Source organism: Syntrophus sp. (in: bacteria) (assembly GCF_040768185.1).
GTDB lineage: Bacteria > Desulfobacterota > Syntrophia > Syntrophales > Syntrophaceae > Syntrophus > Syntrophus buswellii.
In genome coordinates, this window is the sequence record NZ_JAXGNC010000006.1 from 1 (window position 1) to 115,343 (window position 115,343).

The 115,343-nt window shown below is 55.0% G+C and carries 98 protein-coding genes, 2 tRNA genes and 6 pseudogenes (1 of these 106 running past the window's edge); 30 read left to right on the forward strand and 76 right to left on the reverse strand.

All coding sequences use genetic code 11. The annotated features are described in order from the left end of the window. The 6 genes and pseudogenes from AB3175_RS07460 to AB3175_RS07485 form a co-directional block, all read right to left on the reverse strand. Window positions 1-289, reverse strand: a 289-nt coding sequence (locus AB3175_RS07460) for a YgjP-like metallopeptidase domain-containing protein (protein WP_367360320.1), incomplete at its 3' end; no start/stop codon positions are given. After that, a pseudogene (locus AB3175_RS07465) lies at window positions 279-3,352 on the reverse strand (type I restriction endonuclease subunit R). The gene AB3175_RS07460 and the pseudogene AB3175_RS07465, both read right to left, overlap by 11 nt. 1 nt (window position 3,353) lies before the next feature. Beyond that, window positions 3,354-4,280 carry an endonuclease NucS domain-containing protein gene (locus AB3175_RS07470; RefSeq protein ID WP_367360321.1) on the reverse strand — a complete coding sequence of 309 codons (927 nt, stop codon included), beginning with the start codon at window positions 4,278-4,280 and terminating at the stop codon, window positions 3,354-3,356. Window positions 4,281-4,304: 24 nt separating this feature from the next. After that, entirely contained in the window at window positions 4,305-5,042 is a 738-nt protein-coding gene (locus AB3175_RS07475) for a hypothetical protein (protein ID WP_367360322.1), read from the reverse strand. Continuing rightward, on the reverse strand, window positions 5,039-6,298 hold the full coding sequence (locus tag AB3175_RS07480; RefSeq protein ID WP_367360323.1) for a restriction endonuclease subunit S: 1,260 nt from the start codon (window positions 6,296-6,298) through the stop codon (window positions 5,039-5,041). The genes AB3175_RS07475 and AB3175_RS07480 overlap by 4 nt, the downstream gene beginning before the upstream one ends. Continuing rightward, window positions 6,289-8,754 carry a type I restriction-modification system subunit M gene (locus tag AB3175_RS07485; RefSeq protein ID WP_367360324.1) on the reverse strand — a complete coding sequence of 822 codons (2,466 nt, stop codon included), beginning with the start codon at window positions 8,752-8,754 and terminating at the stop codon, window positions 6,289-6,291. The genes AB3175_RS07480 and AB3175_RS07485 overlap by 10 nt, the downstream gene beginning before the upstream one ends. Window positions 8,755-9,249: 495 nt before the next feature. Between AB3175_RS07485 and AB3175_RS07490 the strand changes: the two genes are divergently transcribed. From AB3175_RS07490 to AB3175_RS07505, 4 genes are all read left to right on the forward strand, one after another. After that, window positions 9,250-9,909: a PEP-CTERM sorting domain-containing protein gene (locus AB3175_RS07490; RefSeq protein WP_367360325.1), complete on the forward strand. Its 660-nt coding sequence runs from the start codon at window positions 9,250-9,252 to the stop codon at window positions 9,907-9,909. A 305-nt stretch (window positions 9,910-10,214) separates the two neighbouring features. After that, window positions 10,215-10,556, forward strand: coding sequence for a trypco2 family protein (locus tag AB3175_RS07495; protein WP_367360326.1), 342 nt, complete (start codon window positions 10,215-10,217; stop codon window positions 10,554-10,556). Between the two features lie 289 nt (window positions 10,557-10,845). After that, window positions 10,846-11,043: a YwbE family protein gene (locus AB3175_RS07500; protein ID WP_367360327.1), complete on the forward strand. Its 198-nt coding sequence runs from the start codon at window positions 10,846-10,848 to the stop codon at window positions 11,041-11,043. Between the two features lie 411 nt (window positions 11,044-11,454). Then, window positions 11,455-12,519 (forward strand): hypothetical protein, encoded by a 1,065-nt coding sequence (locus tag AB3175_RS07505; RefSeq protein WP_367360328.1) that lies wholly within the window; start codon window positions 11,455-11,457, stop codon window positions 12,517-12,519. 667 nt (window positions 12,520-13,186) lie between these two features. Here the strand turns inward: AB3175_RS07505 and AB3175_RS07510 are convergent. Then, window positions 13,187-13,945 carry a tellurite resistance TerB family protein gene (locus tag AB3175_RS07510; RefSeq protein ID WP_367360329.1) on the reverse strand — a complete coding sequence of 253 codons (759 nt, stop codon included), beginning with the start codon at window positions 13,943-13,945 and terminating at the stop codon, window positions 13,187-13,189. A gap of 22 nt (window positions 13,946-13,967) precedes the next feature. Here AB3175_RS07510 and AB3175_RS07515 point away from each other — a divergent pair, with 22 nt between their 5' ends. After that, a complete protein-coding gene (locus AB3175_RS07515; protein ID WP_367360330.1) occupies window positions 13,968-14,096 on the forward strand; it encodes a hypothetical protein in 129 nt (42 codons plus the stop codon). A gap of 179 nt (window positions 14,097-14,275) precedes the next feature. Here the strand turns inward: AB3175_RS07515 and AB3175_RS07520 are convergent, their stop codons facing one another. Further along, window positions 14,276-14,911, reverse strand: coding sequence for a hypothetical protein (locus AB3175_RS07520; RefSeq protein ID WP_367360331.1), 636 nt, complete (start codon window positions 14,909-14,911; stop codon window positions 14,276-14,278). 394 nt (window positions 14,912-15,305) lie between these two features. Here AB3175_RS07520 and AB3175_RS07525 point away from each other — a divergent pair, with 394 nt between their 5' ends. After that, a complete protein-coding gene (locus tag AB3175_RS07525; RefSeq protein WP_367360332.1) occupies window positions 15,306-16,109 on the forward strand; it encodes a hypothetical protein in 804 nt (267 codons plus the stop codon). A gap of 58 nt (window positions 16,110-16,167) precedes the next feature. Here AB3175_RS07525 and AB3175_RS07530 read toward each other — a convergent pair whose 3' ends face one another. After that, a complete protein-coding gene (locus AB3175_RS07530; protein WP_367360333.1) occupies window positions 16,168-16,983 on the reverse strand; it encodes a hypothetical protein in 816 nt (271 codons plus the stop codon). Window positions 16,984-17,708: 725 nt separating this feature from the next. On the opposite strand from AB3175_RS07530, the gene AB3175_RS07535 reads away from it, so the two are divergent. From AB3175_RS07535 to AB3175_RS07545, 3 genes are read left to right on the forward strand one after another with little or no spacing between them, the layout of a single operon-like run. Then, the gene (locus tag AB3175_RS07535) at window positions 17,709-18,107 is read left to right on the forward strand and encodes a PA2779 family protein (RefSeq protein WP_367360334.1); all 399 of its coding nucleotides are present in this window, start codon (window positions 17,709-17,711) and stop codon (window positions 18,105-18,107) included. Window positions 18,108-18,114: 7 nt separating this feature from the next. Next, complete coding sequence (locus AB3175_RS07540; RefSeq protein ID WP_367360335.1) at window positions 18,115-18,585, forward strand: C39 family peptidase; 471 nt, start codon at window positions 18,115-18,117, stop codon at window positions 18,583-18,585. Next, the gene (locus AB3175_RS07545) at window positions 18,558-19,010 is read left to right on the forward strand and encodes a tetratricopeptide repeat protein (protein ID WP_367360336.1); all 453 of its coding nucleotides are present in this window, start codon (window positions 18,558-18,560) and stop codon (window positions 19,008-19,010) included. The genes AB3175_RS07540 and AB3175_RS07545 overlap by 28 nt, the downstream gene beginning before the upstream one ends. An 83-nt stretch (window positions 19,011-19,093) precedes the next feature. Here AB3175_RS07545 and AB3175_RS07550 read toward each other — a convergent pair whose 3' ends face one another. Next, window positions 19,094-20,056 carry an ExsB family transcriptional regulator gene (locus tag AB3175_RS07550; protein WP_367360337.1) on the reverse strand — a complete coding sequence of 321 codons (963 nt, stop codon included), beginning with the start codon at window positions 20,054-20,056 and terminating at the stop codon, window positions 19,094-19,096. Between the two features lie 595 nt (window positions 20,057-20,651). Here AB3175_RS07550 and AB3175_RS07555 point away from each other — a divergent pair. From AB3175_RS07555 to AB3175_RS07565, 3 genes are read left to right on the forward strand one after another with little or no spacing between them, the layout of a single operon-like run. Then, entirely contained in the window at window positions 20,652-22,484 is a 1,833-nt protein-coding gene (locus AB3175_RS07555; protein WP_367360338.1) for a P-loop NTPase, read from the forward strand. Between the two features lie 4 nt (window positions 22,485-22,488). Further along, the gene (locus tag AB3175_RS07560) at window positions 22,489-23,076 is read left to right on the forward strand and encodes a NifB/NifX family molybdenum-iron cluster-binding protein (RefSeq protein WP_367360339.1); all 588 of its coding nucleotides are present in this window, start codon (window positions 22,489-22,491) and stop codon (window positions 23,074-23,076) included. 24 nt (window positions 23,077-23,100) lie between these two features. Further along, complete coding sequence (locus AB3175_RS07565) at window positions 23,101-23,736, forward strand: class I SAM-dependent methyltransferase (RefSeq protein WP_367360340.1); 636 nt, start codon at window positions 23,101-23,103, stop codon at window positions 23,734-23,736. A 185-nt stretch (window positions 23,737-23,921) separates the two neighbouring features. Here the strand turns inward: AB3175_RS07565 and AB3175_RS07570 are convergent, their stop codons facing one another. The 3 genes and pseudogenes from AB3175_RS07570 to AB3175_RS07580 form a co-directional block, all read right to left on the reverse strand. After that, window positions 23,922-24,122: a hypothetical protein gene (locus AB3175_RS07570; protein WP_367360341.1), complete on the reverse strand. Its 201-nt coding sequence runs from the start codon at window positions 24,120-24,122 to the stop codon at window positions 23,922-23,924. A gap of 526 nt (window positions 24,123-24,648) precedes the next feature. Further along, a pseudogene (locus AB3175_RS07575) lies at window positions 24,649-25,067 on the reverse strand (secondary thiamine-phosphate synthase enzyme YjbQ). A gap of 6 nt (window positions 25,068-25,073) precedes the next feature. Continuing rightward, window positions 25,074-25,295 carry a hypothetical protein gene (locus tag AB3175_RS07580; RefSeq protein WP_367360471.1) on the reverse strand — a complete coding sequence of 74 codons (222 nt, stop codon included), beginning with the start codon at window positions 25,293-25,295 and terminating at the stop codon, window positions 25,074-25,076. A gap of 256 nt (window positions 25,296-25,551) precedes the next feature. Between AB3175_RS07580 and AB3175_RS07585 the strand changes: the two genes are divergently transcribed. The 4 genes from AB3175_RS07585 (at window position 25,552) to AB3175_RS07600 (ending at window position 28,803) form a co-directional block, all read left to right on the forward strand. Next, window positions 25,552-26,046, forward strand: a complete 495-nt coding sequence (locus AB3175_RS07585; RefSeq protein ID WP_367360342.1) for a hypothetical protein — start codon at window positions 25,552-25,554, stop codon at window positions 26,044-26,046. Between the two features lie 185 nt (window positions 26,047-26,231). Next, window positions 26,232-27,494, forward strand: coding sequence for a phosphoglycerate kinase (pgk, locus tag AB3175_RS07590; RefSeq protein WP_367360343.1), 1,263 nt, complete (start codon window positions 26,232-26,234; stop codon window positions 27,492-27,494). A gap of 16 nt (window positions 27,495-27,510) precedes the next feature. Then, a complete protein-coding gene (gene tpiA / locus AB3175_RS07595; RefSeq protein WP_367360344.1) occupies window positions 27,511-28,269 on the forward strand; it encodes a triose-phosphate isomerase in 759 nt (252 codons plus the stop codon). A gap of 75 nt (window positions 28,270-28,344) precedes the next feature. After that, window positions 28,345-28,803 (forward strand): DNA-binding protein, encoded by a 459-nt coding sequence (locus AB3175_RS07600; RefSeq protein WP_367360345.1) that lies wholly within the window; start codon window positions 28,345-28,347, stop codon window positions 28,801-28,803. A gap of 522 nt (window positions 28,804-29,325) precedes the next feature. On the opposite strand, the gene AB3175_RS07605 is transcribed toward AB3175_RS07600, so the two are convergent. Further along, window positions 29,326-29,664 carry an ATP-binding protein gene (locus AB3175_RS07605; protein WP_367360346.1) on the reverse strand — a complete coding sequence of 113 codons (339 nt, stop codon included), beginning with the start codon at window positions 29,662-29,664 and terminating at the stop codon, window positions 29,326-29,328. A gap of 1,079 nt (window positions 29,665-30,743) precedes the next feature. Between AB3175_RS07605 and AB3175_RS07610 the strand changes: the two genes are divergently transcribed. Both AB3175_RS07610 and pgi read left to right on the forward strand, forming a co-directional pair. Further along, entirely contained in the window at window positions 30,744-32,792 is a 2,049-nt protein-coding gene (locus tag AB3175_RS07610; protein WP_367360347.1) for a molybdopterin-dependent oxidoreductase, read from the forward strand. A 168-nt stretch (window positions 32,793-32,960) separates the two neighbouring features. Continuing rightward, complete coding sequence (pgi, locus tag AB3175_RS07615) at window positions 32,961-34,601, forward strand: glucose-6-phosphate isomerase (protein ID WP_367360348.1); 1,641 nt, start codon at window positions 32,961-32,963, stop codon at window positions 34,599-34,601. 226 nt (window positions 34,602-34,827) lie between these two features. On the opposite strand, the gene AB3175_RS07620 is transcribed toward pgi, so the two are convergent. Then, window positions 34,828-35,529, reverse strand: a complete 702-nt coding sequence (locus tag AB3175_RS07620) for a phosphoribosylaminoimidazolesuccinocarboxamide synthase (RefSeq protein ID WP_367360349.1) — start codon at window positions 35,527-35,529, stop codon at window positions 34,828-34,830. Window positions 35,530-36,122: 593 nt separating this feature from the next. Between AB3175_RS07620 and AB3175_RS07625 the strand changes: the two genes are divergently transcribed. From AB3175_RS07625 to AB3175_RS07635, 3 genes are all read left to right on the forward strand, one after another. Next, the gene (locus AB3175_RS07625; RefSeq protein ID WP_367360350.1) at window positions 36,123-37,493 is read left to right on the forward strand and encodes an FAD-dependent oxidoreductase; all 1,371 of its coding nucleotides are present in this window, start codon (window positions 36,123-36,125) and stop codon (window positions 37,491-37,493) included. 92 nt (window positions 37,494-37,585) lie between these two features. After that, window positions 37,586-38,515 carry a universal stress protein gene (locus tag AB3175_RS07630; protein ID WP_367360351.1) on the forward strand — a complete coding sequence of 310 codons (930 nt, stop codon included), beginning with the start codon at window positions 37,586-37,588 and terminating at the stop codon, window positions 38,513-38,515. A gap of 231 nt (window positions 38,516-38,746) precedes the next feature. Beyond that, window positions 38,747-40,519: an FG-GAP repeat domain-containing protein gene (locus AB3175_RS07635; RefSeq protein WP_367360352.1), complete on the forward strand. Its 1,773-nt coding sequence runs from the start codon at window positions 38,747-38,749 to the stop codon at window positions 40,517-40,519. 81 nt (window positions 40,520-40,600) lie between these two features. On the opposite strand, the gene AB3175_RS07640 is transcribed toward AB3175_RS07635, so the two are convergent. From AB3175_RS07640 to AB3175_RS07840, 41 genes and pseudogenes are all read right to left on the reverse strand, one after another. After that, window positions 40,601-40,984, reverse strand: coding sequence for a hypothetical protein (locus AB3175_RS07640; RefSeq protein WP_367360353.1), 384 nt, complete (start codon window positions 40,982-40,984; stop codon window positions 40,601-40,603). Further along, entirely contained in the window at window positions 40,923-41,225 is a 303-nt protein-coding gene (locus AB3175_RS07645) for a 6-phosphofructokinase (protein WP_367360354.1), read from the reverse strand. Before AB3175_RS07645 ends, AB3175_RS07640 begins: the two co-directional genes overlap by 62 nt. 147 nt (window positions 41,226-41,372) lie before the next feature. Beyond that, window positions 41,373-42,389: a DUF362 domain-containing protein gene (locus AB3175_RS07650; RefSeq protein ID WP_367360355.1), complete on the reverse strand. Its 1,017-nt coding sequence runs from the start codon at window positions 42,387-42,389 to the stop codon at window positions 41,373-41,375. A gap of 28 nt (window positions 42,390-42,417) precedes the next feature. Next, on the reverse strand, window positions 42,418-42,753 hold the full coding sequence (locus AB3175_RS07655; protein WP_367360356.1) for a hypothetical protein: 336 nt from the start codon (window positions 42,751-42,753) through the stop codon (window positions 42,418-42,420). Beyond that, window positions 42,750-43,097, reverse strand: a complete 348-nt coding sequence (locus tag AB3175_RS07660; RefSeq protein ID WP_367360357.1) for a hypothetical protein — start codon at window positions 43,095-43,097, stop codon at window positions 42,750-42,752. The genes AB3175_RS07655 and AB3175_RS07660 overlap by 4 nt, the downstream gene beginning before the upstream one ends. 170 nt (window positions 43,098-43,267) lie before the next feature. Then, a pseudogene (locus AB3175_RS07665) lies at window positions 43,268-44,465 on the reverse strand (cation:proton antiporter). 147 nt (window positions 44,466-44,612) lie between these two features. After that, window positions 44,613-45,587 carry a glucokinase gene (glk, locus tag AB3175_RS07670; protein WP_367360358.1) on the reverse strand — a complete coding sequence of 325 codons (975 nt, stop codon included), beginning with the start codon at window positions 45,585-45,587 and terminating at the stop codon, window positions 44,613-44,615. 85 nt (window positions 45,588-45,672) lie between these two features. After that, a complete protein-coding gene (locus AB3175_RS07675) occupies window positions 45,673-48,432 on the reverse strand; it encodes a glucosidase (protein WP_367360359.1) in 2,760 nt (919 codons plus the stop codon). Between the two features lie 97 nt (window positions 48,433-48,529). Next, a complete protein-coding gene (locus AB3175_RS07680) occupies window positions 48,530-49,597 on the reverse strand; it encodes a hypothetical protein (RefSeq protein ID WP_367360360.1) in 1,068 nt (355 codons plus the stop codon). A gap of 42 nt (window positions 49,598-49,639) precedes the next feature. Further along, window positions 49,640-50,120: pseudogene (locus AB3175_RS07685) on the reverse strand (AI-2E family transporter); the annotation flags it as partial. Then, the gene (locus AB3175_RS07690) at window positions 50,114-50,704 is read right to left on the reverse strand and encodes a membrane integrity-associated transporter subunit PqiC (RefSeq protein ID WP_367360361.1); all 591 of its coding nucleotides are present in this window, start codon (window positions 50,702-50,704) and stop codon (window positions 50,114-50,116) included. The pseudogene AB3175_RS07685 and the gene AB3175_RS07690, both read right to left, overlap by 7 nt. Continuing rightward, the gene (locus AB3175_RS07695; protein ID WP_367360362.1) at window positions 50,701-52,368 is read right to left on the reverse strand and encodes an intermembrane transport protein PqiB; all 1,668 of its coding nucleotides are present in this window, start codon (window positions 52,366-52,368) and stop codon (window positions 50,701-50,703) included. Before AB3175_RS07695 ends, AB3175_RS07690 begins: the two co-directional genes overlap by 4 nt. Further along, window positions 52,352-53,683 (reverse strand): paraquat-inducible protein A, encoded by a 1,332-nt coding sequence (locus AB3175_RS07700; RefSeq protein ID WP_367360363.1) that lies wholly within the window; start codon window positions 53,681-53,683, stop codon window positions 52,352-52,354. Before AB3175_RS07700 ends, AB3175_RS07695 begins: the two co-directional genes overlap by 17 nt. 51 nt (window positions 53,684-53,734) lie before the next feature. Then, window positions 53,735-54,466 carry a potassium channel family protein gene (locus tag AB3175_RS07705; RefSeq protein ID WP_367360364.1) on the reverse strand — a complete coding sequence of 244 codons (732 nt, stop codon included), beginning with the start codon at window positions 54,464-54,466 and terminating at the stop codon, window positions 53,735-53,737. Window positions 54,467-54,503: 37 nt separating this feature from the next. Continuing rightward, window positions 54,504-55,085, reverse strand: a complete 582-nt coding sequence (locus tag AB3175_RS07710; protein ID WP_367360365.1) for a hypothetical protein — start codon at window positions 55,083-55,085, stop codon at window positions 54,504-54,506. 90 nt (window positions 55,086-55,175) lie between these two features. Further along, window positions 55,176-55,733: a YSC84-related protein gene (locus AB3175_RS07715; protein WP_367360366.1), complete on the reverse strand. Its 558-nt coding sequence runs from the start codon at window positions 55,731-55,733 to the stop codon at window positions 55,176-55,178. Window positions 55,734-55,758: 25 nt separating this feature from the next. Continuing rightward, entirely contained in the window at window positions 55,759-56,256 is a 498-nt protein-coding gene (locus AB3175_RS07720; RefSeq protein WP_367360367.1) for a hypothetical protein, read from the reverse strand. 141 nt (window positions 56,257-56,397) lie between these two features. Further along, the gene (locus AB3175_RS07725) at window positions 56,398-57,087 is read right to left on the reverse strand and encodes a DUF3313 domain-containing protein (protein ID WP_367360368.1); all 690 of its coding nucleotides are present in this window, start codon (window positions 57,085-57,087) and stop codon (window positions 56,398-56,400) included. A gap of 88 nt (window positions 57,088-57,175) precedes the next feature. Then, a complete protein-coding gene (locus AB3175_RS07730; RefSeq protein ID WP_367360369.1) occupies window positions 57,176-57,499 on the reverse strand; it encodes a putative quinol monooxygenase in 324 nt (107 codons plus the stop codon). Between the two features lie 49 nt (window positions 57,500-57,548). Further along, on the reverse strand, window positions 57,549-58,223 hold the full coding sequence (locus tag AB3175_RS07735) for a potassium channel family protein (protein ID WP_367360370.1): 675 nt from the start codon (window positions 58,221-58,223) through the stop codon (window positions 57,549-57,551). 36 nt (window positions 58,224-58,259) lie between these two features. Next, window positions 58,260-59,690 carry an efflux transporter outer membrane subunit gene (locus AB3175_RS07740; protein ID WP_367360371.1) on the reverse strand — a complete coding sequence of 477 codons (1,431 nt, stop codon included), beginning with the start codon at window positions 59,688-59,690 and terminating at the stop codon, window positions 58,260-58,262. Continuing rightward, window positions 59,683-62,844, reverse strand: coding sequence for an efflux RND transporter permease subunit (locus AB3175_RS07745; RefSeq protein ID WP_367360372.1), 3,162 nt, complete (start codon window positions 62,842-62,844; stop codon window positions 59,683-59,685). The genes AB3175_RS07740 and AB3175_RS07745 overlap by 8 nt, the downstream gene beginning before the upstream one ends. Window positions 62,845-62,850: 6 nt before the next feature. Further along, window positions 62,851-64,113, reverse strand: coding sequence for an efflux RND transporter periplasmic adaptor subunit (locus AB3175_RS07750; RefSeq protein ID WP_367360373.1), 1,263 nt, complete (start codon window positions 64,111-64,113; stop codon window positions 62,851-62,853). A 477-nt stretch (window positions 64,114-64,590) separates the two neighbouring features. After that, the gene (gene pyk / locus AB3175_RS07755) at window positions 64,591-66,018 is read right to left on the reverse strand and encodes a pyruvate kinase (RefSeq protein WP_367360374.1); all 1,428 of its coding nucleotides are present in this window, start codon (window positions 66,016-66,018) and stop codon (window positions 64,591-64,593) included. Continuing rightward, window positions 66,015-67,049, reverse strand: a complete 1,035-nt coding sequence (locus AB3175_RS07760) for a DUF2950 domain-containing protein (RefSeq protein WP_367360375.1) — start codon at window positions 67,047-67,049, stop codon at window positions 66,015-66,017. The genes pyk and AB3175_RS07760 overlap by 4 nt, the downstream gene beginning before the upstream one ends. A gap of 32 nt (window positions 67,050-67,081) precedes the next feature. Further along, window positions 67,082-68,311: a DUF3300 domain-containing protein gene (locus tag AB3175_RS07765; RefSeq protein WP_367360376.1), complete on the reverse strand. Its 1,230-nt coding sequence runs from the start codon at window positions 68,309-68,311 to the stop codon at window positions 67,082-67,084. A gap of 85 nt (window positions 68,312-68,396) precedes the next feature. After that, on the reverse strand, window positions 68,397-69,683 hold the full coding sequence (locus AB3175_RS07770; protein WP_367360377.1) for an ATP-dependent 6-phosphofructokinase: 1,287 nt from the start codon (window positions 69,681-69,683) through the stop codon (window positions 68,397-68,399). Between the two features lie 21 nt (window positions 69,684-69,704). Further along, window positions 69,705-70,748 carry a class II fructose-bisphosphate aldolase gene (fbaA, locus tag AB3175_RS07775; RefSeq protein ID WP_367360378.1) on the reverse strand — a complete coding sequence of 348 codons (1,044 nt, stop codon included), beginning with the start codon at window positions 70,746-70,748 and terminating at the stop codon, window positions 69,705-69,707. Window positions 70,749-70,763: 15 nt separating this feature from the next. Next, window positions 70,764-72,869 carry a glycogen debranching protein GlgX gene (glgX, locus tag AB3175_RS07780; protein ID WP_367360379.1) on the reverse strand — a complete coding sequence of 702 codons (2,106 nt, stop codon included), beginning with the start codon at window positions 72,867-72,869 and terminating at the stop codon, window positions 70,764-70,766. Window positions 72,870-72,923: 54 nt separating this feature from the next. Continuing rightward, the gene (locus AB3175_RS07785; RefSeq protein WP_367360380.1) at window positions 72,924-73,040 is read right to left on the reverse strand and encodes a glycogen/starch/alpha-glucan phosphorylase; all 117 of its coding nucleotides are present in this window, start codon (window positions 73,038-73,040) and stop codon (window positions 72,924-72,926) included. Then, window positions 73,028-73,534 carry a glycogen/starch/alpha-glucan phosphorylase gene (locus AB3175_RS07790; protein ID WP_367360381.1) on the reverse strand — a complete coding sequence of 169 codons (507 nt, stop codon included), beginning with the start codon at window positions 73,532-73,534 and terminating at the stop codon, window positions 73,028-73,030. Before AB3175_RS07790 ends, AB3175_RS07785 begins: the two co-directional genes overlap by 13 nt. Beyond that, window positions 73,458-73,868 carry a glycogen/starch/alpha-glucan phosphorylase gene (locus AB3175_RS07795; protein WP_367360466.1) on the reverse strand — a complete coding sequence of 137 codons (411 nt, stop codon included), beginning with the start codon at window positions 73,866-73,868 and terminating at the stop codon, window positions 73,458-73,460. Before AB3175_RS07795 ends, AB3175_RS07790 begins: the two co-directional genes overlap by 77 nt. Continuing rightward, window positions 73,750-74,535: pseudogene (locus AB3175_RS07800) on the reverse strand (glycogen/starch/alpha-glucan phosphorylase). The gene AB3175_RS07795 and the pseudogene AB3175_RS07800 overlap by 119 nt, the downstream one beginning before the upstream one ends. Window positions 74,536-74,734: 199 nt before the next feature. Then, window positions 74,735-75,100, reverse strand: a complete 366-nt coding sequence (locus tag AB3175_RS07805; protein WP_367360382.1) for a glycogen/starch/alpha-glucan phosphorylase — start codon at window positions 75,098-75,100, stop codon at window positions 74,735-74,737. Window positions 75,101-75,123: 23 nt separating this feature from the next. Beyond that, the gene (locus AB3175_RS07810) at window positions 75,124-75,471 is read right to left on the reverse strand and encodes a hypothetical protein (protein ID WP_367360383.1); all 348 of its coding nucleotides are present in this window, start codon (window positions 75,469-75,471) and stop codon (window positions 75,124-75,126) included. A gap of 357 nt (window positions 75,472-75,828) precedes the next feature. Then, a complete protein-coding gene (locus AB3175_RS07815; RefSeq protein WP_367360384.1) occupies window positions 75,829-78,207 on the reverse strand; it encodes a sigma 54-interacting transcriptional regulator in 2,379 nt (792 codons plus the stop codon). 341 nt (window positions 78,208-78,548) lie between these two features. Next, a pseudogene (locus tag AB3175_RS07820) lies at window positions 78,549-78,872 on the reverse strand (exodeoxyribonuclease V subunit gamma). Continuing rightward, window positions 78,847-79,047 (reverse strand): hypothetical protein, encoded by a 201-nt coding sequence (locus AB3175_RS07825; protein WP_367360385.1) that lies wholly within the window; start codon window positions 79,045-79,047, stop codon window positions 78,847-78,849. Before AB3175_RS07825 ends, AB3175_RS07820 begins: the two are co-directional and overlap by 26 nt. Before the next feature lie 25 nt (window positions 79,048-79,072). Further along, the gene (locus tag AB3175_RS07830; protein ID WP_367360386.1) at window positions 79,073-80,014 is read right to left on the reverse strand and encodes a radical SAM protein; all 942 of its coding nucleotides are present in this window, start codon (window positions 80,012-80,014) and stop codon (window positions 79,073-79,075) included. Window positions 80,015-80,451: 437 nt separating this feature from the next. Next, window positions 80,452-81,966, reverse strand: coding sequence for an alpha-amylase family glycosyl hydrolase (locus AB3175_RS07835; RefSeq protein WP_367360387.1), 1,515 nt, complete (start codon window positions 81,964-81,966; stop codon window positions 80,452-80,454). Window positions 81,967-82,054: 88 nt separating this feature from the next. Then, a complete protein-coding gene (locus tag AB3175_RS07840) occupies window positions 82,055-82,579 on the reverse strand; it encodes a DUF2939 domain-containing protein (RefSeq protein WP_367360388.1) in 525 nt (174 codons plus the stop codon). A 345-nt stretch (window positions 82,580-82,924) separates the two neighbouring features. On the opposite strand from AB3175_RS07840, the gene AB3175_RS07845 reads away from it, so the two are divergent. Next, on the forward strand, window positions 82,925-84,151 hold the full coding sequence (locus tag AB3175_RS07845; protein WP_367360467.1) for an ammonium transporter: 1,227 nt from the start codon (window positions 82,925-82,927) through the stop codon (window positions 84,149-84,151). Window positions 84,152-84,211: 60 nt separating this feature from the next. Beyond that, window positions 84,212-84,598 carry a P-II family nitrogen regulator gene (locus AB3175_RS07850; RefSeq protein ID WP_367360389.1) on the forward strand — a complete coding sequence of 129 codons (387 nt, stop codon included), beginning with the start codon at window positions 84,212-84,214 and terminating at the stop codon, window positions 84,596-84,598. A 62-nt stretch (window positions 84,599-84,660) separates the two neighbouring features. On the opposite strand, the gene AB3175_RS07855 is transcribed toward AB3175_RS07850, so the two are convergent. Continuing rightward, the gene (locus tag AB3175_RS07855) at window positions 84,661-87,042 is read right to left on the reverse strand and encodes a heavy metal translocating P-type ATPase (protein ID WP_367360390.1); all 2,382 of its coding nucleotides are present in this window, start codon (window positions 87,040-87,042) and stop codon (window positions 84,661-84,663) included. Between the two features lie 536 nt (window positions 87,043-87,578). Here AB3175_RS07855 and AB3175_RS07860 point away from each other — a divergent pair. From AB3175_RS07860 to AB3175_RS07870, 3 genes are all read left to right on the forward strand, one after another. Further along, on the forward strand, window positions 87,579-87,911 hold the full coding sequence (locus AB3175_RS07860) for a YkgJ family cysteine cluster protein (RefSeq protein WP_367360391.1): 333 nt from the start codon (window positions 87,579-87,581) through the stop codon (window positions 87,909-87,911). Between the two features lie 203 nt (window positions 87,912-88,114). Beyond that, window positions 88,115-89,380, forward strand: a complete 1,266-nt coding sequence (gene bla / locus AB3175_RS07865; RefSeq protein WP_367360392.1) for a class A beta-lactamase — start codon at window positions 88,115-88,117, stop codon at window positions 89,378-89,380. A gap of 15 nt (window positions 89,381-89,395) precedes the next feature. Continuing rightward, window positions 89,396-90,745 (forward strand): amidohydrolase family protein, encoded by a 1,350-nt coding sequence (locus tag AB3175_RS07870; protein WP_367360393.1) that lies wholly within the window; start codon window positions 89,396-89,398, stop codon window positions 90,743-90,745. Between the two features lie 124 nt (window positions 90,746-90,869). Here the strand turns inward: AB3175_RS07870 and AB3175_RS07875 are convergent, their stop codons facing one another. From AB3175_RS07875 to AB3175_RS07905, 7 genes are all read right to left on the reverse strand, one after another. Next, window positions 90,870-91,175, reverse strand: coding sequence for a HesB-like (seleno)protein (locus tag AB3175_RS07875; protein WP_367360394.1), 306 nt, complete (start codon window positions 91,173-91,175; stop codon window positions 90,870-90,872). Between the two features lie 63 nt (window positions 91,176-91,238). Continuing rightward, a complete protein-coding gene (locus tag AB3175_RS07880) occupies window positions 91,239-92,009 on the reverse strand; it encodes a cytoplasmic protein (RefSeq protein ID WP_367360395.1) in 771 nt (256 codons plus the stop codon). Window positions 92,010-92,020: 11 nt separating this feature from the next. Next, a complete protein-coding gene (fusA, locus tag AB3175_RS07885) occupies window positions 92,021-94,108 on the reverse strand; it encodes an elongation factor G (protein WP_367360396.1) in 2,088 nt (695 codons plus the stop codon). A 243-nt stretch (window positions 94,109-94,351) separates the two neighbouring features. Then, the gene (locus tag AB3175_RS07890; RefSeq protein ID WP_367360397.1) at window positions 94,352-94,552 is read right to left on the reverse strand and encodes a cold-shock protein; all 201 of its coding nucleotides are present in this window, start codon (window positions 94,550-94,552) and stop codon (window positions 94,352-94,354) included. Window positions 94,553-94,823: 271 nt separating this feature from the next. Then, window positions 94,824-96,521 (reverse strand): formate--tetrahydrofolate ligase, encoded by a 1,698-nt coding sequence (locus AB3175_RS07895; RefSeq protein WP_367360398.1) that lies wholly within the window; start codon window positions 96,519-96,521, stop codon window positions 94,824-94,826. 4 nt (window positions 96,522-96,525) lie between these two features. After that, window positions 96,526-97,065, reverse strand: a complete 540-nt coding sequence (locus AB3175_RS07900; protein ID WP_367360399.1) for a glycine cleavage system protein R — start codon at window positions 97,063-97,065, stop codon at window positions 96,526-96,528. Window positions 97,066-97,290: 225 nt separating this feature from the next. Further along, window positions 97,291-97,992, reverse strand: a complete 702-nt coding sequence (locus AB3175_RS07905; protein ID WP_367360400.1) for a GntR family transcriptional regulator — start codon at window positions 97,990-97,992, stop codon at window positions 97,291-97,293. 197 nt (window positions 97,993-98,189) lie between these two features. On the opposite strand from AB3175_RS07905, the gene AB3175_RS07910 reads away from it, so the two are divergent. The 4 genes from AB3175_RS07910 (at window position 98,190) to AB3175_RS07925 (ending at window position 102,610) form a co-directional block, all read left to right on the forward strand. Beyond that, window positions 98,190-99,329, forward strand: coding sequence for a succinate--CoA ligase subunit beta (locus tag AB3175_RS07910; RefSeq protein ID WP_367360401.1), 1,140 nt, complete (start codon window positions 98,190-98,192; stop codon window positions 99,327-99,329). Window positions 99,330-99,331: 2 nt separating this feature from the next. Further along, window positions 99,332-100,204: a succinate--CoA ligase subunit alpha gene (sucD, locus tag AB3175_RS07915; protein WP_367360402.1), complete on the forward strand. Its 873-nt coding sequence runs from the start codon at window positions 99,332-99,334 to the stop codon at window positions 100,202-100,204. A 271-nt stretch (window positions 100,205-100,475) separates the two neighbouring features. Further along, window positions 100,476-101,678 carry an OmpP1/FadL family transporter gene (locus AB3175_RS07920; protein ID WP_367360403.1) on the forward strand — a complete coding sequence of 401 codons (1,203 nt, stop codon included), beginning with the start codon at window positions 100,476-100,478 and terminating at the stop codon, window positions 101,676-101,678. 104 nt (window positions 101,679-101,782) lie between these two features. Then, complete coding sequence (locus AB3175_RS07925; protein ID WP_367360404.1) at window positions 101,783-102,610, forward strand: class I SAM-dependent methyltransferase; 828 nt, start codon at window positions 101,783-101,785, stop codon at window positions 102,608-102,610. On the opposite strand, the gene AB3175_RS07930 is transcribed toward AB3175_RS07925, so the two are convergent. The 12 genes from AB3175_RS07930 to dapB form a co-directional block, all read right to left on the reverse strand. Beyond that, entirely contained in the window at window positions 102,589-105,459 is a 2,871-nt protein-coding gene (locus AB3175_RS07930) for a PAS domain S-box protein (protein WP_367360405.1), read from the reverse strand. The two genes, AB3175_RS07925 and AB3175_RS07930, sit on opposite strands and share 22 nt — an antisense overlap. 6 nt (window positions 105,460-105,465) lie before the next feature. Then, complete coding sequence (locus tag AB3175_RS07935) at window positions 105,466-107,469, reverse strand: PilZ domain-containing protein (protein WP_367360406.1); 2,004 nt, start codon at window positions 107,467-107,469, stop codon at window positions 105,466-105,468. A 356-nt stretch (window positions 107,470-107,825) separates the two neighbouring features. Then, a complete protein-coding gene (locus AB3175_RS07940; protein ID WP_367360407.1) occupies window positions 107,826-108,446 on the reverse strand; it encodes an alpha/beta hydrolase in 621 nt (206 codons plus the stop codon). A gap of 20 nt (window positions 108,447-108,466) precedes the next feature. Continuing rightward, a complete protein-coding gene (locus tag AB3175_RS07945) occupies window positions 108,467-109,483 on the reverse strand; it encodes an ABC transporter ATP-binding protein (protein ID WP_367360408.1) in 1,017 nt (338 codons plus the stop codon). After that, the gene (locus tag AB3175_RS07950) at window positions 109,476-110,537 is read right to left on the reverse strand and encodes an ABC transporter ATP-binding protein (RefSeq protein ID WP_367360409.1); all 1,062 of its coding nucleotides are present in this window, start codon (window positions 110,535-110,537) and stop codon (window positions 109,476-109,478) included. The genes AB3175_RS07945 and AB3175_RS07950 overlap by 8 nt, the downstream gene beginning before the upstream one ends. An 84-nt stretch (window positions 110,538-110,621) precedes the next feature. Then, a complete protein-coding gene (locus tag AB3175_RS07955) occupies window positions 110,622-112,139 on the reverse strand; it encodes a leucyl aminopeptidase (RefSeq protein ID WP_367360410.1) in 1,518 nt (505 codons plus the stop codon). A 389-nt stretch (window positions 112,140-112,528) separates the two neighbouring features. Then, a tRNA-Cys gene (locus tag AB3175_RS07960) sits at window positions 112,529-112,603 on the reverse strand. Between the two features lie 9 nt (window positions 112,604-112,612). After that, window positions 112,613-112,687 (reverse strand) — tRNA-Gly (locus tag AB3175_RS07965). 74 nt (window positions 112,688-112,761) lie between these two features. After that, the gene (gene pgsA, locus AB3175_RS07970) at window positions 112,762-113,346 is read right to left on the reverse strand and encodes a CDP-diacylglycerol--glycerol-3-phosphate 3-phosphatidyltransferase (RefSeq protein ID WP_367360411.1); all 585 of its coding nucleotides are present in this window, start codon (window positions 113,344-113,346) and stop codon (window positions 112,762-112,764) included. 48 nt (window positions 113,347-113,394) lie between these two features. Further along, window positions 113,395-114,048, reverse strand: a complete 654-nt coding sequence (fsa, locus tag AB3175_RS07975; RefSeq protein ID WP_367360412.1) for a fructose-6-phosphate aldolase — start codon at window positions 114,046-114,048, stop codon at window positions 113,395-113,397. A 296-nt stretch (window positions 114,049-114,344) separates the two neighbouring features. Continuing rightward, window positions 114,345-114,851 carry a 2-amino-4-hydroxy-6-hydroxymethyldihydropteridine diphosphokinase gene (gene folK, locus AB3175_RS07980; protein ID WP_367360413.1) on the reverse strand — a complete coding sequence of 169 codons (507 nt, stop codon included), beginning with the start codon at window positions 114,849-114,851 and terminating at the stop codon, window positions 114,345-114,347. 57 nt (window positions 114,852-114,908) lie between these two features. Continuing rightward, a protein-coding gene (gene dapB / locus AB3175_RS07985; protein WP_367360414.1) for a 4-hydroxy-tetrahydrodipicolinate reductase crosses the window boundary here: on the reverse strand, window positions 114,909-115,343 show its 3' portion. The gene runs 372 nt beyond the window's last position; 435 of the gene's 807 nt are visible here — the last part of the coding sequence; its start codon lies beyond the right edge, outside the window; the stop codon is at window positions 114,909-114,911.

Below are 115,343 nucleotides of genomic sequence, written 5' to 3' on the forward strand. Positions count from 1 at the left end.
TAATGACATTCAATCGGTAGCGACGGCCTAGGAAATAGTGGCTCTCGCCCTGAATCATCTCTCGCTGCGACTGCCGGGACTGGGCGTCAAACTTTGCCTGTTGTCGCTTGATCCAACCCAGCTTGGAGACCACGGCCAGCCTTACCGCCTCATCGCTCACCGCCAAAGGTGCCGCTACCCGGACCCGACCATGGGGAGGATAAACCCCAAGATGAAGATTCTTGATGGTCTTGCGTACCACTTCAACGGTGATGCCGCCGACCATGAGATGGTGTGGTTTAGTATTCATGCTGCTTAATGGCCAAATCTAGGGTTTTATCTGTAAGCTCTTCATCGGAAAGGACGGACTTTATGGCCAGCCTTACCTTCTTTACCTTGAAATTGTTGGTTCGCCAATCGTCCTGACGGTTCTCATTGATTGCATAATCCACGCGGAGGGCCAGAGCCTCGTCTTGCCCCAGGTTGTCGTACAGGGCACGTCTAGCGGCGGTATCCATGGCTGTAGGATAGACGTAACCTGTGGATGGATTTTTGGCCTTCCGGGTCAGCTCAACAATCTTGGCCAGGTATTCCTGATATTCGAGCGCCTCTTTTTTCCGCTGCTCGATCAGGGCATCCAACAACTCCGACATCCTCTCATAGTACTTCGGGTTGATTGGTTGCTCGTCGATGATCAGCTTTCGGACATTGTTCTCTATGGTCTCCGCGACCGCCTCCTTATTCTCCCGGATGCCCTTTGGCAGTTCATCCACAGCATCGGCTCCCCGCTGCACGATGAGTTCAACGAGGGAAAGGTCATCAAAGGCGGAGATCTTCTCACTTTCTTCCGCATGGATGTATGTGTCGATGAGGTGGCGCATCGCCGGTTCGAACATTTTCAGGTCGATATAGTCGCCACTGGCCAGCTTCACTTCATTGCGGGCCTTGTCGAAGTGATCCACCTCGGCCTTGAGGATGGCGATCTCCGGGACAGTATAGCCCGCCTCCTCCAGCTCGTTGGCCAGATTGGCGTAGGCGCGCAACAAGGACGCAGTAAGCGTGTACAACGTCAACCGCCGTGGCTCGTTTTCCTTAAGCTGTTCGGCATTTCCGGAGTCCGTGGCGCAGAAGTAACGTAGATAGGCAGCCGTATCCTTGGGGACTTCCACTGCTTCACATAAGGCCTTAACGGCCTCCCGGGCCTCCTCAAGGCGCTCCCTGGCCTTGGTCAGCCGATCCTCCAAAAGTCCCGCCACATCTTCCTTGTCATAACCGTCCAGGGCCCCGGAGGTATAGTCTTTTACCGCCCCCTCCAGGCTTTTGAACAGATCCTTGTAGTCAATGATATACCCGTATTCCTTGTCGTCGCCGTCCAAACGGTTTACCCGGCAAATCGCCTGAAACAGGCCGTGGTCGCGCATTTGTTTGTCGATGTAGAGATAAGTGGCCGGAGGGGCGTCAAAGCCGGTGAGAGTTTGTCCACGACAACCAGGAGCTTCATCTGTCCCGGTTCTTCGATGAACTTTTCTGACCTGCCTTTCAAAACTCTTCCGCCTTATTGATTGCCGTTTCCGGGGCTTCATGAAACCAGTCAGCCAGCATGTTCTGGTAAATCTCATACTGACGAAGTCTTCGGTCAACCCTTCTCCCGTTTCCTCCTTCAGGTCTGCCGTGAGTGGACGATAGAGGGTGACGATGGCGCATTTCCCGGCCAGATCCGTCTTGAAAACAGCTCATAGAACTTGCACGCCTGGTAGATGCTCCCGGAGACCAGCATCGCATTGCCGTGGCTGTCCATCAACTGCGGTTTTTCGGCCATATCCATCAGGACGTCCGCCAAATCATTTCCAGACGGATTTTGAACTGAGGATCTGCTGCAGGGTTCCCCAACGCTTCTTGAGCTGGGCCTTCGCAAGATCGTTCAGCCCCTTGGTCTTGGCTTCGAACCAGGCGTCAATCTTCTTCTGAGAGGTAATGTTCTGGTCGATGTCCCGTGCCTCATATCGCAGATCGAGGACCACCTTGTCCTGCACCGCCTCGTCGAACTTGTACGTGTGGATGTAGCGGCTTGTGTAGGAAAACCTCGATGCTTTTCTGCTTGTCGGCCTTCAAGAGCGGGGTTCCCGTGAAGCCGATAAACAACGCATCGGGAAGGATGGCCTTCATTGCCCGTGGAGATCACCCGACTGGGTCCGATGGCACTCGTCCACAAAGACGGTAAGGTTCCCTTGCCCGGAATCCGGGGGGAGAGCCCTCTTCAGTTCCGCGATATAGCCGGGGATGTCGCCTTCTTCTTCCTCCTTATCCTTGCCGCCGAATTTGTGGATGAGGGAACATACCAGCTACGGGGTCGTCGCGTTGAGCGTGGCGATCAAGTCCGCACCGCTACGGGTGCGGTAGATGTCCTCGTTGACCCCTTTGAACACCTTCTCGATCTGTTCAACTCGTGCGGTCGGTGATGATCAGGACGCGGGCGCCCTGTACGTTCTCGCGGATCCACTTGGCGAGCCATACCATTGTCAGACTTTTTCCGACCCTTGGGTGTGCCAGTCGATGCCACCCTGCCCCGTCTTAAACGCTCCTGGGCAGCACGCACACCGAAATACTGGTTGTGACGGCAAAGTTTTTTCACTCCGGCGTCGAAGACGATAAAATCGTGAATCAGTTCCAGAAAGCGGGTTTTATTGCAGAGCTGGGTCAGCGCCCGGTCAAGGGGATTCTCGATAGGGCTCTGTTCCTTCCAGGTGAGATAATACTTTTCCGGGGTCTGGATCGTCCCGTAGCGCAGCCCCTCTGTGTCATTGCCGGCCATGATCCATTGCATGGTGGAGAAGAACGGCTCGATGAAGACCTTCTTCTGGTTGTCCAGGTTCTGGCGGATCCCTTCTGACACCGAAACGATGGAGCGCTTCAGTTCCAGCACCCCCAAGGCGATGCCGTTGACGTAAAGGACGATGTCCGGCCGCTTGGTGTGGGCTTTGGGGTCTGCCGCAGTAACGGTGACCTCTTCGGCAATAGAGAAATCGTTTTTCAAGGGGTTTTCCCAGTCGATCAACCAGACGGTCCGGGTGATCTCGCCCACGTCAGGCTTCACCTTCACCCCGTAGCGCAGGAGGTCATAGATGGCCCGGTTGCGGTCGTAGAGGCTTTTACTGGTGTCTCCCACTGTCGTCTTGAGGAGATGAAGCGCCCGTGGAATCAGTGCCTCCTCTACCGCCTGTTTTTTCAACCAGGGAACGAGGAGATCGCCTTCGACATTGGCGTTGTCCTCCCGGTCGGTCCAGTCGCCAAGATACTCGTAGTCGAGGATTTCACGGAACAACTTCACTACACGCGCTTGAGTCTTCTTTTCCTTCTGGCCGACGGGACTCATCTCATGCCTTTACCAATTTGAAGTTGATCTGATAACGGTAAAAATCGATGGTTGGTACGACCGCCAGTGCCCGGCGGATTCTTTGGTCGTCCTCCAGAGCGATGATCACTCCCTTGACCGATTGTTCCTTCTCCGCCAGTTCCTCCTGAACATACCCCATGTAGCGGAGGATCTGACCGACAACAACATCACTGGCCCGGCCCTTCTTCAACTCGACGACCAAAAGCCGTCTTTTATCCTTGCTGATAGCCAGGATGTCTAACGGACCGGTATCGGTTTGGTACTGCTGACCGACACACTCTCCCTCTTCTTCATAGATATCATATTCCTTGCCCAACTCAGTCTGTACCCAATTCTGCACCAAAAAGTCTTCCAGATGCTTTTCCATCACGAAGGCAGCCGGGTCTTCCACCGTTTCATCAGTCGATATCACGGTGGGTGGTGTAAAGCCACCCATCAATTTCTCGATTTCATCGTGATGTCCCGTGATGTTGCTGACCGTACCAATGGAACCGGTCGAGTTCTTGAGACTCTCGCTCATATTGTTGCGTTCGATGCTCTGGTTCATCCATTTGACAGTGCGGCGATGAGGAAGGACCTGTCCTGGGGCATAAAGGTAGTCGCTGATCACTTCTCCAATATGATAGCTGCCTGTACCGTCCGGACACAACACAATATCTCCGATCTTTATGCCCTTGGCAACGGTCCACAGCGCCCCACAGGCAAGACCTGCACCGATTTTGTTCTTGTCAGGATGTCCCTCCAGGAAAATTGGAATAAATTCCTTGTTGAACTCCCGCCATTCATCAGGCAACTTGCTGCTCAAGTCCTGGTTGATGCCGAAGTCAGCCCCGATGAAGTTCCCGGCGAAACACTCCGCTGCATGAACACTTTTCCTGCCCAACATGACGCGGTAATAGTTTCTCATGATATTCACCTATTGGTGTGAAGTTTATTGAGAATCGAAAACATCCCGGGGAATCCAGATCCACCCTTCTCGGGAAGAGACATGGTCCTCGGGCGGTTGGAGCAATGAGCGATCGTTGATGAAAAGATAAGCGATGAGGGCACAGACCCGCGCATCTTCGAGGTCCGCAGGACTGAGCGGGTGCTGATCTTTAAGCAGGGCCTTCAACACCCGGCTTGTCCGACATCCCGCCGGATAGGCTTCGACCGCAGAGAACCCCTTATTGTCGGTCCAGATCCCACAACTTTCCATCACAGGGGCGAATTTGGAAAGGACATGCATGCCCTTGGTCGCCTGACTGCCGATCATGTCCTTGACGGAAGACAGAGGAGAAAGCCCTCGTTCAAAAAGATAACGTTCCGTGAATCGAAAGAGATAAGGGTTTGTATTTGATTCTCCTATCGGTCCCGTGGCCTTCCCTTCGGAAACCAGTTTGACAAACTCATCGGAAAACCCCAACGGGGTGTCGATGGCCAGAGTAACTGGAACACCGTCACCTGATTTTCCGGCAGCGCAGAGGTTAAAAAGGCTTCCTATCCACTCGTCCGTCGTGTTGGCTTTGTTGATGTGAGTCCTCAGATTGCCCCGCCAAGGCTTACCTACGATGACCAGCTCGGAATCAAGGATCACGATGGCATCGCGGCTCAGGCGGTTTTTGTCGCAGTTCCAGCCGCCGACATCCCAGCCGATGTAATACAATGACGGGTCGGGGCCGCTGTTCATATCATGCGAATCCTTCCGGTGAGCAGTTCCTGCATCATTCCCTGCTTGAGCGCGCGGGTCTTATCGCGGCGGGCTTCTAGGGCGGCAATATCGGCGTCCATGTCAGAGAGGACCTCGACAATGGCAGTTTGTTCGACAGCTTCGGGTGCTTTGAATGTGAAGTTAGTGAAATCTTTCTGGTAGAGATGCGATATCGTTGATCCGGCCTGTAGCTTTGTCAAAAATTCTTCAAAGATGTGTGATGCAAGTATGAAGTAAAGAAACTGCGGAACATATGCGTGCTTTTTCGGACGGATAACGAATACACCGCTGTTAAGTGTAGCCGGGCAAGGAAGCGAATCAACAAAACCAACCTTACCGATAGAGCCGTCTTTTGTAAGAAGAATATCTCCTACGGTGAGTTGAATATTCCTGTCCTGAACATATCGTAGCCGGTCCACATACCAGCATTTCGACCAATCTACCCCACCATTCGAAAAATCAGTACCTGTGACGAGCAGGTAATCACCGGTCCGTCGATACTCCTCAGTCGTGAGACCTTGCCAGCCGATCCGTGCCTTTAAAACAGATTTCTCTGTCATGTTGATGAGCTTCCATTCCCCACTGAACCCCGGTAGGCGGGTCTGGCCGGTGAGAAGCTGTTGCATGGCGGCCTGTTTGAGGTTGCGTTTCTTGGCGATGAGACGATCCAATGAAGCTATCAGCGCGTCCATATCGGAGAGCGACTCCGCAATGGTGCGTTGCTCGGGCTTTAGCGGGATGGCAACCTCTGCCTCCCGCACCTGCTGGAGACTGATTTGGGGATAGGCTTGACCTGTTGTGATGGAGTTGAATCTCCTGCGAACTGCAGGCTGGGAAAGGAAGTGGTATACAAATCCAACATCCACAAGTGGCGATGAAATGCGTATTCTAGCGATATGTTGGTTCATGTTTGCGGTGCCTGTGCCCATTAAGAGGACAACTCGTCCCACGTTACCGGTAATCGTTATCAAAATATCGCCATCACGAACTTCACTCCGCCGCAAAAAAGCGTGGGCAGCAGTCGATATGAACATGGACTTTCCGAGATCAAGGCCCTGTTCAGAAACACATTCACTTCGGAGGAAAAGAACCCCATTCTCTTCCCACTTAAACCCGTAAGTTGTTGGCGTAGAGCCCTTGGTGATAAAGTCGGATAACTGCGATAACGACATGGTTCCCCACTCCTCCGGGATGATGCCCACATCCGTCTTCTTATAGCCGGATCTCACTCCCATACCGACCCCATCTTCTTGAGGTGTTCGTCCACGCGGGCGGAGAGGTCTTCCACAGCAGCGATAAGCTGCGGCAGTGGAGTGGCGTACCGTTCAGCCAGTTCCCGGAGACGCCCAGTGAGGGTCTGTGACACCCGCTCCAGTTCTCCCTGCACCGCAGCAGCTAATGTTGCCAGCCATTTGTCGTTCACCACGAGGGTTTTGATTTCCTCCTCGGTCAGCTGACCATACTTGGCGGCAACGTTGACCTCCAACTTCTTCTGGGCATCTTTGAGTCTGCTGTTGATGACGGCTTCCTTCTCGATGAGGGCCAGGTATTCTTTCAACACCTTCAGCTCGTCCACAAATTCCTTATCACCTTTGATTCCCTTGATCCGGTCCGTGACCGCGGCCTTGGTGATTTTTCCCTTGTCATTCTTCACTTCGGTCAGCAGCCCTTCATCACACCCGTGTTCTTCGGTCAGCTCTTCCATGTTCTGGAAAATGGCAGTAGCCTCGGATTCCAGGCTCTCAATAGCGGCTTGCTCTTTGGCAAAGTAACGGGCAATGAGCACCGGGACGGGAATCAGGTCGGACTTGAACTTCTGCTTCCCCACGGTGAAATCCGGTTTTTCCTTCACCTTCTTCTCCTTATCCTCGATGAGGAGTCGCGGCTTGGCAGCCTCTTCCCAACCGTCGCTGACGATCAGATACACATCGTCCTGCAGGGTTTCGGTCCAGTAATCCATCAGGTGCTGATAGATGTCATAGGGGTCAAGTAGGGGGGCTTTCTGGAAGGTCTCCAACAAGTCCTCGGAGAGGGTTTCGATGAGGGCCTTGGGGCGGTCGTCCCTGGCAATACCCACAAGTCGCGGAGCGTTGGCGGCCTTCCACTCCTCGAACAGCATCGTGACGGAAGTGTTGAAGGCAGTGAACTCTCGATGGTCGAACATGGCGGTTTTGATCTCAGCCATGGGTAACTTCAGGCGGCTGTAACCGGGACGTCCGGCCGGCTCGAAGAGGAGCGGTCGCAGGCCGGGGAAGATCTGCCAGTACCGGTCAAGGTCGTCAAGATCGCGGTCGGGGATGCCGCCTCGTAGGTGGCCGTCAATGTCCTGCAGGTCCTCGGGCTCTGTGGTATCGATGTAACGGGGCAGGTTGAGGTTGTAGTCGTTCCTCGGGTCGCGAATCTCCGACAGGGGCACCATCCTTGAGTATCTGGGGATCTCCACCTGCCGCGTGAAGGTGTCCACAATCTTGTGGATGTCCTGATCACGGAGGCGGTTCTTGTTACCGTCCTTGATGAAGCCCTTGGAGGCGTCGATCATAAAAATGCCTTCCCGATCAGAGGCATTCTCCTTGTCGAGCACCAGGATGCAGGCGGGGATACCCGTCCCATAGAAGAGGTTGGCCGGCAGACCGATAATCCCCTTGATGAAACCGCGCTGAACGATCTCTTTCCGGATGGTCGCCTCGGCGCCACCACGAAACAGGACTCCATGGGGATGGATGACCGCCCCCTTGCCCGTGCTCTTCAAACAGGCGAGGATATGAAGGAGAAAGGCAAAATCGCCGTTCTTCTGTGGTGGAACCCCATAAACGAAGCGGTTGAAAAGGTCATGAACCGGATCGAAGCCGTTGCTCCAGGCCTTGGAGGAGAACGGAAAATTTGCGACCACGAAGTCGAACGTCTTGAGGCGGCCATTGCTGTCTTTGAAGTGTGGGCTGGACAGGGTGTTGTCCTTCCATATCTCCGCCGTGGGACAGTCGTGAAGGATCATGTTCATTCTAGCCAGTGCCGCGGTCGCATTGTCCATTTCCTGACCATAGAGGGCAAGGTCAAAACCGGTCTGGCTTCTGGCCTCGTCGTGGGCCTTGAGGAGGAGAGACGCCGACCCGCAGGTGGGATCATGGACGGACTGGCTGGCACTACTGGCGTTGCCGATGCCGATGACTTTCGCCATGATCCGGGAGACCTCGGCCGGGGTGTAGAACTGCCCCTTGCTCTTGCCGGACTCGGTGGCAAAGTGGCGCATGAGGTATTCGTAGGCATCGCCCAGGAGGTCGTCACCTTCGGTGCGGTTGTTGCGGAAGTCGAGGGCCGGTGTGTTGAAGATGGCGACCAGGTTGGAAAGACGGTCCACCATCTCCTTCCCTCGGCCCAGCTTTCCCTCGTCGTTGAAGTCGGCCAGATCAATCACTCCCCGGAGATTGTTGGCCTCGGCCATCTTGCCGATGATCTTGTTGATCTTATCGCCGATCTCCTTATCGCCCTTGAGAGCCACCATGTCGGCAAAGCCGCCACCCTCGGGTACATCTAGCAAATAGTTACCCTTCTGACTGGCCGCCTTGTCGGACACGTACTTCATGAACAGCAAGACCAGAATGTAGTCCTTATACTGGGAGGCGTCCATGCCGCCACGCAGTTCGTCGCAGCTTTTCCAGAGGGAGGAGTAAAGTTCGGATTTCTTAATTGCCATGGCACCCCTTTTCCCAAATGACAGTATCGTTGTGAAAAACCTGAAAAGCCATGATCACGTTTGAAGAGTTGTGGGTCGTTTTTATACCTTTCCGTTCAGTGTGTCAAATCCGGAACTTCAAAAATCAGGATGGCAAGATCGCGGGAGCCCCCACAGGGGGCGGACGGGAGACGGAGCTTTGATGCGGGGGGGGGTGACCACTACTCTCTGACTGCAAAGAAACTTTACACTTTCTGTATATGAAACTAAGTATTTTAAATCATGAGAATTTATTAATTTTTTGATGCTTATTTTCTGCGATACTGTCGGATAACTTTACATATCGTACACTATGGTTTGTCAATGATCGCATTGTTTTCTGTACTCATAATAAATATATCATTAGGAAGATCAATAGTTTAGGTATGTATAATGATAGGTCAATCATGATATGGAATGGATTATGTTTTATATACACCTGAAGTGACGTGAACAATTCAACAGGAGGTATATAAAATGAAAAAGTTATTTATGGTATTCGCAGTGTTAGGCTTGGTCGCGCTGCTCTTCGCCATTCCAGCTCAGGCCGATCTCATGTACTCCACGGGCACAGACGCCAATTCCGACGGGATCGACGATTTCTTCACCGTTGACGGAGGAAATGCCTATCTGGTAACCAAATTCGCCAATGGCTGGCCCGTACTGCCAAATGAGAACCTGACTACAGGGAAGTACATCTCGTGGGCGGCTGACCAGTCGAATGCGACTCAGGGCAACGTGATGGGCAAGCTCTATACCTACGCATTCAATTTCAACTGGGCGGGCTCGACCACCAGCACGACATTCGACTTCCGATGGCTCTCCGATGACTACCTCACCGACATCCTGCTGAACGGCACGAGTCTTGGCGTCAACAATCTAAGTCAGAATCAACCGTGGACGACATCGTATTCAAAGAACGGAGTGAACGGCACGGTGCAAAGCGGCGTCAACAAGATCGAGTTCCTCATCTGGAACACGGGCGGCCAACAGCCTCCCTACACCGGAGTCAGCGGGCCGACCGGCATAGCGGCGGACTTCAAGGTGTACGGCAACGCCACGACGGTGCCGGAACCGGCGTCGTTACTGCTGCTGGGCATGGGCCTCGCTGGGCTTGCGTTCTGGCGGAAGAGCTAGTCGTAGACACCAGGCTGACGTCCCAGGGAATGAACAAGGGCCACCATTGCGGTGGCCCTTGTTGCGTATGAGTGAGTCGCCGGCTGCGCACACTCACTCCTTTTCGGCGTTGGCTCTTCTGCCGCCGTCTGGACGGACTCCAAAGGGATGTTTGACAGTGGACATTGTCAACTTCGGTGCCGTTTGCCGGGCCTACGGATGATTTTTCTCCGCTTTCCACCACAGCATAATGATAGCCGCTAATAACGGACCGAAACGGCACATGGTGTAAGCGCAGGGCAGACAGGATGTCGATCGGGGTGATTATGAAAGGCAAGATTCGTCTCGGAGAATTTATCAAGGATGTAAAGAAGGAGCTTATCGAAGCTCAAGATACTACGGGAGATCCCTTCTTCGAACTTGAGGAAGTCCAGCTGGAAGTGTGCTTTGTCCTTGATGCATCGACAAAAGCTGGAGGAAAATTGTTTGTCGTTGAGATTGGAGGAGAAACCAAGGCCCAGCAAACCCATAAGGTTTCATTGACTTTACGTCCTTTACCCAGGCCGGTAATTGAGACTCAAGAGACTGAATTGACCACTGCCCCAGCAAAAGCAAGGAGCAAAACCCTTCGCCGACGTCCTGTTTACAGAAGACCTGTTTACAGATAGTGAGTGGGTTAATTCAGAGAGCATAGATTTATTGATCTGGCCCAGACTGGAGTCGACGATGCCTGGTCTTGCCAGGTTGTTTTCAGCGGGGTGTAAAATTTGAGCCATACTGGATGGCAGAAAGAGTTACTGCAAAGAGCCGGAGCGACGTTTTTGATTATTTTCAGCTTTAAAGCTGTCCCGCAAGATCCTCAAGAGTAGGCAGATGAAAAGATCGAAGGTGCAACGATGAAGCTGGGAGCACTTTTTCAGAAAAGCTGGGAAATTTCTCCCACTGGACGATATGCCCATGAATGGGAAAAACCGTTCGGATATTAGAACAGGGACACATGTAAAGATTGTCCAGAAACAGGATCAGCGCACCGGAAAACTGACTGAGGGAATTGTTTTGGATATTCTAACAAAGTCCCCCAGGCATCCCCATGGCATCAAGGTACGGCTGCAAGACGGGACGGTCGGCCGGGTCAAGGAAATCCTTGATGTTTGAACAGGACTCAACCAATATTGACAGCCTCATCTCAGGAGGCTGGCATAGGCCATAAGGATCAAAGCAGATGTTAACCCATCCCGGAAGTGTCACATCGCCAAACCACGATTGCACCTCTATACCTCATTGGCTTACGGTTGGGAATTTACGACAGAAAATCCAGAAGTGGAGGAAGCAGTCTCCGGGGCGATATCCGAGAGAATAGGCCGGGAATCAGACCATCAGAACACACAATAAAAGTCCCCACAGGATCGACTGATCTTGCTGGGACATCATAATATCAAATCTTGAAATGATCAGAGAAGGTTTCGCAAAGGCCCACCTGGAATAGCCGGAAGAACCCGATCAATCACAGTTTATTCATGCTGAACGATAGGCAACATCAGCACGGATGGATGAAAGGAATTAGGTATGAAGAGGAAACAATCGTTACTGGGTGCTATTCTTTTCGTTGTTACCCTGATAGGGATTTCATGCGCCTCTCCTAAATATGCAACGGTAACACCTGAATTACACTCCCAGTTTATGAGAGATCTGAAAGTTGGAAACCTGAATCTCGATTGCGACACTCCTGAATGCTATCTCAGTTGGGGTGAACATCGTAATGAGTTGATTTCATCTTATAATTCAAGACAATGGGAGCCCCTGGCGGAATTGGTGATGAAAATAGGCTATGGACAAGATCTGGCGTACTATTTTCTTGGAATGTCGGCAGAAGGTTTGGGCTATCACGAAGCTGCATTAAAATATTATCGGCAAAGCGGAACAACATCCGGTGATTCAAGAAAATTACACCATTGCAGAGAGACAGTTAGAGGGTGCGGTGGGTTAGAACTCGCTTCGGTTCTGCCGCAGCGCATTGCAGCTGTTAAGGCTATGGCTCAAACGACGGGACGAAGCTCTAAATCGAGAGATCATCATAAACTTAGCGGTGAGCACGATCTTGCAAAAAATGAGAGCAAAACTGTAAGCGATAAAAAGCCCGTTACAGGCCAAATCTTGGATAATCTGGAAATATGTCAATATAAATTTAAAAATGGGAAATACAAAGAAAAAATAGAACGGGACGATCAGGGTCCTGATGATCCGGTTGTTTGGGATACAGTGGGTATTGCAAAGAAAGCGTTTGGTGATCTTGATGGCGATGGCGTTATTGATGGAGCCGTTGTTCTTTGGCGCAATACCGGAGGAAGCGGAATTATGGTCGGTATTGCTGCGGCCATCGCGGCACAAGGCAATCCCACGATTAGTAAAGTGATCACACTGGGCGACAGGGTTGAAGTTAAGTCCATGAACATTGAACATGGAATTATTGTTCTTCGTTTATTAACGCATGGCCCCAGAGATGGTCTCTGCTGTCCAACAGTAAAATCCGTATATAAATTCAAGCTTTCTGGAATCCACTTGGTGAACCTGACTCCAACAGCACGGGAAAACCAGCTTCAAGATTCTGAATGCACCTTTTTTTACGAGTAATAACCCGACTTCCCGGATCATTGGTCCTGAACAGGACTTTTGTTGACAGTGGTCCGCTCCTTCCGGACAGGTGCCTCAACTTTATCTCAAAATTGTACTGGGATAAAACTCCTATTCAGCTAATATTGACTTTTCATGGTGCTCCAGGACATGATCCGGCATGGCATCCATAGGTTAACCGGGTCAGGCACTACACCATGCACGCTTGAATTTCTCAGGTGGTAGAGAATGACAGATCCTGTCAGGACGTAACCGTGCGACGAAGTCATATCGGATCTGCTCTCCAGACAGGATATTGATCCGGAAGTCCTTCAAATGAGCCGTTCTTTGAAAAAGGATCACGCAAGACTGGTCAGGACATTTAAGAGCTTGGCAGGCGAGAGGAAACCGCCTCTGTCCTTCGGGTCTGGCTTCCAAGGATCTGGAAGCAGTTCCCTCATGGGACTGACGGGATGTTTCATAACCCGGCTGGATATGACATCGAAGTACTACCCCTCGAAAAAAAACAGTTGCCGCCCGGTTTTTCCCGACCCACTCCAAAAGCGAGGGCTTAACCAATTTTAGTTAAGCCCTCGCTTTGTTTCTGCTTCCCGTTGCCGAGAATCTTCTCAAATTCGGTGCATAGTTCGCGACGCCATCAATAGGGAAGGCGTCATAACGTTGTCCTTTATGCCTGCTGCAGGCCAACGAGTTCTTGAATACGCCGGGTAATTTCCGGTGTTAAACCCAATCCTTGAGCAAGCCGTTCCAGGTAATCCTTCTCCGCTTGGGTGTCCACTTCAATGGCCAGCAGAGAGGCCGCATAGATCTGGGCCGCAAGTTCCGGTTGACCCTGTGCCGCGGCGATCAGCGCTTCCGTTTCCATCGGCTGCTGCAGCTGGGTCCTCAAATAGTCCCTGCCTTCCTCATCAATCCCGATTTCACTGATTTTTCCAAGCATTCGGTCGATTTCATTCTGATCGATCTCGCCGTCAGATTTGGTTGCATTGATCATGGCACGCAAAACGAGTTCCGAGCTTTGTTCCATCTGGAGCTGCTCCATTTCCGTCTGTGGCTCCAGCAGTCCGACCGGTATCGACGGGTTTTTTTGTCCGCTTCCTTTCAGGGCATTGAAAGCCAGACTGGCCAGAACGGCCATTAAGCCGCCGCCGACGGCCCCTCCGACGGACTTTCCTCCACCGCCCAGAAGGGAACCAATCAGTGCCCCCAGGCCGCCTATGGCAATATTTCTGTTGCCGCCAACCGCTTGTCCCGCACTGCCCAGCATATTTGAAAGCAAATCACCGAGGCCGCCCCCGGAACCGGGTGCGGCGGGCCCCTTTTGTCCGCCCCCCAGGACGCTGGATAACAGGTCCCCTATTCCGCCTCCTCCGCCTCCGGTCTGCCCGGATGAACCTCCCAGCATGTTCCCAAGATTATCCAGCATTCCTCCACCTAAAGAGTTTTTTATGCGTTCATTTGACGAAGCCGACATTCCGGATTGCACCATTGCTCCAAGAAGATCCCGTATGTTCATTTTCTTCTCCTCCTTTGCCGTTGCTGAAATGTTTGCCGTTTTGTTTGTATTTTTAGGATGATGAATTGCTTAATCAGGAGTGTTAAATATAGGGGAGGATATTTTGCTTTGTCAATTCGTATTTTACCCACGCGGATCCGCTGACATGAAAAGTGAGAGTGCGCCCATGCTGGGCGTACCAAAAGAAAGGCAGAACCGCTTGGTTCTGCCTTTCTTTCATTGCGTCGTTTCTGTGTTCAGTTACTGGTTCAATTTCTTCCTCAACCCTGCCAGTCCTGCCAAACCAAAACCAAGCAACAGAATGGGAGCAGGAATCGGTACAGCATTAAATGTAACCTGATCAATACCATATGCGCTGATATATCCTGAGTCGATAGTGACTGTACTGAACGTACCATCTCCAATATAACCCCAGAAGCCATAGCCGTAGTTATCAACATCGCTCAGAATAAAAGAATTTCCTTCAACGGCAAGATTAAGTTGCGAATTCCAGCTTGGGTTATAGGTATAATCAAATCCAAAAAAGCTGATCCCGCTGTTGAAAGAAAGGGTTGTTACAGAACCTGTAAATCCGATATCGGTATCCAGATAAAGATAGTTGGCTCCCCCCACGGTTGTATTCCTGGAATAGGCAAATTCCGTATCCAATACCTTTACCGCATCGGGCACTGATGCAGCGGAGAAGTTATTAAAATTGATCTGTGACACCGCCCCGCTGCCAGGATTGCCGGAAATAGGATAAGCCTCGAAATCTTCTATGGTGTATGTCGAAACCGCCGCTTCAAATAAGGCGCGGTCGGTATATACCGTACCGGCATGTGCATAACCGGCCATCATGGTGATGATGAGACAAAAAATTGATAAATATTTTTTCATCGTTATTTATTCCTCCTTTTTTCATATCGTGGATTTTTCTGCGTGGTCAATTTATCTCCGGTAATCTGATTATCCCCCCCTCCTCACGAAGCAATGCCGCTATACGGCTGAACGAGCCTGAGCATAAACTTAGCTGAAAAATAATACAAAATCACCTCGAAACATACAATCGGGGAAAGTATGGATTTCGATGATGCCAAAATTCTTACGTTAAGACAAATGGCGAATAACTTGCTGCGGGAAATGCTTAATGCAAATCGGCTCTGCCATTTTTATAGGCTGCGAGAGATTCTCATCATTTCCTGGGTAAATAATCCTTGAATATAAATCCGTTTGAAGTAAAAAAGAAATAGTACAAGATGGATCACTTCCGGGAAAGGGGGCCTTTCGATCTTTGACGGCAAATGAACAGTTCTGTGCCAATCCCATACAGTTCCTGATCGATAATACGCTAATCAACTATCAGCCGGAATCTCACATATACGGAAAGCTTGTTGAACCCAATTTTCAGAAAAAAGCAAAGGGTATCAATATGAACCAGCATCAGGACGGCGACGGTAAAATCAGATACGACCTGGCAAACATTGGTAACCGTAAATATGTGTTGAGGCGTCTGGTTCCGGCTGCGGTCTCTAATGCTCAAGGAGTGGCCGTTCCGGCATGGCCCGCTGACTACATCGAGGGGAATTATTTTCCTTACCTGCCAGGAGGTGTCGCAAACCTCCAGGATATGGGGCAAATCACTGTTAATACCCTGGAGCTTCCCGTCTTTACATTTACAGGCGCGATGAACGGCTGTGCGTTTGTGGTTACGGATACCGTCCCTCGGCAGAATAACCACTATGTGTGCTATCACTACCAAAGCCCGGAAAGCAACCCACTGTATGGACCAAATGGAGCCGGAAGATTTCCCGGCACGATGAGATGCTATGTTCACGCCAGTGACTACCTGCCGGCTGCCTGGCAAAGGAGATTTACGCACAACGCGCTGCCGGCGACATTCATTTTCATGTGGCGCAATCCTCGAACGGGTGAATTGAGAATCATTTCCGAAACCGTTGCTGTGAGACCCGACAACAGTGTGCCCAACTACCATTCAAAACTTGTTCAATCGTGGCGGGTGCAAAGCAATGCGGAGGTTGGAGCGGCAATAAGGCCTTACACCAATGTTAATCATCAAGTCCACGTAAGGCCTTAAGTTCGTTAACCGAGTTCCTTTCCAAGAACCTTACGGGTCTCTTCCATCACCTGCAAAGCTAAAAGCTGTACGTGACGATGGCGCCACCGTAAAGAAAATTGGAGTCCCGGCCCGTCATGCTGAAATATTTCATTTCCCGTCGTGCATCACCGCACAGGGGAAAGGTATAGGACAGGGCCGGGGTAACGTAGACGTTATCCAGGATTTTGTAAGGAAAGCCCACGGTCAATGTCCCGTCATGGAAATTGTTGAATTTCCCGCCGGTCACTCCCCCATCTTCGCCAACCTCGGGATACTCTTCCGAATCGGTGCTGACAAGATACCCTGCCGATGCGGACAGGTCGATGGACAGCCGCTCTGAAACGGGGAAGGATTGGCTTAGAGTCAACAGAAAGTACCAGTAGAGATCATGCATGACTTCACGGTAAACAGTCAGGCTCGGACTCAACGGCACATCGATCCCCAGCTTCAGGGATACCTCCTGAGAATCTTCACCGCCGACCGCATTGTAAGACATGTAGCCGATTTCATAGTTCAGCAGACGGTATTTGCCTCCGTAAAAAAGCGAAACGTCCGTTTCGTTCCAGCGCTCACCCCCCTCACCATGAGGATCTGAATCCCAGTTCCCCCAGAGGTCTGCCGAAATTCCCCCGTAGTTCAGGGTAAAAGACGGCTGCAAGACCAGGCTGTGACGGCTCAGTTCCTGCCCGCGCCAGATGTAGGCACTCAATGCGGACAAAGACACCTCCCCGGAAAGCGCGCTCTCCCCTTTTTCCGTTTTATCGACTTTCTCCGCTTCGGCCCGGCAGGGGCCTGTGGCAATCAGAATCCAAAGAGAAGCCGCCAGGACATAAAAAAGCCTTTTTGAGAACATTGGAAAAACTCCTCCATCAGACAGTTCGACTCGACACCACCAGTTCAATTCTGCTTTCTGTACACGGCTTGCGTGCCATGGGAAGATCCCCGGAATTAGAGTCTGGCAATTCCACTTCATCTAAAGACGCGATGGCGATGAGCGGCAAAAACGCACAATCCGTACCAGAACATTGTGAAGACCCTCTCTGACGTGGCGACTCACCGAAACTCTTCCTTGAAGCAGGGAAAGAACGGGACTCAGTGCAGGGCATCTTCCCGGGACAGCAAGGGGCACGTCTGCTTCCACCGTCACGATGGAGTGCCGTTTTCCGAAGAGGACTTCACCGGGCTTTTTCTTGAGATCCTTTCCTGTCTTGTCTTTAACATACCAGGCTTACACTCCTGCAGGCCATCGTGGGCCGCCTTGACCTCTTCACGCTTCATGGCCCTGCATTCGTCCTTTCCGGCAAGGCTCCCTCCCCTAAGATGAACCGCCCCGGGAATTCTTCTTATTTGGCCTTTTACTCTCTTGACAGAAGGCGGCAAAAAGTGAGATGCAGATGCTCACCGAAACTGACAGCCTGTGGGCCTTGAGAGGTCATTGCATCCTGCGGATATGGATGGAGACGACGGGATGACGATGCCGCCCGCAGCAACAGGAGACCGGGAGAAGAGCAGGACAGCCTAATCCTTCCCGATGGCTGCCTTGAGAATTTTTGATAGAGAGGAAAGGAGTAACATTCGATGATCAGAAAATTCAGAAACCCGATATTCGCCATGCTTCTCGCCCTGTTCTGGTGCCTCTTCGTGACGTCACCTGCAGGTGCGGCCATGGTATCGTCACAGGTCTCGTCAGAACATCAAGCAGGCGCGGATCTCAAATTCCAGGACATCGACAAAATCAAACTCGCCCTTGAAAACAAGATCGTCCAGGAAAAATTGCGCGCCCATGGCCTGACTCCCGATGAAATCAAATCGAAAATCAGCGGGATGACAGAAGAGCAGGTCCACCTGCTCGCACAGGCCTCGGATTCCGTTCTTGCGGGCGGAGACGGAGTCGGGTTCGTCATCGGCGTACTGGTCATCATCATTCTGGTGATTGTCATCCTTAAACTGCTGAACAAGAAAATTGTCATAGGCTGAGGGCTCCATGAGGCTTCTTTCCCTTGCGTCCCTGCTTTTGATCGTCATCAACGGCGTGCCTTTTGTGAAGCAGGAGCCTCTGAAGTGCGGCCCGGCAGCCCTGGCATCCGTTTTGATGTTTTACGGCCATCCCGAAAGTGCGGATGACATTGCAACGGAAGTGTATTCCGCCAAGCTGAGAGGGACTCTCATATCGGACATGGAAAACTTCGCCCGAAGCAGAAATTTCAAAACGGCCCTCGGCCAGGGAACGGTTGATCAACTCAAGCAGTATCTAGATGCGGGAAAGCCGGTCATCGTGGCCGTCGATACCGGATTCTGGCGCATTTCGAAGCCTCATTACCTGCTGGTCTATGGGTATGGGGAATCGGGAATTGTTGCTCACAGCGGAACGGAACCTTCACAAATATATTCTTATTCCAAATTTCAACGCCTATGGAACAAAACAGGATGCACCTTTCTCGTCGTGTTTCCATGATCCTCGTCATGGGTTTGTTCTGCCTTGGCGTTTTTGCCTGCACGCTGCCGCGGATCATTGAACTCAAGGATCCGCTTACTTCGGAAGAGCATAACGACCTGGGCGTCGCCTATGAACACAAGGGAATGCCCGAGCTGGCGGAAAAGGAATACAAAACAGCGTCCAGGATGCGCCCGGACTGGGTCGTGCCCCATTTCAATCTCGGCAATCTCCACTACCGATCGGGGGATCTTGGAAAGGCGGAGGATGCTTACCGCAAAGCCCTTTCCATCGACAGCAATCATGCCGATACGATGAACAACCTCGCGTATCTGCTTTATCAGAAGGGGAACATCCAGGAGGCGGGATTCCTCATCGACAAGGCGCTGAAAATCGCCCCTCGAAAAGAGTACCTGGACACCTACAACACGATCCACGGAAAGTAAGCTGCGCACCGGAAGAATCCGCTGCGCAGTTTACCTCTCGGGTCATAATTGACGGTTTATAGGAGCGGACGGGTTCTGCCGGTTCAGATCGCCTCGATGGTGGAGGGAGGCTTGGTCCCGATGTTATAGGTGACGCTGACCACGCCGGGCACAGTCCGGACAATCTCGGCCGCCATCCGGGTCAAGGTGGCGAATGGAAGCTGGGTAGGCTCTGCTATCCGCGCATCCACACTGTCCCAGCAGCGCACTTCGATCTGCAGACCGAAGTCGCGTTTGCCGTCGCGAATCCCCGTCACGCGGTCTTCGTGAAGGATGGCCAGGTACTGGAACGCCCCTGAATCACGAAGCATGGTCTCCACAACGGCCGTTGCCCTGCGGACGGTTTCGATGCGCTCCGGGGTCACCGCTCCGATCACCCGTGCGGCAAGGGCCGGTCCGGGAAAGGGCGGCCGGTTGAACACTTCCTCCGGAAGCCCCAGCGCTTTACCGACTGCGCGGACGCCGTCCTTGCGGAGTTCAACGAGCGGCTCGAGAATCCGATAACCGAAGGCATCTTCAGGATTGATGCCGAGCTGCTCGAAGACGTTGTGCTGTCGCTTGATCCCGGCTTTCGTTTCGTCGATGTCGGTGAGAATCGTCCCCTGAAGAAGGTACTTGGCCCCGCTGGCCTTCACGATGCGCCCGAAGACATCGCGGTAAAAGGTCTGCGTGATGGCTTCGCGCTTCTCTTCCGGGTCGATGATACCGGCCAGTGCGGAAAAAAATTCGGCGCGGGCATCGGCAACGTCCACCGTAACGCCCAGGTCCTTGAACCAGTTCACCACCTGCTGGGCTTCACCCTCCCGCATCAGGCCGTTTTCGACAAATACCGTCTTCAACCGGTCCCCCAGGGCCTTATGCCCAAGAAGGGTGACCACTGCCGAATCAACGCCCCCGGAAAGGGCATTGATGGCGATTCCGTTTCCCACCATGTTCCGAATGGCTTCAACCTTTTCTTCAATAAATTTCCCCGCGTCCAGCTCCTGTAACGTAATTTCCCCTGCCATACGATGATCCTTTCCATTCGTGGTATTCTGATCCTGGCGGCGTACGGAAAGTCGCCTGCACCTTCCGGGTCGCTTCCTGATTTATCCAGGGTTGAATCTATAAAGCATAAATTCTTCTTTGTCCACTAGATGCAGCAGCGGTTCCGATTTCCAGGGTCGGCTCAGGATATAAACTCGGAATTCCATGGACACAGATCATCCGGAAGGCCGGGAGCCGTTGCGCCGGCACCCTGTCCAACCCTTCCTTGTGGCCATGAGTGGACAAAGGAATAGTCTCATATGGGAGACTGTTATTTTTGTTATGGTCGCATTTATACAACTTAAATCATCTCTGCACCTGATCTCGACAGCGTCACATCGAATTCATCACCCTGTATATACTCAATATTCTAGCTATCGAAATTTTGTCTGTGCTATGGCACAAATCATGCGCCTATAGGATCTTACAGTTTTATTGTTCCAGGATCACCAGACAGAAACCAGCCTCCATCCGAGTCGCAATCTCTTCCGGATCGTTCCTCCGGGGGAATCGGTGCGGAACAATCCGCGAAAAACGGGTAAAAGGCACAAGCCACAGAAAGGATCGGCCAAAGACATGAACATATCGGTAGCCAGCGGCAAGGGAGGAACAGGCAAAACGACCTTCAGCGTCAATCTGGCCTATGCACTCGCTGAGCGCGGCGAGCACGTGAGGCTGTTGGACTGTGATGTGGAAGAACCGAACTGCCACTTGTTTGTTCAACCGAAGTTCGACGCTCCAAAGTCGGTCGAGGTGTTGAGGCCTGCCTGGAACGAGGATCTGTGCACCGGCTGCGGCGAGTGCGCGACGGCGTGCCGCTACAATGCCATTGCCGTGGTGAAAGGCAGGGTTCTGATTTTCAACGAGCTGTGCCATGCCTGCGGCCTCTGCTCGCTGGTCTGTCCCGAAAAGGCCCTGACCGATGTGCCGTCGCCGGTCGGTACGCTTGAAATCTCCCCGCAGAATGAACCGTTCTTTTTTGCACACGGAACGTTGAACGTCGGCGAAGCCATGGCCCCTGCGGTTATCCGCAGAGTAAAAACACTCGTTGATCCCCAGGCCATCAACATTATTGATGCGTCCCCGGGAACATCCTGCCCGGTGATCGAGACCGTAAACGACACGGACGTAGTCGTTTTGGTCACGGAACCTACGCCTTTCGGCCTGAACGATCTCAAGCTCGCCGTCAACATGAGCCTGAAGAAAAAGATCCCCACCTGCATCGTCATCAACCGCTCAGAAGGAGCGGATGAACTGATCTCCGACTATGCAAAGAAGGTGGGTGTTCCCATTGCCGGCCGTATCCCCTTTGATCGAAAATACGCAGAGTCTTACTCCAGCGGGACGATCCTCACACACATCTACCCGGACTTCAGGGAAAAGCTGCTTCATATTTTTTCCGCCGTTTCATCTCTGGCCGGTTCCGTCCCCCCGGATGTTCCGCCCGATGAGCTGCTTCCCCTTTCGGCGGAAAACCTGGAGCCCTTTCCCAGGGGAGAGTCTTCCGAATTCAAGGAAATCGCCGTGATCAGCGGCAAAGGGGGCTCAGGAAAAACCACCGTGATCGCCTCACTGGCCGCCCTCTCCGAAAACAGGGTACTGGCCGACAACGACGTGGATGCCGCAGATCTGCACCTGCTTCTCAAACCCGTCATTCGCGAGGTCCACGATTTCGTCGGCGGATTGAAAATGGCCATCGATCCTGATCAGTGCACGGCATGCGGTCAATGCGCTGAACATTGCCGATTTGGAGCGATATACCCGGATGGTCCGACAAACCAGCAAGGAGTCACAGCCTTCCGGATTGATGAACTGTCCTGCGAAGGATGCGGCGTCTGCGAGTATCTCTGCCCCGTCGATGCAATCACGAATCGACCAAATACCGTGGGCAGATGGTACGTTTCGGGAACGGATTGTGGTCCGATGGTGCATGCCCGGCTGGGAATCGCGGAGGAAAACTCCGGACGCCTGGTCACCAGGGTCCGAAACGTCGCGGCGGAACTCGCTGAAAATCTCGGCAAGGAATTGATCCTCGGTGACGGTCCTCCCGGTACCGGATGTCCCGTTATCGCCTCCGTCAGCGGCGTTAACATTGTCCTTATCGTCACAGAGCCGACGGTATCCGGAGTGCATGACATGCAACGCGTCCTTGAACTTGCCGGGCATTTCGGCATTCCATCGCTGATCGTCGTGAATAAATCCGATCTCAACGCTGAACAGACCGTTCGGATTAAGGCCATTGCCGCAGAAATGGGGGCGAGGGTCATCGGCGAGATTCCTTTCGACCGCAGCGTAAACGACGCCCTCATGGCGGGTAAAACCGTTGTTGAATATGGAAAGGGGCCGGCAACCGAAGCGATTGCCTCCCTCTGGAAAGAGCTCGATATTATTCTTAAGAAAGGAGTATGATGCCATGAAGATCGCCGTGACATCCACCGGTCCGTCGCTTGATGATCCTGTCGAGGTTCGCTTCGGGCGATGCAGGTACTTTCTCGTCGTTGATCCAACGACCATGGAAACGGAAGTTATTCAAAACCCTTACATTGACTTGGGAGGTGGGGCCGGCATTCAATCCGCTCAACTGCTGGCCGACAAGGGGGTTACGGCCGTACTGACTGGGAACTGTGGCCCCAATGCCTTCCGGGTTTTCAGCTCGGCTGGAATCAAGGTCTTTTCCGGCATCTCCGGAAAGGTTCGGGATGCCGTGGAAAGGTACAAATCCGGAGCCGGAGCCGGCGCATCGGCCCCCAGTGTCCAAAGCCACTTCGGCATGGGAAGAGGAACAGGACGGGGCATGGGCACGGGCGGCGGCAGGGGAATGGGCCGCGGCCTGATGAGAAGTCGAGAAGCGGAAACGACGAAGGTCGAGGATGCTCCAACAAGCTCTTCTCCGGAGTCAACGGGAAGACAGGATGAAATATCCGAATTAAAAGAGCAGGCCAAAGCCCTGAAAAAGCAGATGGAACAGATAACAGCCCGCTTGAAGGACCTGGAAGGATAAAGGAACGGCAGGAGATTAGAAAAGATGCCCAAAGCCGCCCCCTTCGAGACGCACCATCGACGCTATGACGCCTGGTTTGAAACGCATGAAGGCGCCTATGTCTCCGAATTGCTCGCCTTGCGCCCTTTTGTTCCGTGGGAAGGACGGGGATTGGAAATTGGCGTCGGCACCGGCCGCTTCGCCGCACCGCTGGGTGTTGAGATGGGCCTGGACCCCTCCCCGGCAATGCTTTCCCACGCCGCGGCACGAGGCATCAGGACCGTGGCGGGTGTTGCCGAGAGGCTGCCCTTCCGGGACGGCTCCTTCGACTATGCCCTGCTGGTAACGACCCTTTGCTTTGTGGACTCCCCTGAAGAGACGTTCGCGGAGGCGTACAGGGTCCTTAACAGCGACGGCTGCCTCACCATCGGTTTTATTGACAGAGAGAGCTCTCTGGGCCGGCAATACGAAGCCCGCAGAGATGAAAACGTCTTCTACCCCGAGGCCACGTTCTATTGCGCTGAAGAAGTGGAGCGCCTTTTGGGAAACGCTCGATTTTCCATTCGATCCTGGGCTCAGACCCTGGGGCTCCCCTCCCATGAAACGACCACCATTGAACCGTTGCATCCGGGACACGGAGAGGGTGCATTCGTGGTTGTCTCGGCAGCGAAAGGCCGTTGATATCCATCACGGAACTCTGGTTTAAAATTAATCGCACCCTGACGGCAACCGTTGGTTGAAACGTCTTTGACCTGCACCCCCAAAAAAGCGACTTCGTGACCATCCGGAGATGATCACGACGAGTTACCATACCCAAGAGTCATTGGATATTGAATTTTCCCCTGCCGGTTCAGACCCTTGATTTTTTAGTTAACACTGGCTTCTTCAAGTGCCTTTACAACATCATATCCTCCGAAATATGTTAATCCTTTTTTAAAGGGCATACCGCGCGGTACGGTCATCACCAGTCCGTTTTTCGTGTTGATGGCTGCATTATTCAAAGCAACCCATGATCCATCTGATTTTTTCTCGAAATCGGTTACACTAATTTTTGCAATTTCATCCATTACTTATCTCCTCATAAAGTATTTTCAGGGTTCAAACCGGCAGGGGCCATCTTACCCAGGCATTTGCTGCCTTGGGTCAATTCATTTTTATAATTCAGCTCGCTGAAAGGGGAACCGCCATTTCCAGGCTCGGGACAAAAAGTGCTTTGTATTCCGCAACATCTATCCAATCTCTTTTTTACAGGAATCAGGAAGTATTTCTCCTTATTCATCCCTTTTTAGGAGATTACAATCGCCAACAATTACTTTTTATTCCATTAAATCGCTTATATTCCCAAGCTTTAAAGTACACCTAAATACTTGTATGTATTGATTTTTACCATTATTCACATCGGAATTCCACAAAAAAATTTTTTCAGGAAAACGTTCCCAGAGATACGTTCAAGCCTGCCATTTGAGTTTCTATCGCCCTCCCGGCAGAAGCAATCTCCAAGCGGAAATGTTCCCCTGCCGCAAACGACGTCCGGACGTCGGCGTCACAGAGAATACGCTCTCTCCATGCGTCTCGTTGGATAGAAGTGTTTGGCTATTCACCGACGATCTTTACAAGCACTCTTTTTTCCTGCGCCCATCATATTCACCATAGAATATCTGCTCCCATGGCCCAAAATCCAAACTGCCGCCCGTGACAGCCACGACAACATCCCATCCCATCACCTGCCTCTTCAATTGAGCGTCCCCATTGTCCTCACCTGTCCGGTTACGGTGGTAATTCGACAGGGGTTCATGGAGCGCCAGCTTTTCCAGCCATTCCTCATGATCATGATGCAGGCCCGGTTCATCATCGTTCATGAATACGGAAGCCGTTATGTGCGTGGCGCTCACAAGGGCCAAACCTTCGGATATACCGCTTTACTTGAGGCACTGATCCAACTGGTCCGTAATGTTGACAAACCCTCTTCGCTCCGGAACATGGGACCACAGCTCTTTTCGATACGATCTCATCATGCTTCACCTCGTCATTTTGTTTTTTTCTGGATTCAGAAGACCCTGGTCTCGAACACTGGCTAAATCCAGGTAAACCGGCAGACCCGCCAGTCCCGTCATTCCTGTCTCTCTCTTTGCCTCTTCGTACTTGAATGATAATACCCCTTGTGCCATAATCGCCGCACCTCGTTGATGATGGTTTTCACTTGACAGAAAATCTGTATCATCCTGATTTTTCAGGTTCAACGAGGTTTTTTATTTTTCTTGATGGTAGATTAAGGCATCCATCTAACGAATATAGCGGCATCAAGAGGGAAACGGCTCATCTCCCTGGCGGGGGAACGTCGACGGGACAGGGCCATTTCCCGCGAGAAGGCGGTGTGCCGCTCGTGGACGAAAATCCTCGACGGGCCAACGATTACGGCACTGTGAATTTTCCTGTATTGATTAATGGGAAATTTGTGCTTTAATCAGACAACCTATTGCGAAAAGGAGAAGTTCCATGAACAGGCTCGCTCTTGTTGTTTTGATCGTCCTGCCCATGCTTTACGCAACCTGCCCTGTCATGGCTGAGCCGGCTGACGCAAACCGAGCGCCCGTCGAGTCTCCGTCAGCCGGTAGCGGACAATTGCCGGCGGCGGGTCGACCGCCTGTTCTCGTTCAGCCGCCTGCCCCGGTCCAGCCATCCGCTCCGGTTCAATCTTCTGAAACAGTTTCGCAGTCCTGGGATACCGTTTCTGAAGAAGCCCAGGGGCCTCCGTCGACGGGGCTGAAGATGGTTGACATCCTGCTGGTAAGGCCGCTTTGCCTGATCGGCTCGACGGCGTCCACCGCGGTCTATATCGCCCTCTCCCCACTGGTCTATCTCATGGGGATCGGAGAGGAAACGGCACGGGTCATGGTTGAGGCGCCATGGCGCTTCACCTCCTGCCGATACATCGGGGAATTCAATCACTACAAGGACGAAGAACCCATCATGGGCGTGTGGGAATTTTAACGGCCGTCGAAACCGTACATGTTTAGCGGCCAAAATCCCCTTGACTCATAAAATCCTTGTCCATATACTTATGAACATTGAATGTTTCTTCTTTCCATCTGGATGTCGCCGTAGGCAGAATTTCAGGAACCGTCAAAGCCATTACAATTCAAGAATAACAGATTTACTTCAGAACGAGGATTCCGATGATCACCAAAAAAACCGTCAAGGATATTGAGCTCAGGGACAAGAGAGTGATAATGCGCGTTGATTTCAACGTGCCGATGAAGGAAGGCGCCGTCCAGGACGACACCCGCATCCGGGCCGCTCTGCCGACGATCAACCATGTCCTTGAACAGGCTCCACGCTATCTTATTCTCATGTCGCATCTTGGCGACCCGAAAAAGGACGCGGCGAAGGCGAAAGAGAAGGCTGAAAAAGCGGGGAAGGAATTCGATGAGCAGAAATTTCTCGACGGCAAATGCAGGATGAAGCCCGTGGCGGAGTATCTGGCCGGGCTTCTCGGCAGGCCCGTCAAGCTCGCTCCCTCGGCCATCGGCCCCGAGGTCGCCTCCATGGTTTCAGCGCTCGGGCCAGCGGAAGTCCTCATGCTGGAGAATACCCGTTTTCACCGGGAGGAAACCTCCAAAGACCCGGCCGAACGCGAGAAGATGGCGAAAGAACTGGCGGCCTTCGCCGATGTCTATATCAATGACGCCTTCGGAACGGCCCATCGCGCCCATGCCTCCACGGAAACCATCGCGAGATTCGTTCCGGTCGCCGTGGCCGGATTTCTCATGGAGAAGGAGGTCCGGTATCTCGGTCAGACCGTTTCCAGCCCGCAGAAGCCCTTCGTCCTGGTTCTCGGCGGAGCCAAGGTCTCCTCCAAGATCGGGGTGATTACGAACCTTCTGAACAAGGTCGATGCGATTCTCATCGGTGGCGGCATGGCTTACACCTTCCTGAAGGCCCGGGGCCTGCCGGTCGGCAGATCCATGGTGGAGACCGAGATGATCCCCACCGCGGCCGAAATCCTGAAAAAGGCGGCCGAGGCGAAGGTCGAGATCTTTCTGCCGGAAGACCACATCGCCGTACCGGAATTCAGCAACGAGGCAATGATCCATGCCATCCCGAAGGATTCCTTTCCCGATGACCTCATGGGGGTGGATATCGGAGCGAAAACCCTTGCAGAATACAAGGATGTCCTTTCCAGGGCAAAGACCGTCATCTGGAACGGACCCATGGGCGTTTTTGAAATGCCCAATTTCGCCACGGGGACAAAGGAAATTGCCAAAGCCCTCGCCGAAATCGACGCCATTACCGTGGTCGGCGGCGGCGACTCCGTTTCCGCCTTAAAGCAGACGGGACTGGAAAGCAAAATGACTCACGTCTCCACGGGGGGCGGCGCTTCCCTCGAATTTCTCGAACTCGGCCATCTCCCGGGAATCGATGCACTCAATGACAAATAGCCAAAGGAGCTCCATCATGAGAAAAGCCCTCATTGCAGGAAACTGGAAAATGAACAAGACCGACCCCGAAGCCATCGAGCTTGCCAGAGCCCTGGTGGCGGAAGTCGGGCAGTACGAGGCATGCGATATCCTTCTGTGCCCTCCTTTCACCTCCCTCAAGTCCGTGGGCGACGTCATTCGGGGAAGCAAAATCAAGCTCGGCGCACAAACGATGCACTGGGAGAAATCCGGGGCGTTCACGGGAATGGTCTGTGCGGACATGCTCAAATCCCTCGGCTGCACCTACGTGATCATCGGGCATTCTGAGCAGAGGCAGTTTTTCGGCGAGACGGACGAAACGGTCAACAAAAGGACCAGGGCCGCCCTGGCCAATGGACTGACCCCAATCGTCTGTGTCGGTGAATTCCTCGAACAGCGGGAATCCGGAAAACACGAACAGATTGTCAGGGACCAGGTCATTCAGGGTCTGAAGGGCCTCACCAGCGACGAAATGAAACAGGTGGCGATCGCCTATGAGCCTGTGTGGGCTATCGGCACGGGAAAAACCGCTTCGTCACAGGATGCCGATGACATGCACGCCTGCATCCGCTCCACCATTGAAAAGGTCTGGAACAGGGACGTGGCGCAGGGGCTTGTCATTCAGTACGGTGGAAGCGTAAAGCCTGACACCATCGATGAGCAGATGGCCATGCCCAACATCGATGGCGCATTGGTCGGCGGCGCCGCTCTGCAGGCCGATTCCTTCGCCCGCATCGTCCGATTCCAGGCCGGGTAGCTGCCGCTTCAAATCAGGATAAGCTTTGATTCATGAGCGATATGACCAAAATAAAGATGGAAGGAGGAATTTGAAATGAAAAGAATGGCGTTTTTTGCCGCGTTTGTTTTCATGCTCTGTCTTTTCCTTGTTTCCGAGTCGTTAGCTCAACGGGGCATGATGTGGAGAGGCAGCGGCGGCTGGGGGATGGGGACGCCCTACAGCAGGATGTTCAACCCTGCAACCGTTGAGACGATCACCGGAGAGGTCATCGCCATTGACAAGCTTACACCGCTGAGTGGTATGCACTACGGCATTCACATGATCGTGAAAACGGAGAAGGAACCCATTTCCGTTCACCTCGGTCCCGGATGGTTCATCGAAAATCAGGATATAAAAATCGCCGCAAAGGACAGAATTGAAGTGAAAGGCTCAAGGGTGACCTACAACGGAAAGCCGGCGATCATCGCTTCCGAGATTAAGAAGGGAGACGATGTGCTCAAGCTTCGCGACGAGAACGGGTTCCCCGCCTGGAGTGGATGGAGAAGGCCATAGAACAGATGACAGCCCTTGAACCGCCGGAACATCCGTTTTCGGCGGTTCATCCCCCAGACTTCACCACTCCCCCCGATGTCAAGGGCCTCACCACAATCCGGGGCCGGTTTTGATCTTAACCGGAGAAGCCCGAACCCTTGCGATGACTACATGTCTGCGCGGGAACAACATCAACCGTTATCCCCCTCGTATTACCCTCTTCTCCATCTCCGGCATTGTCTCGCAGAAGCAAGTGAAGATTCGGCAGAAACCCGGTAGCGAAACTCTTCCGTCCTGAGCAAAGCCAAAGGATAAGGTTTGCCCTGCCGAAGGGCTGCACGCGAAAAGCGGGCGGCGCGTTTCAGCTCTGTACGATCGTTTTTCTTTTGTAACTATTCAGCACTTTGTTCTTTGACGTTCATAAACTCGGGCCACTCGCCCTGAAACAGTAGCCGCAAAGCTTCTGGTAATGACAACCGAATTTTGACCACCCTGAGCAGTGTTTATACTTTGGGATGACGGGCAGGTCATCCCCTGTCTTCCTTATTGATCGCCGGGAAAACGTAGGAAGCCGTGAGGCGACCGGAGTTTTACCGGCGAAACGTCACTGTTCATCATTTCTTTGAGACTTTCTCGCAAACGATAGCTATCCCAGTTACAGCCGATGATGTGGGCTTTGTGGGTTAACCGATCCATAAGGGCGGCAGTCATGGTCGGATCGCCGAAAATCTGAGTCCAGTCGGCAAAACCGAGATTCGTGGTGATGATCACAGATCCCTTTTCATGCCGTTCCGCCAAAACCTGGGAAAGCAATTCCGCCCCTTCCTTGGAAAAGGGGATGTAACTCAGTTCATCCAGAATCAACAGGTCATCGTGGGCCACATCTTCAGCAGATGCAGCAGATGTCGATCGCGCACGCGACGCGCCACCGATTTCATCAACTCCGAATGCGGAATGCTATCGAAGTACCCGGACAAGTCCGCATCGACCACCTCCATATGTCCGCTCCGCAGCAGCGTTTCAATCCGACCAACGGCACCTTGAGCGCTGCGGCCGGGCCGGTACGCGTAATGCAAAACGTCTATGCGGTACACCTTTATCGTACGGCACGTAGAATCGATATCCTGGCGACTGCTTCGCTTTGGTGCGTAACGCCGGCTGCAACTTCTCAACTTTTCCGGAGGTGTTAGACGCATGGCCAATCTCCCGGCTGTCGTGCTGCTTGTTGCACTAACCTTGAGCTGAGGCCGCTTCTCTCCCTCGGCATTACCCGAGATCACCACTACTGCGGGCCTCTCCGCCACCTCGCATGGCCGGATTCGGTTCCTCGCGGAACATCCGTTGGCGGTCACGCGCCGCCACCACCGAGGCTTCCCGTGTTGCGATCAATCTCCCTGTACATGCATGCCACCGCCAAATACCCCGGCGGAACCCTGCGGTGCAAATGTCACTCGCTTCCCGCAAGGCAACGGCCTTCTCCGCTTTGACGTCGGATCGGGTTCCGCAACGACGCTTCGAGGCCTGCTCGGCGTTCACTACACGTTGCGGCCTGCATGCTCGCTGAATCCCATGGGACCCTTTTCTGGAAGTGCTTCAGTAAAGGTCGTTGCCTCCTTCCACCGCCTCCAGTGCTATCGGCCGGAGCGACAGAAGCCGGGTGGGAATCTCACCCACTGAAAATTGCGGCTTTTCACGGCACACTTCAATGAAAACAAAATATTTTATGTTGAACCGTTACTTTCTTTTTACTTTTTTTCCAGATATTGCTAGTATTTCTGTACAGTTCCACTCTGTGTTCATGGTGGTTCCGGAGTATTCCTCCAGGGAAAATTTCTCTGCGGCCTGCTCAGGACAAAGGTTCGAAGGCGAACGGAGATCGTCGTGACCTGGAAAGCTGCAATCGCTTCGTATTTCCAACCTTTAATTTCATTCTGATGGACGGAGACGATGAGGTGAAGAACATGATTGAAGCAAAAGAAGTCCCAACCGATTGTACGCTTTGCTATCACAGCTGCGGATGCAGGGTAACGGTCAAGGATGGAAGGGCGGTGAAGATCGCCGGGCTGAACTCCCATCCCTTGAACCATGGAAAGCTGTGCCCCAAGGGGGCCAATGCCCTCGCGACCATCTACAATCCTGATCGGCTGCGTCGCCCGCTGAAGCGGATCGACGGGAGCTTCAGGGAAATCTCATGGGACCAGGCCCTGGACGAAATCGCTGAAAGACTCCTGGACCTGAAGAAAAATTTCGGCCCCCAGGTTCTGGGCGTGTTCAGCGGATCCATTGGTGTGGAAAACTTCGAGATGGGCGGTCTTGTGCAGCGGTTCAAGACCGCTTTCGGTTCACCCAATTTCTTTTCTGTTGAGAGCGTTTGCTACCGGATGCGCATCCGGGTCCGGCAAATGACCTTCGGAAGATATCCGGTCGAAGAGATGGACTCCCACCTCTATATCCTCTGGGGACACAACCCTGAACAATCGGACTTTCCCCTCAAACTCGCCCTCAAAAGAAATCGGAATCAAGGGGCCAGGCTGGTCGTCATCGACCCCAAGCGGATTCCCTTGGCCGACATGGCGGATCTGTACCTGCAGATCCGGCCGGGTACGGATGGCGCCCTGGCCCTAGCCATGATGCATGTGATCATCAACGAAAAGCTCTACGACAGGGACTTCATCGAACAGCATACCTTCGGCTTTGAGCGGCTGGTCCCCCATGTGCAGAAGTACACCCCCGAGTGGGCGGAGGAAGTGACCTGGGTGCCGGCTGAAGACATCCGCAGATTGGCCAGGCTGTTTTCAGGAACACGGGGGGCAAGCATCTATCAAGGCACCTGCACGCAGGACCAGACGGCCAATGGCGTTCAAAACAGCCGCGCTTTTTCTATCCTCCAGGCCATTACCGGCAACGTCGATGTCCCAGGCGGCTGGGTGACCAGTCCTCCGCCGCGCCTGAGAGATGTGAGTCTCGGCGTGGAGGGCAATCCCATGGGGGCAGACCGGTACCCCCTTTTCGTCGAGATGTGGGGCAGGAAAAGTCCCTATGGCGTCGTGACTCTTGTTCCGGAAAGCATCCCTGAAGTGCTGAGGGCCTTTTTCGTTATTGGAGGCAACCCCCTGGTTTCCATGCCGGACAGCAACGCCTTCCGCAATGCCTTTCGAAAGCTTGACCTTCTCATCGTGCACGATCTTTTCATGACGGAAACGGCCAGGGAAGCCCATTATGTGCTTCCTGCCTGCTCCCATCTGGAAAAATGGGGGGTAGCCTACAGTTACAATGTTTGCCACGGCCTTCCATTCCTCATGCTGAGGAAGAAGTGCATCGAACCCCTTTACGAGAGCTGGTCCGAATGGAAATTGTTCACGGAACTGGGAAAGAGGCTGGGGTTGGAAGACAGGTTCCCCTGGAGATCCGAGGAGGAAATGATTGCCTTTGAACTGTCCCCATCAGGATTCTCCTTTGATGATCTTCTGAACAGGATGCCGGAAGGCGTATTCTATACCGAAAAAAACTATGAACAATCAGAAGGGCGCTATCATTCCCCTTCAGGGAGAATTGAGATTTACAGCGAAACCTTCGAGCGGGCCGGTTTTGATCCTCTGCCCACCTTTCTGGAGCCGGAAAGAGGACCGAGGCGGGCGAGCAAAGCGTTCCTGGAGAAGTTCCCGTTGATTCTGTCCACGGGAAGCCGACACATTGGATATACCCACAGCCAGCATCACGGTGCGGACGCTCTTCGCAAAATGTATCCCGAACCCCTGGTCCAGATCAGCCCGGCGACAGCAAACCGCTTTGGAATTGAGGACGGAGACAGAGTCATCGTGGAAACGAACCGGGGACAGGTGAACATGAAGGCTGCCGTGGAGGAGCGGGTAGCGGACAACGTCGTGCTGGTGCCGCACGGCTGGGAGGGGGACGCCAATGCCAATCTGCTGACCGACGTGGAGTGCCGTGAGCCCATGATGGGCTATCCGGACATGAAATCGCTGCAATGCCGCATTAGAAAGGCATAGCGAAATCTGATGCGGATGCTCCCGGCCAGGGCGAAAAGCCCGTCAAGCCCGCCGTATCACCGGCAGCCGTTAAACTTTCGTTTCATCGCAAAAACATTTGATGATATAAAAAACCGGCAGGATGCAGACCGGTTCTACGAACTCAGATTCAGAAAGGAATGCGACACGGTGGAAAACAGAAAACGCCTCACGGAACTCCCGGCGTGGAAAGCGCTGTCGGCTCACTCTCGGGAGCATAAACACCCTCTCAGGGATCTTTTCGCGGGCGACCCTGAACGGGGAGAACGCATGGCCGCCCATGGGGCAGGCCTTTATCTCGATTATTCAAAGAACTGGATCACCGATGAAACGCTCAGGCTTCTGCTTCAATTGGCTGAGGAAACCGGCCTGCGGGAGCGGATCGACGCCATGTTCCGAGGGGAAAAAATCAATCTCACGGAGAGCCGCGCCGCCCTCCATACGGCCCTTCGCGCGCCGAAGGGGTCTTCCATCCGCTTGGACGGAGAAAACGTCGTTCCCCTGGTTCATGATGTGCTGGACAGGATGGCCTGTTTTGCCGACAAGGTCCGGAACGGATCCTGGAAAGGCCACAGCGGAAAACGCATCCGGAATATCGTCAATATCGGCATCGGCGGCTCGGACCTCGGGCCGGTCATGGCCTACGAGGCACTCAAGCATTACAGCGACCGGTCCCTCACCTTCCGCTTCGTCTCCAACATCGACGGAACGGACTTCGCCGAAGCCGTTCAGGATCTGCATCCTGAGGAAACGCTTTTTATCGTGTCTTCGAAGACCTTTACAACCCTGGAAACGATGACCAACGCCGAAACGGCCCGCGACTGGCTGGTTCAGGGGAATCATGGCGACCGCACGGCGGTGGCGAAGCACTTCGTCGCCGTCTCGACGAACACCGCCGCGGTGACGGCTTTCGGCATCGATTCCGACAACATGTTCGGATTCTGGGACTGGGTCGGCGGGCGGTACTCGATGGACTCGGCCATCGGCCTGGCGACGATGATCGCCGTCGGACCCGGACACTTCCGAAGCATGCTGGCGGGTTTTCATGAGATGGATGAGCACTTCCGCACAGCCCCCTTTGAACACAACCTGCCGGTGCTCCTGGCCCTCCTGTCCATCTGGTACAGTAACTTTTTCGGCGCGGAGACCATCGCCGTCATTCCCTATGAACAATACCTGAAGCGATTTCCGGCGTACCTTCAGCAGTTGACGATGGAAAGCAACGGGAAGCGCGTCACCCTCGACGGGGTCGAGGTGGACTACTCAACCAGCCCCATCTATTGGGGTGAGCCCGGAACGAACGGCCAGCACTCCTTTTTCCAGTTGATCCACCAGGGGACCAGGCTGATTCCCTGCGACATGATCGCCTTTGTCGAACCGCTCCATACCCTCGGCCGTCACCACGATCTTCTGCTGGCGAACGTCTTCGCCCAGACCGAGGCGCTTGCCTTCGGCAAAACGCTGGAAGAAGTCCAGGCCGAAGGCGTCCCGGACTGGCTGGCGCCCCACAAGGTCTTCGCGGGCAACCGGCCATCCAACACAATCCTTGCCCGGAGGCTGACCCCGGATATCCTGGGCAAACTGGTCGCCCTCTATGAACACTGCGTCTTTGTTCAGGGCGCCATCTGGAACATCAACCCCTTCGACCAGTGGGGCGTCGAACTGGGAAAGGCCCTGGCCCAGCGCATCATCCCGGAGTTGGAAAGCGCGGAGGAACCGCGGCTCGCGCATGACAGTTCGACGAACGCCATGATTCGCCGTTACCGGAAGCTCAAGGAAAAAATGGGGTGACCGGGTCCCACCGGCCCCGCCATAGAAGCGGTTATGAACCCCGCGGGGATAGCTTCGCTTTCGTTCGCCGGCTCGAAGAAGAATTCATCCCGGACGGAGGAAAGGCTGACGGCGGGCATTTTCGATCCGATGATCCGCAGAAAATACCCGCTTACGAAGCCATCACCCTGATGCGGTCCGGAACGGAGATGAGGCTGGCTCCCCTGTACAATGAGCCGTCCCGGCGTCAGCGGCCCGCCGCCTGTCCGAAAAAGAGAGCGTAAAGCTCCATGGGCTCAATGTAAGTGCCGTCCCTGTAGACACGCATATTTCCGGACGAGATTTCATCGATGAGCATGGTCTCATCCTGGTGGTAACCGAATTCCAATTTGATGTCGTAGAGCTCCATCCCCTTTTCAAGCAGGCTGCCGGCAATGATCTCCGTGATCTTCCGAGTCTCCGCCTTGATGTCGTCATACTGTTCGCCGCTCATGATGCCGAGGTCAATAAGCCCGTCCCGGATGACGAGGGGATCGCCTCTGCCGTCGTCCTTTAACGTCATTTCGACGTACAGAGGAAGGGGAGCCCCCTCTGCGATATAGTCGCCGTAGCGGCGCAGGAAGCTGCCCACGGCCCTCCGGCGGCAAATAACCTCGACCCCCTTTCCAAATACCTTGGCCGGAAGAACCTCCATCGTTGTTTCCTCCAGATTTGAAGCGACATAATGAGTCTTAATCCCCGCGGCCTTCAGCTTTTCAAAAAAGAAGACGGACATCCGGAGATTCATCCTGCCCACCCCTTCAATGCTCAGCCCTATTTGATTCGCGCCTGGATCGAACACCCCGTTCTCGCCGGTGACATCATCTTTGAACTTGAGCAGATAATGACCGTTTTCAAGGGCATAGACATTTTTTGTTTTTCCTTCGTACAGCAAGGTCGTCTCCTCCATTTTCTCCTCCGAATGCGCACTGCGGAAAGCCGCAGCCAACCGGTGTGGTCATGATGATAGGGACATGGTGATCCTGGTCGGCACGGGTTGCAGGTATCCTTTACCGTCGGCTTCGGATGGCGCCCCCGGTTTCCCCTCCATCCAAGATCCTTCTGGCACAAGAATAACGGGTTCCCGCGTTCCGGTCAACAGGACATATGAAAGAGTGTGCGTCCCTGTTCGTGATTTTTGTGCCGCGGAACGAGATCATGCCAGCGATGACTCCGTGGCTTTTTACAGGCATGTCGCACCGGAATTCGAACATTCTATCACGGATCGGACAACATCTTCTTGACATTTCGGTGAGTTTACCGCACAAATTAGTATAACTTCACGTAAACCGGTTTCCAACCCATCAGAACCCTCAACAAGGTGAAGCTATGGATTGATCCTTATTAGAAAACCCCGTCCCCGAAATGAGGCGGGGTTTTGTGTTCAGCGTCCTGCCCTTCTTAATCCTCATGAACGATTCCGAGGCATCAAGGCGGGAGAGGTTTTTTTCAGGAGAACAGGAACAATCGATTTGCTGGTCTTTTCCGGCAGGGAGGTGCAGAATGCGGAAGAATCAACGGCTTGCAATCATTGGTGGCGATGCGGCCGGGATGAGCGCGGCGGTCCAGGCAAAGCGTAGAAATCCCGAGCTGGACATCATTGTTTTCGAGAGGGGGCCACACACTTCCTACTCGGCGTGAAGCATTCCCTACTACGTCGGCAAGGTTGTCGACGATGTCAGGAAGCTGGTGGTTGTCACCCCCGAGGAGTTTCGTGACCGATACGGCATTGACGCCCGCATCCTCCACGAAGTTACGGAAATCGACCTCAAGGAGCGCCGACTCCATGTCCGTGACCTCAAGGAAGGAAAGGAGCACCGAGAGGCCTTCGATCTGCTGATGATTGCAACGGGTGCCGTTCCCTTTTGTCCCGATGTGCCCGGATCAAAGGCCCGGGGGGTATATGGACTTCATTCCCTCCAGAGCGGAATCCGGGTCCGGGATGTCATTGACAGGGAAAAGCCCGAAAGGGCCGTCATCATCGGAGGGGGATATATCGGCCTGGAAATGGCGGAGGCCTTGATCATGAGAGGCCTCGATGTCTCTCTCGTGGAGCTGGCTGCCCAGGTCATGAACACCCTCGATCCCGATATGGGTTCCCTTGTTTCCGAAGCCCTCATGCGTGTCGGCGTCAAGCTCTTCAGGGAAGAATCTTTCCGTTCCGTCGAAGTGGAACAGGATCGGGTCCAGGCCGTCGTTACGGACCGCCGGACCCTTCCCGCCGATATCGTCATTCTGGGCCTGGGAGTGCGACCCAACACGGAGCTGGCCGAGCATGCCGGGATTGCCCTCGGCGTCCGAAAGGCCATTAAAACCAACGACCGGATGCAGACGAACATCCCAGGTGTCTGGGCGGCCGGAGATTGCGCCGAATCCTTTCATCTCGTCAGCCGGCGCCCGGTCCATATCGCCCTGGGAACGATCGCCAACAAGCAGGGCAGGGTTGCCGGGATCAACCTGGGTGGGGGCTATGCCACGTTCCCCGGCGTTGTAGGTACGGCTGTGAGCAAGATATGCGATTTTGAAGTGGCCAGGACAGGCCTTCAGGAAAAGGAAATAGCGGACCTGGGGCTGGACTATGTCGCGGGACGTATCGAAGGCATGACGCGGGCCAGCTATTATCCAAATGCCGGAAAGATCACGGTGAAGGCACTGGCGGAAAGGGAAACGGGGAGGCTCCTGGGCGCCCAGATCGTCGGCGTTGAAGGTGCGGCCAAGCGGATCGATGTGTTCGCAACGGCGCTTCATGCCGGCTTTGATGTGGATGAGATGATCAATCTCGATCTCAGTTATGCTCCCCCCTATTCCGGCGTCTGGGATCCCGTGCATCTCGCCGTACGCCGTGCCAAAGCGGCGCTGGAGGAAGCCCCATAGAAACCGGCGGCCCTTCCCCGACCCGGTCCCATCGCCCTTTCAGCGGCTTCCAGGAACATGATCCCGGAAGCCGGTAAAGAGAGACATGCGTCATGATCCTTTTGAAGCACATTCTTTTCGTTTCCGAACCAGCGTCAGATCAGACTTCGGCCCTGGAACGGGCCGTTTCACTGGCGGAAAACAACAATGCGGACCTGACGGTCGCCACGGTGTTCCCTTCCGTGCCGGACGGTTATCTCAAGGAATGGGCGGCCCTCTCCAGGCAGGACCTTGAAGCCTTGATCGAACCCTTCAGGGATCGCCTGAACATCCGGCTCGAAGTGCTCTCGGGTCCGGTTTTTCTCGAGGTCATTCGCGCCGTGCTGCGCAATTCTCACGATCTGGTCATCAAGGTGGCGGAAAATCCCCCTTTCATAAAAATGCTCTTCGGAACCGACGACATGCATCTCCTGCGCAAATGTCCGTGCCCTGTATGGCTGATGAAGACTCCCGAGAAATCCAAATATTCGGTCATCGTGGCTGCCGTGGATGTTGACCCCTTGAACCCCTCGGAGACGGAGCAGGACCTCAATGAGAACATTCTGGACCAAGCGACTTCGCTGGCCCTGTCCGATTTCGCGTCTCTGCACCTGGTTCACGCCTGGGAACCATTTGGAGAAGGCACCTTGCGTTCCAGGATCGACGCGGCAGCCGGAGGCGCCGACTATCTCGAGAAGGAGCACATGCTTCACCAGAAGGCGTTCTATAGACTCGGCGAGACCCTGCGAAGCCGGATCGGCGAGTCTATCTATGATTATCTTTCCCCCAACTTCCATCTTCTCAAAGGACCGGCCAAAAAGCTGATACCGGAATTGGCGGCGCAACTGGAGGCGGATTTGGTCGTCATGGGAACGGTTGCACGAACGGGCATCGCGGGATTGTTCATCGGCAATACCGCGGAGGCCATTCTTGATCAGTTGGCCTGCTCGGTCCTTGCCGTCAAGCCCTCCGGCTTTGTCACACCGGTAAAACTTTCCGAATAGAAGAATACCTTGCAGGCAGCGAAGGTCCTGATCCTGCATGCAGAATGTCTGGTGGTTCAGCGCCTGTCACACGGCGCTGCATTTCACCTGGAAACAGGCGGGCGATAATGATATAAGCTCTCCGCTTGCAGATCGTTCAACCCTTTGCAACCATCGGCAGGTCCTTATTGAAGCGATGACGGAATCTTACACCGTCTTTTTTTTCAGTGAATAACGGGGGGGGCGCGGAGAATGGGAAAAAGACATTCAAAATTTTCGACTTTTTTATTTTTTGTGGTCATCTTGGTCCTTTTGTCACCGTCGACGGCCCGGCATGCCCGCGCCGCCCTTTCTGATTTCAACAAAGACGGCCGCTCCGACCTGCTGCTGAGGAACAGCTCCAATGCTTCAACGGTTCTGTGGTTCATGAATGCCGACGGAACCCATTCCGGCGATAAGACCCTCTGGACGAGCAAGGACTCCACCGTCGCGGCAACAGGGGACTTCAACAACAACGGAATCTGCGATCTCATCAAAAGAAGCTCGTCGACCGGCCAGGCGGTCCTCTGGTTCATGAACGCCGACGGGACGCGCAAAAGCTACAAGGTCCTCTTTACCGAACCGAAAACGACCATCGCGGGCACGGGCGATTTCAACGGTGACGGAATCTGCGACCTTATCCAGAGAAAAATGGCCAACGGCCAGATGGTCCTCTGGTTCATGAACGCCGACGGAACACGCAAGAGCTACAAGGTCCTCTTCACCGAACCCTATTCCACCATCACGGCCACGGGCGATTTCAACAAGAACGGCATCTGCGATCTCATCAAGAGGGACGATGCGACCGGCCGGACGGTTCTCTGGTTCATGAACGCCGACGGAACACGCAAGAGCTACAAGGTCCTCTTCACGGATCGAAAATCCACCGTCGTGGCCACGGGCGATGTGGATAATGACGGCATCTGCGATCTCATCAAGAGAAATGCCTCCACCGGCCAGACGGTTCTCTGGTTCATGAACGCTGACGGAACCAAGAAAAGCGAAAAGGAGCTTTTTACGGACACGAAATCCACGGTTGCAGCTACCGGTGATTACAATGGTGACGGCATCTGCGATCTCATCAAGAGAAACACCTCCACTGGCCAGGCGGCGCTGTGGTTTTTAAACGCCGATGGATCCCGGAAGAGCTACAAGGTTCTCTTCACCGGAACGGAGCTCGCCCTCATACCGGCCCCTGCTGTCCCGAAGCTCGCGAAGCAGTCCATCTTCGGCACCGCCGGACAGTCCATGGGATACTCCACATACGAGTATGATGCGGGAGGAAGACAGATCAAGATGTCCTCCTATAGCGCAACAGGCTTACTGGTGGGATACACGAAAACCCAGTACAATTCAGAGGGAAAACCCATCAAGGTTTCCAACTACAGTGCTGCCGGTCAACTCATGCAATACATCAAAACCTCTTACAACAAGTCCGGAGACGCGGTTAATGTATCCACTTACAACGGTTACACAAATCTTTTGATGCTCAAAGTCGTCACCGAATACAAATCTCCGGGAAAACCGTCAAAGGTCACGGAGTACGGCGCCACGGGCGTCATCTCGAAATACACCGTATACGACTATAACGAGGCGGGCAAGCCCGTCAAGGTTGCCACATACAATCTCGCCGACGAGCTGACAGGATATGTCACGTACGAATACAACAAGGCAGGAAAACAGAGCAAGGTATCCAAATACGGCCCTACGGGTCTTTTGCTCAAATACACGGCCTATCAATATAACTCATCGGGATTACAGATAAAAGTTTCTGAATACGGCGCCACGGGCGTCATCTCAGAATACACCGTCTATGAATATAATGCTGTGGGAATGCCGGCCAAAACGTCCACCTACGATTTCACGGACCAGCTGAAAGGATATGTCACGACCCTCTACGATGCGGCGGGAATGATCACAAAGGTTTCCTCCTATGGACCTACGGGGCTTCTGAAACAATACACAACCATGGACTATACCTACTGAGGCCGGGGCGGGGGATTGCCCCGGTGGCTGTCATCTCCCGCTGCCGCAGGATCCTTTTTTTCTGCGGCCCGCGAAGTCCGGTCAGCCGTTCAGCTCGATCATTTCCAGGCTGTGATTCGCCTCGCCATGCTCCGGCCGGATTTCCTCGCGAAGGTCCCTTCCTTGAAACAGGGCCGGAACTCGATTCATGGGCCGATGCCCTTCGGCGGACAGGCTATCCTTGTCGGCATGGACGGCGCTCTGGCCGAGGGGGAGACAGAACGCCGCGTCACGGGAATTGGCCGGCATGCACCGGATGATGTAACTGGGATCGATGTATTTGAGGTTGATCTCCATGGCGTTTTTCTTGAAATAGTCCCTGATGGCATCACGCAGATAAATGCCGATGTCTCCGTATTTGACATTACCCGTTCCGAAGGTTCCTGGGGCCCCGGGACGTTCCCAGGATCGACCCGCCAAGCTCATGAACGCGGGCCACCGAGTCCGGCGTCAGGCTGAGGGGCTCGTGCCCGAGCCTCTCCACGAGCCCCGCGTACCCGTACCGGAACCCATAGATCCTCTGCACACCGCAGTGGCAACAAAGGCTCATGACGATGGCCCGGATCACATCGTTCAGGCCGGGACAGATCCCTCCGCAGGTTACAATGCCGCAGGCGATCCGAGACGGGTCAAAAAAGATCTTTTCCCTTGGCCCCGCCGCTTCCATTGCAGGCGGCGTTGTCCCTTGGTCAAGCCTTGACTCGATCACATCGAGACAGGAGTCATAAAGAACCCGCCCGCTGGCATCGGCAAAGCGGATGCCGTTTGCGCGGCCCCTTGAAAAGTCCGAACCGCTTGATTGCCGCGGCGGTTTTTAAAAACCGATTTCCCGGGCATAGGAGAACTGGCGCTTCCAGGGGATGCCGGGATGGGCCGAATCGAAGGTTTCCTCGCCCACGATCCGCATCGATTCCTCATCGATCCGGATCGGGTGATACGCACCTACAAAACCCTGGTCTGGATGGATCGTGGGGTTGTCCCCCGGCCAGCAGTCGCACTCTGTCGTAATGTTCAGCAGGGCATTGATCAGAACGGTGCGCCCCTCGATCTTCCGCCAGACGGCCGCCGCCGTTTCCACGAGCTTCTCCTGAAAAACTGTTGCGTCCGTTTCCCACTCGATTTTCAGGGCCATGTTGGGGCAGAGGCCGATGCACTGCGCGCAGCCGATGCAGACGTCGTGGTCGTAGGTGGGCAAGCCGTCTTCGCCGAACTGCGCCGCACCCGTCGGACAGACGTCGACACAGACGCCGCATTTGATGCACTTCCCGGGTTTGAGAAGCGGGCGGATATCGGCATGCATCCTCTGCTTCTGAGCCCGTGAGGCGAATCCCATGGAGAGGTTTTTGATGGCCCCCCCGAAACCCGCTTCCATGTGCCCTTTGAAGTGCGAAAAGATGACATAGCCGTCGGCGCGGTCAAAAATGTCGGCCACCTGTACGGAAGAAAAGTGGCTATAATCGGTCTGCAGGTCCACAACGGAGCGACCATCCATTCCGTCGGCGATGACGACGGGACATCCCAGAAAGCCCTCCGTATAGCCGTGCTCCGCCGCCGTCTGCAGGGAATCTTCAGCCTTCCGCCGCCCCCCGGAGTACAGAACCGTCGTATCGAAGAGGAAAGGGAAAGCGCCTGCCGCTTTAACCCACAGGGAAATCTCCCGGGCATAGTCGGGTGGGAGAAAACTACGGTTCTCCCTTTCGCCCCAGTGAAGCTTGATGCCCACCCGGTCTCCCCTGCGGAAGGGGGCCTCCATTTTCTCCAGCAGACGGCGCAGTTCGCCCACGTATGGGCGGTGGGGGCTTGACAGCCTCTCAAAGACGATTTCTTCCATGATGTGCGTCCTTTCCTCCTGTTGATATTCAGGGCGCGAGCATGACCTGATCGCCGAAACGCTCGGAAAGTGCGGCAGCCAGGCGGGCTGCAGCCTGCCCGTCGGAACATTCGACCATCAGTTCCCCGCCATCCCCCACAACCAGCCGGCCATGGGCCTCAACGACCGCCTCGACTTCGTCGGGCTCCACAGTCCACCATCCCCTCGTCCGCTGCAGAAGCTCCTTACCTTTTAATTTTCTCGGGGTCACCAGGTCGATCTGCCTGAACCAGGCGGTCCATCCTATCTGCGCCGGCTCCCGGAGGACCGGACTGACCGGATCGTGGTAGATGCGGCATCTTCCGAACAGGCGAAGGCGCATCATGGCACCAGCCCTGAAATTTCCCGGGTCCGGGCATCCTGCCTTCCGATGACCTGCAGCTTCTCTTCCGGAACGCCGTCCCGTTCCATGAGCCGTTTCAAGACAAATCCGTAGAGGATTCCCGCTTCATCATCCGCCAGGGACAGATTTCGCCGATCCGCCGCGGCCCAGCCCCGCTCGAAGAGCACCCGGGCGGCTTCCCGCCATCGACGGAGCCTGGGATCGAAGGGGGAAATTCCCGCATCACCGATCAGTTTCGTCGAAACCGCCTCCATCTGAGAAAAAACCCGCCGCATTCTTCGAATGCCCGGATCGTAGCCGAATTCATCAACGTTCGCAGCGTTCACCGTTTTTCCCCCGCCCCTATATAAGGTCTGTTTTTGAAGCATTCTTTTCAGGATCATGAGCTTTGAAAAAAAATAGCAGACCCCCTTGAAGGTGTCAATATCATTGCCCCGGAAAATTCTTCGCATTCCCGGATGCCATGTCAGGATTAAGGATTCGTTTCGCCTTTAAGTTAACTTGCGTCTCCCTTATGAATCTCACCGATCCGCCGCAGTAGCGGTGTCATGGACATTCCCTGCACGAAAATGGAAAAGGCCACCACCGCAAAGGTCACCGAAATGATTTCTTCACGGTGAGGCACCCAAAGCGGCAGCCCCACTGCCAAGGCAAGAGCCAGGGCCCCTCTAAGACCACCCCAGAACAGAACAAGCTGGTGCTTACCCTGTACACGAAGCTCGGATCTGCGGAATAGAGCGCAAAAAGGATAGACTGCACACGCCCGTCCCACCAGCACAAGGAGTATTGCACATATCGCCGGCAAAATGACTGCTTTAAAGTTCTGGAGTGAAACCTGCACTCCGATGCCAATAAAGATGAATGAATTGGCAAGAAAACCGAGATACTCCCAATAGGCGGTAATGGCTTTTCTGACATCGTCAGAACCCGCTTGCATGAGGCGAAGATTCCCCACCAGAAGGCCCGCCGTCAAAGAGGCGAGGACCCCTGAAAAATGAAAGTGCTCGGCGATGAGAAAAGAACCATAGGCCGTGACAGTCGTTAGGGTAAATTCAACAAGATTATCACCTGCCCGTCTTTCAAGGATCATAATGACCCCGGCAACCAGTGCGCCGCAGAGGACACCGCCCCCTACGGTAAGCGCCAGTTTTCCGGCAATGCCACTCAGTGTCATAGCCCCCCCTGCCGCAGCGGCAAGAATGACGGCAAAGGCAACGGCAGCCGTACCGTCGTTGAGAAGGCTTTCTGCTTCGACCAGCAGACGGATCCGGCTGTGGACCCCTGCTTCATTGAACGTGGCGATTACGGAAACGGGATCCGTAGCTGCGATGCGCACCGAAAAGCAGGGCGCTGATCCAAGCCCAATCGGCAAGATACCTCATCCCTGCAGCAGTTACCGCTGCCGATAGGCACAACCCTGCGGTGGCAAGGATCAGTATAAGGAAAAATTCACTGCGTAGATTGCTCCAGCGAATTTGTATGGCCGCTTCAAAAACCAGGGGTGGCAGGAATATATTGAAGATTAATTCTTTCGTAAAGGGAATCCCTGAAAACAAAGGGATAAATGCCAGAAGAATTCCGGCAAAAACCAGCCCCACGCTGTAGGGAACTTTGAGTCTCCGTGTCAGGATCGCAACCATACTTGCAATGAGCAGTATGGTCAGAAATCGATCCAGTGTGATAATGAACTGCATTTTCTACTCCTTTTGAGGTAAAGTCATACCACAAATGAAGGCTCGGAAATTCGTTGAGGCCGCTCCGAATGGGGTGGGGTGGTGCGTCTCCGTGCAGGGCGGATCTCCCGCCTGCGGCACGGGGGTGAAAAGATCTGCTTTTCAATTTCAACAAGCGGCGAAACGGCCTGCGCCCAGCAGCGCGCTCTGCTCGTTAAGGATAACCTGCACCGGGATCGCTTCCAGCAGGGGACTCAAGCGTCCCTTGCTGGTAAAGGCGAGCATGAATCCGGGTCCCTTGAGCCTCTCAATGATCTTCGGGGCAATTCCCCCTCCCAGATAGATGCCTCCGGTGGCGAGATACCGCAGCGCCACATTTCCCGCCTCGGCCCCATAGAGGGAGATAAAGAGATCGAGAACCTGGCGGCAGAGGGGACAATCGCCGGACAGGGCCGCCCGGGTGATGACCGCCGCAGGGTCGTCCGCCAGCATCTCCTCTGCAATTGCCGGGGATTCGGGAAAACGTCGGACATCACGCAGGAACCGGTAAATATTGCGCAGTCCGGGGCCGGAAAGAACCCGTTCGGCACTGACCCGGCCGTGCGCATCACGCAGATAGAGGAGCAGTTCCGCTTCGATCTCGGTGCGGGGAGCAAAGTCGGCGTGGCCCCCTTCGCTGGGGTGGGGTCGATGAGCGGCTCCATCCCAGTAAGCAACCGCCTCTCCCAAGCCGGTCCCTGCCGAGACCAGGGCAATGGTGCCGTTCGGATTGGGAAGGCCCTCACTAAGGACTTCAAAGTCCTCCGGCCCCAGGAGATCGATGCCATAGACATGCGCCTCCAGGTCGTTGATCAGTCGAACCTCGGGAATCCCCGAAGCTCTGGACAGATCTTCGGCATTCACACTCCAGGGAAGGTTGGGCGTTCTGACCGTACCATTCCGGACAGGGCCGGCAATTCCGAAACAGGCCCTCTCCGCGTTCAAACCCTGTTCTCCGTTAAAACGTTTGACAATTTCTTCCAGGCTCCCGAACTTTTGGCTCGGGAAACGTCCTTCGGCGATCAGCGTCAACTTTTCACAGGCGGCGTCGAAATATGCAAGCCGCGTGGATGTTCCCCCGATATCTCCTGCCAGAACCTGCATGGGCTCCCCCCTTTTCAAGGCAAATTGATAAATGCTGCTGAAATCTAAGAAAGGATATGGTTAACGGGATGTTTTGTCCATGGATTCATTTCTCTTTCTCACCTTCCGGTTTTCGCCGAAGGAAGGCCGCACCTTTGCCTACCTCCAGTGCCTTTTGGGGATCGAACAATCCAAAAAGCTGGATCAGCTTGGCCACCAGTCCCGTCCAACCCGTTTGGTGGCTTGCACCAAGTCCGGCGCCATTATCGCCATGGAAGTATTCGTAGAAAAGGATATGGTCGCGCCAGAAAGGATCGGCCTGGAACTTCTCAGCGCCTCCGTAAACAGGACGCCTCCCCCGCTCGTCGCGCAAGAAGATCCGGATGAGTCTGTCCGCTATCTCCTTGCTCACCTCGAAAAGGTTCATCCTGTTTCCTGAACCGGTTGGACACTCAATCTTGAAGTTATCGCCGTAGTACAGGTAGAAATTCAGCAGCGCCCGGATGATCATGAGGTTCACCGGCATCCATACCGGGCCCCGCCAGTTGGAATTGCCGCCGAACATACCGGTGTTCGATTCGGCAGGCAGGTAGTCCACCCGGTACTCCTGGCCTTGCACATGGAGGATAAAGGGATGCTCTTTGTGAAACTTCGAAAGCGAGCGGATGCCGTAAGGGCCCAGAAATTCGTTTTCGTCAAGCATCATCAACAGGATCCGGCGCAGCCGCTCCGGATTCACAAGGGCAATGATCCCGCGCTCGGCTACGCCGAAATGCCCCGGCCCCGTTGGATGGATGGACGCCAGGAGTTCAGGCATGCGGCGCAGGCGCTTCTGCAGATGGGCCATTGCCAGAGGAATACGCTCCCTCTGCCATGCCTCAGTGACCGTTGTGGCGCACAAGGGAAGGAGCCCCACCATGGATCGCACCTTGAGCCGAGTGGCGCTCCCATCGGGAAGCCGCAGCAGGTCGTAGTAGAAGCCATCCTCTTCGTCCCACATGCCGTCCTGGTCGGAGCGGTTCATGGCGGCGGCGATATAATAGAAGTGCTCAAGGAACTTCAATACCATATCCTCATAGGTAGGATCGTGAGCGGCAATTTCAACCGCCAGTTCCAACATGTTCTGGCTGAAGAGGGCCATCCAGGCGGTGCCGTCCGCCTGTTCAAGGTGACCGCCGGTGGGAAGCGGAGCGCTGCGGTCGAAGACGCCGATGTTGTCGAGGCCGAGGAATCCGCCCTCGAAGACATTCTTGCCGAAGCGGTCCTTGCGGTTCACCCACCAGGTGAAATTAAGCATGAGCTTGTTGAAAGCCGACTTGAGAAAATCAAGGTCCACCTCTCCCTGCAGGGCCTGCTCGGTTCGATGCAGAAACAGCGTCGCAAAGGCGTGGACCGGGGGGTTCACGTCGCTGAAGTTCCACTCGTAAGCGGGCATCTGGCCGTTGGGGTGCAGGTAGACCCCGCGCAGCATCAGTTTTAACTGCTCCTTGGCAAAATCAGGGTCCACAATCGCAAGCGGCAGTGTGTGGAAGGCGAGATCCCATGCCGCGTACCAGGGATATTCCCACTTGTCGGGCATCGAGATGATGTCCTCGTTCAGCATATGGAACCAATCCGAGTTACGGGCGTTGCGATATCCGGCGTGGAGGGGGTTGGAGTGGTGCTCGTCAAGCCAGTTGTCGCCGTCGAAGAAGTAGAACTGTTTGCTCCAGAGCATGCCTGCAATGGCCTGGCGCATGACGCCAGCCGCATCCGGGGCGACCGAGGGGGGGGTCACGGAAGAATAGAAATCGTCCGCTTCCTGCAAGCGTGCCGCCAGAATTGCATCAAAGGCCGGCCCGAAGGCCGCGGGAACGCCTTTGACCGTCGGGCTTTTCCCTGATTCTCGCGCTGCCAGACGCAACCGCACAATCGCCGACTGGCCAGGTTCCACCATCAGCCGATAGTGTGCCGCAACCTTGGTGCCCTGCTTTTCCGGATTCACTGCATTCTGATTGCCATGGATTACACAGTCACTGACACCATCCTTTACATAAGGGCTTTCGTTCCCTTGCCCGGTGAAAAGCCGCTCATGATTCGTCTCGTTCTCGGTGAAGAGGAGCGGCGCCTCACCTTCGCAGGATAGGATGAATTCCCCCAGCAGCGGATGCGTTGCCACGACAGCGCTCGTGCCCGCCGCTGCCTTGATCTCCTTCAGGTTTGGCTTCCCGGGGGACCGATTGGATTCGGCGATCCATGCCGACCAGTCATTACGGAACCAAAGCGTCGGCAACAGGTGCAGTTCTGCCCTTTCCGGACCCCGGTTTACGGCGGTGATCCGCACCAGGATGTCTTCCGGGCCGGCTTTGGCATACTCCACAAAGACGTCGAAGTAGCGGTCTTCATCAAAGACACCGGTATCGAGCAGCTCATACTCCATTTCATCCCGGCTGCGTTTCCTGTTTGTCTCCACGAGGTCCGCATAGGGATAAGCTGCCTGGGGATATTTGTAGAGGTACTTCATGTAGGAGTGCGTTGGCGTCGAATCGAGGTAAAAATAATACTCCTTGACATCCTCGCCGTGGTTGCCCTCACTGTTGGTCAGTCCAAACAGGCGCTCCTTGAGAATCGTGTCCCTGCCGTTCCACAATGCAATGGCGAAGCACAGGTGCTGCTTTTCGTCGGAAAGTCCGGCGATGCCGTCCTCGCCCCAGCGGTAGGCTCGTGAACGGGCATGGTCGTGGGGAAAGAAATTCCAGGCGTCGCCCTCTTCGCTGTAGTCTTCGCGCACGGTGCCCCACTGTCGTTCGCTCAAGTACGGTCCCCATTTCTTCCACGCCTGCTCCCCTTCACGCGCTTCCTTGAGCCGTATTGTTTCAGCGTTCATTTTCCCTCTCCTGATTTTTTTCGCTGCTTAAGCTCTATCGTGCCCCTTCCTGGCTCGGTTTATCGCGCCTCGCTGCAGCCTTCTCAAGGCCGGAACACTAACTGATGGGAACGGTGACCGTCGGTCCCTGCGGCGCTGGTCCGGTTTCAGCCAGGCTGAGAAGGATCATGAGGAAGGTAAAAACCGTCTTGGATTTCCGATCCCGGTCGTCAATCCAGAACCAGTAGCCACGATTATGAACAGCAACGAAACTGTCCGATGGCTTTTCCCTGCCTATGTAAACCCGGAGCAGAGGGGACGCTTGTCCCTCTCCTTCCCCGATTTCGCTAGACGTCGCATAGGTGCGCCCTTCCGAAGCGTGTTCGGCAGGAACGTCGATCTGGGAAGCCAACTCGATGATGATGTCCATGATCGATCGGGTCAGGATGGCAATTTCGCCTTCCTGTGTCGGAGCAGCTCCATAGATAACTGTGAATTCTTCACGGTCTGGTTTCAGACCAAGCATTTGGCGGGTTTCCAATATCCTCTGCGCGGTTTCACGATCTTTTTTTCGCCGAAAGACAACAATGGCCGTATCCTGTTTATCCTTTCTCTCAATCCTTGTCCCTACCGCTCCTGATTTCTGAGTCTCTTCCAGAAGTCCAATCAGCCGCTTGAACTCAGGGTCTTGCTTCCGGGAAAATCCCGGCGCCGAGGACTGGTTGTCCATATCATTGATGGACTTGACGCACAGGGTGAACAGCATTCTAACAGGCCATCCGGCCTGAATCATACTGAGGAGAGCATAAGGCGTGATCGGCGTCAGGAGACTCCGGGTGAATTTTTCTCCGGTGAGTGGGGCATAGGTGATCGTCGGTTTTTCTCCCCAGGTAGATGTTCCACCGATGGCCTGAGTGTTCGCGTTGGGCGGGAAGGACCATCCCGCTGCCAGACTGACCGTATTCTGGATGCCAACCAGATTGATCACCGAGGTCACATCCATGAAGACCGGCGTGTCTGAGTAGCGGATCTTTACGATATTGAGAAGCATCTGGCTCTTCCAGGACTCGGAAACCGCAACGCTGTAATCGAAACGATCGCGGATGATAGTCGGACCCCCGAGGCGGGCACATCCTGTCAGTGTGAGTAACATCAAGAGGGTAATAAGAAATCCCGGTTTCTTCATGTCTAAAGTCTCCATCAGTTCCATTCAAACGAGCGACAGGCCTCATTCTGGCATGCCGGTACTCTGCCCTGTCCTATCCCCTCCTGCAGGTTTTAATAGGCGGCTATCTTCCTGCGCCGACTTCAAATCCGAATAGGTTTCGACATCGGCAACCCAGGTTTCCATTAATCTGTAACTCACGGAAAGCACCACTGGGCCGATAAAAAGTCCTATAATGCCAAAAGCGGCGAGGCCACCGATGACACCAGCGAAGATCAGGAGAAGCGGCAGATCGGCTCCCTTCTTGATGAGGATCGGCCTGAAGGAAATTGTAAAATGTGCCAACAAAGATCGACGCGACGACCAAGGCCGTTCCCCATGTCGTCTGACCTGTCCAGTAAAGCCAGATGACCGACGGGATAAGAACTAGCCCTGGACCAAGCCGGGCAATGCAGAGCATGAACATCACCGCTGTCAGAATTGCGGTGGCCGGCACCCCGGAAATGGCAAGGCCGATGCCGCCAAGCAGTGACTGGATCAAGGCTTTAGCGCTTCGAATTCCCAAATCGTTTCGGCAATCTCACCGCTTAATCTTCCGAGAGCGCGGCTGTGCGCTGCCACCAGTCCGGTATAACCGCCACCTTCCGCAGATTCTGTTACGTTCGTACGGCGGCTTTCAGTCCGACCGCTCTTCCTGGAACTCACCGTCCATAGGGCATCCAGGACAACCCTTTTGCCAAGTTCCGATTCGAACCGGATAACATCGACCCCAACCCGATAAGCCGATTCTGCAGCGGAGGATTGGGGAAACACGCTCACTTGAGCCGTCCCGAGCACCGTAGCTAGGTTTTCAGCGATTACCCTTGCGATGTTGCTCTTCAGTGGTGAAGCCCAGCGGTCGAATTCGGCCAGAAGAACCTGATTCGGGCCAGTCCGGACGACGATCTGCGGCCGGTCAACGTCGGCAGGAATCGAGACCGGACCGACGGAGACGGAGACATTTGTCGACGTCGCCCCGACCCCTGTCAATGATGGGCTCAGCGTATAGAACTGCGGTGCCCTGGTTGAAGCGCAATTCGCCAGGAGCAAAGCGAGCGTCCCAAGGATTAAAATTTCGATCTTTTTCATTTAGTCACCTCCTGAGCCTTTCCACGGATGAGGGCATCGGGATGGCGTTCAAGATATTCAGCCAACTCGCTGATTGCCCGTGCCGCCCGTGAAATTTCCTGCAAGGCGACCCGCAGCTCCTGCTGCGCCGGCGCCTCCTTTCCGACGAGGGTCTTATCCGTGCTTGCCATCACCTGCTCGGCTTTCGAAATTGCTTTTCGCAGGTCTTGAACAGTCGTCTTTACTTCGGGAACAATCTCGCCATCGATGGAGTTCAGCGTTCTATCAGCGGTCTTCATCGCCGAGTTGAGTGTGTTGAGCGTCTTTTTCGCCTCTTCTCCGATGGCGTCCAAGGGCACCTTATCGATCCTGGCGATAATGCTGCTAATCTTGGTTTCCAGATCCTGCAGGCTGCTGGGCATCACGGGAATGACATATGGGGGCTTCGTCCAGTCCATCTTAACTTGAGGGGCGTTGGGAAAGCGCTCAAGGGCGACATAGAGCTGCCCCGTCACGAGATTTCCGCTGCGCAATTGCGCCCGGAGTCCCAGATCAACCAGGCGCTGGACAAAGGCGCGACGTTCAGTCTCGCTCCTGACCTTCTCTTTGACCGTGTCCGATAGTGCCAGATGCCCCATGAAGCGTGCCTGGTAGATCGAGATTGCCACCCTTGGACGGAGTCCTTGCGTCTTCGGATTGTATTCAAGACCAACGCGGGTCACCTCCCCGACGGGCAAGCCGAGGTACGTGACGGGCGCACCCGTGGAAAGCCCCCTCAACGACTCCTGGAAGTAGAGGACATATTCCGTAACGACCGGTTCAGGCTCCTTTGCTGCGGCAGCATAGTTTTCATAAACTTTGAAGACGGCATCCTCCGCTGCGGGTGTTGCGTCTGGGTCAATTGAAAAGGTTTCGAAGGCGATGCCGCCGATCAGCATGGACACCACCGACTGGGTCTGCAGTGACAATCCGTCCGCCCCCAGGGATAAATCGATCCCGCTGGCGTGCCAGAAATGGGTCTGCGGCAAAATATACTTGTCGTAGGGGGAATTGACGAAGACCTTGATATCGATCGATAGGCCATCCTGTGCAAGGCCATAACCGATGACCCGTCCCACGTTCAGACGGCGGTAATACAGAGGAGAGCCTATCCCCACAGACCCCAGGTTGTCCGCCTGAAGGACAAACTGTCTGCCCGGCTGATCGATGGTAACCTCCGGTGGCGCATCGAGACCGACGAATTGCCGCCGTACCTTTGTGGAGTTTCCGAGTTCCAATCCAATATGATTGCCGGACAACAACGTACCGATTCCGGATACCCCGCTGAGGGTAACGCGCGGCTGTTCAACCCAGAATTTTGCGTCATCGACGATCAATCCTTCGGCGCTCTTGTTGATCTTCGCCGTCACCACAACCTTTTTGAAGTCCTTGGAGAGTTCCACCTTCTCCACCCGGCCGATGTTGACATCCTTGTACTTGACAAGGGTCTTGCCCTCCTCAACCCCCTCTGCCTTTTTGAAAACGATCGTGATCGTCGGGCCTTTACTCAGAATCTGCTGAACAGCTATCCCGATACCGACGAGTGCCGCGACGATGGGGATGATCCAGACCACGGAGAAGCGTATTTTCTTTTTCTCTTTGGCGTTGGCCTGAGGAAGATTGTTTAAATCAGCAGATTTCGTCATTTTGTTCCTCCTTGTTGTTACGAGAATCCCAGATCAGACGGGGGTCGAACGTTTCTGCCGCAAGCATGGTCAGCACGACGACGGCCGCGAAAAACACCACGCCGGCGCCAGGTCCCACGGACATGAGCGGCTGGAGCTGGACAAGGGCGACGACAAAGGTCACGACAAAGACATCCAGCATGGACCAGCGCCCGACAATTTCGACCAGCCGATAGAGCCGGATCCGCTCTTCCTTGCTCCGCATGAAACGACATTGAACAGAAATCAGCAGATAGGCCAGAGCGACAATCTTGGCCATGGGAATCACCACGCTGGCGACAAAAACGATCAGGGCCAGCGGCCAGGATCCATGCACGTAGAGCAGAACGACTCCGCTCATGATGGTGTCCTTCTCTGCGTAGGTCGGCGTCGTGGTACTCATCACCGGCAGCAGGTTCGCCGGGATGTAGCAGATCGAAGCAGCAATGAGCAGGGCCCAGGTGCGCTGGATCGAGTTTGGACGGCGCAGCTCAAGTTCCTGGCCGCAACGCGGACAATGCCCCGGCTTCTCAAGATCGGTCGGCTTTGTCAACAGGCCGCAGCCCTCGCACAGGACCAGCCCCATCTTGATGCCGGTCAGTTCTCCCGGAGTTTCTTTTCCTTCCACTTCCCCTTCTGCCGGTTCCTTGAATTCCGGGGATGACGTCAATTGCTGACCTTCGCCATCGACCCACCGGATTTGCGACCATACCTGGTGCTTGTCGAAGCTGACCGTCATCGCCGCGATCAACATGATAAGCGCGCCAACGGCGAACATTCCGATACCGGGAATCACCGTCGCCAGATCGGCGATTTTTATCAGGGCAACCAGGATGCCGAGCATCATCACCTCAAGCATCGCCCAAGGCTGGTTGAAATCTGCCATCCGCAGAAGAGTTCCTACCCAGATGGGCGCCGGAGTCTGTCTCACCGCGAGCAGGACGGTCAACGTAAACCCGATATGGACCGTTGGAGCAACCACCGTGCAGAAGGCCACCAGTACGGCCGTAATCTGATGACCCTGCTGCCACAGCTTCAGAACCCCGCCCAGGATCGTCGTAAACGCCTGACGACCGACAGCCGACAGCCCCATGAGGGGCATTACATTGGCGATGATCAGGGCAATCAACGCGGCAACCGTAAGGGCCAGGGTCCGATCCAGGGAATCGGGCTTGCTGGAGGCGAGCGTATGACCGCAGCGCAGACAGCTCGCCGTTCCACCTGGAGTCAGCGTTGGGATACGCTGTAACAGGTCACAGTCAGGGCAGGCAATGATACTTTCGGGAAAAGGGATCATTTCGTTTCTTCCTTGATGCCGGATCTACCGGAATCTTCCCGGAGTTTAATCTTACCGCTCTTTCTCACCTTCGGCCGAATAAATAGCAACCAGCCGGGCAACGAGAATGGTGACATAAAACACGCCGGCAACGGACTCCGTTATCGCCAGCATTCTTGATACATTGGACGCCGGAATGATGTCGCCGTAGCCAACGGTCATGAGGGTGGCAAAGCTGAAGTAAAAAGCCTCGAATCCCGTCGGCACCTGCCTGGGCGCGGCCCCCAGGACGAAGGAAAATGAGTCTGGAAATATTTGCGCCACAAGTTGATAGGCAAAGGACCAGAGGAGTCCGAGCATCAGATAGTTGGCAATTGCGGCGCAGAGGATATCCAGACTCACCCGTGCCGCAGCGAGAACGAATCGCAGAAGATGCATCACAACAAAGCCACAGAACAGCGCGGCGGATACGAGAAAGATCTCCAGCGGCATCAGGTCGGGTCGAAAATAGTTCACCCATTTCCCGGCCACCGCCGGCACCGCCAGAGCGATCCCCCAAACCAGTGTGCTGCGCCGGCTGCCGATTGCCGGCAGAGCCGACAACAGCACCATGGTCAGGAGAAGAGAAAGAACCAGTACGCCATAGGACATCAGCTCGATAAAGGGAAAGATCACAATCAACAGGACCAGCATGGCCAGAAAGGTGCGCATGGAGAACCGGACTGGCTCTTGCTCTTTTTCACCGGAAGCGTTCATGTGGTGTTTGTATTCCGCATTCCATTTCGGTCGCTTTGATCGAGGCATAAAACCTCCAGGTCCATGCTGAATCCCGGGAATATTTTTACGGACGTTCCACAGAAATGGCCTCCGCCTCGGTAAATGTGATCAACAGTTCGTCCCCGACGCTGACTTTATCCAGATTTGCCGGATCCACAACGTTCACCTTTACGGTCTTTCCATTTGGACCCATGAGAGAGATCGTGCCCCCATCCTTGTCGATTGCTTTCACTGTGGCGGTCAGCGACCTCTGCCGGGTAATCATTCCGCCGGGCATCTCGCCGGGCTTCGCCCGAACGATCGTTGTCGCCGTCCCTGCCCCTGCGGCCGTACCGGGTTTGATCACTTCCACAGCGACAGACTCCAGGAATTTAATCGTGACGATATCCCCTGTTTTAACCTGGGGAAGATTCACGGCTTCCTTGCCGACCTTGAAATCGCGGACATCCCCTCCCGAATCTTTGAGAGTGACGATCCGCTTCTTCATGTCAACGGCCACCACCGTGGCGGTCAGAACAGCCACTTTTCCCCTGACGATCCCGGAACGTTCATCGTCCCCATCTGACGTTTTGAAAGTTGCACAACCTGCCGCCATCAATGCCATCAACGCCAGTGCCATTAATAGAACAACACTTTTTTTCCTCATACGTCCAATTCTCCATTTCTTCCTCAATGTTATCGCCTTGAATCTTCAGACCAGGCACTGCTAAAAAATTTTCAATCCTTATGAAGATTTTTATCTGACGATCTTCGTTATCTTCGTCCCCTGCAGGCCGACTCCAGCCATAAGCCCTTTCTGGTCAAAGAAGAAGGCATAAATATCGGATTTCGCCGTAGTGGTCGATATGCCTCCTGCTGCTCCCACATCAACGACGACAATGTTCGGGGTCAAGCCCAGTTCCCAGCCTTCACTTCTGTCCAAAAATCTCAAAGCGGAGTCCGACATCAGGAACAACGCATAGCCGTACTTCTGGATACCGGCCTGCAAACCGTACGATGCCGAAATGGTACTGTAGAAACCCGCAACCTTCCCATCCTTTATCAGGGCGCCCTCACCGTATTGCCCCCCCACGATGAATCCACCTTTCACGATATCGGGAAAGACAAGGATGGCCTTCGCCTTCTGCCCCATGTCTCGCGCAGGAGTTGATTTTTCAGACAGCTTCAGCAGAGCGATCTGGACATTGCGGTTGATTTCTTCTGCGGACGCCGCCACGACCCGTCCCGTGGGCACGGAGATCACGACGAACAGGACAAGGACACAGAGAAAAATTTTAAAATGTAAGCCTTTCATTCTTACCTCCTTTTTTCTTAGGGTCTTACTTCTTTTCTGCTTTGATCAGAGGTATCCTGGCAGCCAGTTCATAATCGATTACCGCTTTTATCTTGTTCTCAATCTGATAATAGCGCACCACCTTCATTTCGGGCAGGACTTTCCGGAATTTCGGCAGATATGCTCTGCGCAATTCAAGCCCCACCGTCTCAATGGTCATCAATTCATCAAGCAGCTTCTTTGCGATTTTATCGGTCATCGTTCCATAGGCATCTCCATAATCCTTGATTAATTTAACGACACGCATGCGAAGCAGAAACTGCTCATTTTGATAATTTTCGTAGACGGGCCAGAAGGCTTTGGCCTCCTTCTCGGTAAGCTGCATGTTTTCAGCTACGAGCAACTTTTTGTCTGCCTTGATCTTCTCCTGCAGGATCTGCATGTTGTTGCCGGATGGTTCATCAGCCATTCCGGTAATTCCAATACCCAGAAACAATATGGACAGTACCAAAGTCAAAAATAGTGTCCCTCTTTTTTTTGTCATGAGAATCCTCCTCATTGTTTATACTTTCTTTTCCTTAGCCGCATGGGATGAGAAGTCGGACATCCGTCATCGGCAAAAGCATTTTACTGATGACGGATGTCCGATATCGAGTATTCCTCTATAATCCAGGGCATAAGCCCACTATTTTGCCGGTTCCCTTTTGATGCCCCTGGCTTCATCCAGAACCTTCACGATCCTCTCCGACCAGAACTTGAAGGCGTCCTCGGCTGATCCATAACTGGAAAAGCGCGAAGCGAAGGCCGCCTGTTGCTGATCCACCGCCATGACAAGCGGCTCATTGCTCTCGGAGTCGATCATCATCAGCTCGGCGCACGTCTCGCCGCTTCCTGCCCAGCCCCCCGTTGCACCCCTCTTAACGACACTGATGGCAATTCCGACGGGAATAATCGAGGTGACGGCACTGACACCGGGGTTACTCCGCTCGATATTGGTTATGGCAATTTTGATCCGCGCCACATCGGGACCGGGATCGACTACGATCGGGTACTTGTCCTTGAAGGCCGCAACCAGTTCTTTGTTGAAGGTGTCGGCAAGGTCTTTCAGCACCTGGGGATCAATGCCCTTGTATTCAGACTCGTCGGCGAGGTAGAAGATAACGCTGTCCACCATGAAACGGTTGTACTTGCTGAAATCCAACCCATCCTTCACCCACCGCAGTTTGGCGCCCCCTTCCGGTCCCGGCTTCAATTGCTTGTATACATCGGGACTACCCAGAAAACCGGAAAAAGGCGGATCTCCGGCAAATGCTACGGATGCGCTGAACACAAGACCGATTCCAATGACCAACAGTAATTTTGCCAATGCTTTCATAAATACCTCCTGACATCGTTTTATTGTTTTATCTTAAGGACCTTGGAGAAGATCCACCTTTAGCCTCTACCGTTTATATTCCTCCGATTCAGATTCCCTTCCTCATCCTCTTCAGGATGTTAATCCCTTCCCAGGGAGTATTGTCCCCCACTCGAACTCTCACCGCCTTACTCAGCAGATCGACCGCCCCGAGAAGCGCGCTCCCGCTTGTCGATCGCATATAGCTCTCAAATTTCCTTTCATCCTCCCAGGCAATTGAAAGGAAGAAGACCTCTCCATCCTCCATATCCCGGTATATATGGGATTCAAGGCATCCTTCTTCCCTTCGCATCGTGGGCAGAAGCGCCTGCAGGGACTGATAGAGTTCCTGAAACTTTTCCGCTTTGGCCCGGAATTCAAGAGTGAGATTCATTGAACTCTCCTTAAATCGGAGTTGAAGAGAAACAGCAACGCACAGTTTCTCATACAGTTTCCTGCTTATTACCGGATACCGTATAGAGGCTCACGAGCCGCGCCACGGTAATGGCGATAAAAAGCTGACCGATCAGCGTTTCCAGAATGGCCAGGGAACGGGCCTGTTCCGTTACCGGCAGGACATCCCCGTAACCCGTCGTCGTCAGTGTCACAAAACTGAAATAGATGAACCCGGCTCGGTTCTTCGCTCCCGCAAAGTTGAACGAGCCCGGATAGATTGTCTCAATGAGACTGTAGAGGGACGCCCATAGAAGCCCCATAAGCACGTATTCGCTGGCTCCCGCCATGATCATGTCCGCAGTCACGTTCTCCTGTCGAGCCAGGTAGAACAGAATATTGATGACGGCATATCCAAGGAAAAAAAAGACCGCTATTTGACTCGCCCACGAAGTCACCGCGCTTGGAAAAAGGAAGCCGAAAAGGTCGGCCAGGATGACGGTAGCCGCTATGGCGATGACGACCCACTGATTTTTCCGTTTTTCATAAACGGCCCAGACACAGGAAATGATAATGAACCAGAGGAAGATGTCGGTTACGAACGTTACGGCCACCGCACCTGCGATAAAGGGCCGCAGGAGAAAAAGCAGGATGATCGTAAAAAACAAATAGGAGAATCGTGCTTTCAGAATGACATCGATCATGCCTTTAATGGGTCGACGCATGGGTATTCCTCACCAGACACACCCTTGGAACTCAGCCTATTGTTTCCCGTCCGCTGACAACACGGTCCGTTCGTCCGCTTCTACGACCCATCCTCCGCCCATGGCCTTGTAAAGGTTCACCAGCGCCCCGAAGAGAATCCCCTGGGTCTGGGCGTAGCTCAACTCCGTGGAAAAGAGACTCCGCTCGGCATCGAGGACTTCGATGTAGCTCGTCAAGCCGTTCTCATAGCGCAGCCGGGCGAAGCGGGTGTATTCCCGCAGGGCATCCATCTGCCTCTTTTGCGCCTCAAGCTGCTCGCGGGTGCGCTTCTGATCGACAAGGGCGTCCTCCACCTCCTGGAAAGCCGTCTGAATGGTTTTCTGATAGCCGAACAGGGTCTGCTGCTGAATCGCCTCAGCCATCTTGACCTGTCCATAGATGGCGCCCCCCGTGAAGATCGGCGCCGTCAGACTTCCACTCCAGCTCCACACACGTGCCGGACCGCTAAACAGATTGGAAAGATCCGCACTTGCCCAGCCAAAGAATCCAGTCAGCGAAAGAGTGGGGAAATACCGAGCCCTTGCTACGCCAATGCGGGCATTGGCTGCGATGAGCGCCTGCTCGGCCTGACGGATATCCGGCCGCTTTTCCAACAGATCCGAAGGGAGACCGGCAGGAACAACCGGCAGGACCAGTTCGTTCATCGTTCTGCCCCTGGGTATGGGCCCTGGATTTCTGCCGAGCAGGAGATTCAATGCGTTTTCCTGGAAGGCAACCTGTTTCTCTATCTGAGGTATCGTAGCCAGGGCCTGTTCGTATTCCGATTTGACCTGGTTGAGTTCAAGCTCAGAAAGAACCCCGCCTTCAAATCGCTGCTTGAAGAGTTTGTAGGCATCCTCCCTTGTTTTCGCCGTCCGGATGGCGATTTCCCTCTGCATGTCCAGATCGCGCAAGGAAACGTACCCGTTCGCCACGGCGCTCACCAGTGACAGGATCACTCCCCGCCGTGCCTCTTCGGTGGCAAGCAGGTCCGCCCGCCCGGCTTCGGTGGCCCTTCTCAATTTTCCCCAGAGATCAATCTCCCAGTTTCCGTTAAAGACGCCCTGGTAGAAATCCGCCGGATTTTCGACCTGTGACGACAGAGGGGCCGCTCCCTCCTCTGAGGCACGGCTTCGCCCGGCATCGGCATTTCCCCAGATCTGCGGGAACAGGCCGGAACGCCACACCCAGTACCTTCCGACGTACTCGTTGACTCGCGCAGTGGCGATCCGGAGATCGAAATTCGACCTCAAGGCTTCATCGATCAGCGCGTTAAGAACCGGATCATTAAACTGGGACCACCAGGCCGAATTGGCCGTTTCCTGCGCAGCCTTTTCCTCGATTCGCCAGGCCGACGGGCTTTCCATGGCTGGACGCCTGTAGTCCGGGCCGACGGCACAGCCGGCAAGAATCAGTGCAATGATGACGGAGAAGATCCCTCTATTCATGGCCTTCCTCCTTCCCGGTCTCCCCTGCAGGAGCCTCTGCTTCCTTTACCCCCCTGTGAGACAGCTTCTCCACAACGAAGAACGTAACGGGAATGAGGAATATGGCAATAAAGCTCGCCGCCAGCATCCCGCCGATGACGGCCCATCCCATGACGCGCCGCGAGATGGCCCCTGCTCCGCTGGCCATGGCCAGCGGCACGCATCCCAGGATAAAGGCAAAGGAGGTCATCAGGATCGGCCGCAGCCGAAGCTTTGCCCCGGTCAGGGCCGCCTCGACGACGGGTTTTCCCTTGTCGTATTCCATCTTGGCGAACTCGACGATGAGGATCGCGTTTTTCGCTGCCAGCCCGATGAGCATGACGAGGCCGATCTGCGCGTAGACGTTGTTCTCGAACCTTAACGCCCACAGGGCGCCGAAGGCCCCCATGACGGCCACGGGTGTTCCCAGCAGCACGCTGAAGGGGAGGGACCAGCTTTCGTACTGAGCGGCCAGGATCAGGAAAACGCACAAAAGCGAGAAGCCGAAGATGACGGCGGGTGAAACCCCTTCCTGGGCCTTCTTTTCCTGGTAGCTCATCCCGAGGTAATCATAGCCCATTTCCCGGGGCATCGTCTGGGCAAAGACCTCTTCGAGGGCGGCCATGGCTTGGGCCGAACTGTAGCCCGGCGCCGCCGAGCCGTTGATCTGAGCGCTGCGGTAGAGATTGTAGCGCATGGTGAACTCGGGCCCCGCAGTAGAGCGGATATTGGTCACGGCGGAGAGGGGAACCATCACGCCCTCGCTGTTTCGCACATGAAACTGCCCGAAGTTCTCGGCCTTCGTCCTGTATTCCCCTTCAGCCTGGACATAGATCTGCCACTGGCGGCCGAACCGGTTGAAGTAGTTCACGAAGGTGCCCCCCATGAAGCACTGGAGGGTCTTGTAGACATCCGAGATGTTCACCCCCTGCTTGAGAACCTTGTCGCGGTCCACGTCCACGAAGACCTGAGGCACATTGGGGCGGAAGGTCGTGCTGATGCCGGCCAGTTCCGGCCGCTTCCGTGCCGCCTCGATAAATTTGCTGGTCTGATCGGCCAGGAAGGCGATGTCCTTCCCGGCCCGGTCTTCCAGGATGAAGGTGAAACCGCCCGAGGTCCCGATTCCCGGGATGGCCGGGGGTGGAAAGGCAAAACCGATGGCCTCCGGCAGGGACCCCAATCCCTTGCTCAGGTGGGCCTTGATGGCCTCGTACTTCTCCTCCGGCGTCTTCCGTTCGCCCCAGTCCTTCAGCGTAATGAAGAAAAAGGAGCTGTAGGTGTTGGCCACGCCGCTGAGCATGCTGTAGCCGACAACGGAGGTGCAGTACTTAACGCCGGGCGTCTTTGAGATGATCTCCTCGGCTTTTTTCGTCACATCGTCGGTCCGCTGCAGCGAGGCAGCGTCGGGAAGCTGAACCCCCGCATAGACGTACCCCTGGTCTTCATCGGGGAGGAAGGAGGTTGGCAGGTTTTTTCCGAAAAAGCCCGCCAGGACGGCTGTCCCGAGGAGGAAGAGGAGGCTGATCTTACTCTTACGGATAAAGTGATCGCACCAGTTCACGTACCCGTCCGTTGAACGGCCGAAGATGCGGTTGAACCCATCGTAGAATTTCTGCAGCGGCCCCCAGGATTTCTTCTTTGGCCGCAGCAGGAGGGCCGACAGGGCCGGTGACAGGGTCAAGGCGTTGAAGGCCGAGATGATGACGGAGACGGCGATGGTCACGGCGAATTGCTGGTACAGGCGGCCCGTGATCCCCGGGATGAAGGCCGTGGGGACGAAGACGGCAGCCAGGATGACGGCGATGGCGATGACCGGGCCCGAGACCTCCTCCATGGCCTTGAGGGTTGCCTCCTTGGGCGTCATCCCCTGCTCGATGTGGTGCTCCACGGCCTCGACGACGACGATGGCGTCGTCGACGACAAGACCGATGGCGAGCACCAGCCCGAAGAGCGAGAGCGTGTTGATGGAAAACCCCAAGAGCGGAAAGAGCATGAAGGTTCCCACCAGGGAGACCGGCACGGCCAGCAGGGGGATGAGGGTTGCCCGCCATCCCTGCAGGAAGATGAAGACGACGATGATGACGAGAACGAGGGCTTCGAAGAGGGTATGGACGATCTCATTGATCCCCTCCGTGACGGCAAGCGTCGTGTCCAGGGCCACCACGTAATCCAGATCGGCAGGGAATCGCTCCTTGAGTTGCGCCATCAGCTTCTTGGACCCTTCCGCTGCTTCGATTGCGTTGGTTCCGGGCAGCTGGTAGAGGGCAATGATGGCGGCGGGCTTGCCATTGAGGCGGCCGATCATGTTGTACGACTGGGCCCCCAGCTCGATCCGTCCCACATCCTTGAGATGGACCAGGGAGCCGTCAGGATTTGCCCGGATCACGATGTTGCCGAACTCCTCCTCGTTCTGGAGGCGGCCCTGAGAGCGAACGGCATAGGTGAATTCCTGTCCAGGCGGCACCGGTTCGCCGCCGATCTGGCCGGCGGGGTTCACCGTATTCTGCTGCTGGACGGCGTTGGTGATCTCGGGGATGGTGATCCCCAGCTTCGCGAGCTGGTCAGGCTTCACCCAGAGGCGCATGGCGTACTGCCCTGCCCCGAAAATCGTGACGCTGGCGATACCGGGAACGCGGGTCATCTGGTCGTTGATGTTGATGTAGCAGTAATTCGCCAGAAAGACGTTGTCATAGGTCCCCTTGGGGGAAAAGAGGGCGAACACGATCAGGGGCGCCGATGTCGATTTCTGCACCGTGACCCCCTGGTTGATCACATCGGTGGGCAACTGCGAGTTGGCCTGGTTGGTCCTCATCTGGGCAAGGATCTGGTCGGTGCTGGGATCCGTCTTGATGTCGAAGTTCACCGTCAGGACCATCTTGCCGTCGTTGGAGTTCAGGGAGTACATGTAGTTCATGTTGTCCACACCGGACATCTGCTGCTCGATGGGGGTGGCCACCGACGACTCCATGGTCTGAGCATCGGCGCCGGGGTAGGTGCCGGTGACCTTCATTTCCGGCGGGACAATGTTGGGGAACTGCGCCGTGGGCAGACCCGACATGGCCACGAGACCGACGATGACCATGAGGATGGCGATTACCATGGCCACGATGGGACGATTGATGAAGAACTTGGACATGGCGGATCACCTCTTTTCAGTCTTCGCAGGCTCGACGGGTTTTGAGGAGGTCAGGGCATTTTCCTGTGATTTCGCTTCCAGGGATGGTCCCGGCTTGGCTTCGGTCTTCACTGGTGTTTCCACAAAGGTCTTCGGCGTAACCGGCATTCCGGGACGGACCTTCTGTATCCCCTCGACGACGACGCTCTCTCCGGGCCTGAGGCCCTCCAGAATGACCCACAGATTGTCAACACGCTCGGCGACTTTCACCGGCCGGATGTCCGCCTTGTTGTCCGCCCCGATCACGGCCACCATGTATTTCCCCTGGACTTCTGATACGGACCGCTGAGGTACAAGCAAGGCATCCTTGCGGACAGACGCGGCAACCCGGACCCTCCCATACTGCCCGGGCCGCAGGAAATTGCCCGGATTGGGAAATACCGTAGCGACTTTTATGGTCCCCGTCCGGATATCCACCTGCCGATCGGCAAAGGCGAAATATCCCTTTTCCGGATAGACGCTGCCATCCGCAAGGATCAGTTCCCCTACTTTTTTCTCTCTCACCGTGACCGAATATTTTGCCGTCTGGAGATACTCCTGTTCGCTTATCTGGAAGTAGACCTTGATCGGGTTGACCGTTGAGACCGTGGTCAGTTCCTCCACAGCTCCCGGACCCACGAGATTTCCTATCTGGGCCTTGGCAAGGCCGGAGATGCCGTCTACAGGGGAAGTGATTTTTGTGAAGCCCAGATCAAATTTGGCCTTGTCGAAACTGGCCTGGGCGGCGAAAACCGCCGCGCGGGCTGCCTGTTCCGCCCCGACGGCGTCATCGAGATCCTTCTTGCTGACGGCATTGACCTCGGCAAGGGGTTTGATCCGTGCCAGATTCGCCTTGGCTGTATTCCAGCGCGCCTGCTGGGCTTCCAGTTGCCCTCTTGCCTGATCCAGTGATGCCTGGAAGGTGCGTGGGTCAATTTCGAAGAGGATCTGGCCTTTCTTCACGAGTTCGCCATCGCGGTAATTCTGCTTGATGAGATACCCCTGGACCTGAGCCCGGATCGTGGCATTGACCATCCCGTCGAGGGTCCCGATCCACTCCTTGTAGACAGGAACATCCTTCTGAATCACCGTCATCACTTCAACGACAGGCGGCTTCGGCGCCTCCTTCGGCCCTTTCGAGCATCCCGCCGCAAGGACCATCAGCAGGGTGATGCCCGCAATGGAAAGGATGCTCTGGAAAATTTTCCAACGACGGCTTTCGGGATAACGATGTAACATGAAGTTCTGCATGCCCGGTCTCCTCCTCATCTTCTGGACATAGCCTTTATTATCGTGTTCAAATATGACCTCTGTTCCGATGTTCCAATTTCCTCAGGGGTCTAAAATTTTTCAGCCCGCCTGTGGAATAAAGTCCAAAATACGTACCTGAAATCGAGCAGGGTCGAACAATTGTAAGTATTTGATAAATAACAACTTATTTAACGGTAAAAAAGCGTTTCTCTCTTGTGGCAGAAAAATTCCCTCAACATTTTGCGGATCTGTAATATATTGAGGCCTCTTATTGAGGTTTCGACTAGCGCCTGAATTGCATGGGGGACAGCTTGTTGGAGAAGAGCCGTGGCGATGAGTTCATCATACGGTGTGCCTCCTTGGGTCTTGATGGTCCTGCGGCCACCCGTTTTTTTTCAAGAGAGGGATCCACCCATGGGAAGGTCCTCCCCTTACTGACGAAGCGTTAATCTTTGAAAGGCCCTTTTCCTTCGGCTTTCAAAGGGTCAGGTCAAGAATTTCCAGGCTGTGGTTCGCTTCGGCATTCTCCCGGGATGGACCCTGGGTCAGAATGGCGATGTTCCCCTTGAGGCCGAGTGAGGATGTCTGTCTTCGAACATAAGCGTACCAGTTTTCCGGTAGAGGAGCCTCGCACACGGGATAGATGCCCGAAGAGAACAGGAGCTGCTGACAGGTTGACGCCTCGGAGCTTACGGCCACTGTCCAGACGGGAAGGCGGAATCTGGCGATGCTTCGCGCCGTCGCGCCGCTTCTCGTCGGGACAAAGACGGCCGCCGGCGTCACATATTCGAAGCATGCTTCCACGCCGATGGCGATAAGATGCTCCGGGCGAATCCTCTCCCGCAAGTCTATGCCTTTGAACAGCTCTTTGACCGCGGTCATCGGGCGCTGCGCTTCCGCCGAAAGGGCTATTTTTGCCAGCATCTCGACGGCTTCCACAGGATATTTGCCCATGGCGGATTCTCCGGAGAGCATGACACAGTCCGTGCCGTCGAGGATTGCGTTTGCCACGTCCGTTGCCTCCGCCCGTGTAGGGCGACGGTAGTCCGTCATCGATTCGAGCATCTGTGTCGCTGTGATCACGGGTTTCGCGCGCATGTTCGCAAGACGCGTGATTCGCTTCTGGATGATGGCGATCTGCTCGATCGGGACTTCAACCCCCAGGTCGCCGCGGGCGATCATGATGCCATCAGACGCGGCGATGATCTCTTCGATGCGGTCGAGCGCCCCGGACCGTTCGATCTTTGCGATGATGAAAGGGGCATATCCCAAATCTGCAGCCGCCTGGCGCACGGCTTCGACATCTGCCGGCCCTTCGACGAAGGACTGGCTTACGGCATCCACGCCATTTTCGAGGGCAAAGCGCAGACACCGGGAATCGTTTTCGGTGAACGCGCTGATGCCGAGATTGATGCCCGGCAGGTTGAGCCCCTTGCGGGAGCGGAGTTCCCCTCCCACCATGACCGTGCAGACGACATCGTTCCCCCTTGATTCGACAACTTTGAGCTGGATGTATCCGTCATTGAGAAAGAGCATCTCTCCTGCCTTCACGGACTTCGGCAGACCGGTAAAGGAGACGGACACACGGCTTTTGTCGCCGGGAATGTCGTCGACAGTCAGCGTGAACGGATCGCCCGCCTTGAGATCGACCGGCTCGGACGCGAATTTTCCGATTCTCATCTTCGGGCCGGAGAGGTCGGCCAGAATGGCGATCCTGCATCCCAGCGATGCCGACACGGTCCGCAGATTCTCAATGACCTTCTTGTGCGCCTCGAAGTCGCCATGGGAAAAGTTGAGCCGGGCGACGTTCATTCCCGCCAGGATCATCTCTTTCATCACTTCGGGCGCCTCAGATGCAGGCCCGATGGTGCAGACGATCTTCGTCTTGGGGAAAGCCATGTTCATTCTTTTCCCCCCTGTTCACCGGGACAGCCGGAATCCGTTCCTGCCGGGCTTCCCTCTCCGTCCGTCTCCACCTTCTTCCAGGTCTTATCCGGATTGAAAAGATTCATCGCGCGGGCTCTTTTCGCCGTGTCTTTCCCAAGGTTCTTCTGATACACAACCCCATCCTGGTTCACGATAAAGGTCATGATCCCGGAATTTCCATACCGCGCGGGATAGGCAACCAGGGCAAATCCCCCGATCATGTCTCCATTGACCACATAATCGAATGCCCCCCCCTTCGCAGACGATCCCTGCCCCTGCAGTATCCTGTAGAAATAACCGTAGTAGGGCTGGGGATGATCGGAAGAGGACTTTTTCACGTAGCCCTCTGTCTTTGCCTTCGCGGCAAAGGGACCGAAGGGGCTCGGCTTTTCGCCTTCCTTTGTTTCCCAGTACAGGCCGTCCCTCTTCCCGGGGGTGCTCCAGAACTTCCGGGCATACCTTGCCAGTCCCCCTTCTTCACTTTGCATATCTGCATATTCCTGCTGGGCATCGACATAGGCTTCGCAGACCTTGATGACCGCCAGTTCATTTCTGCCGATCCTCCGGTTCAGGACCTCCTCTTTTCCTTTTTTCGTATCGAACAGCCATCCCTGCCCCTTCTTCACAATCGGGATCGGCAAAGGCCAATCCTTTTGGCCCACCAGGAGAACGGCTTTGAATTCCCCCTCCCTCTCGATCCTGTTCTTCTCTTCATATCTTTGGGCAAAGTTTTCGAGGGCCTCCCTGTCCGCGATTTCATCCCCGGACAAGAGGATCGCGTGGGCCTCCGGACCAAGAACCAGGGTCATTTGCTTTCTATCCTGAGATTTTACGGCATCGACCAGCGCCTTGACTGCAGCCTCCGGCGAAGGATAGGTCCTTTTCTGACCCCCTTTAACGGCTGCATCCGCAGATGAAAAACCCGCAGAGAGCGCCAGCAGAACCGTGAGGACCGCCACAACAAAATACCGGCAGAAAGAACTTCTTATTTTCGAGAAAGTATTCAACATACTCTTTTCCTCCTTCTCATCGTGGGTTTTTCTTACCTTCGACCGCCACGACCGCCACCGCGGCCACCGGAGAACCCCCCGCCGCTGCGCCCACCGGAGAATCCCTCGCCGCTGCGCCCACCGGAGAATCCCCCTCCACCGCCGCTTCGAGAGGCGGACATACTCTGACGACTGGAGCTTCCACGAGCACTGTCCGCTCTGGCCTCGCTTCCACCCCGATTCACCCCTTCAAAGGCGTTCGAAGACCTGGGCTGCTGCGTTGGCTGGGCTCCCCGCCCACCGGAGCCCTTGCCTGAGAGGTCCTGTCTGGCTGCACCTGATCTGCCGCTTGTATCGGGCGTCCGCCCTCTGAAATCTTTCCTGCTGTCGACCCCCGGCCTTGATTGACCGTATTTCTGCCTCGTGTTCTGGTCTCGATAAGAAACCCCCTTGCGATGGGCCGGGTTATGCTGCCATTTTCCCTGGCTCCCCTTGCCGCCCGTCATCTGGTTCTGATATTTGCTTCGATCAATGTTGCGGTTGATGTTGGCATTCCGATTGACGTCGATGTCCACATTTCCCCCGTGCCAGTCTGAATGGCCCCACGCATAACCCCAGGCAGCGCCGACGGCAGCGCCGGCCATGAAGGAAAAGGCGGCCGTTGTGGCAACATATCCCGGGGGATAGACGGGGTATGGCGGGTAGGACGGGTACGCCCAGGTTCCATACACGACGGTCGGGTTATAAGCCGGCACATAGACGACCTGCGGGCTGGCAGGCTCGATGATGATGACTTCCTGCTGGGTCTTGACGACCTGCTCACCGGTCGTTTTGAGATTGCCCGACGCCTGTGCCTGCGCTCGAAGTATCTGGATCGTCGCCATCACATCCCTCTGCTGGGAAAGGAAGGCGTCGCCCAGTTTCTGCGTCCACTCGAGCTTCTCACTCATCATCGACAGAACCTGGGGAAAGTTGACCAGGGACTTCACACTGGGGTCCCAGTTTTTCTGTTCCAGGGCACGGGTCAGGGAGTCGCCTTTCAGAGTTGCATTTGCCTTTGCGAACCGGTCCGCCTCGACTATTTCAAGGGGGTATGTAGAGCCCATGAGGATCTGAGTGAGGAGCGAATCGGGATAGAGGGCAATGGGCGCCAGGATCTGCTCCAGCTCTCCCTGCTTGTATCCCGGCGAAGCTCCGGATGCCTGAGCCCATCCGCTGACCGGCCATGTCAGCAGGAGTACAAGCAGCCAAACGACCTGTTGTATGAACCTCTTGTCTTTCACCTTTTTTCTCCTTTTCCGGTAAGGATTTTCCTGTTCAAAGCCGTACGGCCCTTCCACCCTCTCGGCGGGTCTTCTTCTCCCTTCCTCACATCATATCGGGCTGTCGAGTCACGGCCATCACACTGTTCCAAAGCATGCCCCGCGTGTCTATCTTCTTGCGCTGCGACACGGCCAGTTTGATGGGCACATGGGTGAACTGCTGGTTCCAGTAGCTCACCACCATGTTGGTCCGCCCGCTCATTCCGGCATGGACGGCACTCTGACCGAGGAGAAGGCAGAAAGCCGCATCACGGGGATTTGCCGGCATACTCCGGATGATGTAACTGGGATCGATGTACTTGAGATTGACCTCCAGGTTGGCCTGCTTGAAATAGTCCTTGATGGCATCCCGGAGAAAAACGCCGATGTCCCCGTATTTGACGTTTCCCGAGGCGTCCCGCTCCGCCGTCTTCTCCATCAGGCCCTGACCGGCCCCCTCGGCAACAACGATCACGGCATGGCCCTTCCGTTCCAGGCGCTGTCTCAGGGCTTCGCAAAAACCCTCGAGAGAAAAGGGCACTTCCGGCACAAGGCAGAAGTTCACGTGACTGTTCACAAGGACTGAATACGCGGCGATAAACCCAGAATCGCGGCCCATGAGCTTTACAAGGCCGATGCTGTTCCGCGCCGCATCCGCTTCGGTGGTGGCGGCGTAGGTTGCCCGGCGCGCCTCGGCAACCGCCGTTTCGAACCCGAAGGTCGTCTGGATATAGGAAATATCGTTGTCGATCGTCTTTGGAATGCCGATGACGCTGATCGGAAGACCCCGCCGGGCCGCTTCTTCGGAGATCTTCTGTGCCCCCCGCTGCGTCCCGTCTCCTCCGACGGTAAAGAGAATGCCGATTTTGAGGTCCTCAAGGGTGGAAACCATCTCGGAGGCGTCCTGCGGCCCCCGGGACGTACCCAGGATCGTTCCGCCGATTTCATGGATCCTGGCGACCGAATCCGATGTCAGTTCGAGCGGCGCGTGCCCATGCCGACTCACGAGGCCTTCGTACCCGTACCGGAACCCGTATACTTTCCGCACACCGTAATGATGATGAAGACTCAGCACAATCGAACGGATCACGTCGTTGAGACCGGGACATACCCCGCCGCAGGTCACAATGCCGCAGGCAATTTGCGACGGGTCGAAAAAGATCTTTTCCCTTGGCCCGGCGGTTTCCATCGCGGGCGGACGGATTCCTTTTTCAAGCCATGGGTTCATCTCTTCAAAACGCGAAAAATAAAGGACATGCCCATCATCGTCCATAAATCGGATTCCCCGCACCGGGGAAGGGATGCGGCACTCTCCCAGCCGCTCTATCGAAAAATCGAGCTCATAATTCTCCATCCGGACCTCCTGTCGTCACTTTCAACCCTGGGAAGGGTCTTTTTTCATCAGCGTCGTACCGACACTCCGAAGTTGCGTAACCGCCTCCTTGACCCGCTTCGCCATGGCGTCTTCGGCCATGGCCAGGTAGGCCCGCGGGTCGTAGACTTTCTTATCGCCCACCTCGCCGTCCACTTTCAGGGCGCCGCTGTAATTCCGGAACAGGTGATCGGCGATGGCGCGCGTATAGGCATACTGCGTGTCCGTATCGATGTTCATCTTGACGACCCCGTAATTGAGGGCGGCATGAATATCCTCGATCGTCGATCCCGAGCCGCCGTGGAAGACCAGATAGAAACGGGCCTCCTCGCCGTAGGCCTTTACAACCGCGTCCTGGCAATCCTTCAGAATGGAAGGTTTCAATTGAACATGTCCCGGCTTATAGACTCCGTGAACATTGCCGAAGGTTGCCGCGAGCAGGTACCGTGCACCGGTAATCGCATTCAACCGGCGGGCGACCTCGAGGGTGTCCTCCGGAGTGGTATACAGCTTGGCATCGGCGCTGGCCTTGATTCCATCCTCCTCTCCGCCCACGACCCCCGCTTCGATTTCGAGAACCAGGTCACTCTTCCGGAAACGGTCGAGGAGTTTCACCGCAATATCCAGATTTTCTTTCAGAGGAAGGGCGCTTCCATCGAACATATGAGCGGTGAAGAGATTGGGTTTTCCCGCTGCACGCCTTTTTTCGGTCTCCTCTACCAGGGGGATCACGAATTTATCGAGATTGCCCGCCGTGCAGTGGTCCGTATTCAAGGCCACATAAATGGGATAGCGATCCGCGACTCGGTGCACATGTTCGGCAATCGAGATGGCACCGAGGGCCATGTCCTTCACAGCGGAACCCGAGGCAAAGGCGGCTCCGCCCGTGGAAACCTGGATGATTCCGTCACTTCCGCACTCGGCAAGGCCTTTCAGAACCGCATTGGCCGTGGTCAGCGAGGTCACGTTGATGGCGGGATAAGCGAAGGAATTCTTCCGGGCCCTTTCGAGCATTTCACAAAAAATCTCATAGCTGGCTACTGGCATAAACTCCCTCCTTTTCTATGTTGTCATGGTGGTTTCAGGATTAAGGGCTCTGGTTATCAGAAGCACGATCGACCTGGGCCGCACTTCATAGGTATGACCTTCGACAGGGAGGGCCTGCGGCCAGGTGAGGATATCATCGGGACCGTCCAGATAGGTATCGATGCACCGTCTCCAGGGCTCGTAAGCATCTCCCCTGAATGGGATCTCGAAGGAAAGGGTTTCCCAATAGGCATTGATCATGATGGAAAGCAAAAGAATGTTTCCCGGAACAGTGACCGTTGCCGCGATGGCATGGGACTCATAACCCCAGTCCGGCGCATTGAGCCCGACCCCGTGCCAGAAAACAGGCTGGTTGTGAAGCAGTTTGTTCAGCGTGATATTCAGCCGTTCCGTAGGAAATTCCCGATTCCTGCGCACGTTAATCAGCATTTTCGCAAAACGATGGATATCTGCATGCTTGATGGCCAGTTCCCAGTTCATCCAACTGATTTCGTTGTCCTGACAGAAGGCATTGTTGTTTCCGTTTTGACTGCGCCGCATCTCGTCGCCCATGAGCAGCATGGGCGTACCGACCGACAGGAGGGCAAGGGTGAGAAAATTTTTCACCTGGCGGTTTCTCAGGCGCTCAATCTCCGGGTCATCGGTGGGTCCTTCAACTCCGCAGTTCCAGCTGAGGTTGTCCTCCGATCCGTCACGGTTTTGCTGGTTGTTTCCTTCATTATGCTTGGTATTGTAGGAAACGAGATCATTCAGGGTAAAGCCGTCATGGCAGGTGACGAAATTAATGCTCTGTTCCGGCTCCCGTTCTTCGTGGCCGTACATATCCGGACTGCCGAGCAGCCGTTGTGCGACAGCCCATACCCTGCCATTATCGCCCTTCAGGAAGGCCCGAATATCGTCGCGAAACCGTCCGTTCCACTCTTTCCAACTGTCGCCGATAAAGGTGCCCACCTGATAGAGGCCTGCCGCATCCCAGGCCTCGGCGATCATTTTGACATTCGCCAGGATCGGATCGGATTCAATGTCCCAGAGAATGGGCGGGGAAGGCATGGGATGGCCGCTTTTGTCCCGGGAAAGGATGGAGGCCAGATCGAAGCGAAAACCGTCGATATGCATCTCGCGAACCCAGTAATGGAGACTGTCTAGAATCAATCGCCGGCAGATAGGCTCATTCGTATTCATGGTGTTGCCGCAACCGGTATAATCGCTGTACCTGGATTTGTCCGATTCAAGGATGTAATACTCTTCGTTGGACAGACCTCGAAAACAGAAGGTCGGGCCGTCGGCTCCAATCTCGGCGGTATGATTGTAGACGACATCCAGAAGGACCTCGATCCCGGCGCGGTGAAGGGCCTTTACCATGTCCCGGAACTCGTCCAGTGCGCCCAACGGATCCAGGCGCGAGCTGTAACCAGGATGAGGGGCGAAAAAGGAGATCGGAGAATAACCCCAGTAATTGCACAAGCCAGGGGGACCATCCTGCTCGTCAAAGGCGAATACGGGCAGCAGTTCAACGGCAGAGACCCCGAGGTCACACAGATAGGGAATTTTTTCTACCAGTCCCGCGTAGGTGCCGCTTCTGGCGGAAGCGATCCCTGAACTGGGATGCTTTGTAAATCCCCCGACATGCAGCTCGTAGATGATCGTCTTGGCGAATGGTGTCCTCAAAGGGGCATCGCCCTCCCAGTCATAGGAACGGATGTCTGCAACGACGCTTTTTATGGCCGTTGCTGCATTGTCCCCAGGTTTGCACGCGGCAGTGCGGCTGTAACCGGCTGGAAGGTCAATGCACCTGCCGTAAGGGTCGAGCAGTACCTTATCCGGGTCAAAGCGAAGCCCCCGCTCCGGGTTGAACGGACCGGTCACTCGATAGGCATAAAGCTGTCCCGCGGAGATCCCGGGCACAAGGACATGCCAGTAGTGGTAGGTGCGATTGGCCCGTCGATCCAGTTCGATAACCCGGGATGGTTTCGGGGCATCGACAGAATCGAAGAGAAGCAACTGTACCGCCTCACTCCCTTTGGAAAAGACGCTGAAGTTCACGCCGTCCCGAAAGACCGTGGCGCCGAGGGGATAGCTCCTGCCGCAGCCGGGGGGCGGTTCTTTCTTCGTACGGCTCATCTGGTCTCTCCTTTCCCTTGAATATATCTGATAGGGCGTTTCAGCTTTTTCTTATTACTTTTTCGGTATAGACACCGGGCACGGTTTTACTCCCCAGATGTCCGCCGCATATTCTGCAATCGTCCGATCGCTTGAGAACTTCCCGGAGCCGGCAATGTTCAGGATGGCCATGCGCGCCCATCCCTGTGGATTCCTGTATAGTTCACAGAGCCGCCGGTCTGCTTCGGGAGGTAGGAGGCAAGGTCGGCCAGGTGCCGATAGAAATCCCCGTTTTTCGGCGAGTGCCTCGCCAATCGGCCTGAAGACCCCGGTTCATATCGGCTGAAGGCGTCCGAAGCGATCAAGTCCAGGGCTGCACGGGTTTCCGGCTCATTCTCATAGTGCCACCAGGGGTCATACCAGCCCCTGCTGCCGACGACATGATCCGCCGTCAGACCAAAGAAGAAGAAGTTCTCCTCGCCTGCCTCCTCGGCCATTTCGATCGTTGCACCATCGCGTGTCCCCAGGGTCAGGGCTCCGTTCATCATAAATTTCATGTTGCTCGTCCCGCTGGCTTCATAACCCGCCGTCGATATCTGGTTTGAAACATCACTGGCGGGAATCAACCGCTCTTGCGAGAGAAACGCAGTAATCGGGCAGGAACACCACCTTGAGTCGTCCCGCAACGGCCGGATCCCCGTCGATCGTTCCGGCGAGATTGTTTATCAACTTGATGATCAGCTTGGCCAGGCGGTAGGCCGGCGCCGCCTTGCCGGCGAAGAAGAACGTCCGGGGCAGAAGATCGAGGCCGGGGTCATCCCGCAGGCGATGGTAAAGCACGATGATCCGCAGGACATTGAGCAGTTGCCGCTTGTACTCGTGGATGCGCTTGACCTGACAATCAAAGAGGGTCTCCGGGTCCACTGTCTGGCCCGTCGTGGCCTTGAGCCAATCGGCAAAGGCCGACTTGGCCTCGCCCTTGGCCCTCAGGAAAGCCTCCCTGAAAGCCCCGGTTTTCAGCCAAGGGCTGAAGCTTCCTCAGTTGACCAAGGTCGGTGATCCAGCCATCGCCGATGGCCTCTGTAATGATCCGGGAAAGGGCGGGGTTCGCCAGGTGCAGCCAGCGTCGCGGCGTGACTCCATTGGTCTTGTTGTTGAAGCGTTCGGGAAATATCTCAGCCAGGTCCTGACCGTGATTGTGCGCAGCAGGTTTCGAGTGGATAGCGGCGACCCCATTGGTGCTGTGGGAGCCGACGATGGCCGGCGTTGGCCATGTGATTTTTCCGCCCCGCCCTTCTTTGACGAGACGAGGTGCTCACCTGGGCAATCCGTTCCTCGTCGCCGGGAAAGCGCTCAACCTCATCAAGAAACCGGCGGTTGATCTCGTAGGATGATCTCCAGAAGGCGGGGCCGCAAAATCGAACCAGGCGACCGGCCATTTTTCCAATGCTTCAGGCAGAAGGGTGTGGTTGGTGTAGGCAAGCGTCCTTTGGGTAAGGTCCCAGGCCTGTTCCCATTCCAATTGTTCTTCATCAAGGAGGATCCGCATCAGCTCGGGCACGGCGAGCGAGGATGCGTGTCGTTCATTTGAATGGCACCTCGCGGGAGTTGGTTCCAATCGGCATTTCCGCGCCGGAAGCACCACGAGGTCAGCCAGTGAGCAGGCGACGAGAAAGTATTCCTGCATGAACGCAGCCCCCGTCCCAAGCTCGTGGAGTCATCGGGATAAAGCACCCCAGCCGGGGATCGGCCTGCCAATGCCCGCAAGGGCCGCAACGAAATCACCGCCGCTGAACTCCGCAAAATCGAAGTAATTGGGTACAGCCGTCGACCAGAGACGGAGTGTATTGATGGTCTTGCCGCCGAATCCCACGATGGGGCGGTGGTCAAAGGGGATACCCTTCCAGCAGGCTGGACGGTTGGCCGGGGATCACACGCAGGCTTCCGCCGGACAGCTCGAAGGAAGCGTTGAGCTTCACCTCCACGGCCTCGTAGAGCCGTTCGACCTCCCAGGGATCAGGTCTCCGGAGCCAGTTGGTTGTTCCTCCTGCCAGCCATCCTTGATGGACTGGACGGAAAATGCCGTATTCATAACGAAGACCGTAGCCCATGGCGGGGAGCTGCATCGTGGCCAGAGAGTCGAGAAAGCAAGCCGCCAGGCGCCCGAGTCCCCCATTGCCGAGACCGGCATCGGGCTCCCGTTCGAGAAATTCGATGGGGTCGATTTTCTTCTTTTCAACGAGTTGCTTCACAATAGGATTCAGTAAGAGATTGGTTAGGTTATTGGACAGGAGCGGCCTATGAGGAACTCCATGGACAAATAATAGACTCTTTTTGGATTTTTCCGCTCGTACGTCGCTTCTGTCTCCACCCAACGCTGGGAGAGGACATCCCGCACCGACCGGGCAGCGGCCTCAATACGTTCGCGGGAACCAGCGGATTTGAGAGAAGACACGTTATCGAAAATGAGGTGTCGTTCGTAAAGCCCGTCTTCACTGGTGAACGGAATCGGGCCGCAGCCGTACTGTCTCAGGAGATCGGCAAGACTTCCGGATTCTTCCGTTTCCCGGGCAGGTTCACTTTTTCTGCCGTTTTTTGACTCATCCTTTTTGTCTGTACTCATCCTGATCTCTCCAGAAGATGTTTTTCCCCTTGACCTGCGATTGCATGATCGGACCGCGGGTTGGAACGGATCATAGTTCGATGGCCGATTTCGATGGCGGTGTTGTACCCCATTAAGAAACTTGTTATTTCAGGAGTTCGGGCCGCATGGTCGTCTTTAGATTTTCGGTTTCTACGTTTCACTCAGTCCAAAAAGCATTCCTGAAGACGACCGGTTGGTCATATGAGGACAACAACCTGATATTACGTTATAATATTGTGTTTATCGTGGAATTTTGGCTGCTATGGATGATGACATTCCCTCAATATTTTGCGGATCTGCAGGATATTGAGGGCTTTTATTGTGGGGATTCGATCATCAGGGTCGCTTGAGGCCGAGCTTCTTGATCCGGAATCGAAGGGTACTTGGATGAAGTCCAAGGAATGCAGCGGCTCCCCCCTTCCCTTCGATTTTCCACCTCGTTTCTTTTAAGACTTTTTGAATATGCTCCCGGGCCATTGCGTCAAACTCTTTGAGCACCTCTTCCTCCCTTTTCACGGAGGCAGGCTCGAACGGATCGGTCAGTTGAAAGTCAGGTTCCATGCTGGTGATGAGGGCCCTTTCTATGACATGCTCCAACTCCCTCACATTTCCGGGCCAGGAGTACTCTGAGAGTCTGTCAATGACACCCTTTGAAATCGTATCAAATCGTTTGCCCAGTTTACGGGAGTACTTGTCGATAAAATACCGGGCAAGCTCCGGAATATCCTCGATCCGCATCCTCAGGGGCGGAAGCGTGACGGGAAAGGTGTTCAGCCGATAATAGAGATCCTCGCGAAACCGCCTGTTTCGCATTTCTTGCTTCAGATCCCGGCTTGTCGAGGCGATGACCCTCACATCCACCTTGACCGTCCTTGGTGAACCAAGGCGTTCGAACTCCCCATCCTGCAGCACCCTCAGGAGCTTTGCCTGGAGTTCGAGAGGCAGCTCGCCGATTTCGTCGAGGAAGATCGTTCCACCGTCCGCCACCTCGAAGCGGCCGATCTGTCTGGCATGAGCGCCCGTAAAGGCGCCCTTCTCCCGTCCAAAGAGCTCGCTCTCGATGAGGTTTGCCGGGAGGGCGGCACAGTTTACCGTAACCATCGGTTTATCCCTGCGGACACTCATTTCATGGATGGCATTGGCGACCATGCCCTTGCCGACGCCGGTCTCACCGAGGATCAGAACGGTGGCGTCGGTTGGGGCGACCTGATTGGCCCGAAAGAGGACATACTGAAGGGTGGAACTGCTTCCGATCATCTTGCAGAAGCCCAGTTCCGTAATTCTCTCCTCTCGGAGATAGATGTTCTCCTTCTCCAGTCGAATCCTCAGCTTCTCAATCTCCGCCAGCTGCTCCCGGAGTTTGTTTTCCATTGACTTCCGTTCCGTAATGTCCTGACCGAACACCGATATTCCAAACACTCTGCCCTCGTTGCTGAGGATGTTGAAATTCAATCGAAGAATCCGATCGTCCGCGGAAACCGGATATTCTATCGTGAAAGATCCTTCCTCCAGCACCCGCAAATAGAATGAATGCCATTTCTGTTGTAAAACTTCCTCGGCTGGAAAGAGATCTTCAGGACTCATGCCCATTTCAATGGGAAATCCGCGCTTATGGAGGAAATATTCAGAAAGCGCCCGATTGAAGGTCAGAAGGCCAAAGCGCTCCGAATCGACCGACCAGATCATGTCGGATGTACTGTTGATCAAAGTATCGTGCAAAGCCTCTGACCATTTCATCTGCAACTCTGCCTGCTTTCTCTCGGTGATGTCCATGGACACGCCCATCAGACGCAAGGGATGTTCTTGTGTGCCGCCGTAAGGTCGTCCGCGTGTCACGATCCAGCGGACCTTTCCATCGGGTTTTTGGACACGATATTCGACGTGCAGGAATTTATGCTTTTCCATACTTTGATGGACCAGCTCAAGAACCCTGTCGCGGTCGCCAGGATGAAGGGCCTGCCTGAATCGCGCTAAATTCAGCTCCTCGTCAGGGGTAAATCCGAACAAATTTCTGAGAATGAGCGTCGCCCATACGGAACCTGTATCCTTGTCCAGCATCCAGAGGCCTGCTTCCGCCGCCGAGGTCGCAAGATTCAGACGCTCTTCACTTTCCTGCAGGGCTTTCTGGGCTTTATTCCGTTCCAGGGCATTGACGAATATTTCTCCCAGCAGCCTAAGCCGCGGGACCAATTCCTCCGGCCAGATTCGCTCACGCTTCACCGAGTTAATGGCGAGAATGTGATTAATGGGTTCACCGAACATAATGGGAATGTTCAGATTGGATCGGATACCCCAACTCATCCAGGTCTTTTTGTCAATCTCGGCTTCAACCGGCAAATCCTCTATCTTTGAAAAAGAAAGGACTTCTCGCTTAAAAACCAGCTTTTCATAAGCCCATGGATTGATTGCGATAGGGAGTTCCGAACCAAGAGGAACGGAAGGCACACCCGCAACGGCAACCGAATGGGTGATCCTCCACGATTTCTTGTCCGGAAGCGTTTGAAGCAGGGCAAAACGGTCCACCTTGAAGAATTCCAGAACTTCCGTCATGGCCTCATGGATTTCCTCATCGACCCGTTCGATGGGCGGATAAATGAATCGCGCTGAAAGTGAAGAGAGCAGCTCTTCAAAAAGCAACCGTTCTCTCAGGCTTCGCTCAGCCTGTTTCCTCTTCTTGATCTCAGTGTTCAGTCTTGCGCTGGCGTCTGCAAGCATCTGTATCTTGAGCTCCTGCTTTTGCTTATTGGGGCTTTCCTGCCCTTCCAGGGGTCTCCAAAGACACCCAAGTTTTTAATTGAGCAATAAGAAATGGAATCCAGCCATCCCTGGGCGGGGAATGGCTGTTTTGGTTCGGAAAAATATGGCTTTATAGCCGGAGGAATCATTCCTCGTTCTTTCTTCGAGGAAACGATCCCGGAATATACCGGTTAATTGACGAGGATTATTATATCGTTTTTGATGTGTTAAGCAAGAATCCAATTTGTGTTCGCTGTACCCAGCGATTGGAGCTCGAAACGGGGCAGTGAAGAAGAGGAAGGCAGCAGATGGAAAATCCTTCAGGCAGCCGTCTCCGGATCAAAAAAAGTCTTCGCTTTCCTTTCCGGCAGGACCGCTTTAAATAACTGGGCAATGCTATGTCTTGGGAAGGAAAAAAGGACATCGGCGCAGATCCCATGGTAAGTGGCCAGCTACATGGAAAGCAACCGCTCCATTCCCCTGCTCTCAACGACAATGATCTCCGGCGTCAGCGGCGAGACAAGCGGCCTGTCCACCACGTCGGCCAGCTTTTCCGCGAGGATTTCCATGCGGTTGCTTACATAGAGATTCAGGCCGCGCATGGACGCTGCTCCCCCTTCAAGATCCCTCCCCTTTTTCCTCATCGTTCACGGCCCTGTCCTCCGGTTCATCCGTTTCGAAGAGTTCGGACAGATCCCCGAGATATCGGCACAGGGGAATGCGCTCGAACAACTGTTCCTCTGGAACATAGAGGGTGTGGGGAAATCCCTCTTCCGGGGCCTTGCCGTTCTTTTTCGGGGGGTTGGAATGTTCAGCCATGGATTTTCCTCCTGGTGGACGCGGCTCATTTCAGAAAAATCGACCATCCCGCCTTCAGCGATCCCGGGTGAAGGTCCAGGGCGCCGGACGCTTCCGAGACGGGAGAAAAACCGCACTCTCGACAATTGATCCGACCCCGGCTCTTGACATAGCAGCCCTTTGTAATGGTGCCGTCGGGATCGACATTGATGAGGATATCATCGTGGCAGCGCCAGCTGTTCCGGATCATGGCCCTCAGGCGGCCGGGGGAGTTGAGGATGGGAAATCCCTGCCTCTTCAGTGCGATCACCTCCTCCAGGGTTTCCTTCCGCTCTTTGTCGGACAAGGCCAGGGGCGCTTCTCCCTGGCCGTAAGGGTAGAAGAGCTGCAGCGTCATGCCGCGGAAGGCCGGTATCTCCCTCAATTGATTCAGCAGCGGCCGGATATCATTCCGGTTCTCGCGGTTGATCGTGAAATGGACGAAGAGGCGCGGATGTCGCGAGGCGCGAAGATTCGACCAGACTCTGTCGAAAGAGCCGGAACGGAGGCGGTCATGGGCTTCCTTCAAGCCGTCCACGCTGACCCACAGAACGTCCGCCGGAACATCCAGCGCAACGGTCCCGTTGGTGGTTACGGCGACACGGGCAAAGAGCCGCCGGGCGTATTCCACCAGGTCATGGAAGCTGTAGCTGCCATCCCGCCACAGGAGCGGCTCCCCTCCTTCAAAGACGACGATCAGTGCCCCGAAACGCTTCAGGGCATCCAGGCAGGCCAGGGCCGTCTCCCGGCTCATGCTGGCCCGCTCTTCTTCGGCCCTGCGATGAAACGGACAGCCAAGACAGGAGAGATTGCAGCGATAGGTTACTTTGAAGCTGGCCAGAAGGGGAATCCTCTGGCCGAAGAGTCTGCGCCGAAGGAAAAAAAGGGGGAAAGGAACCGTACGGCGCAAAATCGTCCCGAAAGAACTTCCCCACGGGGGCTGCGACATCCGGACGTCCGAAAACTTGGTAGAACCTCTGTTCATTCGCTTAAAGAATGGTGTTTTTTTCTGAATATCCCCGATGAGATCCCCTCTGGAGCCGCCGGTCTCCGCGCCAATGCCACGGCGTTTCGCGATCCTTCCGATCTCCTGGATTCTCCCGGCTTCTCTCCCTCACTCGGCTCTTCAGGCAGGAAAGCGCTCTCTTCCTTTCTCCGGCTGGAGGCAACACCCGAGGGACATTCCGACCGTTGGTCATTGCCCTGCAACTTATCGGGTTCACGTTGAAGTGTCAATAGAGCATTTCTGGTTCCGCAGCCGCCCGGGCTGCAACGGACTGTCTCCGCCGTCCCTTTACGGAGCCTGCATGCCCGGCGGCATGTCTGCCGCTGGCTCCGGACATCTATCGAAGTCCGGCCCCCTCTGGCCACGGGAAAGGAAGCCGGCTACTCCTCAGCCGGCGTCAGAATGACCCCGGACTTTCCGCCCAGCAGGAGGCTCAGCCGCCCCTCACGGATGGAATAGGAAGGACCGCCCAGCAGAGATACCAAATGGGCATCCGCCAGTTTCTCCTTGATTCTCCGAGGCAGATTCGGATTGTTTCCGATATCGACGGCGATATCCGACGGCATGTCCAGCCATCCGTTGTGAAATCCGGCGATGATGATGTTTTCGCCGATGTATCTCAGGAAAACCAGCAGAAAATAGTCCACATACAGGCAGACGAAATGGCCGGCTGAGAGGGCGTCGTTTGTCCGTCGAATCCGGATCATGTTCCGGGTATGGTCGTAGATTTCCTTTTCGAAGGGATAGGCTTCCTTCACCTCATAGTCCTTATCCAGTTTCCCCCAGGGGAAGTCCCTCCGATTATCGGGATCTGAACGGCCTTCAAGGCCCAATTCCGTTCCGTAGTAAATCTGCGGGATGCCCCGTATGGCGAACAGAAAAGTCAGGGAGAGTTTCATGACATCCGTCGCCTTGCGATAGTCGCCCATCTGAGCATCAAGGATGCTCGTCATGAACCTCGCGCTGAGGTCATGATTGTCCAGAAGGGTCACAAGCTGGTTGTGGTTGGTGTAGGACAGGTCGCGCTCCAGGATGCCTGTACCGAGATTGTAGGGAGAAACGAAATCGGTCATGGCATGATCGTAGACGAAGACATTTGTCATGGCCTGCTGCAGCGGAAAATCGAAGAGCTGGTCGATGGCGTCGAATTTCTGGTACTGGGACAGGGCGTCGATATCAAAAACGAGGACTTCACCCAGGAGGGTCACTTCGGGAAACTGACCCTTGACCTGCGTCTTGAAGTAGGTCCAGAAGTTTCGCTCCACATGCCTGACCGTGTCCATGCGGATTCCGTCGATTCCCGTTTCCCGTATCCAGGAAAGAATGCTCTGCGCATGATAATCGCACACATCGGGAGAATCCAGGTCCATGTCCGGAAGGCCCGACAACTGCCCCTCCGTTACGCTGGATTCCAGGCTGATGTTCATCCTGTTGAACCAGGAGGGTCCGATGGGGGTGGGATTGCCGGAAGAGCCGTTGATGCCGGGATGCCGATATCCCGTATGATTGACGACGATATCCAGAATGACCTTGATTCCGCTGGCGTGAAGCCGGTCGACGAGATCCTTGAGATAGCACTTGCTCCCCTCGGGGTAACGGCCGTTGTCGATGTAAAGGAACGGGTTGACGGCGTTGAAATCCAGCGCCCAATATCCGTGATACCCATGGGAATGTTCGAGATCAATCTGCCGGTAAACCGGCGTGATCCACAAAGCCGTTATTCCCAGCTTCTTCAGGTAGGGAATTTTTTCAACAATCCCGTCAAAATTTCCGCCATGATAACACTGCGGATTGGACTTGTCGATCTTCTCCCGAAGCTCCGGCCTTGGGTTCTCGACCCCATGAAACCGGTCTGTCAGAACAAAATAGATGACATCTTTACGGTTAATGGCCACAAATTCCTCCCGAACAAAAAATGTCTCCCGTCAGGCTGAGTCAATTTATTAAAGGGTTCTGTTGCGTATCCCGGGCAACTCATCCGTTTCAAGGCAGGATGATATTGCTGAGCTTCCACGACAGTCCGCTGCGCGACAGGATCAACCGGATTTCCCTGTTTTTGTCGTCTTTTGTCGTCACGGAAAACGTGTCGAGGTTCTCGTAACGGCAGGAGGCATTCTTTAGAACTCCGCCCTTTGATTCCCCCGCCCCCGGAGAAGAATCCCGGGTTGAACGTTCTCTCCGCTGCTCCCCCTGAACGAGCGTTTTCAGGCCGGCGGGCGTTACCAGGGAGTCAACCGCGTCATTCGCCATTTTGGAGACCAGCCTGTTCGCCGCTTTGGCGACGGGGTTTTCGCTTGAAGAGGGCGTTTCTCCACTTTGAATATGAGAATGGAGCTGTGCCTTGAGGTTTGCTCTCAAGGCCGGAAAATCCACGTATTTTGAAATTTTCTCCGGATCGGACTGCTCAACGCCGCTCTTGATCATGTACAGCGTAAGATACGGAGCGACCGCGGCATAAAGTCCCGCCGCTAAAACGATCAACAGGATCCAACCAGCGATTTTTTTCATATCTGCTGCTCTCCTTCCCTTCAGCCGGAACGACCAAGGATGATGTGCCGCCGGAAGGATGATTTCCCCCTCACCATGCCTCATTCTTACAAAGATCCCTTACCATAAGGGTAAAGATCTTCGGATGCAACGATTAAACGCACCCGGGATTCAGGGCTGCGCGGTCCCAGATCAACAAAAAGCGCTTACGAATGGGACAATTATGTTGAATGCTCCTGGAATTGTCACAATTCCGTTACGTTCTCCCGGGATCACAATGGATCATTCCAACGATATTACAGGATATTTTCCTGTGGAAGGATTATTGCCATGATGGGGAGCCATTTACACAGACGGAGGTTTATGATGCTCAGTACGATCAATGCCGGCGATACGGCCTGGATCCTGGTTTGTTGCTCCCTGGTGCTGTTGATGACGCCGGCCCTCGCCTTTTTTTACGGGGGGATGGTCCGCAGAAAAAATGTTCTTTCCACGCTGACCCTCAGTTACATATTTCTGTCTCTCATCGGTCTGCAGTGGATCGTTTTCGGCTATTCCCTCGCCTTTGGCCCGGATATCAACGGGCTGATCGGGGGGCTTGATTTTGTCGGCTTTCTGGGAGTCGGCGCCCAGCCCAACGACGATTACTGCAAAACCATCCCCCACGGGCTGTTTGCCGCTTTTCAAATGATGTTTGCCGTCATTACCCCGGCTCTGATTACCGGCGCCTTCGTGGAGCGGATCAAGTTCAAGAGCTTTCTGCTCTTCAGCCTGCTGTGGGCCACTCTGATCTATGACCCCCTGTGTCACTGGGTCTGGGGCCAGGGCGGCTGGCTGAAAACCATGGGCGTTCTGGACTTCGCCGGAGGGACGGTGGTTCACATTGCCGCCGGCTTTTCGGCACTGGCCTTTGCCATCGTCATCGGACCCCGCAAGGGATTCGGCAACGGCTCCCTGGAACCCAACAATATTCCCCTGACGGTCCTGGGGGCTGGACTGCTGTGGGTGGGGTGGTTCGGCTTCAACGCCGGCAGCGCCCTGGCGGCCAATGGTGTGGCCGTCAACGCCCTGCTTACGACGAACACATCGGCGGCAACCGCCGGTCTCGTCTGGATGTTTCTTTCCTGGCTGGACGGGAGGCCAAGCACCCTGGGAATCGTAACGGGGATGGTCGTCGGGCTTGCGGCGGTTACGCCGGCTTCCGGCTATATCACACCGCTGGCCTCCATCGCCGTGGGGGCCGTGGCCGCCCCCCTGTCCTATTACGCCATGCGCTTCCGGGACCGGCGCAGACTCGACGAGTCCCTGGATGTGTGGGCCTGCCACGGTATGGCCAGCACCTGGGGGATGATCGCTACCGGACTGTTCGCTACCGTTGCCGTGAACGTGGACGGCCGGAACGGCCTATTCTTCGGAAATCCGGAACAGATCGGCGTTCAGCTTCTGGCCGTTGTCGTCACCATCGTCTTTTCCTTCGGAATGACCTACCTGCTGGCCAGGATCCTTCACGCCAGCATCGGGCTGCGCGTATCCCCCATGGCCGAAGAAGTCGGCCTGGACATCAGTTCCCACGGGGAACGCTCCTATTCGTAACGCCTATGTTTCACTTCGAGGAGATCCATAACCCTATTTCTTGAACCTGGAGAGATCAGCATGCTGAGAAAAATCGAAGCCATTATCCGTGAAGATAAAGTAAACGACGTCAAGGCGGCCCTGTCCGAAATCGGCATCGTTGGATTGAACATGTTCGAAGTCCGGGGACAGGGCCGCCAGGGGGGAATAAAGCTGGTCGGCCGGGCAGGGACTTATCAGGTCAATTTGCTTCCCAAGATCCAGGTCAACATCGTTTTAAGCGACCGTAACCTGGAAGCGGCGATCGATGCCATCCTCCATTCGGCTCATACGGGTGAGCCGGGAGACGGCCTCATTTTTATCTATCCCGTGGACGAGGCGATTCGTGTCCGGACCCGGGAGCGGGGCCAGGATGCCATGGTCTATCCCGGCGACATCGATGCCAGAAAAGGGAAGGCAAAAGCCTGAGATATCAGCCTCTCCAATCGATTGAATTTCTCCCGGCGGGGGGAACGGAGTGGAATGGCTCTTCAGCGCCTTTCTTCCCGACGCCCGTCCCGAAGCAGCCTCATGGCGTTGAGGGTCACCAGGAGGGAGCTTCCCATATCGCCCACCACCGCCAGCCAGAGGGTCAGCCATCCGGGAAAAACCAGGAGAAGGATCGCCCCTTTGATGACCAGTGCGGCAAAAATGTTCTGTTTTATGATGCGCAGGGTCCGTCGGCTCAATTCCACCGCGTAGGATAGCTTCGTCAGGTCGTCCGCCATCAGGGCGATATCCGCGGTTTCAAGGGCGGCGTCGGTTCCGGCCGTTCCCATGGCGATTCCCACCGTGGAGACGGCCATGGCGGGCGCATCGTTTACTCCATCTCCCACCATGGCCACTTTCCGGTATCGGGCCAGCAGATCGTTCATGGCCTCCATCTTGTCCTCAGGAAGCAGATCGGCCCGGAACTCATCCACCCCGGCCTGGGCGGCCACGACCCTGGCCGTGCTCTCATGGTCTCCCGTCAGCATGATCGTTTTTCGAATTCCGATCTTCCGAAGATCCTCCAGAGCCTGTCGGCTGTTCTCCCTCAATACGTCCGCCACGGCGATCAGGCCCAGGATGCTGGCCCCTTCGCCAAGGATCACAACCGTCTTTCCTTCGTTCTGGAGCCCGGCGATACCCTTTTCCATCTCTTCGAGATCCCAGCCTCTCTCCAGAAAAAACCGGGCGTTGCCGATGGAATAGGATGTTCCATCCACCGTTCCCACGGCGCCCCGGCCGGGAACGGAATCAAAATCGGTCATCGACGGTATGCTGAGGCCTTTTTCCCGGGCATTCCGGTAAATCGCCTCGCCCAGGGGATGTTCGGAACGGCATTCAATGGCCGCCGCGATGGCCAGAATCTCCTCTTCGGAATGGCCGGCGGCCGGAAGGACATCGGTCACCCGGGGTTTTCCGGCGGTCAGGGTTCCCGTCTTGTCAAAGGCCATCACGGTCAGGGACCCCATCTCTTCAAGATAAGCGCCCCCTTTGATCAGAACGCCCCTTCTCGCAGCGCTGCCGATGGCGGAGACGACGGAAACAGGGGTGGAAATCACCAGAGCGCAGGGGCAGGCGACCAGCAGCATCGCCATGGCCTCATAGAACCACTTGGAGAAGGGCTCCCCGAAAACCAAGGTCGGGAGAGTTGCGACGAGAAAAGCGCCAACGAGAACCGCAGGGGTATAAAACCGGGCGAACTTTTCGATCAACTGCTGGGAAGGGGCCCGCCGCGCCTGCGCCCTTTCAACCATCCCGATGATCCGCGACAGGGTGTTGTCCCCTGCCGATCGGGTGACATGGACTTCCAGGGCCCCCCGCTCGTTGATGGTTCCGGCAAAGACCTCGTCGCCCACGGCTTTTTCCACGGGTAGAGATTCGCCGGTAATCGGCGCCTGGTTCACCGTGGAGACTCCTGCCGCCACCAGCCCATCCATGGCGATCCTTTCCCCGGGGCGGATGATCATCACATCACCGATCCGGATCTCTTCCAGCGGGAGGGTTGTTTCGGCCCCCCTGCGGCGGATCAGGGCTTCAGCAGGGGACAGGTCCATCAGGGAGCGGATGGCGTTCCTGGTTTTGTCCAGTGTATACCCCTGCAGGGCGTTTCCCAGGGAGAAGAGAAAGACCACCGTCGCCGCTTCCTCAAACTGGCGAAGGGCCGCAGCGCCGATGACAGCGGTCATCATCAGGACGTTCATGTCCAGTTCGCGGGCGTTGACCAGCACCGATATCCCGTTTCGCAGCGGCAGAAAACCGCCCAGAGCGATTCCGGCTGCAAAGAAGGCCGTGGCTGTGCCGCCCGGCGCACCTGCAATTCCCGAAATAAAACCCGACATCAGCATGACGAGGGAAACGGCCGTCGGCAGGATATAGATGTTGGTTTTCCAGAAGGGCAACGCCTCGCGGCTCTTCAACGGCTGGTCAATGCGTCCGGGATACCCCATCCTTTCCAGGGTAGCCAGGATGTCCGAAACAGGCCCCCGATGAACCACATGCGCCTTCGAAGAGCTGAAATCCACATCCGCCCTTTCCACGCCGGGGATCCCGCGGATTCCCTTTTCGAGCCTGGCGGCGCAGTCCACACAGTCCAATCCGAAGATTCGAAAGGTGGATTCCCGCCCTTCAAAGGCGCCTCTCTCCTCTGCCGTCGCATCGTACCCGAGCGCCCTTACCTTCCGGAGGATGATTTCATCCTCGAGACCCGCCTCATCAAGGTGCACACTGAGCCGTCCCTGAGGAAAGGCGACCGCAGCGGAAACGACTCCGGGGACCCTCCTGACCGCCTTCTCCAGTTTGGCGGCGCAGTCCGCGCAGTCCAGTCCCGTGACCTGAAAGGTCCGGGAAGACGCCCATTCCTTCTTTTCCTCGCAACGCTCTCTCATGAATCCCGCGTACCCTCCAGGGAGATCTCTTTCGCCGGCCGTCTGCAGCCCTGTATCTTCATCCTTTCACCATAGAAGACGGTCTTTGGGGAAGCTGATGCGCATGTCCTGAGATCCGCCTTTTATGAAGTATTCCTGTTTTTAGAAGTCTTGTCAATGACGGCCTGAACCTGTGCGTCATCCTGTGACATCCTGATTCGATCCTGCGACGGAAATCGGCTATAAGGTCCGGTCCGCGCATGATCCCGACCGGAATACCTCTGATGAATCCCCTTCCCTGGTTTGCTGATCATGCCGGATTGTTCCGTGTAAAAAGATCTGCCATAGGGCTTGACGAGTCCGGAAACTTGTGAGACAAGGAGATCAAACGTCAGAGATGTTGGGAGGCGCTCTGTCTGTTCCTGTCATATCAACTCCCCGGATGGGCGTTGGCCATCCGTGATGCCCTGGTGTTCTCAAAAAAACGTCATCGTGTTTCGGAATGCAATTCTGCACGGTTCTCGCCTGTCCGGGAAAACGGATCCAAGGAGAGAACTATGGAATCGACAGTGCAGATCATCTGCAAACAGTGCGGCACCTGCTGCCTGGCCAACGTAAACTGCTATGTGACGGACGAGGATCTCGAGCGATGGAAGAGGGAAGGCAGGGATGACGTTCTTCACATCATCGAGCATGAGCACGCCATGTGGGTCGGGGATCACCTGGTTTCATCGCTGGACGGACATTACCTGCACGGATGCTCTTTTCTGATGTGGGACGGCAGTCACTATGCCTGCTCCATTTATGAAACAAGACCATCGGTGTGCCGGAAGTACCAGCCGGGATCATCGGAGATCTGCCCGCAGTTTCGTGAAATCCATGATGTTTGACCCGTCTCGAATCTCGCAATAACTGCCTTCAACATTCGACCTCGTCATCAACAGGGGGGGTTTTTCTTTTTTTCCGGAAGGGACAGGCTTCCCGGCCGCGGCCTTTTCACCTTCAATGGCCGGCCGCATCACAAGGGACGCATCCAATCCCGCACGAACCCGGATCCCGGTGTTGCCAATCCACACCTGGCAGGTTTAGGACAATGATCACATTACATTTCCTCAAATATTTTGTCTTTCTGGCTGTTATTTCCGTATCGACGGTTTCCTGCACTGTCTGCAAAACGCAGTGCCCGCCTTCCGAGGCCTGTCCCCCGGTAGTCGGGACCGTCCCGTTGGAGGCCGGACATGTCCCGGCATCGGCAAGCGATGCGAAAACGCGGGAAAAACTCGATACGCCGGCAGCGGCCGCCATGCAGCCTCAGCTCCAGGAACGATCCAAATCGACAGCGGCTCCTCGGCCCGGCCCTGAACCGGAACGGGCTCAACTGCGCCTGGAGCAGGAGGTGAAGCGCCTGGCCGCGCTGGCGGGAGGAACCGTAGGAGTGAGCGCCCTCCACATTGAATCGGGACGATCGTTTTCCTTCAACGGGGGGGAGCGGTTTCCCATGGCGAGCGTTTACAAGATCCCCATAGCCGTTCAGCTGCTCCGCCGGGTGGATCGCGGTGAGGTCCGCCTGAATTCAACCGTCACCCTGCGCAGCGGCGATATTCACCCGGGCAGCGGCAGGCTCATCAAGACCTTTAAAAAAAAGGATGAGTCCTATTCGGTTCGGGAACTTCTGGAGCTGATGCTCCTGATCAGCGACAATACGGCGAGCGATGCCATACTGAAGCTCGCCGGCGGACCGGCAGCCGTCACCGCGGCCATGAAAAGCCTGGGCATACAGGAAATGGACGTCAGCCGCCCCACGCTCAATATGCTGGCCGACTGGCGCGGCATTTCGGATCTCCCCTCACCGGAGGCCTTCCAGCTTCAAAAATACAACAGGCTGCGGGACAGCGTCCCGGCGGATACGCTGAAAAGGGCGCAGAGCCGCTTCCACACCGACCGCCGGGACACGGCGTCCCCCGACGCCATGACGAGCCTCCTGGCCATGGTATACGATGGAACGGCCCTTCAGCCGGAAACCACCTCCGTGCTTCTGGGGATCATGGAACGCTGCCAGACGGGAAATTCCAGGATCAAGGACCTGATCCCTCCCGGAATGAAGGTGGCCAACAAGACCGGTACGATCGGCCCGTCCATGGTGAACGATGCGGCCATTCTGACCCTGCCCGGCGAAGCGGGCCATGTCGCCCTGGCCATCTTCATCAAAACATCCAATCGAAGTATCACCCAGCAGGAACAGGCCATGGCCCAGATAGCCCGCTATCTTTACGACTATTACTTTTTCCAGGGAACGGACCTTTTCGAGGCAGCTGCAAATGAAACATGCTCCCTTGAAGATCCCTCCTGCTCTCCATAGGAGTTGAAGGTCACCATGGAAGACGGCGCGAGACTTGAAACGGTGGATGGGCTGATCCTGGGCGGAACGATTCTCTGTCTGGACGAAGCCATGACCGTGATCGAGAACGGAGCGCTCGCCATTGTCGGAGACTCCATCACCGCCATTGGAGCGGAGGAGGATTTCCGGCGGAAGTTCACCAGCCCCAACCTGATCGACGGAACGGATACCCTCATCATGCCGGGGTTGATCAACAGCCACACCCACGCCGCCATGACCTGTTTCCGGGGCATTGCCGACGACATGCACCTGATGGACTGGCTTACCAACTATATTTTTCCTGCCGAGTCCAGAAATGTGGATGAGGAACTGGCCTGGTGGGGTAGTCTGCTGGCCTGTGCGGAAATGATCAAGTCAGGGACGACTACGTTCTGTGATATGTACATTTTCGAAGAGGAGACGGCAAAGGCTGCGCGCACGGCTGGAATGCGCTGTCTTCTGGGAGAGGTCCTTTTTGACTTTCCCTCCCCGAATGCCAAAACGCCTTCGGAAGGCCTGGCCTACACACGGAAGCTCCTGGAGCGATGGTCCGGCGATCCGCTGATCCGGGTCGCCGTGGAGCCTCATTCCCTGTACACCTGCTCCCGGACGCTTCTCCTCCAGGCCAGGGACCTGGCCGAGGAGTTTCAGGTTCCCCTCGCCCTTCATCTTCTGGAGAATCTTTCCGAAAAGAAGCAGCTTCAAAAACAGCTCGGGCAGGAAGCCGTTTCGTACCTTGAGGAACTCGGCTGCCTCAACGAGCGGCTTATCGCCTTTCATTGCGTCTGTCTGGAGGAGAAGGAGATCCGGATCTTCAGAGACTCCGGGTGCAAAGTCGTCTATAATCCGGAAAGCAACATGAAGCTCGCTTCCGGATTTGCCCCCGTCGCCAGGATGATCCAGGAGGGCGTCTGTGTTGGGCTGGGTACCGATGGATGTGCCAGCAACAACAGCCTGGACATGTTCCAGGAGATGGATACGGCGGCCAAGCTCGAAAAGGTGCGCCACCTGGATCCGACCCTGATGCCCGCGGAAACCGTTGTGGCCATGGCCACCCGGCAGGGGGCGCGCGTTCTGGGAATGGGAGATGTCACAGGTTGCCTGAAAGCCGGGAAAAAAGCGGATCTTATTCTGATCGACCTGAACCGCCCACACCTGACCCCCATGTACAATCCCTATTCACATCTCGTTTATGCCGTCAACGGCTCCGATGTGAAGACCGTTTTCATTGCCGGGAACATGGTCATGAAAGACCGAAAGCTCCTGTCCCTGAATGAAGAGGAAATCATGCGGCAGGTTCACCGGATTGCGGAGCGGGTCCGGAAGTCCCTTAGAAAGCCGGCGTAATGGGAGCCGACGATTTTCGGCCGCCTTTGCAGGACAGCCCCTCCTGACTTCACCGTGGGTGCACGTTGCCATCCTTCCCACCCGGAGAAGGGTTCGTAAGGCCCCCCGCCAGCGAAACCCCTTTTCAACGCCTCCTGTAGCCGACCATGGGCAGACGGGAGACGATCTGAAACCCCACCTGCTTCTCGTCAATTTCCGCGTAATCAATCCGGATCGGCTTGGCCATTTCAAGGAGATCTTTCTCTATGGCAAAGGTGATCTCCTGCTCTGTAATGAATGCATCGCCCTCTGCAGGCTGGTCATAAAACATGCGAAGAAAGGGGCGTTTACTCCCCTCGTCCTGCAGAAGAATTCGGATCGTGCCGGGCCCTTTCTGGCTCTGTATAAATTCCTTGATTTTCTCAGCTGCCTTTTCCGTAACTTCGATCATAACCTGAACCTCTGTGAATAGAAATAGCCTCTGAAATCGACCCGCTGCCGAAACAAAAGACCCCTAACCAACCTTTTTGACGGGATCCCGCGCCCTTCCGGCTGTAATCAGCAGAGTCACCGGATCCATCTTCATTCGCCAGGACTTCAGACTGCCCGTGGCGTCTCTATGCGGATCGATCAGAATTTCCTGGCCACGATCTTCCATTTGCAGAATAATGTCAAACAATTCTTCCGATTTTTTCAAAAACGCCGGAAGGGGGTCGCCCGCTTCGGCATCATGGCGATGCACGTGAACCGACAACCAGACCTGGAGGTTGTGGGCCCGGGCGAAGGTTTTCAGCTCCAGAATCTCGGCTTCGCCGATGTGGTTCGTCTGCCACCCGTCGATGAGCAGAATCCGGGGGGAAAAAATTCCCTGGACGATCAGATCGTTCAGGCGTTCTTCCAGGTTCGGGATACTGAAGCGATCCACCCGGAAGGTCATGATGAACCGGTGGGGCAGAATCGTTTCCCAGAGCATCCGCGAACTCCGCGGCGGTTTCCGGATGAACTTCTTTTCAAAGAGTTCCCGGTACCAGAGGGTGACCTTGGAGATGGGTTCATGAAGACTGACATGGAGAACTCCTTCCCCACCCAGCATCGAACTGAGTGCCATCTGAACGAGAAAAGCGGTCTTCCCCATTCCCGCCCTTGCCAGAACGGCGCCGAATGCGCCCGCCGGAAGCCGGCTGCTGATTTCCTCTTCCCAGGCTTCCCGCCAGGACTCCGATTCCGATTTTATCACCCTCTCGCTCAAAAGAAGTTCCTTTCTCTTTTTCAAATCAATGACCATGAGTTCCGACCCTACGCCGCACTTTTCTTTCGCTTGGCCACCTCTTCCGCAATCTTCTCGGCAATGCTCTGAGGCACCTGCTTATAGGCGGAAAATTCCATGGTGAACTGGGCCTTGCCCTGGGTGGCGGAGCGTATGACCGTCGCAAAACCGAACATTTCCGCCAGCGGCGTCTGAGCCTCGATCACGCAGGACGATCCTTCATCCTGTGTGCCCACGATCATTCCCCTGCGCTGGTTCAAAAGCCCCATGACCGCGCCCTGGTATTCCGGAGGAGTTTCCACGACAACCTTCATGATCGGTTCGAGAACGACAGGCTTGGCCCGCAGATAGGCTTCCCGGAAAGCGCCTCTTGCGGCAGCCTGGAAGGCCATGTCGGAGGAATCCACGGCATGGAACGCGCCGTCATCGATCACCACCCTCACGCCCGTCACGGGAAATTCCATTTTCGGACCCTTGCCCATGCTCATCCGGAAGCCCTTTTCGCAGGCGGGGATGAACTGAGTCGGGATTGCGCCACCGGTTATTTTGTTCTCAAAGAGGAATTCCTCTTCCGCCAGAGGTTCGATATACCCGGCTACCCGGCCATACTGACCGGATCCCCCCGTCTGCTTGCGGTGGGTGTAATTGAACGCAGCCTTCTGGGTGATGGTTTCCCGATAAGCCACCCTGGGATTGCCCGTGGTGACCTCCGCCGAGTATTCGCGCCGGATTCTCTCCACATAGACCTCCAGGTGCAGCTCTCCCATCCCCTCGATGATCGTTTCGGAGGTCTCCGCGTCGAGATGGGTTCGAAAGGTCGGATCTTCCTTGGTAAACCGGTTCAAGGCCTTGGACATGTTCACCATGGACTTCTTGTCTTTGGGAACAATGGCCAGTGAAATGACCGGCTCGGGAACGAACATGGACGTCATGGCCCAATTCAGCCCCGGCGAGGCGAAGGTGTCCCCCGATTGGCACTCCAGACCGAAGAGGGCGCCGATATAACCGGCAGGGATGCACTCGATATCCTCCATCTGGTCGGCATGCATGCGAACCAGTCGGCCGATCCGAAGTTTTTTCCCGTCCCGGGCGTTGACGACCGTCTCGCCACGGGTCAGCGTTCCCTGATAGACGCGGATGTAGGTCAACTGGCCGTAGTGCCCGTCCTCCAGTTTGAAGGCCAGCGCCACCACGGGATCTTCAGGGTTGCTCGTCAGCCGGACCGGCGTTTCGCCGTTCGCCAGATCCAGAGCCGTATTTTCGATTTCCTCCGGACAGGGCAGGTACTGGGTCACCGCATCCAGAAGAAGCTGCACCCCCTTGTTCTTATAGGCCGACCCCAAAAAGACCGGCGTGATTTTGCGATTCACCGTTCCCTGGCGCACGGCCTCCCGGATCATTTCCGGGGAGATGTCCCTCCCCTCCAGAACGGCTTCCGTCAGGACATCTGAAAACAGCGAAACGGTGTCAATAAGTTCTTCCCTCCTGGCCGTCGCCTCGGCCAGGATCGCATCGGGAACCGCTTCCTCTCGAACGATCTCACCACCGGGTCCGTCAAAATAATAAGCCTTCATGGAGACCAGGTCGACCACACCCTGGAAGTTGGCTTCCAAACCGAGAGGAAGCTGCATGAGGATGGCCGAGTGCCCGAGGCGTGTCCTCAATTGCTCCACGACGCGGGCCGGATTGGCGCCGCTCCGGTCGCATTTGTTAATGAAGGCCACACAGGGGACGTTATAGCGCTTCATCTGGGCATCGACGGTAATGGACTGGGACTGGACGCCGCCTACGGCACACAGGACCAGAATCGCCCCATCGAGGACACGCAGGGCCCGCTCCACCTCGATGGTGAAATCCACGTGCCCCGGAGTATCGATAATGTTGATTTCATGATTTTTCCAGGTGCAGAACGTTGCCGCGGAAGAGATGGTAATTCCCCGCTCCCGCTCCAGTTCCATGGAATCCATGGTGGCTCCCACGCCGTCCTTCCCCTTCACATCATGCATGGCATGAATGCGTTTCGTATAAAAGAGAATCCTCTCGGTCAGGGTTGTTTTTCCGGAATCGATGTGGGCGCTGATTCCGATGTTCCTTACTTGCCGGATGTCATGCTTCATTGTGAAAATCCTTCTTGATGCTTTCTATTGCTGTTTTTTTAACACGTGGGGACATATAAAAACAAAAAACCCCCTTATTTGAATTGTGCACGTTTCAAATAAGGGAGCCGTGAGATGCCCTGCTGATTTGAAAAAAACGACTTCTCCGTTTATCTTTTCAGAACTTACTTGTCAAGCATTTTTACCTTTCCTTGGTACGTTATGCTTGATAAAAATGCCTCCTTGTGCCTGACCTTGTTTTTTTCAGATCAGTTCCACATTTACTGCGCTGGGCCCCTTCTGGCCCTGCTGAATTTCAAAACGGACCCGCTGGCTTTCGGTCAACGTCTTCCAGCCTCCTCCCTGGATTGCGCTGAAGTGGACGAATATGTCGCCCCCCTCATCATTTTCAATAAACCCAAACCCCTTCTTGTCATTGAACCATTTCACTTTTCCCTCTGCCAAAGCCGTACCCTCCTTTTTTTATTTCACTAATCATATTGAAGCAGACAAACAAAAAAACCACCTCCGCTTCCTGAGGACATCAGGAGTCAAAGGTGGTCTCTTTACCAAATCTGCAGCAATACGTTCTTATTCAACTCTGGCCTGCCCCGCCCGGATGAGTTAAACAAAACATTTGAGATTGCTTCATAAAAAAGCGGGTGTCAGTCGACTAACATTTAATGAAAATTTTTTCAAGACATTTCTTATTTCACGACCGCTCAAAGGAAAGGTCTCAGAGAAGAGGTGCCATGTCGCCGGGATTGCTGACACCGCTGATAACGCCCGAGTCGTCGATATCAATCGAATAGGCGGCGGGGTGTTTGGACAGGCCGGGCATTCGGAGAATTTCACCGGTGATGGGAATGAGGAATCCGGCCCCGGAGGAGATCTTGATCTCTCGCACCGTCACGATGAAGTCACGGGGAAGGCCCAGGAGATTCGGGTTGTCTGAGAGGGACTGCTGGGTTTTAGCGATGCAGACGGGAAGCTTATCGAAGCCGTACCGGTTGATCAGATCCAGGTTGCGCCGGGCCAGGGGCTGGTAATCGATCGAAACGGCGCCGTAGATCTCGCTGGCCACGGTGAAGATCTTGTCTTCCACGGGCAGGTTCCAGTTGTACAATGGACGATAGTGACCGGTGGAACCCGCCAGAAGGGCCACCGTCTTTTCCGCGAGTTCAACACCGCCCTCACCTCCCAGGCGAAAGATGTCGCAGGGTGCGATGTTCATCCCCTCGTCCTCCGCCGCTTTGAGAACCTCTCTGATTTCCTCGTCCGCATCGGTAGAAAAGCGGTTCAGGGCGATAATGCAGGGGACGTGAAACTTGTCAATGTTTTGATAATGCTTCCTGAGGTTCGCCATGCCCAGGACGGCCGCCCGCGGATTGGGCCGATCGAGGTCCTCTCTGGCGATGCCTGCGTGGTATTTCAAGGCCCGCACCGTTGCCACGAGAACGACGATGCGCGGATTTAATCCCCCGTAAGGGGCGACGATATCAAAAAACTTCTCCGCTCCCAGATCGAAGCCAAAGCCCGCCTCGGTCACGACATAATCGGCCAGGCGGAGCGCCAGGTCGGTTCCGATGATGCTGTTCGTCCCCTGGGCGATGTTGGCAAAAGGACCGCCATGAACGATGGCCGGGACATTCTCCGTTGTCTGGACCAGGTTCGGCAGGAGGGCATATTTCAGAAGCGCTGTAACGGCCCCCTCGACTTTCAGATCGGCGGTCATGACCGGCTGGTTGTCATAGGTGAATCCGACTAGGATCTTCCGGATTTTTTCCTTCAGTTCCGTATAGGAGCGTGAAAGACATAGAATCGCCATGATCTCACTGGAGGGGACGATGTCAAAGCCCGTTTCCCGTGGGACGCCGTTTATTGAACCGCCAAGGCCGACAACGATATCCCTGAGAAAGCGGTCGTTCATGTCGAGAACACGACGCCAGGTTATCTTCCGAGGATCGATGTTCAGGGGGTTGTCATGGTAGATGGAGTTGTCCACCAGGGCGGACAGCAGATTGTGTGCGCTCGCTACCGCATGAAAGTCATTGGTGAAATGGAGATTGATATCATCGTCTGGATGGATTCGGGAGAGCCCTCCACCCGTCGCTCCACCCTTCATGCCGAAAACGGGCCCCAGCGACGGTTCCCGGAGCGCGGCAATGGTCGATTTTCCAAGCCTGGCCAGCGCCTGGGCGAGCCCGATGGACACGGTCGTTTTCCCTTCGCCCGCCGGCGTCGGCGTCATGGCCGACACGAGAACAAGGGCTGATTCAGAACGCCGCGAAAAACGTGAAATCGCTTCCAGCCTTACTTTCGCCTTGTACCGCCCGTAGTATTCCAGGTCGTCTTCTTCAAGTCCGATAGAGGCGGCAACCTCCGCAATGGGTTTTTTTACATGCGCCGCCTTTTGAATGTTGTAACGGGTCATGGGTTTACCTGCAGATCAGCGCTTCGAACCGGATATCAATATTGGATTCATCGCCGATGCGGTTGAGGTCGTTCTTCAGATCCAGGATCTTCACGGCAGGCGGCAGGGAGAAGAAGCATACCATCTGAAAGACGTTGGCCCCCGTAACGGGGTTGTTGTCAACATTCGTTGAAATATCGTCAATATTGATTCCCCGGCCTTGAAGGACTCTGCAGATCTGGTTGATGATCCCGGGCCGGTCCACGGAGGTGGCAATAAGCCTGTAGGGAATGAACGGGGTAACCTCCCGGTGGAGAGGTGCCTTGGTCTTCCGGACATGGATATCCAGATCCGTCTTCTCGCGCAGGCTGTCCAGGTCCTTGATAAGCCGCTCGATGGCATCGGTGCTGCCCGAGGTGAGGATGATCATGCCGAACTCCCCTCCCAGAACGCAGCCGCGGGACCTCTCGATATTGATCCCCCGAGCCGTGAAAAATTCCGCTATCTGCCGTGCCAGCCCCTGACGATCCGAGCCCATGAATGAAAAGACAACGTAGGATCTCATCGGTTACCTCCATAGGATTGCTCTGGTCCAGCATTTCCGAAACGGCTGCTGCGCCGAATTTCTGGAAAACGAGAGCTCAAAGGCCTTTTTAGCCGTCCTTCAGGGCCGTGTCAAGAAAAAGCTCATCCGATGCCGAACCACTGGTCCGTTCGATTCACCGATCAAAAAAGGCAGGGCCCTTTTGGACCCTGCCTTTTTTTCTTGTACAGCTCACGGTGAGAGGACTCAGAATTCCGTCCGCTCCTGCTCTTCCAGAATCTTCCGGATGCTCGTCATGACCTGAATTTTTACATTGGTCAGATGATTTTTGAGGACGGACTGCGCCCGCTCCAGGCTCCGCAGCGCCACGGCGTCATAAATTTCCTGGTGGGCCTGGTCGCTGGATGACAGCGAAGAGATAGGGAAGTAATTGCCGCCGTATTTCAGGAACAGCATATCAAAGACGTTTTGAAGGATGCGGACCTGGGTGGTTTTTCCGGAAAGATAGGCGAGAGTCATGTGAAACTCCCTGTTTTTAAAAAGCCTTTCCTTGAGATAGGATTCCCTTTCCGCAGCAAGATGGGCTTCGAGTGCCGCCTTCAGCTCGGCAAGTCCCTTCTTGTCGATCTGTTCAATGGCCGCAGGGACAAGGGACGGTTCGATCAATTCACGAATCTCGTAAAGTTCTTCAATCTCCTTAAGGCTGAAGGGCGCCATGGAATAGCCGCGATGGGGTTCATGCTGAACGAATCCCTGCAGCTCCAGCCACTTGAGAGCTTGAATGACAGGCGTCGGGCTCAGCTTCAGCTTTTCCGCAAGGTCACGGTACAGGATCCGCTGACCGGGGACGAGTTCCTTGGTGTACAACATATGCCTGATCCCCTGATAGGCGATCTGGGCACTGTCTTCCGATTGTTTTTTTCGCGTTATTTTCTTATCGGTGATCATGCGGCTTATTTAGCTTAATCAAATCAATTATGCAATCAAATTTTTATTTTTAATATGGATTAAAAATTAATTCAAAATTGTGATTTAAAGTGAAGTTATTTCGATTGACATATTGGCGCATCGATTTTATGTTTGCGCACTGCGAAAGGGAGAATCTCCTTCCGCAATCATTCATTTTCGTAAGGATGTAAACCGTTATGAGACTACATGAATACGAGGCTTTGGATATTTTTGAGCAGAACGGGATCCCCGTTCCCCGCCGCGGCGTTGCTTCCACGATGCACGAGGCGCTCCATGTGGCAGGCGAGATAGGATACCCCGTTATTTTGAAGGCCCAGGTTCTCGTTGGAGGCCGCGGTCTCGCAGGCGGCATCAGGACCGCCTCTTCGCCGGATGAACTCAAGGAGGTCGCCGAGTCCCTGCTTTCCTCCGATGTGAAGGGGCTGCCCGTCCTGAAACTTCTCGTCTGCGAGAAAGTGGAGATCGCCAGGGAACTCTATGTGGGCATTACCGTTGACGGGTATTCCGGCAAGCCGGTGATCGTGGCGAGCACGGAAGGCGGTGTGCGGATCGAAGAAACGGCGAGGTCCTCGCCGGACAAGATCGCCTCCTTTCATGTCGACTCCTCCCTGGAATTTTATCCCTATCAGGCCCGCACCCTCCTGTCGAGAATCGGGGTCAGCCAGCAGCTCCTCACCTCCTGGACGGACGTTATCGGGCAACTGTACCACATCGCCATGAGCCATGAGTCCCTGATCTGCGAGATCAATCCACTGGTTGTCCTCCCCAATGGCGGATTGATCGCCGTGGATGCGGTTCTGGAGATAGACGACTCGGCCCTGTCACGGGTGCGATTCCCCCTTCCCGACCGCATCGAACGGATCGAAAATCCCCTCGAACGCCGCGGCAGAGAAATCGGCGTCACCTATGTGGACCTGGACGGAGATATCGGACTGATTTCTTCCGGCGCCGGACTGGGAATGGCCTCCATGGACATCATCGGCGAAAGGATGAAGCCCGCCAATTTCCTGGAAACCGGCGGGGGCATTACGGCCGATCTACTCTATCGATGCATGGAACTCATCATGATGAAACCGGGCATCCGGGCCGTCTTCATCAACGTGTACGGCGGGATCAATCCGATCCACGAAGGCGCCAAAGGGGTCGTTCGCTATATCAATGAGCATAACGTCAAGATCCCCATTGTCGCCAAGGCGCTTGGCAACCGCCAGGAAGAAACCTGGGAGATCTTCCGCTCCGCAGGCATCCACGTGGTGACGGAGGCGGCAACTGAAAAAGCGATTGATCGCTTGTATGAACTGGTGGGGAGAGGTTGAAAATGAGCATACTGATCAACGATTCAACACGCGTTCTTGTGCAGGGCATTACCGGACGAATCGGCAAGGCACAGGCTCACTGGATGCTTGAATACGGAACAAAGGTTGTGGGCGGGGTTACTCCCGGCAAGGGCGGCACCATTGTAGAGGGGCTTCCCGTCTTCAACAGCGTGCAGGAGGCCGTCAAGGAGACCGGGGCCAACGCCTCCGTGTTTTTCGTCCCGGCCGCCTTTGTCCTGGACGCCTTCATGGAAACCATCGATGCCGGGATCAAACTCATCGTTATTGTCCCGGAACACATCCCTGTCCGGGATGTCATGAAAATGCGGAGCTATGCCCTCGACAGGGGCGTCTTCGCACTGGGTCCGACCACCCCGGGAATTCTCGTCCCCGGAAAGGGGAAAATGGGCATCATGCCGGCTTCCATGTTCGCACCGGGGAGGGTCGGCATTATATCGCGAAGCGGGACCCTTTCCTATGAGTTCGCCGGCATCCTCTCGGAGGGAAACGTGGGACAGAGCACCGTGGTCGGTATGGGTGCAGATCCCGTGGTTCTGAGAAACCTGGCCGATATCCTCGAACTCTTCGAGGAGGACGAAGGAACAGACGCCGTGATCGTGGTCGGCGAGGTCGGCGGAGAGCAGGAAGAGAAAGCGGCCGGTTTCATCGCGAGAAGGATGACCAAGCCCGTTGCAGCCTACATCGCCGGGCGGCAGTCGCCTCAGGGGAAGAGGATGGGGCACGCAGGCGCGATCGTCCGGGGAGCCTCGGGAACCGTTTCTGGAAAGCAGGGAGCGCTCAAGGCCGCGGGTGTGACAGTCCTGGACAGCCCCATTGATGTTCTCGCGTGGGCGAAAGAACACAACCTGAGCTAGGCTCCGCCCAAACCATTTCAGGTGCGGGGGAAAAGCGGATGGCAACAACGCCGTGCGTCCAATCATCACAGATTCGAATTCCGCCGGCGCATCGGGAAAAGCAGGAGGGCTTATAGACCTTGATCTATAAGCCCTCCTGCTTTTCTATCCCCTCTTACAACCCGGGCCTGACACATTATTTGCTGAAAAATGCGCTCCGGAAAGAATTTATTTTGTTCAGTGGCATAATTATTGATTATTATTTGAAACTTGATTAACCAGGAGCCCGGGAATGAAACATACGAAACTAAGCTTCCGTGTCATACTCTATTTTGCGATTGCTGCGCTGACGTCCCTCCCTTCCTTATCGTTCGGCTCAGGCTTCGGCATCTTTACCCAGGGGGCGTCCGCTCTTGGACAGGGGGCCGCCGTTATCGCCCACTCCGACTCTCCCGAAGCGATTTTCTACAATCCGGCACTCCTGAACGATCTTCCGGGAACACAGGTCGAGGTCGGAACGACCCTGATTTTTGCCGATCGGGAGTTCACAAGCGCCGCAACCGGGAAAAAATCCGAGACCCAGGACGATGTATTCTATCCGAGCACCTTCTATCTCTCGCACCGGTTCAATGAGACGTTCAGCGCCGGCGTCGGCGTTTTCAACCCTTTCGGCCTGGCCACGACATGGCCTGAAAGCTGGGAAGGCCGGTATGTAGCCACAAAATCCGAGCTTACCACGTTTAACATCAATCCCGTTGTATCCTGGCGGATCACACCCAAACTTTCGATCGCAGCCGGTTTGGATTTCGTCCTGCTGGATTCCACCCTTCAAAGCAGGAATATCGCTTTTGATGTCGACCAGAAATTTGAAGGGTCGGGAAACGGACTTGGATACAACCTGGGCCTCCTGCTGCATGCTACAGACACCCTTTCCATAGGCGTATCGTATCGCAGCAAGGTGACGATCGATGTTGACGGCACTCTTTCGATGAGCATTCTGCCGGAGGATATCAGTGGCGAAACCACGCTTACCCTTCCCCAGCAGGTAGCCGTCGGCATTGCCTATAAGCCCACGGACAGGCTGATCCTGGAAGTGGGTCTGCGCTGGGAGGACTGGTCATCCTTCGACCAATTGAAGATCGAAGGCGCAGGACAGACCCTTGCCGTCTCGCCGAGAAATTGGCGCAGCACCTTCGCCTTCAATGCAGGGGGAAAATACCGGATCAACAGCAGGTATGCCATCCATGCAGGCTATTTGTACGGTCAAAATCCCGTTCCCGACACGACCTTCGACCCGTCCATCCCGGATTCCGACGTTCATCTGTTCTGCCTGGGCGGCGAGGCCAGGTTCGGCAAGGTGGGTTTATCGATGGCTTATGCCTACCAGCTTCAGGAAGACAGGACCAAATCGACCAACCACTACGGAGCCTTTGCCAATGGCGAATATGATTCGGACATTCATCTGCTGGCCATGAGCCTTCGTTACTTGTTTTAATGTAACATGAAGGACCCCTTTTTTTCATTGAACACGATTGTTCCCCTCTCAACAGGGAGAGGATGCGCGGTCAGACATTGCCGTGTGGACTCGGAGGTGACAACATGAAGCACAAGCAGGCTTATCTCATGGAAAACGATGAAGAGGCCCATCGCCTGGAACTGAAAACCGACGCGAATGCGGTTCGGAAACAGGCCCTTTGGTGTGGTGTAAAAGCCGGCCTGCGGGTCCTGGATCTGGGATGCGGACCGGGAATCACCACGGAAATCCTGCACTCCATGGTCGCCCCGACCGGGAGCGTTGTCGGAGCGGATTTTTCGGCTGAACGGCTTGCCTACGCGCGGGAACATCACGCTGGTAAGCCGGGCATTGAATTCGTCCAATGCGATCTGACCGCCCCGATTGATGACCTGGGACAGTTCGATGTGATCTGGGTGAGGTTTGTCCTCGAGTATTTCCGCAAGGAAAGCCCGGAAATTGTCAAACGGCTTCGGAGTCTGCTCAAACCGGAAGGCTATCTCTGCCTGATCGACCTTGACTACAACTGCCTCGGCCATTATGAAATGCCCGAACCGATGAATGCCCTGTTGCCGAAACTCATGACCTACATGGACGACGAGTTCAATTTTGACACGTATGCCGGACGGAAACTCTATTCGTATCTTTATGATCAGAAATATCAGAATATCGAGGTTGAATTGATGGCCCATCATCTCATCTACGGTGAGGCCCGTCATGCGGATGTTTTTAACTGGCTGAAAAAGGTGGAAATCGGAACGGAAAAAATGCAGTGTTTCTTCAAGGACTATCCGGGAGGGGCAGAGGCCTTTATTGCCGATTTCAGAAAGTTTTTCCTGGATCCGCGCCGCTTCACATACACCCCGCTCATTTTATGCAAGGGGATGCGGCCTCATGAGGATGCCGCCGGCTGATCCAGAATGGAGCGGATTCTCCTGCTCAGGAAATCGATTTGATAGGGTTTTTGAATAAAATCCACCGCGCCCGCACGGAGGAGATCCTGCTGGCTCGTGCTTGCCGCAAAGCCGCTGGCGATTAGCACCTTCATAGCGGGGTCGATTTTCAGTATTTCAGAGAGGCATTTCTCGCCACCCATACCGGGCATCATGAGATCCAGGATGACAAGGGCGATGCCCCCTTTCTGCTCATGAATCACACTCAAGGCGCTTTCTCCGGAATTGGCGGTCAAAACGGAATAACCCAGCAGGGAAAGCAGTTCTTTTCCGATATCAAGAAGTGCCGGCTCGTCGTCCACCAGAAGGATCGTTTCCTGACCCTCGGACAGCGCCGTTGCTTTAACGGGTTCCCGCCTTTCCTCAAACACCTCCACACTGGCGGTGGCGGTGGTCTCAGGAAAATAAATCTCGTAAGTCGTCCCCAATCCAAGTTCGCTCGTGCAGAATATGAACCCGTTGTGGTTTTTAACGATGCCGTAAACAACGGACAGCCCGATTCCCGTCCCCTTTCCCGCCTCCTTGGTCGTAAAAAACGGCTCGAAGATGTGATCGAGGTTCTCCTTGGAAATTCCGCATCCCGTATCGGAAATCGAGAACAGGGCATATCGGCCGGGGTCAATCTTGACGCTGCTTCGATAGGTCGCCGTGGGAAATTCGATGTTTTTTGTTTTGATCCGTATCCTTCCGCCGTCAGGCATGGCATCTTTTGCATTGACCGTGAGATTCATGATCACCTGGCCCAATTGAGCGGAATCCCCGTTTATGGTGTGAAGAGGCTCGTCCAGATCCAGCTCCACATCAATCTTTTTCGGCAGCGTGTTTATGAGAAGCTCGTAAAATTTTCGAATTTCCGCATTGATATCGATCGGCTCCAGTTTGCTGTCGGCCTTCCTGCTGAAAATGAGAAGCTGCCCGACGAGGTCCGTTGCCCTCTTGATCAATTCCTTGATGTTGATCAGATACTTCAGCTCCGGATCGCCATCGCTTTTGCGCATGGTCAACCGTTCGTTGTATGCATTAATCGCCTGCAGGATATTGTTGAAGTCATGGGCGATGCCCCCTGTCAAGCGACCGATGGCGTTCATTCTCGAAGCATGGTGAAGCTGCTGTTCCAGCTTTCTCTGCTCGGTAATATCCTTCAAAATCCCCACGACGCCCATCATCTCTCCCATGGCGTTCAAGTTTGGGGCGCCGCTCATGTAAAACAGCCGCTCTTTTCCATTTTTGGCCAGAAGTTTGGCCTCCATGTTCTTGATCGTTTCTTTTCCCTGCCACACGCGGTCAAAAAACTGGTTGAAGGTCTTCCCACCGTCGGCCATGGCAAATTCCGAAAAAAAGCGCCCCATCATTTCCTGCGTCGCGTACCCCAGGATTTCTTCCGCCACCGGGTTAATATAGGTAATGAATCCGCCGTTGTCTGTAGTGTAGATGATGTCCGGAGAGTTTTCGCTGAGGTTTCGAAACCGCTCTTCACTTTCCTTGATCTTGCGGAGAGATTTGGCGTTGTTGATGCTGATCCCTATCTGCGGCGCGATGCCCATGAGAAGGTTCACTTCGCTTTGATTGTGAGGCCTGTGGGAACGGTAATTGTCAACAGCCAGGACGCCTTCCGATTTTCCCTCATAGATGATGGGAACGCAAATGAAGGAGTTGACGGCCAGGGCTTCAACAAAATCCCGGCTTCTCACTGAGATATCATTTTTAATGTCTTTGATATCATTTACGAAGATGGGGTGCTGCTCTCTGAACGCAACAACGAATGGGCCCCTGGAATCCGGCTTGTCCAGATGGAACTGAGTCTTCTGAAGCACGGCTTCAATTTCTGAGCTGTAACCGTATCCGCTTGCATAGATAAGCCTCGTCCTGTCCGGACTGGTAAGCATGATCATGCCGCGGTCGAACTTAAGCCTCTTCTGCAGCGTCTCCATGACAAACTTCAACAGGCTGTCGACATCCATGATGTTTGAGACGGCCTGGCCGATTTCCTGAACCAGAAGCGCATTGTTGTAACTGATGGTGATCTGATCGAGCAGGCGGTTTGCCGCATCACCCTGCCTTTCCGTCCTCTCATAGATGTCTTTTTTCTCAAGATACTGGGAATAGAAGGCGATGCCTACAATCACGGTAACCGCCGGCAGGGCGATGAAGGCAGCCAGTTTCAGGGAGGGGAAAAGGAACGAGCACCCTGCAATGGCGAGGATGGAAAGGATCATGAGATAATTCCGCCAGCGCCACCATTTCATGTACCTGGGTTCCTGCCAGGTTACGACGTAACGGCACTGCCCGCTTCCTCGATGCAGGCATTCCGTATGTTCAAGAATCGGCAGTTTGCCCGTAAAAATCTCAGCGACAGCTTCAAGGCTGCCCATGCGGTTTTCACACTGGTAAGGCCGTTCATGAACGCCTTCATTGATCGTCGTGATGATTTCTACGGTGTTCCGCCGGATCTTCCGGATATGAAAAGTGGTGCCGCGGTTGAGATAGGAGGCGATTTTGCCGAGCATGAAATAGGCCTGGATGGGTGAGAGAAAGGCCAGAATGAACTGACGGATCGCCTTGGCGGACTTGGAGGCCGACATGAAGCGCCCGGCTTCGCGAAAGATCGTCGCGTCCTGCGTCCTTTCCATGAGGGCGTCGTGGAATCCATCCACCTGCCTCTGCGTCAGCCAGTGCCCCTCATCCTCCAGTTCGTAAGAGGAGATCCCGGAATCCTTGAGAATGCCTTCGATGTCAATATCGGGACGCCTTTCCCGAAGATATTCGAGAAAGGTAATAATGACTCGACTGTTGTACAGGTTTGCGTCCATCGGTTTCTAGGTGATGATCATCCGGAATCTTTTCATGATATATTCGATAAATTCATTGGCATACTGTGCATTGAGGATCCACATGATGTAATCTTTCTCAGCATTCACGTCTTTGTCCTTTGTATAATCCGCCGGATAAATAAGCAAGGGATATGATTCCGCCGATTTCACCCTGGTAATGTTCTCAACGGCTGCGAGGATTGCATCCATCGGAGTCTCAGGGTCGATGACAAACACTTTGAAGCCGTTGAGAAGGTCCGACAGATTAATGGCCACATCGGACTCCTCCTTGATGATCACAGCCTTGAGCTCACCGGCATGATGCAATGCCATGGCCTGCCATTTTCGGTGCAAACCCTGCTGCGCATAGATGTTTTCGAGGGAATGCTGCTTGTGATTCTTCATGTCCAGCACATCGCAGAGCATTCCGCCGGAATGGTGCATGTAAAACTGCTCAAGTTCCCACAGATCGGACTTGCAGCATTCCCGCACGGACCAGCCCTCGGGCATCTGCAACGTCACATCGCCGACCGAATGAGTGATGTAGGAGAAAAGATCGAGGGAACAGACCCGCGGATTGAATTTTCCTTTTGCAAAACCCGTGTATATCCTATCGGTAAACTTATTTCCAGGGCGGAAATAACAGATGAAATAGTCGAGCATGGCCGACGGGTAGCGCCTCAGATCGTAAAGGTAGGAGATCATCTGCTTCAGAACGATCAGGCCCGTCGGGCTGCCGTCCATCGTCCTTGCGGCATGGTGGTGCACCATCCAGGCTTTTTCATAGGCCCTAAGCAGAGAGATATGGCTGTAGATCCGCCCATCCTTCTGATAGGTGAAATGCTTGGCGATGGCAGGACAGTCACTGTAGAGCTTTCTGTAAGTATCCTGAAAATTCTCTCGGAACGCCTGGATATGCTGGTATTTTGCCGGATAGATAAAATTGCTGTCAAACAGCAGATCCCAGAGCTGTTCCGTATCCACCTCGTTGATCATGTCTTCATCGTCTGTGGGGAAATTGTTCAACAGCTGATTCAATTTATTGTAGTCCTCAATCCCCATGTCCAGTATCGCTACCCCGAAACGGACCGATGATTCGTCCTTGCGGTAAATGACCTGCGCCTTGCAGTGAATCTTCAAAAGCCCGGCGTAACTGATCGTCATTTTCGGGATGATCAATCCCGGGATCAGAACGGCCGCATCGGACTTGTCGCTGATGGCGAAGCCCGAGGTGGAAATATCGATAATTTTGCGCTGGAAGGTTTTGCCCATGAAGGGATGCTCGAAGATGGCCGAAATCGATGGTAATTTATGCGTGCGGTGATTCCGGATCACCCTCTCTTCATGCTGTTCATCTTCAACCTGGATGGGACTGACGACAATTTCAACACCGGCAACGCTTTGCTGCTGGTAGATATGGCGGCAGGTTGCCGAGTAGAAGACGCCGTGTTCGTTGAACAGTCTGATGCTGGCCGGCACATCGCTCTTGAACCAGTAAAACAGGGCCGACAGTCCCGTCTTGAGGCGGAGGCGAAAGGCATGGGCACTGAAATCAACCAGTTCTCCCGTGGCCTGAAAGCCGTTTTGCATCAATTCGACCTTGATCTGATGGCATTGAAAGCGCGGAACCTGCCGTTTGCTCGTGATGGGGCTGGAGTCGGGGAGCTGCATCGTTAATCCGCCATCATTGGTGGTAAGTTTCCTCGGTCTGGCAAGGATGATGGACTGATCATGGTTGATGACCAGATATTCAAAATGATATCTCTCCAGCCGGTATCCTTCGTATTCCGAATCCCAGCGGCATACCACTTCGTCACCGAGGCAGGGCTCGGGATGAACCTTGACCAGAATTTCTTCATTGTACTGGGGATGCTTCAGGAGCGCATAAAGGGGATCCCCTTTGAAGTGAATGTGGTTGATAATATTGGTCAGTTTCTGCTTTTTGATGTATTCTCCGGACATGACGTCCCGGATCAGGTTGTTATGTCTGAATAGCCAGGATGGTCCCATTTCTTCCACCTGCAAACGACTGTCACATAAGGCGTTATTATTACAGATACTTCTCTCCCGAACGCTTTCAGTCATATTCATGTGTCTCCGGCAAATTTTTAATGCGATTGTCATTAATATGTAAAAATGGTGATCGGAATAGTTGTGATTCCACGGAAGACTTGCAATAATAATTCCAGTATTTTTGGGGGGACGCCGATCCAGGACGGGCCTGAAAGGCGGATAGATGCGAAGCATCAATCCGCTCCATGCGGTACGAGAGGATCAAGGCAATTCAGGACGTTACGATTTGCGGGGTTTTACGCTTTGCGGGAGGTCGGATCCGTCCGGTGAAATGAAGCATTTCGCCGAATTCGCTATTTTTCATGTCCTTCGTGGTTCAGAAAGTCATCCAAAACAGCGATCAGCTTCGATTCGTCGCCAAAAAAGAAGTGGTCCGCGTCATGAATAAGCTCAAAGCGACAGTTTATCTGTCGCGCCATATCCCTCATCCGCTCATGGGCGCAGAACGGGTCCCTCCCGCCACAGACCACAAGTCCTATCTTGCCGGCAAGGGAGGAAAAATCAAAATCCAGCAGATTGATGGGGGGTGCAATGAGCACGGCGGGGCGCACGCCGTCATGATTGGCCAGCCATTTCGCTCCGACCCAGGCGCCAAAGGAATATCCAGCAGGCAGAATATCGCCTTTCCCCTTGTTCCTCAGCCAGGATACGGCCCCCCCGATATCCTCCTGTTCGCCGATCCCGTTGCCGTAAGCCCCTTCGCTGCGGCCCACACCGCGGAAATTGAATCTCAGAGTCGAATACCCCTTGAAGAACAAGGCCGCAACCAGGGATTCCACAACATTGTTGTCCATTGAACCTCCCATCTGCGGGTGGGGATGACAAACCACGCCCCCCCTGTCTCCGGCATTTTCAGCATAGGAACCTTCCAGCTGCAAATTCCCTGAAGGGAAAAAAACGGTGTCCTCTTTCATAAAAAGCTCCTTCTTCCTCCTCATTGAACAGGGTGCTGTCCAATGTCTAAATGACAGGCCACAAAATGCCCGGGAAGCCGTTCACGCAGTTCCGGGTTCGAATCCTTGCAGGGGTCGATGCGTTCAGGGCATCTCGGATAAAAGGGGCAGCCCGCGGACGTTGTGAACCGGGCCGCTGGGTCCTCCCGAAGGATCCGCCGATGCGGCTTGCCCGGATACAGTCCCGGAATGGCGGCAAAAAGGACCCGTGTGTACGGATGGAGCGGACGGCTGTAAAGTTCCCGGTTTTCCGCCAGCTCGACGATTCGCCCCAGGTACATGACGGCAATCCTGTCGCTCATGTGCCGGACGACGGCGAGATCATGCGTGATGAAGAGATACGTCAAGCCAAAGGACTGCTGAAGTTCCTTCAGAAGGTTCAATATCTGGGCCTGCACGGATACATCAAGGGCTGACACGGGTTCGTCGGCGATGATCAACTCCGGCTGCAGGGCAAGGGCCCTGGCTATGCCGATCCGTTGACGCTGCCCCCCGCTGAATTCATGCGGATAGCGGTCTATGGAATCCTTCGCCAGCCCCACCGTTTCCAGCAGTACGGAAACCCGCTCCCGGATTTCCTCCCCGTGCATGACGCGGTGAATGATCAGCGGCTCCCCTATGGCGTCCCCGGCGGTTTTGCGTGGATTGAGCGAGGCCTGAGGGTCTTGAAAGATCAGCTGAACCCTTCGAAAATAACCCTTCAATTCCTGCCGTCCATAGGCGAGGATGTCCTGCCCGCCAAACAAGATCCGGCCCTCGGTCGGCTTTTCCAGATGCATGATCAGGCGTCCCAGGGTTGACTTGCCGCAGCCGCTTTCACCAACCAGCCCCAGCGTCTCCCCCTTGAAGAGCGTCAGGCTCACCCCGTTGAGGGCGTGGATCCTGATCGGTTCCCGGCTGAAAATCTCCCGCTGGACGGTAAAGATCTTCTTGGCCCCGATGACTTCAAGCAGCGCCTCCCCTTTATTCGAATGTCCAGACGGATTTCTGTTATCCATGATGATGGCCGTTCAGTCCTGCTTCGTATCCTCTCTCAGCCCTTCCCGGAGCTCCCGCCGGCTGGTCCGCCTGGGTTTCCGGATGATACAGCCAGCAGCGGACGGCATGGCCGTGGCTCACCTCCAGCAGGCTCGGTTCCCTCTGCCGGCAGAGCTTCATGACCCGCCCGCACCGATCCTGGAAGCGGCATCCCGGCGGAAGGAGGTAGAGATCGGGGACCCCCCCGGGAATGACGGGGAGTAAGGCGGATCGATCGTAATCCCTTTCCGGCCTGGGCAGGGAGCGCATCAGCCCTTTCGTGTAGGGATGCAGGGGAGAAGAAAACAGCTCCCTGACCGGCGCCTTTTCAACCACCCATCCCGCATACATGACAACAGCCTGCTGTGCCGTGTCGGCGACAATGCCCAGGTTATGGGTAATCAGAATAACGGACATTTCGTTTTCCGATTTCAGGCGTTCGATAAGATCAAGAATCTGGGCCTGAATCGTCACATCCAGGGCCGTTGTCGGCTCATCGGCGATCAGCAGCCGGGGATTGCAGGCCATGGCCATGGCAATCATGATCCTCTGCCGCATTCCCCCGCTCAATTGGTGAGGATAGTCCCGAACGCGCTTTTCCGGATCGGGAATGCCCACCAGGTGCAGCATTTCCACGGCGTGATCCCGTGACTCCCTTTTGCTCTCCTGACGGTGAAGGCGCGTAACTTCGGCAATCTGATCGCCAACCCGGAGGACGGGGTTCAGCGACGTCATCGGCTCCTGGAAAATCATGCTGATGTCCCGCCCACGGACCCGGCGCATTTCCTCGCTGCCAAGAAGCAGAAGGTCGCGCCCTGCAAAAAACACGGAACCGGAAACGATTCTTCCGGGAGGGGAAGGAAGAAGACGCATGATCGACAGAGCCAGGGCGCTCTTGCCGCATCCCGATTCTCCTACGATGCCGAGCGTTTCCCCTTTTTGAAGCTCCAGGTCCGCCCCATCGACCGCTCGAATGACCCCCTGGGAGGTTTCAAAGACTGCAGACAGATGTTCAACCTTTAAAAGCTGGGGCATGCCCTGTCTCCGCCGCTTCCTTTCCCGCACATCGTTAAAGGACCGTCCCCGAAGGGCGGTCTGTCTTCTCCGGAAGAAGGAGCATCAACGGGTTCCCTTCCGGTTCCTCAGCCATGAAATCAGAAGACGGACGCCGACGCCGGATGCCCCTTTCGGGACGTAGGGCCGGCCTTTGTCCAGCCAGGCGGGGCCGGCGATATCAAGATGCACCCAAGGGTAATCCCCGGCGAACCGGCTGAGGAACATGGCCGCGGTAATGGCGCCGCCATAGCGTCCGCCCGTATTTTTGTAATCGGCAATGTCGCTCTTGATCAGTTCAAGGTAGTCATCCCAAAGCGGCAATTCCCATACCCGCTCACCCGTGGCTTCTCCCGCAGCGGCCAGTTCCTTCTTCAGGGCGAAATCCGTCCCGAACATTCCGATGGCGACCTTTCCCAGGGCGACGACACAGGCTCCCGTCAGCGTAGCCAAATCCACGATCGCCCCGGGCTGATACCTTCCGGCGTAGGCAAGGGCATCGGCCAGGATCAAGCGCCCTTCCGCATCGGTGGAGATCACCTCTATCGTTTTTCCCGAAAGGGATGTCAGGACATCACCGGGCCGGTAGGCCCGCCCGCCGGGAAGATTCTCGGTGGCGGGGATGAGAGCGACGATATGAACCGGCAATTCCAGATCCGCCGCCGCCCGGACGGCAGCGATCACTGCGGCGGCTCCAGCCATGTCCGATTTCATCTCACCCATATTTTCAGCGGGTTTCAGGCTGATGCCGCCGCTGTCAAAGGTGATTCCCTTGCCGACCAGGACGATCGTTTCCTTCAGACCCTCCACCCCTTTATACGTGAGGATGATGAAGCGGGGCGGCTCATGACTGCCCCTGGCAACGGCAAGATGCGCATGCATTCCCGCTTCCTCCATCTGCCGTTCGTCAAGGACCTCCGCCTTGATCCTGGGACGGGACATGGCCATTTCAACGGCTTTGTCAGCCAGGATTCCCGGCGTCATCTCGTTTGCCGGAGCGGAAACCAGATCGCGGGCAAAGGAGACAGCCCCGGCAATCCTTTCGGCTTGTCGGGCCGCTTTCCGTACGGCGGGAAGGTTCTTCTTCTGCTCTTCTACGAGCGTGAACGCTTCGAATTCCTTGATCTTATCCCGCTCCAGGGTCTTGAAAGGCGTAAACTGATACAGGCCCAGAAGAACTCCTTCAACAATGGCCTCGGTAAGCTCTTCAAAAGAGAAACGTTCACCGGACCATTTTTTAAAATCGACAAAGGACGTCATCGTTTTTATATTGATGCCGCGGAGATACTGGGCCGCCTTGGCAAAGGCCCCGCGCAGTCTTTCCAGATCAAAGGCCTTTTTCTCCCCCAACCCCAGAAGAAGGATTCTCCGGATCGGCGGTTCCCCGCCTGGATACAGCAGGGAAACCTGATGGAGACGCCCCTGGAAATCTCCTTCCCGGATCATGCGATCGATCCTGCCGGCGTACATCTCATCGAGATGTTTTGCCGCTCCGCTCAGCCCTTCCTCGCCGTCAAAAAAAGTCAGCACGAATACTTCGCTCCCCGTCTCGGATATTTTGCCCGATTTGACCACAATCTCCATTGTCTGCTCCTTTCCCCCGGGACAAACCGAATTCCTGCATGCCTGTCACAGGCCATCTAATTACTTTCTCTTTTCGAGATTGTCAAACGGCATTGTCTCTCCTTGATGAATGGCTCCCGGACTTTCCGGTCCGCCCGGCGGCAGTGCCGGAAATTCTAAGGCCGCGGATCCTCTCGGAGCCCTGCAGGGCGGATGCTTCCCCCTGGGAACGGTTGAACGGTACCGATGGATTTCGGGAACGTGAAACCAGGCTCAGGACAATCGTGGGAAGTTGACGAAGAGGGGGACGACCTGGAGGGCTTCATGGAAATCCCCGTCATCTGGAATGGAAGGCGTTCTTAAGAAAATAAAAAGGCGTGTGAAAACACACGCCCGATTTTCCCTTAAAATGGAGGCGGCATCCGGATTTGAACCGGAGTATAACGGTTTTGCAGACCGCTGCCTTACCACTTGGCTATGCCGCCGTAAAAAAATGGAGCGGGCGAACGGATTCGAACCGTCGACGTCCACCTTGGCAAGGTGGCACTCTACCGCTGAGTTACGCCCGCTTCCTCAATCCCAGCAATGGTGGCCTGAATATAATAGATGGCCTGTTTTGTCAATAGAAATCTTACCGGCACCCCTATTCCCTGCCCCATGAGGTACTGTGATAGAACTTGATAAAGTAATCCAAGCCGGAATATACCGTAAAGAAAAGGGCAATATAGAGGATTACCATGCCCACGGCATGGGCGTCGATTCCCAGAAATGGATAGTGAATAATCAAAGCGGTTACGGCCACGGTCTGGCAGAGGGTCTTTTTCTTTCCCAGGGAGCTGGCGTCAATCACAAGTCCCTCCCCGGAGGCTATGCTGCGCATGCCGTCTACGGCAATATCCCGAATGATCGTAATCGCTACAGCCCACGCAGGGATGCGGCCGATGGGAATCATGAGAATCATGGCCGTATTCACGATGAGCTTGTCTGCAATAGGATCCAGGAACTGGCCCATTTTTGTGACAATTTCATACTTTCTCGCCAGATAGCCATCCAGGAGGTCCGTCAGCGCCGCGGCAACAAAACAGAATGCAATCACCAGGCTCCACGTCAAACCCGGGTCCATCAGAAGGAAAAAGAGGACCGGAATAAAACCGATCCTCCCCATGGTGATGATGTTGGGCAGATTGAAGATTTTCTCCCCCGATGAAATCAGTGGATGTCGATTCATTTTTTTCTGCGAGATAGTCATCTAATGCTCTGGCAAAACGGGGCTTTCCTATTTTTCAAGTTTAACAACCTTTTTCCAATCCGCGAGAAACAATTCGATGCCCTTGTCCGTCAAGGGATGCTTTGCAAGCTGTTCGATGACCTTGAAGGGTATGGTCGCAATATCGGCTCCCATAAGCGCCCCTTCAAGAACATGGCGGGGATGGCGGATGCTGGCCACAATGACTTCCGTATCAAACCCGTAGCAATCATAGATGGCTAGAATCTGTTCTACAATATCCATGCCGTTATGGGCTGCATCATCGAGCCTGCCCACAAAGGGGCTGACATAGGAGGCGCCGGCCTTGGCCGCCATCAAGGCCTGAACCGGCGAGAAGACGAGGGTCTGGTTTACGGAGATCCCCTCTGACGACAGGATCTTGGTTGCCTTCAACCCCTCCGTGGTCATAGGAACTTTGATCACCACCTGCTCACCCAGCTTGGCCAGCTTTTTCCCCTCTTCAACCATCTCCTCCGCTTTCAGCCCCACAACTTCGAGGCTGACCGGTCCACTGACCCTCTCCAGAATTTCTGCGACGACGTTTTTGAAAGGCTTTTTCTCCCTGGCGATCAGGGATGGATTGGTGGTTACGCCATCCACCATTCCCAGGCTCAGGCCTTCCTCAATTTCACGGATGTTCGCCGTATCGATAAAAAATTTCATGGCATTTCCTTTCAGGATTCTTTCTTCTGAATCCTTTCATATTTTTTGAAACAGGCTTCACTGCAAAAATTCAAGGTGACCCCGTTGAGAGTCCCTTTATAGGCATCCTTTTCGGGGATGTACGTTTTACAGTAAGGGTCCTGAACGAGATCCCCCCCTTGAATGATTCGTCCGTCGAGAGAGTGGCTTACCTGAGGCTTCTTTCTGGATGCAGTGCCCAGCAGGCCCTTTGTGAGCCGGTAAAGAAGATAAGCAACAACGACAAAAAAAAGAAAACGAAAAATCATGCTGTCAATTCAACCCTGTACGATACGTTCCACTCTGCTTTCGTCCTGAAGCCTCTTCATCAATCCCCGGATGGACACCCCGAAGCCCGGATGGATGACATAGGATGCCAGTTCGTTGAGAGGAACAAGAACAAACCGTCTTCGATGAAGTTCCGGGTGGGGAATGACGAGATCGCTTTCCTGAATGACCTCCTGTCCGTAAAGAAGAAGGTCCAGATCAATGATCCGTGGTCCCCAGCGGGCCGTTCGAATTCTCCCCATGCCGGCCTCGATCTTCGAGAGGGCGTTGAGAAGCTCCCTGGCGCTCAGGACGCTCCTCACCTCGACAACGGCGTTGACGTAATCATCCTGGTCTTTCAATCCGACGGGTTCGGTCCTGTACAGCGATGAGCAGCGCAAATATTTAACGCCGCTCACGTCACCAATGCGCCTGACGGCCTCCAGGCACTGCCCCACAGGCCCTTCCCGGTTTGAGCCGATCCCGATATAACAGATGACCCCCGAGGTCTCTTCCAAAAGAATCTCTTCCGCCTGCCCCACGGTTACGCTACTTAGTTCGTTTTCCCGGATTTTCTACGTCCTGAGCCCGAGGACATCCTGCATGTCATAGAGCCCGGGTTTCTGCTCAACCACCCACTTCGCCGCCCGAATGGCCCCCTTGGCGAAGTTGTCCCTGCTGTGGGCGCGATGGATCAATTCCAGCCTCTCACCGACGGCGCCGAAAAGGACCGTGTGTTCACCCACGATGTCTCCGGCCCTCAGGGTCTGGATCCCGATTTCCCTCCGCGGACGCTCTCCGATGAGCCCTTTTCGCTCATAGATCCCCACTTCGTCCAGATCGCGGCCCAACGCCTCTGCAATGATGTGGGCCATTTTCATGGCTGTCCCGCTGGGCGCATCTTTCTTCAAGTGGTGATGGGCCTCCAGGATTTCCACATCATAGTCGTCACCGAGTATTTCCGCCACCGTCCTGATCACCTTGAACAGGACATTGACGCCCACACTCAT

What these genes read in the sequence shown, in the direction of transcription:
- AB3175_RS07470 (WP_367360321.1), bottom strand. Translation starts at nt 4,280, where the DNA reads ATGAGAAACTATTACCGCGTCATGTTGGGCAGGAAAAGTGTTCATGCA.
- AB3175_RS07475 (WP_367360322.1), bottom strand. Translation starts at nt 5,042, where the DNA reads ATGAACAGCGGCCCCGACCCGTCATTGTATTACATCGGCTGGGATGTC.
- AB3175_RS07480 (WP_367360323.1), bottom strand. Translation starts at nt 6,298, where the DNA reads ATGGGAGTGAGATCCGGCTATAAGAAGACGGATGTGGGCATCATCCCG.
- AB3175_RS07485 (WP_367360324.1), bottom strand. Translation starts at nt 8,754, where the DNA reads ATGGCAATTAAGAAATCCGAACTTTACTCCTCCCTCTGGAAAAGCTGC.
- AB3175_RS07490 (WP_367360325.1), top strand. Translation starts at nt 9,250, where the DNA reads ATGAAAAAGTTATTTATGGTATTCGCAGTGTTAGGCTTGGTCGCGCTG.
- AB3175_RS07495 (WP_367360326.1), top strand. Translation starts at nt 10,215, where the DNA reads ATGAAAGGCAAGATTCGTCTCGGAGAATTTATCAAGGATGTAAAGAAG.
- AB3175_RS07500 (WP_367360327.1), top strand. Translation starts at nt 10,846, where the DNA reads ATGAATGGGAAAAACCGTTCGGATATTAGAACAGGGACACATGTAAAG.
- AB3175_RS07505 (WP_367360328.1), top strand. Translation starts at nt 11,455, where the DNA reads ATGAAGAGGAAACAATCGTTACTGGGTGCTATTCTTTTCGTTGTTACC.
- AB3175_RS07510 (WP_367360329.1), bottom strand. Translation starts at nt 13,945, where the DNA reads ATGCTGGATAATCTTGGGAACATGCTGGGAGGTTCATCCGGGCAGACC.
- AB3175_RS07515 (WP_367360330.1), top strand. Translation starts at nt 13,968, where the DNA reads ATGCGTTCATTTGACGAAGCCGACATTCCGGATTGCACCATTGCTCCA.
- AB3175_RS07520 (WP_367360331.1), bottom strand. Translation starts at nt 14,911, where the DNA reads ATGAAAAAATATTTATCAATTTTTTGTCTCATCATCACCATGATGGCC.
- AB3175_RS07530 (WP_367360333.1), bottom strand. Translation starts at nt 16,983, where the DNA reads ATGTTCTCAAAAAGGCTTTTTTATGTCCTGGCGGCTTCTCTTTGGATT.
- AB3175_RS07535 (WP_367360334.1), top strand. Translation starts at nt 17,709, where the DNA reads ATGATCAGAAAATTCAGAAACCCGATATTCGCCATGCTTCTCGCCCTG.
- AB3175_RS07540 (WP_367360335.1), top strand. Translation starts at nt 18,115, where the DNA reads ATGAGGCTTCTTTCCCTTGCGTCCCTGCTTTTGATCGTCATCAACGGC.
- AB3175_RS07545 (WP_367360336.1), top strand. Translation starts at nt 18,558, where the DNA reads ATGCACCTTTCTCGTCGTGTTTCCATGATCCTCGTCATGGGTTTGTTC.
- AB3175_RS07550 (WP_367360337.1), bottom strand. Translation starts at nt 20,056, where the DNA reads ATGGCAGGGGAAATTACGTTACAGGAGCTGGACGCGGGGAAATTTATT.
- AB3175_RS07555 (WP_367360338.1), top strand. Translation starts at nt 20,652, where the DNA reads ATGAACATATCGGTAGCCAGCGGCAAGGGAGGAACAGGCAAAACGACC.
- AB3175_RS07560 (WP_367360339.1), top strand. Translation starts at nt 22,489, where the DNA reads ATGAAGATCGCCGTGACATCCACCGGTCCGTCGCTTGATGATCCTGTC.
- AB3175_RS07565 (WP_367360340.1), top strand. Translation starts at nt 23,101, where the DNA reads ATGCCCAAAGCCGCCCCCTTCGAGACGCACCATCGACGCTATGACGCC.
- AB3175_RS07570 (WP_367360341.1), bottom strand. Translation starts at nt 24,122, where the DNA reads ATGGATGAAATTGCAAAAATTAGTGTAACCGATTTCGAGAAAAAATCA.
- AB3175_RS07585 (WP_367360342.1), top strand. Translation starts at nt 25,552, where the DNA reads ATGAACAGGCTCGCTCTTGTTGTTTTGATCGTCCTGCCCATGCTTTAC.
- pgk (WP_367360343.1), top strand. Translation starts at nt 26,232, where the DNA reads ATGATCACCAAAAAAACCGTCAAGGATATTGAGCTCAGGGACAAGAGA.
- tpiA (WP_367360344.1), top strand. Translation starts at nt 27,511, where the DNA reads ATGAGAAAAGCCCTCATTGCAGGAAACTGGAAAATGAACAAGACCGAC.
- AB3175_RS07600 (WP_367360345.1), top strand. Translation starts at nt 28,345, where the DNA reads ATGAAAAGAATGGCGTTTTTTGCCGCGTTTGTTTTCATGCTCTGTCTT.
- AB3175_RS07610 (WP_367360347.1), top strand. Translation starts at nt 30,744, where the DNA reads ATGATTGAAGCAAAAGAAGTCCCAACCGATTGTACGCTTTGCTATCAC.
- AB3175_RS07620 (WP_367360349.1), bottom strand. Translation starts at nt 35,529, where the DNA reads ATGGAGGAGACGACCTTGCTGTACGAAGGAAAAACAAAAAATGTCTAT.
- AB3175_RS07630 (WP_367360351.1), top strand. Translation starts at nt 37,586, where the DNA reads ATGATCCTTTTGAAGCACATTCTTTTCGTTTCCGAACCAGCGTCAGAT.
- AB3175_RS07635 (WP_367360352.1), top strand. Translation starts at nt 38,747, where the DNA reads ATGGGAAAAAGACATTCAAAATTTTCGACTTTTTTATTTTTTGTGGTC.
- AB3175_RS07640 (WP_367360353.1), bottom strand. Translation starts at nt 40,984, where the DNA reads ATGAGCTTGGCGGGTCGATCCTGGGAACGTCCCGGGGCCCCAGGAACC.
- AB3175_RS07645 (WP_367360354.1), bottom strand. Translation starts at nt 41,225, where the DNA reads ATGGAAGCGGCGGGGCCAAGGGAAAAGATCTTTTTTGACCCGTCTCGG.
- AB3175_RS07650 (WP_367360355.1), bottom strand. Translation starts at nt 42,389, where the DNA reads ATGGAAGAAATCGTCTTTGAGAGGCTGTCAAGCCCCCACCGCCCATAC.
- AB3175_RS07655 (WP_367360356.1), bottom strand. Translation starts at nt 42,753, where the DNA reads ATGATGCGCCTTCGCCTGTTCGGAAGATGCCGCATCTACCACGATCCG.
- glk (WP_367360358.1), bottom strand. Translation starts at nt 45,587, where the DNA reads ATGCAGGTTCTGGCAGGAGATATCGGGGGAACATCCACGCGGCTTGCA.
- AB3175_RS07675 (WP_367360359.1), bottom strand. Translation starts at nt 48,432, where the DNA reads ATGAACGCTGAAACAATACGGCTCAAGGAAGCGCGTGAAGGGGAGCAG.
- AB3175_RS07680 (WP_367360360.1), bottom strand. Translation starts at nt 49,597, where the DNA reads ATGAAGAAACCGGGATTTCTTATTACCCTCTTGATGTTACTCACACTG.
- AB3175_RS07690 (WP_367360361.1), bottom strand. Translation starts at nt 50,704, where the DNA reads ATGAAAAAGATCGAAATTTTAATCCTTGGGACGCTCGCTTTGCTCCTG.
- AB3175_RS07695 (WP_367360362.1), bottom strand. Translation starts at nt 52,368, where the DNA reads ATGACGAAATCTGCTGATTTAAACAATCTTCCTCAGGCCAACGCCAAA.
- AB3175_RS07700 (WP_367360363.1), bottom strand. Translation starts at nt 53,683, where the DNA reads ATGATCCCTTTTCCCGAAAGTATCATTGCCTGCCCTGACTGTGACCTG.
- AB3175_RS07705 (WP_367360364.1), bottom strand. Translation starts at nt 54,466, where the DNA reads ATGCCTCGATCAAAGCGACCGAAATGGAATGCGGAATACAAACACCAC.
- AB3175_RS07710 (WP_367360365.1), bottom strand. Translation starts at nt 55,085, where the DNA reads ATGAGGAAAAAAAGTGTTGTTCTATTAATGGCACTGGCGTTGATGGCA.
- AB3175_RS07715 (WP_367360366.1), bottom strand. Translation starts at nt 55,733, where the DNA reads ATGAAAGGCTTACATTTTAAAATTTTTCTCTGTGTCCTTGTCCTGTTC.
- AB3175_RS07720 (WP_367360367.1), bottom strand. Translation starts at nt 56,256, where the DNA reads ATGACAAAAAAAAGAGGGACACTATTTTTGACTTTGGTACTGTCCATA.
- AB3175_RS07725 (WP_367360368.1), bottom strand. Translation starts at nt 57,087, where the DNA reads ATGAAAGCATTGGCAAAATTACTGTTGGTCATTGGAATCGGTCTTGTG.
- AB3175_RS07730 (WP_367360369.1), bottom strand. Translation starts at nt 57,499, where the DNA reads ATGAATCTCACTCTTGAATTCCGGGCCAAAGCGGAAAAGTTTCAGGAA.
- AB3175_RS07735 (WP_367360370.1), bottom strand. Translation starts at nt 58,223, where the DNA reads ATGCGTCGACCCATTAAAGGCATGATCGATGTCATTCTGAAAGCACGA.
- AB3175_RS07740 (WP_367360371.1), bottom strand. Translation starts at nt 59,690, where the DNA reads ATGAATAGAGGGATCTTCTCCGTCATCATTGCACTGATTCTTGCCGGC.
- AB3175_RS07745 (WP_367360372.1), bottom strand. Translation starts at nt 62,844, where the DNA reads ATGTCCAAGTTCTTCATCAATCGTCCCATCGTGGCCATGGTAATCGCC.
- AB3175_RS07750 (WP_367360373.1), bottom strand. Translation starts at nt 64,113, where the DNA reads ATGCAGAACTTCATGTTACATCGTTATCCCGAAAGCCGTCGTTGGAAA.
- pyk (WP_367360374.1), bottom strand. Translation starts at nt 66,018, where the DNA reads ATGAACATGGCTTTCCCCAAGACGAAGATCGTCTGCACCATCGGGCCT.
- AB3175_RS07760 (WP_367360375.1), bottom strand. Translation starts at nt 67,049, where the DNA reads ATGTTGAATACTTTCTCGAAAATAAGAAGTTCTTTCTGCCGGTATTTT.
- AB3175_RS07770 (WP_367360377.1), bottom strand. Translation starts at nt 69,683, where the DNA reads ATGGAGAATTATGAGCTCGATTTTTCGATAGAGCGGCTGGGAGAGTGC.
- fbaA (WP_367360378.1), bottom strand. Translation starts at nt 70,748, where the DNA reads ATGCCAGTAGCCAGCTATGAGATTTTTTGTGAAATGCTCGAAAGGGCC.
- glgX (WP_367360379.1), bottom strand. Translation starts at nt 72,869, where the DNA reads ATGAGCCGTACGAAGAAAGAACCGCCCCCCGGCTGCGGCAGGAGCTAT.
- AB3175_RS07785 (WP_367360380.1), bottom strand. Translation starts at nt 73,040, where the DNA reads ATGGCCATCCTGAACATTGCCGGCTCCGGGAAGTTCTCAAGCGATCGG.
- AB3175_RS07810 (WP_367360383.1), bottom strand. Translation starts at nt 75,471, where the DNA reads ATGAGTACAGACAAAAAGGATGAGTCAAAAAACGGCAGAAAAAGTGAA.
- AB3175_RS07815 (WP_367360384.1), bottom strand. Translation starts at nt 78,207, where the DNA reads ATGCTTGCAGACGCCAGCGCAAGACTGAACACTGAGATCAAGAAGAGG.
- AB3175_RS07825 (WP_367360385.1), bottom strand. Translation starts at nt 79,047, where the DNA reads ATGGCTGAACATTCCAACCCCCCGAAAAAGAACGGCAAGGCCCCGGAA.
- AB3175_RS07830 (WP_367360386.1), bottom strand. Translation starts at nt 80,014, where the DNA reads ATGTCGCAGCCCCCGTGGGGAAGTTCTTTCGGGACGATTTTGCGCCGT.
- AB3175_RS07840 (WP_367360388.1), bottom strand. Translation starts at nt 82,579, where the DNA reads ATGAAAAAAATCGCTGGTTGGATCCTGTTGATCGTTTTAGCGGCGGGA.
- AB3175_RS07845 (WP_367360467.1), top strand. Translation starts at nt 82,925, where the DNA reads ATGCTCAGTACGATCAATGCCGGCGATACGGCCTGGATCCTGGTTTGT.
- AB3175_RS07850 (WP_367360389.1), top strand. Translation starts at nt 84,212, where the DNA reads ATGCTGAGAAAAATCGAAGCCATTATCCGTGAAGATAAAGTAAACGAC.
- AB3175_RS07855 (WP_367360390.1), bottom strand. Translation starts at nt 87,042, where the DNA reads ATGAGAGAGCGTTGCGAGGAAAAGAAGGAATGGGCGTCTTCCCGGACC.
- AB3175_RS07860 (WP_367360391.1), top strand. Translation starts at nt 87,579, where the DNA reads ATGGAATCGACAGTGCAGATCATCTGCAAACAGTGCGGCACCTGCTGC.
- bla (WP_367360392.1), top strand. Translation starts at nt 88,115, where the DNA reads ATGATCACATTACATTTCCTCAAATATTTTGTCTTTCTGGCTGTTATT.
- AB3175_RS07870 (WP_367360393.1), top strand. Translation starts at nt 89,396, where the DNA reads ATGGAAGACGGCGCGAGACTTGAAACGGTGGATGGGCTGATCCTGGGC.
- AB3175_RS07875 (WP_367360394.1), bottom strand. Translation starts at nt 91,175, where the DNA reads ATGATCGAAGTTACGGAAAAGGCAGCTGAGAAAATCAAGGAATTTATA.
- AB3175_RS07880 (WP_367360395.1), bottom strand. Translation starts at nt 92,009, where the DNA reads ATGGTCATTGATTTGAAAAAGAGAAAGGAACTTCTTTTGAGCGAGAGG.
- fusA (WP_367360396.1), bottom strand. Translation starts at nt 94,108, where the DNA reads ATGAAGCATGACATCCGGCAAGTAAGGAACATCGGAATCAGCGCCCAC.
- AB3175_RS07895 (WP_367360398.1), bottom strand. Translation starts at nt 96,521, where the DNA reads ATGACCCGTTACAACATTCAAAAGGCGGCGCATGTAAAAAAACCCATT.
- AB3175_RS07900 (WP_367360399.1), bottom strand. Translation starts at nt 97,065, where the DNA reads ATGAGATCCTACGTTGTCTTTTCATTCATGGGCTCGGATCGTCAGGGG.
- AB3175_RS07905 (WP_367360400.1), bottom strand. Translation starts at nt 97,992, where the DNA reads ATGATCACCGATAAGAAAATAACGCGAAAAAAACAATCGGAAGACAGT.
- AB3175_RS07910 (WP_367360401.1), top strand. Translation starts at nt 98,190, where the DNA reads ATGAGACTACATGAATACGAGGCTTTGGATATTTTTGAGCAGAACGGG.
- sucD (WP_367360402.1), top strand. Translation starts at nt 99,332, where the DNA reads ATGAGCATACTGATCAACGATTCAACACGCGTTCTTGTGCAGGGCATT.
- AB3175_RS07920 (WP_367360403.1), top strand. Translation starts at nt 100,476, where the DNA reads ATGAAACATACGAAACTAAGCTTCCGTGTCATACTCTATTTTGCGATT.
- AB3175_RS07925 (WP_367360404.1), top strand. Translation starts at nt 101,783, where the DNA reads ATGAAGCACAAGCAGGCTTATCTCATGGAAAACGATGAAGAGGCCCAT.
- AB3175_RS07930 (WP_367360405.1), bottom strand. Translation starts at nt 105,459, where the DNA reads ATGGACGCAAACCTGTACAACAGTCGAGTCATTATTACCTTTCTCGAA.
- AB3175_RS07935 (WP_367360406.1), bottom strand. Translation starts at nt 107,469, where the DNA reads ATGGGACCATCCTGGCTATTCAGACATAACAACCTGATCCGGGACGTC.
- AB3175_RS07940 (WP_367360407.1), bottom strand. Translation starts at nt 108,446, where the DNA reads ATGAAAGAGGACACCGTTTTTTTCCCTTCAGGGAATTTGCAGCTGGAA.
- AB3175_RS07945 (WP_367360408.1), bottom strand. Translation starts at nt 109,483, where the DNA reads ATGGATAACAGAAATCCGTCTGGACATTCGAATAAAGGGGAGGCGCTG.
- AB3175_RS07950 (WP_367360409.1), bottom strand. Translation starts at nt 110,537, where the DNA reads ATGCCCCAGCTTTTAAAGGTTGAACATCTGTCTGCAGTCTTTGAAACC.
- AB3175_RS07955 (WP_367360410.1), bottom strand. Translation starts at nt 112,139, where the DNA reads ATGGAGATTGTGGTCAAATCGGGCAAAATATCCGAGACGGGGAGCGAA.
- pgsA (WP_367360411.1), bottom strand. Translation starts at nt 113,346, where the DNA reads ATGAATCGACATCCACTGATTTCATCGGGGGAGAAAATCTTCAATCTG.
- fsa (WP_367360412.1), bottom strand. Translation starts at nt 114,048, where the DNA reads ATGAAATTTTTTATCGATACGGCGAACATCCGTGAAATTGAGGAAGGC.